At 60.0% G+C, this 82,815-nt stretch carries 71 protein-coding genes and 1 pseudogene; 21 read left to right on the top strand and 51 right to left on the bottom strand.

The window, feature by feature from the left end; genetic code table 11:
• Nucleotides 1-564: M3 family metallopeptidase (locus IV113_RS14430; protein WP_291086335.1), on the top strand; the 564-nt coding region annotated here is incomplete at its 5' end.
• Between the two features lie 100 nt (nt 565-664).
• Nucleotides 665-1,267, top strand: coding sequence for a glutaredoxin domain-containing protein (locus tag IV113_RS14425; protein WP_291086341.1), 603 nt, complete (start codon nt 665-667; stop codon nt 1,265-1,267).
• A 22-nt stretch (nt 1,268-1,289) separates the two neighbouring features.
• Here IV113_RS14425 and rpiA read toward each other — a convergent pair whose 3' ends face one another.
• Nucleotides 1,290-1,961 carry a ribose-5-phosphate isomerase RpiA gene (gene rpiA / locus IV113_RS14420; RefSeq protein ID WP_291086333.1) on the bottom strand — a complete coding sequence of 224 codons (672 nt, stop codon included), beginning with the start codon at nt 1,959-1,961 and terminating at the stop codon, nt 1,290-1,292.
• A 38-nt stretch (nt 1,962-1,999) separates the two neighbouring features.
• Between rpiA and IV113_RS14415 the strand changes: the two genes are divergently transcribed.
• Nucleotides 2,000-3,100, top strand: coding sequence for a quinone-dependent dihydroorotate dehydrogenase (locus tag IV113_RS14415; RefSeq protein ID WP_291086332.1), 1,101 nt, complete (start codon nt 2,000-2,002; stop codon nt 3,098-3,100).
• On the opposite strand, the gene IV113_RS14410 is transcribed toward IV113_RS14415, so the two are convergent.
• The 13 genes from IV113_RS14410 to IV113_RS14350 form a co-directional block, all read right to left on the bottom strand.
• Nucleotides 3,080-4,195: an NAD(P)/FAD-dependent oxidoreductase gene (locus IV113_RS14410; protein ID WP_291086330.1), complete on the bottom strand. Its 1,116-nt coding sequence runs from the start codon at nt 4,193-4,195 to the stop codon at nt 3,080-3,082. The genes IV113_RS14415 and IV113_RS14410 overlap by 21 nt on opposite strands.
• Nucleotides 4,196-4,250: 55 nt before the next feature.
• Nucleotides 4,251-5,039, bottom strand: coding sequence for a serine protease (locus tag IV113_RS14405; protein WP_291086328.1), 789 nt, complete (start codon nt 5,037-5,039; stop codon nt 4,251-4,253).
• Complete coding sequence (locus IV113_RS14400) at nt 5,040-6,146, bottom strand: nucleotidyltransferase family protein (RefSeq protein WP_291086326.1); 1,107 nt, start codon at nt 6,144-6,146, stop codon at nt 5,040-5,042.
• A complete protein-coding gene (locus IV113_RS14395) occupies nt 6,136-7,059 on the bottom strand; it encodes an HprK-related kinase A (protein WP_291086324.1) in 924 nt (307 codons plus the stop codon). Before IV113_RS14395 ends, IV113_RS14400 begins: the two co-directional genes overlap by 11 nt.
• Nucleotides 7,056-7,391 carry a hypothetical protein gene (locus IV113_RS14390; RefSeq protein ID WP_291086322.1) on the bottom strand — a complete coding sequence of 112 codons (336 nt, stop codon included), beginning with the start codon at nt 7,389-7,391 and terminating at the stop codon, nt 7,056-7,058. Before IV113_RS14390 ends, IV113_RS14395 begins: the two co-directional genes overlap by 4 nt.
• Nucleotides 7,388-8,017, bottom strand: a complete 630-nt coding sequence (locus tag IV113_RS14385) for a hypothetical protein (RefSeq protein WP_291086320.1) — start codon at nt 8,015-8,017, stop codon at nt 7,388-7,390. The genes IV113_RS14390 and IV113_RS14385 overlap by 4 nt, the downstream gene beginning before the upstream one ends.
• 239 nt (nt 8,018-8,256) lie before the next feature.
• Nucleotides 8,257-11,034 carry an XrtA/PEP-CTERM system TPR-repeat protein PrsT gene (prsT, locus tag IV113_RS14380; RefSeq protein WP_291086318.1) on the bottom strand — a complete coding sequence of 926 codons (2,778 nt, stop codon included), beginning with the start codon at nt 11,032-11,034 and terminating at the stop codon, nt 8,257-8,259.
• Between the two features lie 28 nt (nt 11,035-11,062).
• On the bottom strand, nt 11,063-12,424 hold the full coding sequence (prsR, locus tag IV113_RS14375) for a PEP-CTERM-box response regulator transcription factor (RefSeq protein WP_291086316.1): 1,362 nt from the start codon (nt 12,422-12,424) through the stop codon (nt 11,063-11,065).
• Nucleotides 12,421-14,529: an XrtA/PEP-CTERM system histidine kinase PrsK gene (gene prsK / locus IV113_RS14370; RefSeq protein WP_291086314.1), complete on the bottom strand. Its 2,109-nt coding sequence runs from the start codon at nt 14,527-14,529 to the stop codon at nt 12,421-12,423. The genes prsR and prsK overlap by 4 nt, the downstream gene beginning before the upstream one ends.
• Before the next feature lie 33 nt (nt 14,530-14,562).
• A complete protein-coding gene (locus IV113_RS14365) occupies nt 14,563-15,957 on the bottom strand; it encodes a TIGR03013 family XrtA/PEP-CTERM system glycosyltransferase (RefSeq protein WP_291086312.1) in 1,395 nt (464 codons plus the stop codon).
• An 83-nt stretch (nt 15,958-16,040) separates the two neighbouring features.
• Nucleotides 16,041-18,029 carry an O-antigen ligase family protein gene (locus tag IV113_RS14360; protein ID WP_363318620.1) on the bottom strand — a complete coding sequence of 663 codons (1,989 nt, stop codon included), beginning with the start codon at nt 18,027-18,029 and terminating at the stop codon, nt 16,041-16,043.
• Complete coding sequence (locus IV113_RS14355; protein WP_291086310.1) at nt 18,026-19,231, bottom strand: pyridoxal-dependent decarboxylase, exosortase A system-associated; 1,206 nt, start codon at nt 19,229-19,231, stop codon at nt 18,026-18,028. The genes IV113_RS14360 and IV113_RS14355 overlap by 4 nt, the downstream gene beginning before the upstream one ends.
• Entirely contained in the window at nt 19,218-20,852 is a 1,635-nt protein-coding gene (locus IV113_RS14350; protein ID WP_363318619.1) for an acyl-CoA ligase (AMP-forming), exosortase A system-associated, read from the bottom strand. The genes IV113_RS14355 and IV113_RS14350 overlap by 14 nt, the downstream gene beginning before the upstream one ends.
• 123 nt (nt 20,853-20,975) lie before the next feature.
• On the opposite strand from IV113_RS14350, the gene IV113_RS14345 reads away from it, so the two are divergent.
• The 4 genes from IV113_RS14345 to IV113_RS14330 all read left to right on the top strand — a co-directional run bounded on the left by IV113_RS14345 (nt 20,976) and on the right by IV113_RS14330 (nt 23,937).
• The gene (locus IV113_RS14345; RefSeq protein ID WP_291086306.1) at nt 20,976-21,236 is read left to right on the top strand and encodes an acyl carrier protein; all 261 of its coding nucleotides are present in this window, start codon (nt 20,976-20,978) and stop codon (nt 21,234-21,236) included.
• The gene (locus IV113_RS14340) at nt 21,233-22,081 is read left to right on the top strand and encodes a hydrolase 2, exosortase A system-associated (RefSeq protein ID WP_291086304.1); all 849 of its coding nucleotides are present in this window, start codon (nt 21,233-21,235) and stop codon (nt 22,079-22,081) included. The genes IV113_RS14345 and IV113_RS14340 overlap by 4 nt, the downstream gene beginning before the upstream one ends.
• Nucleotides 22,082-22,109: 28 nt before the next feature.
• Nucleotides 22,110-22,955, top strand: coding sequence for a hydrolase 1, exosortase A system-associated (locus tag IV113_RS14335; protein ID WP_291086302.1), 846 nt, complete (start codon nt 22,110-22,112; stop codon nt 22,953-22,955).
• Nucleotides 22,956-23,157: 202 nt separating this feature from the next.
• Nucleotides 23,158-23,937: a PEP-CTERM/exosortase system-associated acyltransferase gene (locus IV113_RS14330; protein ID WP_291086300.1), complete on the top strand. Its 780-nt coding sequence runs from the start codon at nt 23,158-23,160 to the stop codon at nt 23,935-23,937.
• Nucleotides 23,938-24,066: 129 nt separating this feature from the next.
• Here the strand turns inward: IV113_RS14330 and IV113_RS14325 are convergent, their stop codons facing one another.
• Complete coding sequence (locus IV113_RS14325; RefSeq protein ID WP_291086298.1) at nt 24,067-24,840, bottom strand: PEP-CTERM sorting domain-containing protein; 774 nt, start codon at nt 24,838-24,840, stop codon at nt 24,067-24,069.
• Nucleotides 24,841-25,101: 261 nt separating this feature from the next.
• Here IV113_RS14325 and IV113_RS14320 point away from each other — a divergent pair, with 261 nt between their 5' ends.
• The 6 genes from IV113_RS14320 to IV113_RS14295 all read left to right on the top strand — a co-directional run bounded on the left by IV113_RS14320 (nt 25,102) and on the right by IV113_RS14295 (nt 32,499).
• Nucleotides 25,102-25,974: a ThiF family adenylyltransferase gene (locus IV113_RS14320; RefSeq protein WP_291086296.1), complete on the top strand. Its 873-nt coding sequence runs from the start codon at nt 25,102-25,104 to the stop codon at nt 25,972-25,974.
• Nucleotides 25,975-26,069: 95 nt separating this feature from the next.
• Nucleotides 26,070-26,945 carry an outer membrane lipoprotein-sorting protein gene (locus IV113_RS14315; RefSeq protein ID WP_291086294.1) on the top strand — a complete coding sequence of 292 codons (876 nt, stop codon included), beginning with the start codon at nt 26,070-26,072 and terminating at the stop codon, nt 26,943-26,945.
• A gap of 86 nt (nt 26,946-27,031) precedes the next feature.
• Nucleotides 27,032-28,285 (top strand): DUF1302 family protein, encoded by a 1,254-nt coding sequence (locus IV113_RS14310; protein ID WP_291086292.1) that lies wholly within the window; start codon nt 27,032-27,034, stop codon nt 28,283-28,285.
• Between the two features lie 78 nt (nt 28,286-28,363).
• The gene (locus IV113_RS14305) at nt 28,364-30,694 is read left to right on the top strand and encodes an MMPL family transporter (RefSeq protein ID WP_291086290.1); all 2,331 of its coding nucleotides are present in this window, start codon (nt 28,364-28,366) and stop codon (nt 30,692-30,694) included.
• 253 nt (nt 30,695-30,947) lie between these two features.
• Complete coding sequence (locus tag IV113_RS14300) at nt 30,948-31,742, top strand: methyltransferase domain-containing protein (RefSeq protein ID WP_291086288.1); 795 nt, start codon at nt 30,948-30,950, stop codon at nt 31,740-31,742.
• 22 nt (nt 31,743-31,764) lie between these two features.
• Nucleotides 31,765-32,499, top strand: a complete 735-nt coding sequence (locus IV113_RS14295; RefSeq protein WP_291086286.1) for a GNAT family N-acyltransferase — start codon at nt 31,765-31,767, stop codon at nt 32,497-32,499.
• A gap of 21 nt (nt 32,500-32,520) precedes the next feature.
• Here IV113_RS14295 and IV113_RS14290 read toward each other — a convergent pair whose 3' ends face one another.
• Nucleotides 32,521-33,573 carry a GNAT family N-acetyltransferase gene (locus IV113_RS14290; RefSeq protein WP_291086284.1) on the bottom strand — a complete coding sequence of 351 codons (1,053 nt, stop codon included), beginning with the start codon at nt 33,571-33,573 and terminating at the stop codon, nt 32,521-32,523.
• Between the two features lie 169 nt (nt 33,574-33,742).
• Between IV113_RS14290 and IV113_RS14285 the strand changes: the two genes are divergently transcribed.
• From IV113_RS14285 to IV113_RS14275, 3 genes are all read left to right on the top strand, one after another.
• On the top strand, nt 33,743-34,882 hold the full coding sequence (locus IV113_RS14285; protein ID WP_291086282.1) for a VanZ family protein: 1,140 nt from the start codon (nt 33,743-33,745) through the stop codon (nt 34,880-34,882).
• Between the two features lie 85 nt (nt 34,883-34,967).
• The gene (locus IV113_RS14280) at nt 34,968-36,137 is read left to right on the top strand and encodes a TIGR03088 family PEP-CTERM/XrtA system glycosyltransferase (protein WP_291086280.1); all 1,170 of its coding nucleotides are present in this window, start codon (nt 34,968-34,970) and stop codon (nt 36,135-36,137) included.
• 19 nt (nt 36,138-36,156) lie between these two features.
• The gene (locus IV113_RS14275) at nt 36,157-37,311 is read left to right on the top strand and encodes a glycosyltransferase family 4 protein (protein ID WP_291086278.1); all 1,155 of its coding nucleotides are present in this window, start codon (nt 36,157-36,159) and stop codon (nt 37,309-37,311) included.
• Nucleotides 37,312-37,331: 20 nt separating this feature from the next.
• Here IV113_RS14275 and IV113_RS14270 read toward each other — a convergent pair whose 3' ends face one another.
• The 16 genes from IV113_RS14270 to IV113_RS14195 all read right to left on the bottom strand — a co-directional run bounded on the left by IV113_RS14270 (nt 37,332) and on the right by IV113_RS14195 (nt 56,573).
• Nucleotides 37,332-38,420 (bottom strand): glycosyltransferase, encoded by a 1,089-nt coding sequence (locus tag IV113_RS14270; protein ID WP_291086277.1) that lies wholly within the window; start codon nt 38,418-38,420, stop codon nt 37,332-37,334.
• Nucleotides 38,421-38,481: 61 nt separating this feature from the next.
• Nucleotides 38,482-39,456 carry a glycosyltransferase gene (locus tag IV113_RS14265; protein WP_291086275.1) on the bottom strand — a complete coding sequence of 325 codons (975 nt, stop codon included), beginning with the start codon at nt 39,454-39,456 and terminating at the stop codon, nt 38,482-38,484.
• A gap of 354 nt (nt 39,457-39,810) precedes the next feature.
• Nucleotides 39,811-40,815: a glycosyltransferase gene (locus tag IV113_RS14260; protein WP_291086273.1), complete on the bottom strand. Its 1,005-nt coding sequence runs from the start codon at nt 40,813-40,815 to the stop codon at nt 39,811-39,813.
• Complete coding sequence (locus IV113_RS14255) at nt 40,812-41,381, bottom strand: class I SAM-dependent methyltransferase (RefSeq protein ID WP_291086271.1); 570 nt, start codon at nt 41,379-41,381, stop codon at nt 40,812-40,814. Before IV113_RS14255 ends, IV113_RS14260 begins: the two co-directional genes overlap by 4 nt.
• A gap of 143 nt (nt 41,382-41,524) precedes the next feature.
• Nucleotides 41,525-43,021, bottom strand: a complete 1,497-nt coding sequence (locus IV113_RS14250) for a lipopolysaccharide biosynthesis protein (RefSeq protein WP_291086269.1) — start codon at nt 43,019-43,021, stop codon at nt 41,525-41,527.
• Between the two features lie 73 nt (nt 43,022-43,094).
• Nucleotides 43,095-45,302, bottom strand: coding sequence for a polysaccharide deacetylase family protein (locus IV113_RS14245; protein ID WP_291086267.1), 2,208 nt, complete (start codon nt 45,300-45,302; stop codon nt 43,095-43,097).
• A gap of 35 nt (nt 45,303-45,337) precedes the next feature.
• On the bottom strand, nt 45,338-46,051 hold the full coding sequence (locus IV113_RS14240) for a class I SAM-dependent methyltransferase (protein WP_291086265.1): 714 nt from the start codon (nt 46,049-46,051) through the stop codon (nt 45,338-45,340).
• 26 nt (nt 46,052-46,077) lie between these two features.
• Nucleotides 46,078-46,413, bottom strand: a complete 336-nt coding sequence (locus IV113_RS14235; RefSeq protein WP_291086263.1) for a hypothetical protein — start codon at nt 46,411-46,413, stop codon at nt 46,078-46,080.
• Nucleotides 46,410-47,999 carry a GMC family oxidoreductase gene (locus IV113_RS14230; protein WP_291086261.1) on the bottom strand — a complete coding sequence of 530 codons (1,590 nt, stop codon included), beginning with the start codon at nt 47,997-47,999 and terminating at the stop codon, nt 46,410-46,412. The genes IV113_RS14235 and IV113_RS14230 overlap by 4 nt, the downstream gene beginning before the upstream one ends.
• Nucleotides 47,989-49,278 carry an O-antigen ligase family protein gene (locus IV113_RS14225; RefSeq protein ID WP_291086259.1) on the bottom strand — a complete coding sequence of 430 codons (1,290 nt, stop codon included), beginning with the start codon at nt 49,276-49,278 and terminating at the stop codon, nt 47,989-47,991. Before IV113_RS14225 ends, IV113_RS14230 begins: the two co-directional genes overlap by 11 nt.
• Before the next feature lie 107 nt (nt 49,279-49,385).
• Entirely contained in the window at nt 49,386-50,606 is a 1,221-nt protein-coding gene (gene wecC / locus IV113_RS14220) for a UDP-N-acetyl-D-mannosamine dehydrogenase (RefSeq protein WP_291086257.1), read from the bottom strand.
• Nucleotide 50,607: 1 nt separating this feature from the next.
• Nucleotides 50,608-51,666 (bottom strand): hypothetical protein, encoded by a 1,059-nt coding sequence (locus IV113_RS14215; protein WP_291086255.1) that lies wholly within the window; start codon nt 51,664-51,666, stop codon nt 50,608-50,610.
• 25 nt (nt 51,667-51,691) lie between these two features.
• Nucleotides 51,692-53,164: an MBOAT family protein gene (locus IV113_RS14210; RefSeq protein ID WP_291086253.1), complete on the bottom strand. Its 1,473-nt coding sequence runs from the start codon at nt 53,162-53,164 to the stop codon at nt 51,692-51,694.
• Nucleotides 53,165-53,185: 21 nt separating this feature from the next.
• Nucleotides 53,186-54,328 carry a UDP-N-acetylglucosamine 2-epimerase (non-hydrolyzing) gene (gene wecB, locus IV113_RS14205; RefSeq protein WP_291086251.1) on the bottom strand — a complete coding sequence of 381 codons (1,143 nt, stop codon included), beginning with the start codon at nt 54,326-54,328 and terminating at the stop codon, nt 53,186-53,188.
• Nucleotides 54,325-55,536 (bottom strand): TIGR04063 family PEP-CTERM/XrtA system glycosyltransferase, encoded by a 1,212-nt coding sequence (locus tag IV113_RS14200; RefSeq protein ID WP_291086249.1) that lies wholly within the window; start codon nt 55,534-55,536, stop codon nt 54,325-54,327. Before IV113_RS14200 ends, wecB begins: the two co-directional genes overlap by 4 nt.
• A 2-nt stretch (nt 55,537-55,538) precedes the next feature.
• Complete coding sequence (locus IV113_RS14195; RefSeq protein ID WP_291086247.1) at nt 55,539-56,573, bottom strand: acyltransferase; 1,035 nt, start codon at nt 56,571-56,573, stop codon at nt 55,539-55,541.
• Between the two features lie 85 nt (nt 56,574-56,658).
• Here IV113_RS14195 and IV113_RS14190 point away from each other — a divergent pair, with 85 nt between their 5' ends.
• Nucleotides 56,659-58,017, top strand: coding sequence for an AMP-binding protein (locus IV113_RS14190; protein WP_291086245.1), 1,359 nt, complete (start codon nt 56,659-56,661; stop codon nt 58,015-58,017).
• Between the two features lie 37 nt (nt 58,018-58,054).
• On the opposite strand, the gene xrtA is transcribed toward IV113_RS14190, so the two are convergent.
• The 9 genes from xrtA to IV113_RS14145 all read right to left on the bottom strand — a co-directional run bounded on the left by xrtA (nt 58,055) and on the right by IV113_RS14145 (nt 68,788).
• Nucleotides 58,055-59,635: an exosortase A gene (gene xrtA / locus IV113_RS14185; RefSeq protein ID WP_291086243.1), complete on the bottom strand. Its 1,581-nt coding sequence runs from the start codon at nt 59,633-59,635 to the stop codon at nt 58,055-58,057.
• Nucleotides 59,628-60,872 carry a TIGR03087 family PEP-CTERM/XrtA system glycosyltransferase gene (locus IV113_RS14180; protein ID WP_291086241.1) on the bottom strand — a complete coding sequence of 415 codons (1,245 nt, stop codon included), beginning with the start codon at nt 60,870-60,872 and terminating at the stop codon, nt 59,628-59,630. The genes xrtA and IV113_RS14180 overlap by 8 nt, the downstream gene beginning before the upstream one ends.
• A 10-nt stretch (nt 60,873-60,882) precedes the next feature.
• Entirely contained in the window at nt 60,883-61,935 is a 1,053-nt protein-coding gene (locus tag IV113_RS14175) for a FemAB family XrtA/PEP-CTERM system-associated protein (RefSeq protein ID WP_291086239.1), read from the bottom strand.
• Nucleotides 61,928-62,806 (bottom strand): XrtA system polysaccharide deacetylase, encoded by an 879-nt coding sequence (locus IV113_RS14170; RefSeq protein WP_291086237.1) that lies wholly within the window; start codon nt 62,804-62,806, stop codon nt 61,928-61,930. Before IV113_RS14170 ends, IV113_RS14175 begins: the two co-directional genes overlap by 8 nt.
• A gap of 5 nt (nt 62,807-62,811) precedes the next feature.
• A complete protein-coding gene (locus IV113_RS14165) occupies nt 62,812-63,942 on the bottom strand; it encodes an XrtA/PEP-CTERM system-associated ATPase (protein ID WP_291086236.1) in 1,131 nt (376 codons plus the stop codon).
• A gap of 3 nt (nt 63,943-63,945) precedes the next feature.
• The gene (locus tag IV113_RS14160) at nt 63,946-65,511 is read right to left on the bottom strand and encodes a TIGR03016 family PEP-CTERM system-associated outer membrane protein (protein ID WP_291086235.1); all 1,566 of its coding nucleotides are present in this window, start codon (nt 65,509-65,511) and stop codon (nt 63,946-63,948) included.
• A 25-nt stretch (nt 65,512-65,536) separates the two neighbouring features.
• On the bottom strand, nt 65,537-66,499 hold the full coding sequence (locus tag IV113_RS14155) for an XrtA-associated tyrosine autokinase (protein WP_291086234.1): 963 nt from the start codon (nt 66,497-66,499) through the stop codon (nt 65,537-65,539).
• 9 nt (nt 66,500-66,508) lie between these two features.
• Nucleotides 66,509-68,071, bottom strand: coding sequence for an XrtA system polysaccharide chain length determinant (locus IV113_RS14150; protein ID WP_291086232.1), 1,563 nt, complete (start codon nt 68,069-68,071; stop codon nt 66,509-66,511).
• Nucleotides 68,072-68,152: 81 nt separating this feature from the next.
• A complete protein-coding gene (locus tag IV113_RS14145) occupies nt 68,153-68,788 on the bottom strand; it encodes an XrtA/PEP-CTERM system exopolysaccharide export protein (RefSeq protein ID WP_291086230.1) in 636 nt (211 codons plus the stop codon).
• Between the two features lie 273 nt (nt 68,789-69,061).
• Here IV113_RS14145 and IV113_RS14140 point away from each other — a divergent pair, with 273 nt between their 5' ends.
• Nucleotides 69,062-70,258, top strand: a complete 1,197-nt coding sequence (locus IV113_RS14140; protein WP_291086229.1) for an amino acid aminotransferase — start codon at nt 69,062-69,064, stop codon at nt 70,256-70,258.
• 90 nt (nt 70,259-70,348) lie between these two features.
• On the opposite strand, the gene ygiD is transcribed toward IV113_RS14140, so the two are convergent.
• Nucleotides 70,349-71,209 (bottom strand): 4,5-DOPA dioxygenase extradiol, encoded by an 861-nt coding sequence (ygiD, locus tag IV113_RS14135; RefSeq protein ID WP_291086227.1) that lies wholly within the window; start codon nt 71,207-71,209, stop codon nt 70,349-70,351.
• A gap of 160 nt (nt 71,210-71,369) precedes the next feature.
• Between ygiD and phaZ the strand changes: the two genes are divergently transcribed.
• Nucleotides 71,370-72,815: a polyhydroxyalkanoate depolymerase gene (gene phaZ / locus IV113_RS14130; RefSeq protein ID WP_291086222.1), complete on the top strand. Its 1,446-nt coding sequence runs from the start codon at nt 71,370-71,372 to the stop codon at nt 72,813-72,815.
• 55 nt (nt 72,816-72,870) lie between these two features.
• Nucleotides 72,871-73,527 carry an electron transport complex subunit RsxB gene (gene rsxB, locus IV113_RS14125; RefSeq protein ID WP_291086219.1) on the top strand — a complete coding sequence of 219 codons (657 nt, stop codon included), beginning with the start codon at nt 72,871-72,873 and terminating at the stop codon, nt 73,525-73,527.
• 24 nt (nt 73,528-73,551) lie between these two features.
• On the opposite strand, the gene IV113_RS14120 is transcribed toward rsxB, so the two are convergent.
• Both IV113_RS14120 and IV113_RS14115 read right to left on the bottom strand, forming a co-directional pair.
• Entirely contained in the window at nt 73,552-75,072 is a 1,521-nt protein-coding gene (locus IV113_RS14120; RefSeq protein WP_291086216.1) for a methyl-accepting chemotaxis protein, read from the bottom strand.
• 71 nt (nt 75,073-75,143) lie between these two features.
• Nucleotides 75,144-75,446, bottom strand: coding sequence for a hypothetical protein (locus IV113_RS14115; protein ID WP_291086213.1), 303 nt, complete (start codon nt 75,444-75,446; stop codon nt 75,144-75,146).
• Between the two features lie 155 nt (nt 75,447-75,601).
• Between IV113_RS14115 and IV113_RS14110 the strand changes: the two genes are divergently transcribed.
• Complete coding sequence (locus tag IV113_RS14110) at nt 75,602-75,976, top strand: cupin domain-containing protein (RefSeq protein ID WP_291086210.1); 375 nt, start codon at nt 75,602-75,604, stop codon at nt 75,974-75,976.
• Between the two features lie 15 nt (nt 75,977-75,991).
• On the opposite strand, the gene IV113_RS14105 is transcribed toward IV113_RS14110, so the two are convergent.
• The 7 genes and pseudogenes from IV113_RS14105 to IV113_RS14075 form a co-directional block, all read right to left on the bottom strand.
• Nucleotides 75,992-76,492, bottom strand: coding sequence for a VOC family protein (locus IV113_RS14105; RefSeq protein ID WP_291086208.1), 501 nt, complete (start codon nt 76,490-76,492; stop codon nt 75,992-75,994).
• Nucleotides 76,493-76,495: 3 nt separating this feature from the next.
• Nucleotides 76,496-77,095, bottom strand: a complete 600-nt coding sequence (locus IV113_RS14100; RefSeq protein WP_291086206.1) for an rRNA adenine N-6-methyltransferase family protein — start codon at nt 77,093-77,095, stop codon at nt 76,496-76,498.
• An 83-nt stretch (nt 77,096-77,178) separates the two neighbouring features.
• Nucleotides 77,179-79,227 (bottom strand): acetyl/propionyl/methylcrotonyl-CoA carboxylase subunit alpha, encoded by a 2,049-nt coding sequence (locus IV113_RS14095; RefSeq protein ID WP_291086203.1) that lies wholly within the window; start codon nt 79,225-79,227, stop codon nt 77,179-77,181.
• Between the two features lie 20 nt (nt 79,228-79,247).
• The gene (locus IV113_RS14090; RefSeq protein ID WP_291086201.1) at nt 79,248-80,780 is read right to left on the bottom strand and encodes an acyl-CoA carboxylase subunit beta; all 1,533 of its coding nucleotides are present in this window, start codon (nt 80,778-80,780) and stop codon (nt 79,248-79,250) included.
• Between the two features lie 29 nt (nt 80,781-80,809).
• The gene (meaB, locus tag IV113_RS14085; RefSeq protein WP_291086337.1) at nt 80,810-81,787 is read right to left on the bottom strand and encodes a methylmalonyl Co-A mutase-associated GTPase MeaB; all 978 of its coding nucleotides are present in this window, start codon (nt 81,785-81,787) and stop codon (nt 80,810-80,812) included.
• Nucleotides 81,788-82,042: 255 nt separating this feature from the next.
• Nucleotides 82,043-82,252, bottom strand: a pseudogene (locus tag IV113_RS14080) (GIY-YIG nuclease family protein); the annotation flags it as partial.
• 108 nt (nt 82,253-82,360) lie between these two features.
• Nucleotides 82,361-82,815 (bottom strand): cobalamin-dependent protein (locus IV113_RS14075; protein WP_291086198.1); only part of this gene is annotated, 455 nt, incomplete at its 5' end.

Below are 82,815 nucleotides of genomic sequence, written 5' to 3'. Positions count from 1 at the left end.
CTGCCCAGCCAGTTCATGGAGAACTTCTGCTGGGAATGGGATGTGCTCAAGCACATGACCGCCCATGTGGACACTGGCGAGCCACTGCCGCGCGCGCTGTTCGACAAGATGCTGGCCGCCAAAAACTACCAGAGCGGTTTGCAGACCCTGCGGCAAGTGGAGTTTTCGCTGTTCGACATGCTCTTGCACAGCCAGCCGCAACCTGCCACCAGCGGCGAGGCCATCCTCGCGCTGCAGCAGCAGGTGCGCGACGAGGTGGCGGTGTTGCAACCGCCTGCCTACAGCCGCTCGCCGCACACCTTCAGCCACATCTTTGCCGGCGGATATTCGGCTGGCTACTACAGCTACAAATGGGCCGAAGTGCTCTCGGCTGACGCATACGCCGCGTTTGAAGAAGCGGCGCAGCAAAATGGCCACAGCACGCTGGACGTGGCCACGGGCCGCCGCTATCGTGAAGCGATCCTTGAAGCAGGTGGCAGTCGCCCGGCCATGGAGTCGTTCAAGGCCTTCCGGGGCCGCGAACCCAGCATCGAGGCCCTGCTGCGTCATCAAGGCATGGCTTGATTTGTTGCGCTGATTGCCGATAGGAGTCGATATGAACACCCATACATCCACATTCTCCTCAGCACCCACGTCCCACCTGCGCAGCGCGGCCTTGGGCCTGATGGTGGGCTTGGTGTCCGTCTCGGCCTTGGCCCAGGGCGTGTACCGCATCGTCGGGCCCGATGGTCGTGTGAGCTACTCTGACCAACCACCGCCGGCCACCAACGCACGCCCTGCAACGGGAGCGGCCGGTGCGGCAGGTGGTGGCGCCAATGCCTCGCTGCCCTTCGAGCTCCGACAAGTCAGCAACCGGTACCCGGTGACGCTCTACACCAGCAGCGAATGCGCGCCTTGCAACAGTGGGCGCAATCTGCTCAACGCGCGCGGCATCCCTTATGCCGAAAAAACCATCAGCACCAACGAGGACGCCGAAGCCCTGAAACGCCTCAGCGGGCAGGCCTCCTTGCCCTTCCTGACGATCGGGAGCCAGCAGATCAAGGGCTACTCCGACAGCGAGTGGACCCAGTTCCTCGATGCGGCCGGCTATCCCAAGCAGTCGGCTCTGCCGAGCGCCTATCGGCGCGCCGCCCCCACTGCCTTGGTAGCCGTGCAAGCCCCGGTTGCAGCGCCCGGGCCAGCCACGGCTCAATCGCAACCCGCCGAAGCGCCTGCAGCGCCGTCGGTGACGCCACCCGTCACCAACCCTGCCGGCATCCGCTTCTGACTCGGCGCCGCCGGGCGCCGACTTAGAAAGTCAGCGTCTTCACACCACTCGGCGTGCCCAGCAGGCACACGTTGGCTTTCTGGTGGGCAAACACACCCACCGTCACCACACCCGGCCACTGGCTGACCTTGCTCTCGAACGCCAGCGGATCGGTGATCTGGAGACCGGTCACGTCCAGGATGTGTTGCCCGTTGTCGGTGACCAGCGCAGCACCATCTTTCATGCGAATGCTGGCGTGCCCTCCCAGGGCCGCGAACTGACGCACCAGACGAGCGGTGGCCATGGGAATCACCTCCACTGGCAAGGGAAAAGCCCCCAGCGTCTTCACCAGTTTCGATTCGTCGGCGATACAGACAAAGCGACGCGACTGCGCTGCCACGATCTTTTCACGCGTGAGCGCGGCACCTCCGCCCTTGACCATGTGGCCGCTGGCATCGATCTCGTCAGCGCCGTCGATGTAGACAGCGAGCTCACCCACCTCGTTGGCCTCGAACACCGGGATGCCCAGAGCCTTCAGGCGCACAGTGGAGGCTTCGGAGCTGGAGACGGCACCGGCGATCTGGTCCTTGATGCTGGCCAAGGCGTCGATGAACTTGTTGACGGTGGAGCCGGTGCCCACGCCAACGATCTCACCGGGGGTCACGTATTGCAGGGCGGCCTGGCCGACCAGCGCTTTGAGTTCGTCTTGGGTCATTTGAGACAATCGGTGAAACAACAGCCCTGGATTATCCGATGTCGCTTCTCCCCTATGCCGCCGCCCGCCCCTTCCTGTTCGGCATGGACCCCGAAGCCGCCCACGACCTGACCATCAACGCCCTCGCACGGCTGCAGCACTCACCACTGACCTGCCTGTACAGCGAACCTCGGGTCCACGATCCCTACACGCTGGCAGGCGTTCAGTTCCCCAATCGCGTCGGCCTGGCAGCTGGACTCGACAAGAACGCCCGCTGCATCGACGGTCTGGCGGCCATGGGCTTCGGTTTCGTGGAGGTCGGCACCGTCACGCCCAAGGGCCAGAGTGGCAACCCGAAACCCCGCATGTTCCGCCTGCCCAAGGCCCATGCCCTGATCAACCGCCTGGGCTTCAATAACGAAGGCCTGGATGCATTTCTGACCAACGTGCAGCGTGCCCGCTTTCGAAGCCAGAGCGGCGCGAGTCCCATGGTGCTGGGTCTGAACATCGGCAAGAACGCCAGCACCCCCATCGAGCGCGCCACCGACGACTACCTTGCTTGCCTGGACGGCGTGTATCCGCACGCGGACTACGTCACCGTCAATATCTCCAGCCCCAACACGCAAAACCTGCGCAGCCTTCAAAGCGATCACGCGCTGGACGCTCTGCTCGGCGCAGTGGCCGAGCGTCGCGAGTTGCTGGCTCAGCGCCACGGCCGGCGCATCCCGATTTTTCTGAAGATTGCTCCCGATCTGGACAACACACAGATCGAGATCATCGCGGCCACGCTCATGCGCTACGGCGCCGACAGCGAAGGACATGCGACCCATGCCCTGGGCGTGATCGCCACCAACACCACGCTCAGCCGCGAAGCGGTGAAGGGCATGGACCACGCCGCGGAAACGGGCGGGCTGTCGGGTTCACCGGTGCTGCACATGAGCAACCAGGTGATTCGCCAGCTGCGCGCCTGTCTTGGCAAGAGTTTTCCCATCGTCGGCGTGGGTGGTGTGCTCAGCGCGGCGGATGCGGTGAGCAAGATCCAGGCGGGCGCCAATCTGGTTCAGATCTACACCGGGCTCATCTACAAAGGCCCATCGCTGGTGTGGGAGTCGGCCCGGGCGATCCAGGCCCAAGGCAGTTCAGAGGGTTCGGGAAACTGAAATCACCTGGTCTGCAAGCGCCAGGCAGCTGGTCAGGCCAGGTGACTCGATGCCAAAAAGGTTGACCAGCCCCGGCACGCCATGGTCGTTGGGCCCCTGGATCCAGAAATCGGCCGCGGGCTCGTGCGGGCCACTGATCTTGGGCCGGATGCCGGCGTACCCAGGTTGCAGCGAGCCACTGGGCAATCCGGGCCAGTACCGGCGCACTTCTGCATAGAAGACGTTGGAGCGGGAAGGATCCACCTGCAGATCGTCGGCCGAAGAAGTCCACTCCACATCAGGACCAAATTTGACCTGTCCACCCAAGTCCAACGTGAGGTGCACACCCAACCCGGCCAGATGCGCATCGGGCTCGGGTGCCGGGTAAATCAGGTGGGAAAAGGGGGAATGGCCCGCGAGCGTGAAGTAGCTGCCTTTGGCATACCAAGCCTTGGGGAGGCTCCGTGCGTCCAGGCCGCGCGTCTTGCGAGCAAGGTCGCAAGCGTACAAGCCTGCTGCATTGACGACGGTGCGGGCCATCAAACGGGTCCCGTCCAGGGACTCCACGTCAATCCCTCGCGATGTCACGGTGAGTTCACGCACTCCGCTGCGGCACACAACCAGACCTCCCCGATTCTCCAGATCACCTTGCAGCGCCAGCATGAGCGCGTGACTGTCCACGATGCCGGTGGAGGGTGACCGAATCGCGCCCAGGCACTCGAGCTCAGGCTCGAGCAACTGCGCTTCATCACGGCTCAGCAGCACAAGATCGTCCACGCCGTTGGCGAGCGCCTTCGCCAAAATTGCCGGCAAGGCAGCCAACTGCGATGGCGTGTTGGCGACGATGAGCTTGCCGCACCGCCGATGAGGAATGCCGCGCTCCGAGCAGTATGCGTAAAGAGCCTCACGTCCCCGAACACACAGCGTTGCCTTGAGCGATCCAAAGGGATAGTAGATACCTGCGTGGATCACTTCGCTGTTGCGCGAACTGGTGCCTGTCCCGATCGCTGCTTCACGCTCGAGCACCATCACCTCTCGACCCGTCAGGGCCAGAGCGCGTGCCACCGCCAGTCCGACAACGCCGGCTCCGATGACGAGCGCGTCCACCTGCTCCATGGTTCTGTTCATCGCTTGAAGAGGCTTACATGATTGGCGCAGACTCGATGGGCCATCAGCGGTGTCGATCCAGCAATTCTTGTATGTGCGCGCTTGGAATGGCGTAAGAAATACCGGAGGGTTGGCTCAGAGCGGACTCCCGCGTGCCCTTGATCAAGACCATGTTCATTACACCCACAACCTCGCCAGTGTTTGGATCAAAAAGCGGTCCTCCGCTGTTACCCGGATAGGCTGTTGCATCCAACTGGAAAATTTCGAACGTGCCGCCACGCAACCCTCGAATGGCCTGCTCACTCAACCGTCCTGCGGAAGGGCTGGGCAAGGCCGCAGCGGTGATGCTGGAAACAGTAGCTCGATGGGTCACTACCGAAAAACCCAGTACACCACCGATGGGAAACCCCATGAAGGCGAGGTCTGCGCCTTCGCGCACTATTGCCGAGTTGCCCAGGCGCATGGCCGGTCCAGCGGGTCCGTCCATGCGAAGCAAGGCGAGGTCCCGGGCTGCGTTGGTACCCAGTACTCGAGCAGATCGCATCTGCCAGTCACCAGACACGTGACGGATTTGAACCACGAGCGCGGGCCCATCGGAAACCGACGAGTCGGTTGGCAGGACGTGGGCGTTGGTCACCACCATCTGTCCATCTCCGACAATGAACCCCGTGCCTCTGAGCTGGAAACGCGGACTTCCAGTGGCTTGGTACGTGCCGATCAACAGCACCGATGGCTTGAGACGCTCGATCGTGTCAGACAGTCCTGCCCAGGCTACGCCCGGTGACGAGAGCACAACACCGAGGCAAAAGAGCAAGGTCGCCGCGCGGCGCCTGGGGAGGTCAGGTAGGCGCATTCATGCTTTCTGTGGAAGGACAACTTCATCTTTTTCGCTATTGGGGAATTGCCGCATCCAGGCCTTGCGCAAAAGATGCGGGACCACGAGATGCAGGGGCATCCGAAGCATGTGTGAACGCACATACAAAAACCACCGAGCCACACCGGTCAACGGAAGATCACTGCTGGGATGCATCGGCCTCAGCGCATGCCCCAGCGACCAGGACATCAGAGCGCGCGCCAGCGGATTGGGGCCCATCGCATCAATGCGTGCCAGCAGATGGGGTGGCGCGTGGGTGCCAAACAAACGCCCAATGTGCCTCAGGGCATGAAACAAGGGTGTCTGCAGCCCAAGCTCGTCCGCACGAGCAACGAGCCCGTCCCAAAAACCAGGCGTCGGGCCAAAGTGAATCAGCAAATCATTGAGGTCCAGCAAGTCCCGAAGTCCATGACCGAACTCACCCTCTTGAAACAGGTGTACCGCGCTGTGCAAAACCATGTCGACAGGCGCCAACACAAACAACATCGGGTAACCCTTCACCGGGACAACACGTTCAAGCAACTTGCGCCCATCAACGTGGAAGCGCGATGTCGGCGGCGCAATGGTGTGATGCAGATCGATGAAGGTATTTCGCTTCACATGGCGCAGAGGCGGTATCTCGTGCATCCACTCCCGGTAGTAGCGCTGGTTGTAAGCATCACGCTCTTCGCAGATCCACCCTCCGCCCAACAGACAGTTCTCGGTGTCTTCAATGCGATCCCTGTCCACCAGGATGTCGATGTCCGAGAACAAGCGCCCCTGTGCTTGCGGCAGCTCGTGCATCACATACGCGGCGCCCTTCAACAACACCACGGGTGTATTCAACTCCAACACGGTTCGAGCGATGCAGTTCACCTCCCAGCGCACCTCATGTTGCTGCCGTTCGGCAAGCCGGATGGCTCCCTCCAGATGGCGACGCGGACCCGCGGGAACGTGTTCGATCCAGCCTCTGTCGATGAACAGATGCGCCAAACGGGGTAACAAGGTGGTTTGCCTCGCCTGCCCCAACAGCAAGGACCATTGACGCAACGTGAGTTCGGGTTGAACAGGTGACGTCCAGACAGGAGACAGCAGATCAGTGTTCACCCGTTCTCCCGGCGACCAGTTCGTCGAACACCGCCACTGCGCCGTCAAGCTGGCTGTATTCGAAGTCGTAACAGTCGCAAGAGTCGACAACATCGGCCAACACATCAAACCCTTGCTTTCCGAGGATGAGATAGTTGAAAGAGTTGCGCCCGAGTTCCAACAGGCTGTCGGCCTTGGAGCGCTTGGACAGCACAGGCTTCGATCCAGCCACGTAGCGTGGAAAGATCACCCAGCGAGGACGCGCGGTGTCTTTGATGCGTGCCAAGTGCTCCGACCGCACCTTCATGTGACTCACCGTGCCTTTGGACGTGTCGTGGACCACTCGGCTGAAGACCGCCTCCGGCACATAGTTGCGAATGATGTCGATCGATTGGTTCTTGAGGCTGATGGGGCGCCCGAACGGGGTGATCGAAAGATCCTTCAGAGAAATCAAGGCCAACTCGTCGGACAGCAGCCGCCATCCGCGGTTGACGAGTCCAGCACACAAAGTGCTTTTTCCCGACCCGGGAGGCGCCGGCATGATCACCGCGCAGCCATCCCTCTCGATCACGGCGGAGTGCAGCAACAAGTAGTGGTAGGTGTGCATGGACACACACCAATTCATGGCCCACTCTAGCAGTGGAAATGCGTGCTTCTCCGGCAGAGGCACAAACGGCTCGAGGCCATCAAAGGTGAAGATGGCTTGCCTTCTAAACCAACGTCGCCACCCTTTGCCCCCGGAAATGCAAACGCTGAAGTCCACAAATTCGCCGCGATCCAGGACTGGGTAGTCCGCATAAAGACGCATGAGTGCCTCCGCTACTTGGGGCAACGGGCATGACAACTCGAAGGAGAAGGGACCCACTCCAAGAATCAAATCCCCTTTGGACAGCCGTTCGCGCAGTTCACCGGGCTTCAGGTCAGAAAGAATCACGCTTCTGCGACCTCAACCAAGCCTGCGCCTTGCAGCTCTTCGAGGATGTTGTGCACAAGCGGAGGAATCACCGCGGCATCCACCGAACCCAAGTGTTCCACCACTTGGAGGACCAACGACGCTTCGCTGTGAAGACCGTGAGCAAGTACGTCCAGCACGAAGGCCTTCAACACATCGAATCGGTAAGTGATGCCAGAAAGTTGGTCGAATACAACGAACTCTTCTTCGAACGAGCGCCAATGCAAACCCACCAAGGGATTTTGAAAATACAACTTCCCGCCAGACATCAGCCCGCTGGCCTCAGAGGACGCGAATACAAACGCGATACTCAAGTCTGACCATGCGTCTCAAGGTACGTCGTCACCAGTTCGTAGAATTTGGCTCGTTTCACGTTGTCGGCAGAGTTGTAGAAGCTCATTACCGCTGCGCCGCTGTAAGGAAACGGATAACCAGGAACGCCTCCAGCCAATCCGTTAAGGTAAGCCCCGATCCAATGACGCGTTTTCGTTGCGGAGTAAATGGGATTGCTCATCACCTCAAACAACGTCTTGTTGCTCAGCGACAGCCCCGGATCGTCAGACTCACACCGAGTAAAGAGGTACTTGCATTTCGCCGTGTGGTCGGTTGGCCACGATCGTCTGGGCGTGCCATCACTCTTTTTCTGACCCCACCAGCCAGGGCTGTAACCGCCGCAAATCCTGGCATCGTTGGGAATGTTCGAATCAGCCACCTTCGACTGCATCCCCGATACCGAGCAACGGAGATTGGGTGTACCACCGTCACCTTTGGGCGTAAGGAGGGTGCTGCCTTGCGCCAACGTGGACAAAGGCAGTGAGGCTGCGGTCACGACCGCAGAGCCCTTGCCCAATCCTCTCAGCATGATCAACCGCCGAGACGCAGCCTCGGGAGAAAGCTTGCGGGCATTTTCAGGCGGCTGTGACGGAATGTTTTCTGACATGTGAAACTTTCTTGCAACTTGATTCAGGGTTGCGATGACTCTTTATAAGCAATTTTCAGACCTACGAGAACTTGTATCTGAAAGTTGTTCTCTTTCAACGCCTTAAGCGACCTTTGGACCCATGTTTGCGCGGTAACGGCAACTGCGAGGCAGAGTTCGTAAAAAAAACCGACACACAAGACAGCGCATTCGACCGATGCGATCCTGCTGGTGTTCTCCGAGGAAACACTGCGAGCGCCTCAGAGCGACTTCTTCACAGTGGCCACTTCACTCTGTCCCCCAAACTTGGCACCCAGGGCTTCCAACTCATCAAGCAACACGCGCGCAGCGGCTTTATCGCCCGCAGCCACGTGGATCTTGGCCAAATTGAGTTTGAACGCCGGCGAATTGGGCTGCGCAGCGACCACTTTCTTCTGGATAGCCAGCGCTTTGGCGTGTTCGCCCTTGTCGGACAGCAACATGGCCAAAGTGTCCATGAATGCCGGCTGGTTGGGGGCAGTTGCCACTGCCCGCTCAGCGATTGACACAGCATCGGCGCGTCCCAATTTCCCAGCCACCCATGCCAGGTTGTTCAACGCCAATCCATTCTTGGGCTGGAGTTCGATCACCCGCTCGTAGTGGCGTTGTGCGTCTTGAAGCTTGTTGACGCCCAGTGCGCGGTCACCCAGGAAAAGGCGGAACCCTGCATCATCCGGATGGCTCTTGATCCAATCCGCAGCCGTGCGATCTGCATCGGTTGCCTTCCCTGCCAAGCCCTGCACGGTGTGCAGCTTGATGGCCAACTCAGTACTGGGCGCGGCCTTGAGCCCGGCACTGTAGGCATCGACTGCACCGCTCCAATTTTTTGTAGCGGCGTGAACATCCCCTTCGAGCAAAAAGCCCACCGCTTCCTTGGGCCGCTGCTTCTGCACGGTTTTGCTCACGACCACCGCCTCGGCTGGTTTCTTCGCTTGAACGGCCAGCTCTGCCAAGCCCCGCTGTGCGACCAGCAAGTTGGGTTGGAGTTCCAATGCCTTGCGCAGACTTTGCTCGGCCGCCGCCAGGTCTTTCATCACGGAATGCACGGTCGCCATTCGCACGTGTGGCAACGGGGACTGAGGCATCAAACCAGCCATCTTGTTGAAGCTGCTCATCGCTTGGTTGTTCTCCCCATTGGCCGCCTGCGCCCGCCCCAGTACGTCCAGCAGTTCAGGGGTGTCAGGGATCGCAGACACCGCCGTTTGCGCACTTGACAACGCGGCTGCATTGTCCTTCTGTTGCAGGAGGTATTCGACAAGCATCAATCGAGGCAACTTCTCGGTGGGTGCCGCGTCGATCGCCTTGCGAATTGCGTCCAGCACCTCTGCTTTGGGAGCACCGTTTCTGGCCTTTATCTCAGCCAGGCCCATGAACGCTTGCGCATTCTTGGGTTCACGCTGCACTACGCCCTCAAACCGCTTTTGAGCTTCCTGCGCCTTGCCGTCAGCAACATCCAGCGTCGCAAGCGCAGTCGTTGCAGCCATGTAAGACGGAGAAATTTCCAGAGCACGCTCCAGGGCCTTGCGAGCGCCGGCCCGGTCATCGCGCACCAGCAAGGCACGACCGCGAAGCAACGAAGGCATCGGATCATTGGCTCGTTTCTTCTCCAGGGCGTCAATGGCGACCAACGCCTTGTCCACGTCTTTTTTGCGCAGATGTGCGTTGATCAATGCCATGTCGGCCACCACACCCTTGTCGGATGCCGCGATGTCCTGCAAGGACTCCATGGCAAGCTCGGTTTTTCCCGACATCAACTGGCTGACGGCCAGCGAGGTCTGCTTGGCGGGGTCGTTGGGATCGAGTTTGGTGGCGCGCGCGAAGAAGTTCTGTGCTTGCTCGAGTTCACCTTTCACCATGTGCACCTGCCCCGCCACCGAGAGCAAGGCGGCATCAGAGTCATTTGTCGCAATATCCGGCGGCAAGGCCGCAAGAGCCTTGTCTGTCTGACCGGTGCGCAACAACGTAAGCACAAGAGCGCGGCGCGCAATCTTCAACTGAGGAGCGGCCGCAACTGCGCGTGTCAGGTAGGCCTCCGCTTGAACCATCGAATTCAGTTGGAGCTCGGTCGCCCCTGCCATCTCCAGTGCCGTGGGGCTGTTGGGTGCAATCTTCAGCATCTGTTGCGAAAAATCGCGTGCTGCCGGATAGTCTTTTTTCTGAAACGCGAGAAGCGTCTGCAGGTACAACGTCTGCGGCGTTCCTTTGGCGATCTTCACCAGGGCGTCCAATTCTGTGGACGCCTGATCCAGTTGCCCCTGACTCAGCAACACGCGGACAACGGCAACACGGGCATCTGCAAACTGGGGATTGGCTTCACTGGCATCGCGGTACAGCGCCAAAGCGTCTTTGACATCTCGCTTGCTGTACAAAAAGATGTCGCCCTTCAGTTTCAAGGCATCTTCGTTTTTGGGCGTCGCCGCCAGAACCTTGTCCAGAACTGCGATTGCTCCTTCAAAGTCGCGCTGTGCGCCTTTGAATCGGGCTTGCTCGATCAGCGCCGGGGCATGATCCGACTTGGCTGCAAGCGCCTGTTGCAAGCTGGCCTCGAAACCATCCTGTTTGCCTTGCTGGCGCCAAGCGATTGCCACCAAAGTTTTCAAATCCGCCGTCGCTACCGGCGTGGCCAGTTCAACCTTGTCGAATTCGGTGGTGACCTGTTTGTACTCGCCCAATGCGAGCATGCTGCGCACCAGCAACGGCGTCACCTGCTCAGGAGCGAATCCGAGATCGCGCGCCTTGCGCAGCTCGGCTTTGCCACCCACCGGGTCGCCGTTGAGCAACAGCGCTTTGCCCAGAAGAAAACGCGCCTGCGCCAGGTTGGGGTCTTCCTGCAAGGCATTCTTGAGTTGAATGATGGCCGCAGCGTTGTCCTTCTTGTCCAGGTACTGCTGCGCCGAAGCAACCATTTTCTGGGGATCGTTGTCTGCGCAGGCTGCGAGCAGCAACGTGACGGCAAGGGTGACGGGTGCCAATCCGAAAAGGGTTCTGGTGATTTTCATGGGTTCCTCCGGAATGGTGTGACGAGCTTCACTTGAGGCCGAGCCGATGCATCAAGTCGTACAAGGTCGGGCGGCTGATGCCCAGCAATTCGGCCGCTCTGAGCAAATTGCCGTTGGACCTAGCCACCGCAGCAATGACGGCCTTTCTCTCGGCCTCGTCCCGCACCGCTCGCAAATCAAGTGATTGCTCGGCGGCACTCTCCAGGGTGGCCGGCAGGCCCAGATCGTCAGATGTCACTTGCGAGCCCTCAGCCATGATGGTGGCACGCTTGATGCAGTTTTCAAGTTCGCGGATATTGCCTGGCCAGGAGTGCGCCTCAATCGCTCTGAGCGCATCGTCCGATAGAGACAGGTTGCGGCGGTTTTGTTCCTGTGCAAAACGCTTGGTGAAGGCATGGGCCAGCAAAGCTGCGTCACCCACGCGCTGCCGCAGCGGTGGAATATTGACCACGATCTCGGCCAAGCGGTAGTAAAGATCCTCGCGAAACCGGGCTTCCGTGGTGAGTTGCTTCAGATCTTGATGGGTTGCGCAAACGATGCGCACGTCCACCGGAATCTCCTGACGCCCACCCACACGCTCAATGACACGCTCCTGCAGAAACCGCAAGAGCTTGGCCTGCAGCGGCATCGGCAGATCACCGATCTCATCCAGCATGAGCGTGCCGCCATTGGCTGTTTCGATCTTGCCCAAGGTCGTCTTGGCCGCTCCGGTGAAGGCGCCCTTTTCGTAGCCAAACAGTTCACTTTCGAGAAGATTCTCTGGAATCGCCGCGCAATTGATGGCAACAAATCGTCCGGCTTTGCGGTTGGAAGATTGGTGCAACCCACGGGCCAGCACCTCCTTGCCCGTGCCACTCTCACCCAGCAGCATCACGGTCGCGCCGCTGTTGGCCACCTTTTCGATGGTTCGACAGACGCGAAGTACCTCCGGGTCCCGCGTGATGAGTCCAGCCAACGTATCGGGCTGACGCATGGACTGCAGTCGCGCGTTCTCCGTCTGCAGCTCGTGCAGGCGAAAGGCTCTCTCCACGGTGAGGTTGAGCATCTCTGGCTCAAACGGCTTGGCAAGAAAGTCGTACGCGCCCATGGCCACGGCCTTGAGTGCATTGGCCTGACCGTTCTGGCCTGTGAGCACGATCACTTTCGTGTCTGGTGCGGCGGCGAGCATCTGGTCAAGCAACTTGAAACCTTCGGATGTGCCGTCGGCGTCAGGCGGCAGGCCCAGATCCATCGTCACCACGGCAGGCGCATGGCGACGGAGTTGAACGAGCGCAGTCTCGCAGTCATCGGCGGTGACCGAAGCGAACTGGTCGAGTGACCACTTGATCTGTTTCTGCAGTGCAAGATCGTCTTCAACGATCAGCAATTGCGGTCCTTTGTCTGAGCTCATGCCTCTCCCAATTGATGCCAGTCCGATTCGCTGAACGATTCAATGAGCGGCAGCAGCAAAGTGACGACGGTTCCCACTCCTTCCTTGCTGTCTACCGACATCTTTCCGCCCAACTCCTGCACGTATTGAAAACTTTCATAGGCGCCAATCCCCATGCCTGCTTCCTTGGTTGTCTGGAAGGGTTTGAACAGCCGCTCCTGCACAAACTGCTCCGACATGCCCAACCCATTGTCCCCGACTTCCACCCGCGCATGGCTCCCGTAGCGCTCTATCTTGAGCCAAACGCGCTGCGGCGCTTCAGTGGCATCCAACGCGTTGTTCACAAGATGCCCCATGACACGCTCCAAACGATCTTCATGCCCTCGCGTTGCTACGCGGGGCTCCACCTCTAGTTCCAGTTGCCGCCCGCGGTGGGACACGCTGGAGGCAAGTTCATGAGCAATGCGACCGAGGTCCACTCCCACTGCTGCGCCCCCTGGGGCAGCGCCCTCCCTCAGCTGCAACATCAACTGGCGCATCCGTTCCAGGGAGTTCTCGACCGTCATCAACATGTCCGCCTGAAACTCGGGGTTGTGACTCAGCCGTTTGGCATTCTTCACCATGAGAGACAGTTGGGTCACGATGTTCTTCAGGTCGTGCACGACGAATGCCGACATTCGACTGAAGGCCTCAAATTTGCGAGCCTCCAACAGTGCCTCGGTCGACTGCACTTGCGCCAGAAAACTGGCGGCCTGGCGCCCCGCTGTCTTGAGCAAGTCGGTCACCTCCCAATTCACGTCCACTCGCGTGCGAGGGCTGCTCAGCACCACAAAACCCAACAGCTCATGACCCAACCACAGAGGCACCAGCAGCCAAGCTTGAGACTGAAGCACCAGCCACTCCGGCAGCTTCAAGTGTTCGTACCGATCCGGTTGCAGTCGGTACTCATCGAGATTGACCACCCAGCCTGTTCGCTGCATGAAGGCCAACAACGCTGAATCCACCGGCTCGGTCTCGGACACGTGGGGGAAATTCCAACGTGCGACCTGGCGATAGAGTTGCTCATCCGGACGCCGCAACCACAACAACCCCGCGGGACTTTCCAGCATGTCCGCCAGGCCTCGAATCACATTGAGGCCCATTTCACCCGGCGCGGTGTTCGCCGACAGGGTCTGGGTGAACTTCAACCATTCTTCGCGATAGTCGTACCGGTAACTGAAAAAGTGCTTGCCCAACATCACCCTCACCCGGGCACGAAAAGTTCGCGACAGGGCAAGTGCCACCAGCAGCACGAGGGCCAAAAACACCATCGCCAACTGCAAGGATCGCCCCCAGTCACTGCCGAAGTAGCGGACGTAGTAACCAACGCCGGCAATGAACAAGAGATAGCCACCCGCCATCAAAAGCGTGGCCGAATGGAACACCACCTTGCGCGAGACCCGTATCTTGGAAATCCAGTCGCGATGACGGGTGGTGGAGAGCAGCAGCAGCGGCATCAACGCCGCATGCACGAGGCCACGGATGTTCCATGCATCCTCGTCAATGCCACTGAAGAGCACCGCCTGAGAGAACAGGTAAAGATCAAAAAGGAATGTGCCTGCGAGCCCCAGACAGATGGGCTTTGCACTCCAGAGCGCGTCCTCGGGCAGGTTGCGAAACAACTGCTCAACGAGAACCAATCCCATCACGGCCAGCAACATCAACGTGAGAAACAGTCCGACTGGTGCACCGGTTGTTCCCTTGAACCAGATCGCGGAAAACACCAGAATCAGGAGACTGAGAACTGGCAGCGCTACAGCCAGGGGAGACATCCAGGGCGCCGTCTCCAACGCCCGCCCCTGTTCCGTGCTGGCACGAAACAGGTGAACCACGAAGGCAAACCAAGCCGCGTACCGACAGATGTCGGCCACCGCTGCCCAGCCCCACCACACCGGCAACGACAAAGCGACAAGACTCAGGCATGACCACAGCGTGGTGAGAACGGCCGCCGACAGGATTGCAATCCCGGGCTTGTTAACGGGGGCCTTCCAGTAACCTTGCCTCCCCACCATCACAGCGAGCAAAGCGTAGCAAAGGGCTGCAGCGCCAAAGCCCCAGGCCATGAGGGAATTTCCCATGCCGTTCATGCCGCTGGCCCCGCAAGCATGATTCGGAAAAGCCTACTGGGCACCTTTGCCCGTCAACACAACCCCGATGGTCTCGAAGAGCACCACAAGATCAAGAAAGAGCGAGTGGTTCTTGACGTAGTAGAGGTCGTATTGCAGCTTTTCGACGGTGTCTTCGCGAGAAGCACCGTACTGGTAACTCACCTGTGCCCAGCCCGTCACGCCGGGCTTGACACTGTGTCGCACCGCATAAAAAGGAATGTCCTGCGTAAGTTGGTCGACAAAGTATGGCCGCTCAGGGCGAGGTCCTACCAGACTCATGTCGCCTTTGAGCACACCAAACAATTGCGGCAACTCGTCGATGCGGAGCTTGCGGATGATCCGTCCAACACGCGTCACCCGGCTGTCCGCGGCAGTGGCCCACTTGGGCACACCGTCTTTTTCTGCGTCGGTGCGCATGCTGCGGAACTTCACGACGCTGAACGTCTTGCTGTTGAGGCCTACGCGTTCCTGTCGGTAGAGGATGGGGCCTGCGCTCTCCAGCCTGATCGCCAACGCAGTGATCATCATGATCGGAAGCGAGATCAAGATCAGGAAGATGGCTCCTGCAATGTCGAAAAGCCGCTTGACCGATGTGCGAACAAAACCTTGGTTGAAACCTTCGCCAAAAATGAGCCAGCCCGCCGACGCTGACTCCAAGCGGATTTGTCCCAGATTCTGTTCAAAGTAAGTAGCAATGTCGGACACTCGCACCCCTTGCAATTTGCAATCGAGAAGTTCTCGCATGGGCATGCTGCCTCCACGGCGCTCACTCAATGCAACGACGATCTCGTCGACCCCAGCCCGTTGGACCAGATCGTTGAGGCGTTCACCGGGCGCTAGCGTGGCCCAGGAGGTCACCTTGTGCTCCGTCTCATTGGGGCTCGCGAAGTAACCGACGAGCTCAACGTTGGCACTGGCGTGGGTGAGTGACTTTCCGACCATCTGCGCACGTTCACCGGTGCCATAGACCAGAACCTTGCGGCGCGTGATCGATTTCGGCAGCATCTCGCCGACGAGAACTCGGTGGGTCAGCATGAAGCCCGTCGTACCCAGCACGATCAAGGCCACCCACTTGGCGTCATAGGATGGTTCCAACGGCAACAACCAAAGAACGGCGATGGCGATGACGCCCGACAGTACAAAAGACAACACCGCCCGTGCACGCATCTGGCCGGTGGTTTTGCTCCGGGTGCGTTCATAGAAACCCAGGGCTGAATTCACGGCCAACATGCCCAACGCCATCAGCACTCCGCGGGACAACCCTTCGGTCGCCACAGAGGCACCCAGCAGCGCCGGATTGGACTGAACGAACAGCGCCAGCATCAGCGCACCAACCACCAGCCCCATGTCAAGCATGACCTGGAGCACCGTTCTTCGATGGAAATAGTGGTTAAAAATCTTGATCAAAACGGGAGTCCCTGAGTATTTTCGAGTGACGGCGTTGCGGGACGGACAACATCGTCGTCGACATTACAGCGTAATGCAAAGGACTACGACTTGTTACAACGTGAAACATCCTCTATTTGTCCACGAAATCCGTCACTTGACCATAACAAAATCATCAGTATCAAGCTCACACGCGGCACTTCCGTGACACTGATCACGGCTCCAAGACTCACAATGCCGACCATCGAAGCGGCCAAGGCCCACGCCACCGAATCGCCCTGCCGCAGCTTTTCCCACAGACCGCGCAACGCCCACAAGACCCAGAGGGCAAGGATGACAAGACCCAACAACCCTCGCTCGACCAACACATCGAGATAGAGGTTGTCGATGTGCCAAGGCTGAAACCGTCCTTGCGCCATGGGCAGCCAGTGTTGCAGGCCTTTGGAAAAATCGGTATTGAGAAGGCGTTGCCGACCACTCGAATCCCACAGTTCAACTCTCTCGATGCGAATGGCTTGCTCGATATGCATTGGCGACAGTGCAAAAACGCTCTCCCGCAGACTGGCAACGCCGCTTTTTCCGTCAAAGAGGTTTTTACCCATCCTCAACTCAATCCAGCCGCTCCCCGCGTCTGACATGGGCTTCAGCGAGGCCCATCGCCTTTGGCATGAGAAATCGTAAAGCAAGTGCCGCTCGCACAGGCTCACCAGCAGCGTCGATGGGCGCTCACCAGTTGCCCGCAAGCGTACCCGAATGCTGCCTGCCCCCGTCAGGTCGACGCGTTGTGTCAACGCAAACAGGTCAGCGTGCTGGCCACTTTCGTGGCGACCCGAGAGCAAGACATGGGTCTGCTCCCCTGCATCTCCGTGCCACAAGGCTTCGCCCGGATAGTGCCCACCAGTAACTTCGCGGCTGTAATGTGCGGGAAATCGCCCAATGCCCAATCCGGTCGTCCACGCCTCGGGGGACTTCAGCAGGCTCAGACTCGAGCGCCAATGCTCCATGCGGCCGACGAGGTCCGAGCCTGACCCCGCAAGGCGTTCGGCCATGAACGAGCCGCCGCCCAAAACCAACACACTTTCAAGAACCAGGGTTGACACCATGGCCAGCAGGGTCCGACGACCCCGGGCCGAGCCGCCGGCGGGCACCAGCTTGAACCGCCAAGCTGTAATGCCCATGAACAGCAACGCGATCAACACCGCCAGGTAGACGCCACGGGAATAGGTAGTGAGCACGGCGTAAACCGACAGCACCATCAAGATATTGGCGCCCGCCCAGCGCCACGTGCTTGTTGACGTCCACATTGCCCAGACGGCAAACGGCACCGCGATCGCCATGTAGGCGTCGATGGCCCCGCCGCCCACGTGCATTTCCCAGAACCACGCACTGGTGCGGTAGGCATGGCTGAAATCAAAGATGCCAGCGTAGACCGCGCGTTCCCAGAGGGCAATCGCGCCAACCAGCCCCAAACCGACGACCATGCCTCGCGCTACCAGACGAGCAGGCCCTCGTCCGCCTGCGCCACCCGGCGCATGCAACAGCATGCCGATGAGCAACGCCCAGGCCAGGCTCTTTGCAACGCGCCATGTGTTCCACGTGCTGTCGTAGCCTGCATACATGGCCTCGTTCCAGGCCGGGATCGTTGTCCAGTCGACTCCAGCGTCTCCAACACCACGCAACACGCCCAACAGCAGGGACAGGGCAACGGCGCACCACAGCGCCGCGAATGACCTGCGCCAAGGCATGCATTCCTCCGTGCGACCGCGCTGGACATCGACCCCCCATCGAGCGAATGCGCCTGCCAGACAGGCGAGCACCAGCACATCGGATTCATCAAGCAGCCACCACCCCGTCCAGGGTGTGAAACTCATCATGGGCAAGGCCGCCGGGAGAAGGAACCACAGGACCTGGGGCCGGGCCGCGTTCCAAAGGATGACCAACAGGGTGGTGAGCGGCAGCGCCAGTGGCGCGACCGGATGCTGCACCGCCAATCCCAACGAGGCCAGCCCCAGACAGGCGCCCAGCAACAGCAGCAGCCCTGGCGCGGCGACGTTCCAGCGCGCCTGCCACAAGGCCGCGCTGCGCACCTTCAAACCAGGACTTCCGCGCAGCGCGGATGGCCGAGAAAGGCCTGAGGGCTGGCGCTCGGTCCGTACGCGCCCGATTGGTAAACCACCACCAGATCACCAGGGTGCGCCGGTGCAAGCTCCGCCCGGTCGGCCAGTATGTCCAGTGGCGTGCACAGAGGCCCGACGATGGACGCTTTTTCGCGTTCTGCAGAGTCCATTTGCGTGCCGATGCACACGGGGTAGTTGCGCCGGATCACCTGTCCAAAATTGCCAGAAGCAGCAAGGTGATGATGAAGACCGCCGTCGGTGACCAGAAACACCTGGCCACGGGACACCTTGCGGTCCAGCACACGGACCACATACACGCCAGCTTCGCCGACCAGGTATCGCCCGAGTTCAAGCACCAACTGGCTGCCCGGCAATTCGGCGGCCATGCTGTTCTTGATGCCCATCAACGCTTCGGTCACAGGTGCCAGGTCCAGCGCCTTTTCGCCTGGGAAATATGGGATGCCCCACCCACCTCCGAAGTTCACCTGCCTCACCGGCGTTGGCGCGCTGTCGGCCAGGCGCACGACGAGCTGGTGACATTGGCGCAGTGCCTCCGCGATCGACTCGCCATTGAGGTTCTGCGAGCCGGGATACAGATGAAAGCCTTCAAACTGCAAAGCCGCATCGCCAATCGACTTGAGCACCAAAGGCACCTGTTCGGCATCCACCCCGAAAGGCTTGGCACCACCGCCCATGCGCATGCCGGCGCCGCGCAGATCGAAGTCGGGGTTCACGCGAACGGCCACCCTGGCGGGCAGACCCAGGCGTTGTGATGCAAGCGCCAGCAGCTCGACCTCCCGGAACGACTCCAGATTGACGAGCACACCCGCGGCCACGGCCTGGGCGATCTCCGCCGCGCGCTTGCCCGGGCCAGCGAAGCTCACGTGCATCGGGTCGGCGCCAGCATCGAGCGCCACGGCCATCTCGCCGGCGGAAGCCACATCCAGGCCATCCACCAGGGTGCGCATGAACCCCACCAGCGCGGGCAAGGGATTGGCCTTCACGGCGTAGTGCAACCCGATGCCTGCAGGCAAGGCTTTTCGCACAGACGCCACACGCTCGGCCAGCAGGTGGCGGTCGTAGGCATAAAAAGGGGTCTGCCCAACGCGTTCGGCCAAACGCGACAGCGGTATGCCGCCCACACACAGTTCACCCCGGATCGTCTCAGAAGGTCTCATCGTTTTTCTTTCCTGCAGCACTTTCCCAGTCCGCCTTCCAGCGGGCGCGGTCGAGCTTTCCATTGGCATTGCGCGGCAGGGCCTGCGCATGCCAATGCACACCGGCCGGCACCATGTAAGCGGGCAAGGTGCTCTTGCAGTGCGCCAGCAACGCGGCGGTGTCTTCCGCCTTCGTGGCCACGGCAGCCACCAGGATGACCTGCCCCAGCATGGCATGCGGCACACCCACGGCCAGCACTTCGTGCACCAAGCCACTCGCGTACACAGCCTCTTCCACTTCGGTCGGGCTCACGCGGTAGCCAGACGTTTTGATCATCTCGTCACGGCGGGCAACGAAATACAGAAAACCGTCGGCATCGCGGCGCACGGTGTCACCCGAAAAAACCGCAATCTCGGGGCGGTCGACCTCCCCGGCCCCCGCCTTGAGTCCGTCGGGCAGCACGCGAAAGCGCAAGGCTGTTTCGTCCGGCCTGCGCCAGTAGCCCAGTGCCACCAGTGGTCCCCGGTGCACCAGTTCGCCCGGCTCGTCGACATCGCACTCGGTGCCGTCCACCCGCAGCACACGAATGTCTGCATTCGGTATGGCCCTCCCGATCGAGTCCGGTCGCCGATCCACTTCGGACGGCGGCAGGTAAGTGGAGCGAAATGCTTCGGTCAGCCCGTACATCAGGAAAGGCTGCGCCGCAGGCGTCATCTGCCGCATTCGATCCAGCGTCGCCCGAGGCATGCGCCCACCCGTGCAAGCCCAGTAACGCAAATGCTGCGCGGCCTCAGCCGGCCAGTTCAGCGCTGCAAGCTGCATGAAAAGCGCCGGCACGGCCGTCAAACCCGTCACGCGCTCTTTGGACATCGCCGTCAACACATCGCGTGGCAGCAGGTAGTTGAGCAAGACGACGCGCGCGCCCACCAGAAACGCGGTCGTCAACTGACTGAAGCCCGCGTCGAACGACAGGGGCAACACGGCGAGCAGTGTGTCGTCGGATCGGTTGCGCAAGTAGCTGGCCACACTGGTGGCTCCCGCCACCATGTTGCGGTGCGAAAGCACCACTCCCTTGGGTTGCCCCGTGCTGCCAGAGGTGTAGAAGATTGCCGCCACGTCGGTCTCAAGTCCCAGCGGCAACGCTTGAGCGGGTGCAGCCAGCACATCGGCCCAGGCATGAAGCTTGAAATGCGCTCCTTGAGACGCATCGATGTCATCACAGAGCATCACATGCTGCAGGGACAGACATTCGCCCAGCGCGGGCCACAGAGCTTGCAGTCGAGACGCTGAGGTCACCAACACCCGCACGCCGGCGTCTTGAAGAATGTGAGCGACTTGGGTCGCTTTCAGGAGCGGGTTCACCGGCACCACAACCCCACCCGCCGCTGGCACGGCGAAGCTGGTCACCACAGCCTCGATGCGCTTTTCCAGAAACACCGCCACGCGGCTTCCACGGGGCAATCCGAGGTGCAACAGTCCCGACGCAAGGTCCGACACCGCATCGCCTAGCTCACCGTAAGAAAGCCGCACCGCTCCTGCCGTCAAGGCTTCCCGTTCAGGCCAGGAGGCGGCTGCCCGAAGCGGCAGCTCGTGCAGCAAAACCGGTGGATAGCGATCGCTGAAATCTCTCTCTGTGGGCATGCGGCGCATGTTAAGGCATCGAGCTCCTTCGGCCGACCACGCTCATGAGCCCGTCGCGCGCAATTCTTTAGAATCAAGCGCAATTCTGCGCACCCACTTCATTCCAAACCAGGCCTCAATTCCATGAATGTGTACGAACAGGTCTTGCGCGTGCTGGACGACGCTCTCAACCTGCAGGGGCGCACCGCCACCTTCGGTCCCACGACACCGCTTCTGGGTTCGCTCCCCGAACTCGACTCCATGGCTGTGTTGGCACTCATCACCGATCTGGAAAGCCATTTCGGCATTACCTTCAGTGACGACGACCTCAACGCGGAAGTGTTCGCCACCGTGGGCAGCCTGAGCGACCTCGTACACCACCATCTGGCCGGCCAGGCCACATGAGTCAGCGGGGGCGTGAAGCCCTTCCCCAAGCTTTTTTTCTGCCCGTTGACCCGCAGGCACCCAGCGCCGGTCAGCGTTTTTGCCTGTTCCACCCGGCCAGGGGGAGCGCTCGACGCGGACGCATCCTGTATTTGCACCCCTTTGCCGAAGAGCTCAACACCACTCGCCGCGTGGTCGCACAACAAGCGCGGGCTCTGGCAGCTGCCGGGTATGCGGTGCTGCAGATCGACTTGACCGGCTGCGGCGACAGTACGGGCGATTTTGCAGACGCCACATGGGCCGCCTGGCTGGAAGACGCCGCACTGGCGCACCGCTGGCTGAGCCAATCCGCCAGCGGCCCACTCTGGATCTGGGGCATGCGCTCGGGGGCCTTGCTGGCCGCGGAATTTATCCAGACTCTGACCGAACCAACCCACTTGCTGCTCTGGCAACCCGTGGTGAGTGGACAGCAAATGCTGCAGCAATTCACCCGCCTGCACGCCGCGGGCCAATGGCTGGGTGCAGGCAAGCCTGACGAACAGACGCCAGCCCAACTGCTTGCGCAAGGCCAGTCTGTCGAAATCGCGGGATACACCGTCAGTCCAGCACTGGCTCAAAGCATGGCGCACGCCCGCCTGAAGCCTCCAGCCACAAAAGCCGGCGGCCGAGTGATCTGGATTGAACTGGCCAAACAGGCAGACACTGCAATGAGTCCCTCAGCTGAAAAAGAACTCTCTGCGTGGCGAACCGCCGGCTGGCAAGTGAACGCCCAAGCGATCAAAGCCCCTGCCTTCTGGCAGACCGTGACCACTGAGGATGCGCCAGCCTTGATCAGCGCCACCCTGGCAATCATGGCGGTGGACTGAGCCGAACGAACACCACCCAGCCGTCGTCATGAACGTCCACGAGAAAGCCGTCTGCATACCCGGCCCGCGAGCCGACATGCTGGGCATCGTCAGCGTGCCGGATCCCGCTGCAGAACGGCAGCACACAGCGGTGGTGGTGGTGGTGGGCGGTGCGCAGTATCGAGTAGGCAGCCACAGACAATTTGTGCAGATCGCACGCCACTTAGCCGGCGCGGGTTACCCGGTGCTTCGCTTTGACTTTCCCGGGATGGGCGACAGCCCCGGCGAACCGATATCGTTTGAAGACACCTCGACGCACATCGCTGCCGCCATCAATGCCATTCACGACCACTGTTCCGACGTGAGTCAAGTTGTGCTGTGCGGTCTTTGTGACGGTGCGTCGGCCAGTCTCCTTTACACACAGCGCACGAACGATCAGCGCGTGGCTGGCCTTGCTCTTCTCAACCCTTGGGTGCGCTCCGAGGCAAGTCTTGCCCGAGCACAGGTCAAACACTACTACCTGTGGCGGCTTGCGGAACCGGCGTTCTGGCGCAAATTGTTCGGCGGGCAGGTCGGGTGGCGGGCTGTGCGAGACCTGGGCAACAGCTTGCAGACCATGCGAACCAAGAACATCGGCCCATCCAGTTTTCAGGATGACATGGCACAAGGTTGGCAGGCCTTTAAAGGTCCGATCCTGCTGTTGCTCAGCGAGCGAGATCTCGTGGCAAAGGAGTTCGTCGAGCACACCATGAGCGACGCACGGTGGAATGGGCTGCTTGAGCGGCCGGCCGTGTCCAAATCGACCATTGATCGCGCCGATCACACCTGCTCATCTGCGACCGCCAGTCGCCAGACAGAGTCATTCGTCTTGCAATGGCTCAAGGGAATAAGGTGAACGGGTTACGCTGGCGTCGCACATGGCAATACCGTTAAGTAGATTGGAAATTCCCGGCTATTCGGGCCTTACATTTCGGCAGTTGCAGTTACATTTCAGCGCCCGCGCAACACACCTCATCAAGGTATCGTCGCTGCGTTGGGGATGCGGTTGCAACCTATATATAAATCAGGTGCCTTCGGGCGCACTGCGGAGAACTTCGATGCTGGCGCAAAAATATGAATACTCGGTCGTTGGTCCAGGCACCGAGCAGTACGAGGAGTACTGCGCTCTGAGGCATGAAGTTTTTTGCGCTGAGCTCGGTCGCCTGCCTTCTTGCGAGGACCAAGTCGGCAAACGTCCACTTGAGACAGACGACTTCGACGCCCACAGCGTTCATGTACTGTGCCGTTCGGTGGAGACCGGTGAAGCTGTGGGATGTGCACGTCTCATCCTGCCGAGCCCCCGTGGGCTCAATGTTCTGTCCCGCTACACCCTGCACAGCCAGCCCAATGCTGAGCTTGATATGGTCGGTGAAATCGGCCGCCTCGCCATCTCGAGCAAACTGCGCCGGTATCGCCGGGACACACAACTTGTAGGACCCGCCCTGCCTTCAGGCGCATCCGAAGACCTCAACAGAGAGATCAAACGCGACGGGCCCACCGTTGCTTTGGGCTTGTATCGGGAGGTGTTCCGCCTGGCGAGTGAGCATGGCATTACACACTGCTATGCAGCCATGGAGCCCTCGCTGTCTCGGATGCTCAATCGACTTGGCTTTCCTTTTCACGAAGCAGGGCCCGTCAACCATGCTGTTCAACCTGCGCGTCAGCCATACCTCATAGGCGCCAACGCGTTGCGCACAGGACTGGCGACTCGAAATTCCTGTCTGTACCGATTCATATTTGGTGGGGAAGAGCCGACCCTTGGTCTTGGCAAGACGATTTGGACGGCTGCGGAGGCGCTTCCTTCGCCCTTCGATGCATTTTTGCCCACACCGGGCTGATTGAATATTGATTGCACCTTACGTTTGTTGAGACGGGCGGCCATTTCCGCCACTTCCAATCACTCATCATTTTCAGACGTAAAAAAACCGCGCAGCGCGCGGTTTTTTTGTGGGTAAACCCAGTGAGCGTTAAGCGCTTTTCTTGTTGCGGCGAACAAAACCCAGACCGGCAAGACCCAAACCCAGCAGGGCCAAAGCACCTGGCTCAGGGATCACCGAAGTACCAGTGATGGTCGCGCCACCACCGTGGGTGTACACCTCGCCGGTCACCGGATCAACGATCGGAGTGCTGATGGGCGAGAAGTTCGAACCGAACAAGAAGTCAGTGCCGCCAACTTCAGCATCGGTGTCGAAGTACGCAGCAGCAAGACCACCGACCACGTTGAAGTAACCAGCGCCCGTGCCTGCAACACCCAAGCCGATCGTGCTGGATGCGGACGTCATGCCGTACAGGGTGGTCAGCAGGTCAGCGCCAGGGGCTGCCGCAAAATTACCCGCAGCGGCGGTCAAGTCCAACCACAACAGGCCATTTCCGGCGGTAGAAGGATCAGCGAAGTTGTAGTCAATGGGCGAAACCCACACTTGCAAGCTGCCGCCTTCAAATGCGAACGGCTGGAATGGGGCGCCAGTGATCGAATTTTGGAGCGTGAAACCCGAGAACGTGAACGTCAATTCGCAACCAGCGCAAAACGAGCTAAGGCCGTTCATCGACGTGATATTGCCGTAGCCTTTGATTTCGTCACCAGCATTCAGGGCAACTTGCTCGAACAGGTTCGACTGGGCGATAAAGTCGATTGGAGAGCCGGTATCCCAAGTGACGCCGGCAACAGTAGCTGCCGATGCTGCGCCGCTCACGAGCATTGCGCTCAGACCGATTGCTGCGAAAAGTTTTTTCAGTTTCATGGTAACTCCTTAGTGAATTTCTGGATCAAGACCTGAAGGACTCTCGATCAGGCTGCTCAGTAACAAAGCAGACTTCATGCCAGGCCTCAAAAAGTGAAATAAATCAAAGTTCGCAGCGAGGGAGGTGGCCAAGACCTGAGTTGAGTGGAAAAAAAACCGACACTTGTTGGACACTCGATGAATGCAAGCCAGCAAGGCTTGGTGAGATCGCGCAGCTGTTCTGAGAGAAGATCACGTCCTCCAACACGAAGAGCCGCCAGCATGGACACGTTCAACTACCTAGACGCCTTCAGCCGCAACCTCGGCGTGGTCAGCACCGCAGAGCATGACCGCCTGCGCAATTGCACCGTTGCCATTGCCGGCATGGGCGGCGTCGGTGGGGACTACCTGATCAGCCTCGTGCGTGCAGGCGTGGGCGGTTTTCACCTGGCGGAATTCGACGAATTCGAGTTGTTCAACTTCAACCGCCAATATGGCGCCAACACAGAGACCATCGGCCGTCGAAAGCTCGACGTGATGGTGGAAATGGCGCTCGCGATCAACCCCGAGTTGCGCATCACGAAATTCACAGAGGGCATCAACACGGGCAACATCGACGCCTTCCTGGAAGGCGTCGATCTGGCCGTGGACGCGATCGACGCATTCGCTGTCGACATGCATCCCCTGCTGGTGAATGCGGCAACCGCTCGAGGCTTGGCAACCATTGCAGCCGTGCCACTGGGCCTGGGCGCCGGCGTGCTGGCTTTCGGCCCCAAGGGCATGTCGTATGCAGACTATTTCGCCATCAAGCCCGGGATGTCGGACGACGAGAAGATCGTCCAGTTCATGCTGGGCTTCGCGCCAGAGCTGCACCACTTGAAGTACCTGGATCCGAAGACGATCAACCTGAAAGCGCGCAAAGGGCCCAGCTCCATTGCGGGGTGCAAGCTGTGCACGGGCTTCATCACCACGCTGGCGCTCGTGGCCCTCCTCCACCCGCAAGACCTGCAGTGTGTGCCTTGGTACACCTACCTGGATGCGCGCGTCTCGCGGTTCCATCACCGGCGCCTGTGGATGGGTAACCGCAATCCGCTGCAACGACTCAAGAGCTTCGTGGCCAAGAAGCGACTGGAAAAAATGTCGGCGGACGCCTGACATCGGGATGTTTCCTTTCGACACCCGGGCACCGGGCTGCCAGCAAAGTGCCTGCGTTAGACTGGCCCGTTGACAGACAAAACGGAGGGGCGAGCATGGCAGGAACGGTCGGGTTTTCATGGCTCGGATCCTTGTGGACAGCAACGAGCGGAACTGGAGCAAATCAACAAGTTGCGACCCGGCGCGCGAAGGGGCTCGCTTTTCTGACCGCGATGCTGGTTTGCTCGGCTGTACTTGCCGACGATGGAGCCAAGCTCGCTCAGCGCGTACATGACCGCCCTGACGGCAAGGACTCAACGTCCTTGGTGTCTATGTCCCTTACGGAAGAAGGCAAGCCGGCGCGGGTTCGCGGCATGGTGGTGTTTCGCGCCAGTGCGGCGGGTGGCCAGGTGTCAACCCTGATCAGGTTCACCGATCCTGCGGATATTCAGGGGACGGGGCTGCTCACCATCGACGGCGCCGACGGCGTGTCCAACCAATGGATCTACCTGCCCGCCATGCAGCGGGTGCGCCGGGTCGACTCCAATCGCAAAGGGGGTCGTTTCGTCAATTCCGATTACTACTTTGAAGACCTGCGCGATCGCAAACCGACCATGGACGCCCATCGGTTGTTGGGCCGGGAGCGGGTGGGCGACACCGACTGCGAAATGCTCGAGAGCGTGCCGGTGGATGCCAGCAATTCCGTCTACGTTCGCCGAGTGAGCTGGATCGACCCCAAAAGCCTTCTGCCCTTGCGGATCGACTTTTTCGAGCGCAACGCCGATCAGCCCAGCAAGCGCCTTCTGGTTGTCAAACGCGAGCAGATTCAGGGGTACTGGACAGTGACGGACAGCACGCTGAACGACCTCGCGAGCGGTCACCAGACCCGCCTGACGGTGGGGCGTGTGCTGTACGACCGCAATCTGCCAGAGTTGCTGTTCACGTCTCGGGCGCTGGGCGAGGAGCGGATCGAAAAGGAATTCCGCCCCTGAGGACGCTGAATGCACCTGTGCTGCAGTCACGATCGCACAACAAGACATCCAACAATGTAGGAGCAATTTCCATGAGGGGTCAACAAATGAGCAGTGCCTTGGCAACGACCGGGCTGGTGATGCTGGGGGCGGTCGCGGCCATGCCGACGCACGCCCAGGATCCAGGCCTCAAGGTCGACGCCCTGCGGCTGGAAATCGGCGGGTTTACCGACAAACCTGGTGCTACGGGCAGCGTCCTGGCGCACGGTGCCGTGAGTCTGCGTGGCGACTCCGGCGACTGGAGCTACGCATTGGGCGCTCGGCTTGACGCGCATTCGCAGAACGGAAGCCGCGATTTCGAGCGCGTTCGGCTCGACTACACCGAAAACTACCTGCGCTGGCAGCAGAAAGATTTTCGCGTGACCTTGGGAACCCAAAACGTCCTGTGGGGACGGGTTGACGAGATCTCCCCAGTCGATCGCATGAGCCGGGTGGACTTCTCGCGAGGTGTTCTCGACAAGCTGCCCGATCGTCGGCGTTCCGTGCCCGCGGTTCGCACGGAGTACTTCGGAGATAACTTAAAGCTCGATGGGGTCCTGTTGCCCGTGTTTGATGACGCGGTCATGCCGCACGCCAGGAGCGTGTGGAACCCGGTGGACACCGTCAACGGTCGAATCCTGGGCATTGGAAACTTGCCGGGCATCGTGGGCGCGCGTGTGGTCAAGGCGGACATCAACGGGGCCGGTGGCGCCGGCCTGCGTTTGACCGCCGAGGGCGAGGGCTTCGACTATGGCTTCAGCGTCCAGCGCGTCCGGCAGTCACAGCCCTATTACAAAGTGATTCCGGGCGCACCGGTGGTGCTGCAGGCGGTGCACCCGTTCAGCACCGTGCTGGGTGCCGAACTGGAGACAGAACGCATGGGTGCCACGTGGCGCATGGAGGTCGCCGTGAACAGCGCCAGGCCACTGACGACCCAGACCTTCCAGTACCGAACTGATCCGGCACTCGACATCGTGATCGGCGCTGAATTCTTCCCCGGCGACAGCGAAACGCGTGTAACGCTGCAACTGGCAGGCCATCGCACGTTCACCAACCAGCCCGTGCTGGATCGCACCCGGATCTACAGCTTCACCGGCGAGATCGAGCATCCTTTTGCCAATGGGCGCTGGCGCGCCGATATGCGTTTTGCCATGGGTCTCAACGACCGCGACCTGTACCTCAATCCCCGACTGAGCTACACCGGCATCGACAAGCAGGAAATCTATCTGGCAGCACACTTGTTCAGCGGGGCCAACAACACATTGGGGGGCTACTTCAGGCGCAACGACTCCGTGGTTGTCGGCTGGCAAGGAAAATTCTGATTGCAAGGACATTCAACGCACCGGGGCATTTGGAATGACCTCGCTGCGCTGCAGGCAGAAGATGACTGAGGATTTCACTTGATCGACCGGCTGAGAACCCTGCTGTTCAACGTCACGCAAAGCGCCCTCTTCCTGCGTGTCACGCAGCCGCGCATCCTTCGCAGGAAAACCGCGGTTGCCATCATCGTGCTCATCCACGTGGTGGGCGCTGCGCTGATGTTGAGGCTGAACCTCAACAACGCACCCGAGCTGTACTTTCCGGCCGACGCGCCAGCCACCGTGCTCGAACGCGAGTTGCGAGCCGAATTTCCCAGCGACGAGATCCTGATCGGTCTTTTCCAGGGTGAGGATGTGTACACCGCGCCCGTGCTGAGTGCGCTCGACCGCATTGCGGCCAGCATGGACAAACACCCCGATGTGGACCGGGTGTTTTCCGTCACCCGTGTTGACCACATTGCCGGCAGTGCGGACGGCTTCGTCGTCGAACCGCTGATTGACGTCACGAAGCTCGGGCAAGAGTCACCCCAGGAAAGAATGGCCAGGGTCCTGGGCGATCGGTTCATGCCACGCTGGCTGGCGTCCACAGACGGCAAATCGCTGGCGGTCGTGGTGCGCACCAACAAGCTGAGCGAGAGCCGGCAACGCCAATCGATCGAGGACGCCTTCCGGGCCGCCGTTCAAGAGCAGACGCTGGACAAACATCTGGTAGCGGTCGCAGGCACTGTGGCCCTGGACGCCGCCGAAATGCAGTCGATGCTGCGTGACACGATCGTGTTCACGCCGCTGGTGATGGGACTGGGCCTGGCCCTGCTCTACTGGGTGGTCGGTCGCGTGATCCCCGTGATCATCGGGGCCGTGGCCATGAGCACCTCGGTGGTGGCGTGCGTCGCTCTCATTGCGCTGATCGGCAAGCCTTACACCCTGGTGACGGCCATGGTGCCGACCTTGCTGTCGGCCTACACGGCGACCACACTGCTGCACTTCTATGCAGCGCTCAAGCGCATGCGCGATGCGGGATTTCACCGCCCCAAGCGGGTCGTCTTCGCACTTCAGGAGATCAATACCCCCGCGATGTTCAACGTGTTGACCACCGCCGCCGGCATGATCAGCCTCGTGCTCGTACCGATCCCGCCTGTGCAGGTGTTCGGCTTCGTGGGTGCCGTGGGTGTTTTGGTGATCTATTTCGTGGTGTTCTACCTCGTGCCACCCTTGCTCGTGAAGTACGACCATGGGCCGTGGGCAAAGGATGGCGGTGGCTTTGGTTGGACGCGCCGCCTTTCATTCGGGTTGGCACGGTTCGGCATCCGTTATGCGGGTTGGATGGTGGGGGGGCTGCTGGCAGTGGTGGTCGCCGGTACGGCACTTGTGCTCAAGGTCGAAGCGGAGTCGGACCTGCTGAAGTTCTTCAATCAATCCCATCCATTGACGCAGTCCACGGCGCGGGTGGAGGCGTCTCTGGTGGGTGTGACCGCGCTTGAGATCGTGATCGACGGACCCGGGCGCGATGCCTTCAAGAACGTGGCCGTGCTCAAGCAAATCCAAGCCTTGCAGGCCCAGGTGGAAGCCCTGCCTGAAGTCGATCGTTCGCTGTCAATGATGGACATCGTTGAAGAGATGAACTGGGCCTTCAACGAGGAAGACGAAAACTTCCGTGCCCTGCCAGCGGACGATCGCATGATGGCCCAGCTGCTGCTCATCTACGACGGGCGTGATCTGCCGGAACTCGTGAACAACGAATTCCAACGCATGCGCATCTTGCTCAACGTGAACGTGCATGGCGCCAATGCGATCCAGGAGGTCATCGACAAAGTCGAGGCCTTGATCGCCAAGACCGACGCGCCCCAGCTGAAATGGCAGATAGCGGGTTACGGACGGCTCTTCGCCGATCAGGAAGACCTGTTGGTGAGGGGGCAGTTGCTCAGCTTCGCGGGGGCGTTCGCGCAGATCTTCTTCATCATGCTGCTGCTGTGGCGAACGGTCCCGGCCGCCGTGATCAGCATGCTGCCCAATCTCGCGCCGTTGTTCTTCGTCTTCATGTTGATGGGGGCTACGGGCATCCACCTCGACATGGCCACCGTGCTCATCGCGGGCGTCGTGTTGGGGATCACCGTCGACGACACCATCCACATCTTCTACAACTACCAGAAGCGCCGCGACAAGGGACTGGGCGTGGTGTTCTCGATCGCGCGAAGCATCGAGGCATCGGGCAAGGCCGTGCTGGCAACCTCAGTGCTGCTGGTCTCGCAGTTCCTTCTGCTGAGCACGTCCAGCTTCGTGCCCACGTCCAGCTTCGGCCTGCTCACCGCCATCGGCCTGATATCCGGACAACTGCTTGAGCTCTTGCTGTTGCCCGCGCTTGTGGTGTTGTGGAGCCGCATGAATCTGCGTCACCCTCTGCTGAGGCTCTAGCCGTCTCCCAATCGATTTACGCCATTCGCATCCCTCGCGCTCCGCCAACCCGCTCCGAATGACCGGCGAGCATAATGAAACGAGCCGCGGCGAACGAAGTGATAGGGTTGATCATGAGTTTTCAAATGACCACCTATCCATACAATCTTCGTACAAGAGCAGGCTTGAGGAGGGAAAAGACGATGTGCGCTCAACTTCGCATCCAGGGATGCCGCTTCCCGGTCGCCACCGTTGACGGCGAGGCAAGCAAAGCATGAACACCGGTTCGTACCAATTCGAAGCGCTCAACGACGCGCGTTTTCAGACCCAACGCTTGCAGCAGCAGGCCCAGGCCGTGCGCGGCATGGAGGCCGCCATATTGCGGGGAGCGGGCATCCAGCCCACGCACGATGTGCTGGAAATCGGCAGCGGTCCGGGCTTTGTCTCCGATCTGCTGGCCGAGCTGGCGCCAGAGGGCAGCCTGCACGCGGTGGAACCCAGCCCGACCCTGATCGCCGAGCTCGAAGGCAATGTGCGAAAGAAGCCCGCTCGCGGGTTGTTTGTCCACCAGGCCTATGGCGACGCCTTGCCTCTGGCGGACCAGAGCATCGATTTTTCTTACACACGCTTCGTGCTTCAGCACGTGCCCAAGCCGGACGCGGTGGTGCAGGAGGTGTTTCGCGTCACGCGCCGCGGCGGGCGTTTCTGTGCGGTCGACTCCGATGATGGCCTGGTGCTCTTTCACCCCGAGGAACCGCGCGTGAGCCATGTGCTGAGCAGCGCGCAGGCGATTCAATCGAGCCAGGGCGGCGACCGATTCATTGGCCGCAAGATGCAGGAAATGATGCTCAGGGCCGGCTTCACGAACGTCAAGACACGGGTGATGATGCTCACCAGCAGTGAACTCCCCTTCCCGGTCCTGTTCAACATCCTGCTGGGCTACAAGGCGTCTCTGCTGGGCGACGTGGTGGATCTGCCCCAACTGTTCGACGACCTGTCCGCCGACGTGGCCGCCGGCAAACGCCTCGTCTCTGCCGGGGTGTTCATCGTCTCTGGCGAGCGCGCATAGGATCGGCACACAGAGGCGTGCAATGGAAACCGTGTACTTCTCCTTTTACGAAGTCATTCCAGGCACTTCCGATTTCGAAGACTATCTCGAAGCCCGGTACCTGGTGTTCTGCGAAGAGCTCGGCCGCGTCGACGCGCCCGGCATGTTCTCCAGCCGCGGGCATCCCATCGAAACGGACCCCTACGACGTCAACAGCCGGCATTTCATCGCACGCCACAAGGCCAGTGGCGTGGTGGCGGGCTTCATGCGGATCATCATGCCCAACGACCACGGACTGAACGTCGAGCAGCGCTATGTGATCGATCGACCATTGCCATACGCCGGGGCCACCTCGGACAAGGTCGGCGAAATATCGAGGCTGGCCGTGACACCGCATTTCCGCCGCCGTCACTCCGACGAAGGCAAACCGATTCAAGGCGACCCCGAGAGCGAGATGACGCTCAAGACCGATGGCGTGCGGCATCACCAACCCGAGTTGGTGTTGGGCATGTACCGCGAGGTGTATCAACTGTGCCGCCAGACCGGTCTTGACTATTGCATGGCCGCCATGGACAACCTTTTCAGCCGGCTCTTGACCCGGCTGGGGTTTCCTTTCGTGGCCGTGGGCCCGATGAACCCGAACGTCCAGCCCTCGCGGCGCGTCTACATCATCAGCGCCACCGAAATGGAGCGGATGCTCGGTACGCGCGAGGCCACCATTCTCCAGTTCATGCAAACGCAGTTGAGCACCAACGAAGAGCCAGCTCCGCTAACCTGAACGCTTTTCTCCCCGGCTGGATCAGGCAGCCGTCAACATCGATTTCAACGAACGGCGCCAGCGGCCCAGCACGTGACGCCCAGCGGCCAGCCAGCCGCGCCACCGGCGCAAGTCGCAGGCCAACAACCCCACCCGCTCGCGACGCGAGGCCATCCAGTCGGCCTTGTAAGCGTCGTCGCCACTGAGATAGTCGACCTCCTCCACCCGGTCAATGTCCATCACATGCTGCATGAGTGCCGCCGTGAGCACGGACCCGGCCGACAATTTCTCGAACCCCTCCACGTAGGCCAGCTTGTAGATGTTGGCTTTACCGCCATGGACCAACCAAAGCTGAGCGGCCAGGGCTCGCCCATTGAGCCGGAGCACGCCCAGACGCAGCCAGCCTTCGCGAGCCGCCGTGCGGATCAGGCCCGGCATGAAACCGGGGCAGGGTTCGGGCTGTTTCCAGCTCTGGGCATAGACAGCTTCATAGGCCTCAATGGCCGCCTCCAGTTCGTCCAACTCGCTGGTGGCGATGTCGATGCGCCAAGTGCCCGCTTTGTCCAATCGGCGACGGCCGCGCTCCACGCTGTGCCGCAGAGGAGAGGGACGTTCTGCCCAGTAGGCTGCAAACCCATCCCCAGGAACTGGCTGATACCAGTTGCCGAAGCAAAAAAAGCGCTCACTCCAGTAACCTTGGGCGTGCAAAGCCACTTCAAACGCGGCCAACCAGGCGCTGGATGCATCCAGCGGCTGAAGCTGAATGACCGAACTCCCGGGCAAGCCCTTGAGTTGCCCGCACAACGTCCGCCAGTCTTCCGGCGAGAGTTGACGATGAGGCTCCAGTGGGCCGTACAAACAACTGTAGTAATTGGACAGGGAGAGCAACTCGCCACGGGGCTGCGCCTGCATGAGATGAAAGCAGACCCCATCTGCCCGCGGCCACGGCACGATATGGTGAAGCGGCGGCGCGAGGAAGCCTTGAGACAGAAGGTTGTCAAACCACGCTGTGGTCTGGAACACATCGGAAACCGGCTCCAGGACAGCCACCTTTGGCGACGGATTCAAGTGGTCACGAGCGATGAGCTTGGCCATCTAACTCCATTCTGCAATTGGCCACAAAACCGCTGCCAATGCGAATCGGCACCGCGTTGGCTGACACGTCCAGTACATTGAGCCACCTCAAGATTTCACTGGTGAGCGCTTCAAACCGCGGTGGGGCCTTCTCGGTAGCGTCTCCAGGAAAAACCAACATCTTTGCCATATGCGCTCCATCCTAACGGTCGTTGCCATCCTGATCAGCTACGGATCGCTCTTTCCGTTCGACTTCGTGGCCAGCACGGACCTGCAGTCAGACATTCACGCGCTTTTTTCGACTTTCTCGATCCCCGTCAATCGCGGCGACCTGTTCGGCAACATTGTTCTGTTCATCCCCTACGGTCTTGTTTCCGCGATGGTTGCGGCGCCGTACAAACAACGACGTGCCGTGATCTTCACCCTCTTCGTTCTGGGCATGGCGCTTGCATTTGTACTGCAGTTTGTCCAGATCTGGCTTCCAAGCCGGGACGCCGCGGCAGGAGACGCGTTCATCAACGGGTTAGGCTTGATCATAGGCTTGGGCATCGGCTCCTCGTTGGTCCACCTGCGCCCCACCATGGCAGATCGACGCATTCGCATGGCGCTGATCCCCACCTCTCTTTTGCTGCTTTGGCTGGCATACCGGTGGTTTCCCTGGGTTCCCACACTGGATCTGCAAAACATCAAAAATGCGATCAAGCCTCTGTTGACCACGTCGGATTTCAATGGGGTCCGCGCCATCCACACGGCCGTTGCATGGCTGGTGTTCTTCAAAATTTCCGAATATGTGCGCAATGAACGGATTGCGCCGCAGTGGCTTGTACTGGTGGCCGTGCTCATCAACTTCGGCCAGTTGTTCTTCGTGGGTGGCAGCATTTCCATGAACAGCGCAGTGGGGCTGGCACTTGCCATCGTGGCCATGCCGTTGCTCAACGGACCCAATGCACTCGTCGGTCTCAGCCTGGCGTTGTTGGCAACGCTGCTTTTGTCCGGACTGCAACCGTTTGAATTCGCCACACCATTCAACACATTTCAGTGGATTCCCTTCTCGGGCTTCCTCAGTGGAAGCATGAGTACCAATTTTCTGGTGCTGCTCGAAAAAACCTACCTGTACGCGGCCCTGATTTTCCTGCTGCAGAAAAGCGGCGCCCGACCACTGCCCTCAACACTCATCTGCGCCGCATGGCTTGCAGTCATTGAAGCGTTCCAGATCATGGTGCAGGGACGTACAGCAGAAGTTACTGACCCCGTGTTCGCTTTGCTGATCGGCTATGTCATCGCCATGGTCGTCCGACACGAGATGACCACCTTCTCGAGTGCCCGCTGAATTGTCTGGAGGCGAGAAACCCGCGACCGTCGATGTCCGACAATCGCTGCGCATTGACCCGTTACGAAAACCACATACTGCACTGATGTCCATGCCCCCCCGCCACGTCGTCCACCTCATCTACCGCTTCACCACCGGCGGGCTTGAGAACGTCGTCGTCCAGCTCATCAACAACCTGCCTCACGGTGAGTTCCGGCACACCGTGGTGGCCGTCACCGACGCGGACCCTCAATTCGTCCAGCGCATCGAGCGCAAGGACGTTGACGTCATCTGCCTGAACAAGCCCCCAGGGCAGCCATTCGCCCTGTATCCCAAGACGTATCGCCTGCTGCGCCGCCTCAAACCCGCCGTGGTGCACACCTGCAACCTGGCGGCTCTGGAGTTCATGCCCATGGCGGCGCTGGCCGGTGTTCCCCTGCGGGTGCACGCCGAACACGGCATGGACATGGGCGAGATCAACACCAAGGGCTCGCGCTACCTCACCTTGCGCAAGATCTACAAACCCTTCGTGCACGAGTTCATTGCCGTGTCCAAGCCACTGCAGGGCTACTTGCAACGCAAGTTGGGCGTGGCGCCAGCCCACGTGCACCTCATTCCCAACGGCGTAGACACGCACATGTTCAGGCCACCGCAGGCGCAAGATCCGACACCACCCGGCTTCCCTTTCGAGCGTGATCGGCATTGGGTCATCGGCACCGTGGGGCGGCAGGTGCACATCAAGAATCCCTTGATGCTGGTGGATGCGTTCATCGGCCTGGCGCAGTCCGGCGTTGCCGGCACCGAGCGTTTGCGCCTGGCCATGGTGGGCGATGGCCCCCTGCTGGGGGAGATCGGCGAGCGCTTGCGCTCCGCGGGCCTGGAAGACCGGGCATGGCTGCCCGGCGTGCGCAGCGACGTGGCAGACATCCTGCGCTCGCTGGACTGCTTCGTGCTGCCATCGCTGTCCGAAGGCACCTCGTGCACCCTGCAAGAGGCCATGGCCACGGGGCTGCCCATTGTGGTCACCGATGTGGGCGGCAATGCCGAGTTGCTGGAGCACGGTGCGTGCGGTCGTCTCGTGCCTTCGGGAAAGGTCGAGGACCTGAAGTCGCAACTGCTCGAGCAACTTCAGGGGTCGGGCCGCGTGCAAGCCGCCGCCGCCCTCAACTCGGCTCGCCAACGTCACAGCCTCTCCGTGGTCATGCAGCACTACCGAGCGCTGTTCCTCGGCCGTTCGCGCTCCGTGGGCGCTGCAGGAGCAGGCCATGCGCCTTGATTCACACAGCAAACCCGGCATGACATCTTCATTCCCCAGCCAAAGCGCTATCGACCGCCGACATCGTGTGGTCATGAGCGGCCCGCTGCCACCGGCCATCGGCGGCATGGCCTCGGTCGTGGGAGCCCTCAGCAACTCCCAATTGACCAGCCAGACCCACCTGACACTGTTCGACACGGGCAAGAAAACGGCAGTCAACCGTACCCTGCTGCAAGGCATCCAGGCGCGCCTGCGGTTGATGCGCGATTGGTCCGCCCTGCTGGCCGGCCAACCCGGAACCATTGCCCATATCCACACCTGCAGCGGCTTCACCTTCTTTCTCGACGGCCTGCTCGCCTTCGTGGCCCGCCGCCACGGCTGCCGGGTGGTGTTGCACGTGCATGGTGGACTTTTCGACGCCTTTCTCGACGGGCTCAACCCCATCATGCTGCGCATCGCACAGCGCATCGCGCGCCGTGCCGATCTCGTGCTCGCCTTGTCGGAAGACTGGCGTGGGCGATTGGGGCAACGGTTGCCAGGCAGCCGCATCGCCGTGTTGCAAAACGGCGTGGCCGAACCCACCTGCGCGCCTCAACGCGGAGCCAACGACCGCCCCACCTTCCTCTTTCTGGGCAATTTGAGCCGCCTCAAAGGCGTGCCCGTGCTGCTGGATGCGCTGGAACTGGCCCAGGCCGACTGGTGCGTGCAATTGGCTGGCAACGAAGGAGAGCCTGGTTACACACAGTGGCTGAACACCGAGATCGAGCGCCGTGGCTTGGCGGGACGCGCCACACTGCTGGGCCCCGTGGTCGGCGAGGCCAAGCAACAGCTGCTGGCGCGGTCCGACGCCTTCGTGCTCCCCTCGCTTGCCGAAGGTCTGCCCATGTCATTGCTCGAAGCCATGGCAGCGAGCCTGCCTGTGGTGGCCACGAATGTGGGAGCGATTCCCGAAGTGATCAACGAAGGTGTGGAAGGCTATCTGGTGCCACCGAACGACGCTCGACTGCTGGCTGCGGCCATGGACCGAGTGGCGCACGCCAGCCAGCATCGCGACACCATGGGCCGCGCCGGTCATGCCAAGTACAAGGATCTCTACAGCGTGAATGCCATGGCGCAAACGCTACTGGATACTTACGACCGCGAGTTCGGTCTTCAGCGGCCTGCAGTTGGGCCGCAAAAGGCAACAAAGCAATGAGTGGCAATGCGTTCGAGGGGCTAAGCTTCCTGGGCCCTGCCCACCAAGCCTTTAAAAACAGCGATCAGCTTTTCTGCTTGCCGATCCATCGAATAGCGTTCGAGCGCCGTTTGCCGAGCTTGCTGCCCTACGCTCTGGCGCAGGGCTGGATCACGTAGCGCAGACAGGTGCTGCAGCCATTCACCCGGGCTGCGCGCCAAGAACCCGTTCACCCCCTGCTCGATCACCGGGTCATAAGCGGGAATGGGTGTGGCCACCACGGGCAGCCCCATCGCCATTTTCAATGTGAGCCGGTTTTCGGATTTCACCTTCCACGCTCCCGTGGAGTCGAGCACGCCTCCCACTTCGATGGGAATGATGCCAATGTCCGCCCGTTGCATGGCGTCGTACACCGAGTCGGCTCCCCAAGCTTCAAGCGAGATGCGGCGATTCACGAGGAACCGCAGGTATTGCGATCGCTCGCCCATGCCCGTCTTGACAGCCATTTGCCATCTGTGCTGCTGCCAACGCCGCCATACAGACTCTTTGGGCGGGTAGCGACCCACGATGGTGACCTTGAGCCAGCTCGGTGGATCCACCAACACGGGGAGCCGGTCCAAGGCTGCAGAAGTGACCAGCACGGCATTCAAAGGAGCGGCTTTCGAACCTGTTCGAGTGCCCCAATCAGTCTTTTGGATTTGCGGCCGCTCCACGCCGTCGTGAACCACGTGCACCTTGTCCTGCAGCTCCGCCGGATACAGGCTCTTGAGATAGTCCGTCACAACCACTGTTGTGTCCGTGGCGTCGCACATGGCCGGATTCACGAAGTCGCAAACTGCGAAAACGGTCTTGACACCCGCATGCCTCAGATCGCGAGCCAACGCCAACACGCTGTCGCCAAACACCTTCTGCAACACCACAACCTTGAAATTTCCAGCCTTGATCTTCTCAGCCAAGCCTGACACGTCAGGCGTCATGGTGCTGGTGGGCGGTTCAAAAACAATGTGTGGATCGAAGCCCGCTGCCCGCAAATAGGGAAGCATGTTGAGCACGACGATGCGGGTGCTGGGGATGGCGTTTTGCGTGTTTGACAGCAACACGAAGCCGACTCGAATCGAGGATTGCAGCATTGCGCTCGGTACTTGAAATCAAAAAATCGGTGCGTTGGTGATCGGCCAACACCTGCAATCTTCAATTATCCCTGACGAGCCCCAGTGCGGATGCGACGCGCTTGGCGCGCGAGCGGTGCAGTCCCAGCGAGGAGAGCGTGGCCAGCGCGAAGAACCGAGGTCGCTTGGTCCGCAAAGCAGCTGTCCACAAACAGCGGGTCGCTCGTGGATCACCATGGAAGTACAACCAGTATGCGAACTCGGACTGATGGTCACTCCAGATCTTGCGCTGACGGGCATTCAGAAGTCCACTGGGAATCCACTTCTCTCGCAACAAGAACTGACCATAGACAAATCGCGCGCTGGGCGCCACCCACAAAGTTCGAGTCAACGAGGTGGAGACGATTCGGTAGTCTGAGTAGATGCCTTCGACGTGTACAAACTGGTACTCATTGGCCAGTCTCAACCACATGTCGTAGTCTTCGATCGTCAGCCGGGTGTCGTATCCCCCGACCTTGGAGACTGCGTCACGGCGCATCGTCGAAGAAACAGGATGCACAAAGTTTCTGTTGACCAACTCTTCAAAAACCCGACCCGAAGGCAATCTGAAACCGGGACGCTGCTCCTCGAGAAACGTTTCGGGAAGCGCGTTGCCATGCTCGTCGATCTGCGCCGTATCAGAGTAGACCAGTGCCACATCTGGCGGCAAGTTTGCAAAAGCTTTCAAGTGGCTTTCAATCCGATCGGGACGCCATCTGTCATCGGCTGCGATCACGCACAGGAACTGCCCTTTGCCGAGCGCAATCGCCTCGTTCTGGGTCTGGCAAACGCCTGCGTTCACTCTGTGGGCGACAAACGTGCACTGTGTTCCAGTGCGGGTGATCCAGTCGGTGATGAGCGCAACTGAATCGTCGGACGAACAGTCATCCATGATGACCAGATCAAAATCCTGAAAGGTTTGTGCCCTGATGCTTTCAAGACATTCCACCACAAAGCGGGCGTGATTGAAGCAAAGCGCAATGACGCTGACTCGTGGGTTGGCCTGAGGAGATTTCATGAGCGATGTTGTGGTTGGTGTGCATCCAACCACGACCCGAGTGCGCAAACAGAATGCTGCCCAGCTGGTCAATCGATTGAACCCCATGGGGTATTCAATCATGAGGACACCCCACCGGCGCATGGCGCAAGGCCTCATTCGTGAACATCCTCACAGATGGACCGGGATAAATGCTCAGCTCATGCCCAGCACGCAACGGGGACCATGCTCAAGAGGCGAACCTGTCAGGCGTGGCGCGAGCCAATGACAAGCACTACACATCAAATCTGCAATCGTGAACTATCACATGATTGCAATTCCCCGATGGTCCCACGCGAAAACACAGCACTCTTACACCGAAAAAACGGACAACTCCTATCTAGATACCACCAGGACAGCAATCAGATCTCGCACCAGTGAATAGCGGGTGCCAAAACGCCGATATTGCCCGGACCACGTCGAAGTCAAAATCGACCAAAGCCGAGGCAATCTCCGCGTTTGAACAACACAGGCGTCCAACCACTGAAGCTTTTCAACAAAAACAGTAGCGTCTTTGAGTGCACTGACGCGAGGAACCAACTCTATATATCTTGCATATTCAATCAGCCGCGGAGTGCTGGGTGAGCGCAAAATTCCATACCAAACGTAATACCATTTATTCAATCCTACACCAATAACATTGTTAGAATGTTGGCGATAATCATACAAGCACTTGGGGGACACATCTATTCCAGCATGAAGCGCACACCAAACAGCCAACCAATAATCGTGAGGAAGGCCAGCGGGGACGGGCATTGCTGACAAAGCAGCCTCACGCCTGATTGCCATAGCAGCCCCGTTGATGTAGTTTCTGCAAGCCAATCGAACAATGGCATGGTTTGAAAATTCCAAAACATCTATAGCCGACAATCCATAGCGATTCAAAACAGATTCACCCGGAATCTCCTCGCCATTAGCACCAATCAACCGGCCATCGCTAAAAACCAGATCAGCGCGCGTCTTATTAAGCAAATCCAATGCTACTTGAATTTTATTTGACTGCCAACGATCATCTTGATCACAAAGGAAAAGGATATCAGCTTTTGCCGCCTTAATTCCTTGTGAAAAATTGCCCACGTATCCAAGATTTTCATCATTCCTGACGATACGAATTTCAATGTCCTGCTGAGCATTTTGGCCGATTATTTTATGTATGACTGCAAGTGTTCCATCGGTAGACGCATCATCGTAAATAGAAATTAAATCTGGCTTGCGATTTTGAGAAAAAATAGACTCCAACTGTTCGGCAATGTATCGCTCGCCATTAAAAGTGCAAATGATAATTTCGACCTGAGGTCGGGCATCCTCTTCAACAATTCCACTGGCGGAAATGAGCTTCATTTAGCCAAAACTACAACTTGCTTGAATCGCATATCATGCGTAAATGCAGGAAAGAGTCTGAATAGTATCCTGCGGAGAAGCCGTCCTTTCTCCCACCACTCATCATTGATGAAATTCACATCGATGATGGAAAAATTCATTTCAACAAACAAGCGCTCAACACTTTTACGCGTAAAGAATCTCAAGTGGGTTCTATCGCGAATGCCAATTTCTTCATAACGCCAATCTTTTTCAAATAGCAAATGCTCGAGACATTCTATGTGCCTCATATTGGGAACACAACACAAAATTCTCCCACCAGCTTTCAACTTTTTTCTTGCCAGCTCCAACGCAAAAACTGGATCAGGCATGTGCTCCAAAGAATCATTGAACGTAATCAAGTCAAAATAATTGTCCGGGATAGGATTGCGTGCGTGAAAAATGTCCTCCACTACGTGATCAAGTCTATGCCTCGCTTCTGCAGCACTATTGGTATCGGGTTCAATACCCCAAACTTCCATTGATCTAGAGTTTTTAAGAGCTGCGCCGAAACCACCTTCGTTACAGCCTACATCTAGAACTGTCACGACATCATGTGGTACAAGTTTCAGGAGTGGCGGTCGACTGTTATCCACGTAACGTGGACGGTTTGACAATGGATCAATCATAAATGCCTTCCAAATGAAAACTTAATTTGAATGCATACGACACCGTTTTTGAGCTGCCCACATCAAGAAATCGGCAACATTCTGGAGACTTTGCTGCGTATTAATTCCAAGAGTATCGATTCGGTACTTCTCGGACGGCCTGATATCGTCCAGAATAGGAGAATTGTAATTGCATATACAACAACTCCAAGAAACACCAGGAGTAACAATTGCACGGTACTCATCAACGCTGCCCCGTGCATTCCGACTACAAACTGTGCACCCCAAAGTGTCAGATACATCAGACAGGACGACGCCATTGGGCGCCACATAACGGCGAACAACCTAACCTTGGCAGCGCCCGTAACCGCGGTAAACACCCACACAATCCCGCAGAAACCCACCACGGCGGAGATGAGTTGCACATATGCAGCACCCAACGCACCGAATTGCACACTGAAGAACACAAGGGCTGGCAAGGTAAGAACCAATAAAACCGCGCCCAAGAGCGTATTGGCTTTGGGCTTGCCCATCGCAGACATCACGACGTACATATTACCTTGCAACGCGCCCACCAGACCGCACAGACCTAGTATCTGCATGATTGGAACAGCGTCAGTCCACTGGGACCCCAACAGAAGGTCAACGACCAGATCGGACAGACAGAACAGCCCCACGGCAACCGGAAACGCGATGAAACTGATGAGGCCATAGACCTCCAGGAAACGAGCGAGCAGTTTCTCCCTGGCTCGCGCGAGCTGCGCATAGGCAGGGTACACCGCGCGATTCAGCGGAGCAATGAGTTCGGTTGACGGCATAGCGGCAATTTCAGCCGCAAGCTTGTATACACCCAGGCCATGGCTGCCAACTGTGCGCCCCAGTATGAAATCTGTTGAGCGACTATTGAGAAACTGAATCAGGTTTGAGATGAACAACCACTTGGAGAAATTGAACAGGTCACCCCGTGCAGCCAGGGAGAATCGTGGGCGGTAGGGGTGCAGTGCGTAGCTGATCAGCACGTTCATGAACTTGCCAACGATGGTGGCGAAGATCAGCGCCCAGAAACTGCGCAAGGTGAAGGCCAGTACCAAGACCACCACAAACACCACGCAGCGCTTGGCAAGCAAGAAGGTGAATTCCATGCGGAAGTTCAGTTCCTTGCGAAAGGCCACCGTGCCTATGTTTTCGAACCCTCCGACCAAAGCACCGATGGCCAGCGCGGGCAGCATCAGTTCCAGACGGGGTTCGCGATAAAAGTTCGCCGCTGGCACGGCCATGACCACCAGAAAAACAGCAATAGCCGCACCAAAGATCACATTGAAGGTCCATGCGGTGTCGAAGTGGCTTCGGGCTGTGTCCTGTCTCTGAATGAGGGCGGAATCGAACCCGAAGGCGCCCATCAACTCCAGCAACGCCACCACAGCCATGGCCATGGCCACCAGGCCGAAGTCAGAGGGCGTGAGCAGGCGCACCAGCACCAGCGTGCTGATCAGCCCGATGCTTTTGTCCAGCAGCTTGAAGCCCATGAGCCATGCGGCTCCCTTGGCAATCTGTTTGCCGGTGGCGTGTGGTGCTGTCATGTCTTGGGTCAGGTCTGTTTCGGGGATGCACTGCAACACCGCGGCGAAACGGAGCGGGAATCTGCATCGTGAGTCACGGGGCAACGCGCGACACGCGGTCAAACAATCGACCCAGACTACCGGTCTGCGAGCTTCGTGAATAGGCCTGCACCAAATGCCGGTTGAGCGCGAGGGCGTTCTCTTGTTCACGGCTTGCGTTGGCGTGCAGCGAGGCCAGGAGCGATTCGCGAATGGACTCCTTCGAATGGATGTCCGCAATGTGAACGCCATGGAATCTGCGCAACTGGCCAGCGGTTCCACCCTCGGGGTCGACCACGGCCAGGATGGGCCTCTCCGACCGCAGGTACTCGTAGATTTTGGCCGGTATCTGCGTGTTGAAGTTGCTGCCCTGAAAAACGAGCAGCAGGTCGGACCCCGTCATTTCCGCAATGGCACGGTGGTACGGAATCGGTGGCCCGACTTCAACGCAATTGGTCAAGCCGTAGCGCTCGGCGCACGCCATGACTTCTTCGCCATGGTGTGGAGCCCGAAAACGAATACAAAGGCGCCGGGCATCCAGGTGGCCTTCGTCAATGAGTTCGCACACGGCGGCAAAGAAGGTTGAGGGATCGCGGTCCTTGGGGTAGATCAGGCCGCTGTGCAACAGGAGCAGCGTGCCGTCTGCAACGCCCTCACGCAAGGGCACAACCTGTTCAAAAGCTTCTTCGTCGTACCCGTTTTCGATCACATGGCATTTGGCGGCGTGGTCGGGGTAGCGTCGCTGGTATTCCTGCGCGGCGCTCGCAGTGGTGAACACACAAGCCGACGCGTGACGCAACACGTTGGCCTCCAGCCATTGCCACAGGCGACGCTGGGTTTTGTCGGCGGGGTAGTCTCGGTTCACCATGGGGTCGCGAAAATCAGCCACCCAGGGAATGCCGCTGAGGCGAGACAAGCTGCCACCGATGAGATGGGCCGTGGAAATGGGATACGTGCTCCAGATGATGTCAGGGCGTTTGCGTCGGATCTCGCGCATCCCGGCCCATACAGCTGGCAACCACCAACTGGACCAACGATCTGGCAGCGCAAAGACTCGCGGATACTTCCCTTTGATAGACATATGGCGCGCGGCATCCAGTGCCCCGGCTCTGACAATTCGAGTCTGTGAGGGTATCGATGAAACCAGATCGTTTCGCACATCTTCAAATGCGCGCGGTGTGACCGCCACAACGGAAGTATCCCAACCTTGCTGCGGTAAATACTTCACAAAATTGAGCGTGCGCAGAATGCCACTGCTGCCAGCCTGAGGTGGGAAATGAAAGGCAACCATCAAGGCCTGCTTGTGCTGCGAGGCTTCCTCCTCGAGCATTGGCGCACGGCGCATAAGATTGCGAGCAAACTGCAGAAACATTCTCCCTTGGCTGGGACCCCATGGCGTAAAGCGCGGGATTTGAAGAGGAGAAGTGCCGGCAGAAGCGACGCCTCGCAACGTAGTGAATGCATACCGGTATCCGGCACGGCGTACCATCTCGATATGCTCGGGGCCAAAATCCTTGCCGGGTGCACCATTGGGATAGGCAAATGCAACAACCTTTCCCCTGATCAACGATTCCAGCTGTTCGCGCGCACCAGCAATTTCTTCATAGGCTTGGCGCTCCGTGCAGCGGCTCAAGATGGGGTGGGTCACCGAGTGTCCGCCAATTCCAAAACCACGTGCATGCAGATCGCGCAAATCAGCCACCTCCATGGACGGCGCATTGACACGCGTTGTTCCTGTATGATTCTCGAGTTCCACGAGTAGGCGCTCTTTGGTCTCTGGGTCCTGGTACTTCAAAAATGCATCCAGTTGGCGGATGGTGTGCTGTCGCTGTGCAACAGTATCAAAGCCCATGCCATCCAAACCGGCATCTTTCAAAAGAAGCGTATCGGTGCCCGGAGGAGCCGCTGCAACCGCGTGCAATATCCGCTCATTCCACATGGGCAGTCCGGCGACGTATTGGCCTGAAGTCACAAAAAAAGTGGCATGAACTCCGAGTCGTTCCAACACAGGAACAACAGCCATCCGCCAATCCGGATAACCATCATCGAAGGTGATGCAAGCGGCATTGTCAGGAAGATTCCCAGCTCTGAGCGCGATCAATGCATCTTCCAACGGAAGAATGCGAAAGCGGCGCAGGGTAGCGTGCAACACGGCCGTGAAATCGTCCAGATCGAGTTCGGCCGGACTCAGGGGATGCCGCGTGACGGGAACCTTGTGAAACACCAGGGTCGTCAACTTCCCGCGCGAGATCAGTTTGAGCATGGGGTCCTATTCGTTGTCGCGCACCGAGCAACCATCTATGCCTTTGGCTTCTTCAACGTTACAAGTATCCAGCCGCGCAAAAATTGCAGGAAATTGAATCGACTTGTTATCCGTTCATATGCAACACCCAGCAAGAACAAGGCACCATTGAACATCAAGTAGTTGGGATATTGATTCAAATAAGCAAAAGACTTCACTTGCAAGCCGGACTGCGCCGACAAGCGATGCACATCTGCTCGGGTATTGGTACGGTAAGCAATCGGAAATGTATCTTCCTCAGGCCGTCCTTCGACCGCTTTCACTATGCGTGCATGAAATCGATTGGGAATCATTTTGGCAATCAGTGTCGCATAGTCCCACATATTTGCAGTTAAAAATACCACCTGCCCACCCGGGCGCAGAATGCGATAAAACTCCTGATAAACTGCAGCGGGATCCTCTAAATGCTCAAAAACGCTTCGAGACATGATCAAATCGACGCACTCATCTGGCAGCGGAATATGAGCCAGATCGGAATTGAAGGCCTCAATGCCCGCAGGTACATCCACAAACTCAACCATCTCCACCCCAATGAGGCGGCTGCCCTGATTCAAATACTTTCTCAGCACTGGCATGCCCCGTCCACATCCTGCGTCGAGCAAGGTAGCGGAAGGCTGAAGGAGTTCCGAAACTCTTTCCTCGAATGTGCGGTAAGGGTGCGTTTTCGCAGAGTAAAAATGTTTAAGAAATTTTTCGGCCAAAGCTGTCATCTTGATGCTCTCGAACGGTTGTCGAATTAGGACAGTAGAAGCTCTTTACCCAAGCTCGCCAGCAAGGCAATTTCTGTCCGACTTGCCACCAAGCCGTCGTACACATAAATATTGCCTTGCACAAAGTCTTCATGTATTCGGTCGGAAATACTGATGAAGTCATTCATGTCGACACATGACTCGAGATACTTAACGGGATCGAGTTTTTCGTGTTTGGACCAATGCAGGAATACCTTGCCGCACTTGGGATCCAGGCAGCTTTGCACAAAGGGACCACCGTTCGAGTCGCCCAGCGATGGTGAAGCAAAAACTGAGCAGCTCAATCCCAACGCCAAAAGAATCAATTCGCGTCTCGATGTCATCGTTTTGCCCTTTTCATCGCCAGATGATCTGCCAATCTCAGTGACAGCGCCACAATCGTCAATGTCGGGGGAACATGGCTACCGGTGGTGAACACCGAGCTGCCTGCCACGTACAAATTGGCCGTGCCGAAAACCAACTGATTGCGGTCTACAACACCGGTTCTCTCGTCCGCAGCCATTCGTGTGGTGCCCATATGGTGATGACCAAAACCCATCTGGTCCGCAAACATTCGCTCTGACTGTTCCTTCAGAAGCCGGAGTCTGCCCAGTGAATGCAATCCGAATTCCTTTCCCAGCAACAGGAGACCCGACCACATCATGTCAATGTCTCGCTGTTCGAGTGTCCAATCAATCAACACTTTTCGCAAACCCAAACGATCTTTCGCCTGCCCAAGCTTGACCCTGTTGTTTCGACTGGGGGTCTGCTCCATCATGACGTGAACCCCAAATCCCGCAAGGTCTTCTGCGTGAGGAAATATCCTTTTGTTGAACGACTTTCTCGAAATGGCCTCTGCGACCATATCAATATCGAAAATCAAATTGCTCAAATGGGTAAATGCATCGTCTGGCAACTCACCTTTGATCAGATTGTCTTTAAGGATATGAAAGGAAGAAATCCCGTCAGACAAATCATAATTATTGGAATTGAAGAAGAACAATTTGGCATTTGTAATTTTGTGATCGCGGAGTGTGCCTTCCGAATACTCAAAATTCAAGCCGATATTTCGTTCACCCAATGATGCAGATCGATCCTTCGCCAGTTCAGGCGACGTGGTAAACACCGACGCAGGCCTGACAGTTGGGTGGTCCATAAAATAGCGACCGACATTGTCGTGCTGATTGCCGAGCGCATTCTCATATTTCATGTTGAAATGAAGAAGCATCCTTGCATTTTCGATTCCACCCATGCAAAGAATGAAGGTATCAGCAACAATGCTGTGAACGATCTTCCCGTCTGAGGTGAATGATGCTTCACGGATCTGCTTGGTCTTTTTGTCGAAGACCACATCCACCAGACTGGCATGTTTGTAGATGTCAATCCGGTCAGAACGCTCGAGATCCGGTCCGTATTTCTGAAAGAACCGTGTGGGGGGTCTTGCTGCCTTCGCAATCTTTGTTTGAATGATTCCCGAGCGACTAAAGGGTGATTCCAGCCCCAACCGTTTCAACCAATATTCAGGATCGTAACCATCGGCATCAACACCGCAATACTCTCCGGCTTTTGGATAGTACTTTTCGACATCGCCATAAGAGATGGGCCATCCACTGTTTTCAATCCAGGCACGTTTTTCAAAATCAATCTTTGAAAATGGTATAGCGTTGTTCAACCAGTGGTTACTGGTTCCTCCCAACACTCTCAACCTCGAATACAGAGGATCCGGATGAAGGCCATCAGCCTTCTCTGCTTCATTCAACTCTTGAATTTTTTCATCATACGAATCACCACCGGATTCCAGAACAACGACTTTGAGGGAATGGGCCTTCAGCTCGTTTGCCAACGTAATTCCAGCGACGCCTGCACCAATGATGCAGATATCCGCCTTCAATCTCATGCGATCTCGGGCTGATGCACCATCAATTAACATTCAATTTTTCCTTCAATTTCGACATATAGAATGGTATTAATGCAAAGAACCAGATGGCAGTTTCCGCATTCTTATGGTCAGAAGTCATGCCTGCGAGCATCAGACACAGCAATCCCATGCAAAGTCCGATCACCAACAGATGGAGCGTTTGCTGGTCTTCCCGCACATCCATTTTTATCAACTTGGGCAAGTGCATCAAACAACGTATTATGATGAAAAGATACAAACCTGCTCCAATCAATCCGTGGTCCACCAAAAGCGACATCACAAAATTGTGTGAAGCACGCCCGGCCTGTTCCGAAGTTGTAATGGTGGTAAGAAATTCCTCGGGGATATAGGTGGGACTCAGGATCAAGGTGCCTTGGTGTCCGTGACCCAACAGGAATGCATCCTTGAACATGATCAACTGTGCTTCAGCGATATATATCCGTGATCTTGCACTCAAATCCACCACTTCACCGTATTCATCCAGTGCAACCGTATCAAATCGATTGAACAGCGCACCTCCAAACTCGATCGATGCCAGAACAATTGAAATTCCGGCAAGTATATAGAGCTTTCGACGTATCCTTTTCGGGCTGAAGAGCAGCATCAGGACTCCGGTGAGTCCAATAGCGACATACACACCTCGACTGCCCGCCATCACAATGGTTTTGACAAGCACCGCCAACAACAAGCCAAGCAGCAAATAGTGCCAGAATCGCCTGTGCTTTGCCAACATCAAGTAGGCCCCGGCAAACAAGATTGCCGCCACATGCTGCGACATTTGATTGGCAGATTCAATGGAAGGCCCTCCAATCCCATTCAATCGACCGCCACCCAATCGGGTCATTCCCAAATATCCAAAATAACTACAACCGATCATCGCAATAATGACAAATGCACGCAAATCATTTTCATCTCGAACAGATCCTTGAATCAAGAATATCAAGACCAGGAAATTGATCACTTGTTCGGCATATTGCAAATGGATCTTGACATTCAAAGCCCACAACAACTGTATCCAGACAAAGATTGCGAACACGAGAAACACCTTGGTTTCTACAAATCGAAATCCCTCAAATCGGCCTTTGTTCTTGATTGCAATTGAAAGCAATGTAATGACAGCGGCCGTCAGAGACCAACGCCAGTCAGGCAGATCCTCTCCCCACCATCTGACGGGGGGGTGAAGATAAAAAGCCATCAGATAGGCACATAAGCCATAAAACGGCCGGGAGACAACCGCCATGATCAGTAGCGATATGTATGCAACGAGGAAGGTCAGCGCAAAAACAGACACTGCTCACCTTTCCCGGAAATGGGCAAGCTTGTCAATCGTCGATTTGTACATTCAACACTCTTTTAAAAATTGTCCACCTTGAACGTTGAAATGAATCGCCTTTTGGGCTATCGCAGCACGCCCTTGGTGTCAATCACGACCTTGTCCTTGATGACCTGCGGATCAATGGCAGTGAATTCGGAATGGTCCACCAGCAGCAGCAGGATGTCGGCTTCCTTGAGCACATCCTTCAGGTCGTACAGGGGAAACGAGACCTTGTCCTTGGCGACATTTGGATCGCAGGCCATGACCTTGCCGATGCCAGATTTGAGCAGGTGCTCGACGATGTCCATGGACGGCGACTCGCGCATGTCATCGATGTTGGCTTTGAAGGTGAGGCCCAGGGCACCGATGACAGGATCCTTGAAACGCTGTGCCTTGGCACGCACCTTTTCAATCACCCAATGTGGCTTGGAGTCGTTGACCTCCCGCGCCGTGCGGATGAGGCGCGCCTCTTCAGGGGCGCTAGACACGATGAACCAAGGATCCACCGCAATGCAATGCCCGCCCACGCCTGGCCCGGGTTGCAGGATGTTGACGCGGGGGTGGCGGTTGGCCAGAGCGATGGTTTCCCATACGTTGATACCCAAGCGGTCGCAAATGATGGAGAGCTCGTTGGCGAAAGCAATGTTCACGTCGCGAAACGAGTTTTCGACGAGCTTGGACAACTCGGCCGTGCGGCTGTCTGTTTCCAGGATCGCGCCATTGCAGAAGGTTTTGTAAAGCGTCCTTGCCTTGGCAATGGCAGCCTTGGTGGTGCCACCGATGATGCGGTCGTTGTCAACCAACTCACGCAGGATGTGGCCCGGCAGCACACGCTCAGGGCAATGGGCCGTGTGCACCTTGCCCGCGAGTTCGGGGCGCTCGGTGGCGATGATCTTTTCGATCACTTCGGTGGTGCCCACTGGGGAAGTGGACTCAAGAATCACCAGGTTGTCTTCGCGCAGGTAGGGCACGATGGCCCGCGTGGCGGCTTCCACGTAGCTCAGGTCGGGCGCCTTGGGGTTGCCGCCCTCTTCCTTGAACGGCGTGGGCACGGCCAGGATGAAGGTGTCGCCTTCTTCGGGCGTGAGCGATGCGCGCAGGTTGCCGCTGTTGACGGCGGAGCGAACGAGGATGTCAAGGTCGGGCTCGACGATGTGGATGCGCCCCGAGTTGATGGTGTCCACCGCCTTGGCGTTGACGTCCACACCCAGCACCTGGTGCCCCTTTGTTGCCAACATGGAGGCGGTGGGCAGACCGATGTAGCCCAGGCCCATGACGACGATCTTTTGCAGTTCTCTTGCCATTTCAGTTCTCTTTCGCGTTGTTTGAATTCTGTTTCAGGACTTCGGCGGCTGCGTCCATGAGCAGCTTGACGCCAATCCCGTTGAGGTGCGTGTCGTGCGGTCCCATGTCCAGACGCAGGGTCGACCGACGCTGGTGCTCGCGATACAGGGGCTCTCCCCGCACGACCAATTGCCCTCGCTCGAGCAAACGTTGGGCCAGATGGTAGCCCTCGTCGGGTTTGTTACCGCCAGTTTCGAGGTTGCGTCGTTTCATGTCGATGACAAACACCACACGAATGTCTTTCATGGTCTCGAATTGCCGAAAGAACTCGTTCACTGCCGCGTCAACCACCTTCTTTTGTTCTGGCTCGAGAGGCGCTGGGGCCGTTGAAGCCGCAGTCGCCGCCGGGTCCATGTTCGGCTTGGCAGCTTCGGAAGGCGCCCCCGTTCCCCAGAAATCGGTCGACGTCAGACGCGATGCGCTGAACTTGAGTTGGCTGTTGACGTATTGGGCGAGTGCCGACTCGCGCAACACGTCCTTGAGAGGGCTGGATGGAGGGCGCCGGCGCAGGGCAGGCTCCAAGGTGTCGGGCAGCAGGCAACGTGCATGCACGTTGCCGGAGCCGCACAATGCCTGGCTGGCGTCCACATGCTCCATCAGCACGACGAAAGTTCGCAGCCCCAGCGTCTGATAGGCCCATTCGATGCGCTCGGCGTAGTCCAGCAGAGAAGAGCCTGGACCACCCATGGCGTAGACCAACCGCCCACCCAGAGCCCGACCCAACTGGGCCGCGGGTCGGTCGGCCGGAGGCAGCATGGACGCTTCGACATAGCTGTCACCGATCAAGCCCACTGCGTCGCTGCCCGAGACAAAATCGTGCTCGGCCGCGAACCCCATGTTGTTGCTGCGCATGTGCTGCACATTGCGCAGATCCCAGCCCGTGGCCATGGTCCATTCGTGGTGAGGTGGGTAGGTGAGCAGGTTGGGCGTGAGGTGGTAGTCGGTGCGGGTGGCGGTGGACACCGGCAAGACGCGCAAGACCAGTTCGGCCGCAACGATCACGGCCAGAACACCAGACAACAGGAGCAGTATGCGTTTGATCACGTTAGAAATTGAAGTAGATGAAGGCGCCCGCCACGCCGCGGCTGTTGTTAAGCAGGATCAACAGGGCAATCAAGGTGAGGCTGGCACCGGCCACAAAAGCCACCCGTGCCTCTCGCCCCTGGACCAAGGCCCGCAGGCTGACGCCCAACTCGTTGCTGTTTCTGGGCCAGAGCGCCACGCCGGTCAGGACGACGCAAAACCACCAACCTGTTGTCGCATTCAGACCGGCGTTCCACAGCACGGTGCCCGATTCAACTTGCACCACGTTCAACATGGCCGCGTAAATGGAAAGAGCTCCGTCCAGTGACGGCGAGCGGAACAGCACCCAGGCGAACATCACGCACAACATGGTGAGCGCCCAGGACAGCACCTTGAAGGCCACGGATCTGGCACCCGATGGCTGAGCGCGAGGGATGTCGCTGGTGCCGCGCAGCCTGGACCAAACCTGTTGGATCACGAGATAGAGGCCGTGCAGCGTGCCCCACAGCACAAAAGACCAGCTCGCGCCGTGCCAGAGCCCGCCCAGGATCATCGTGGTCAGCAGGTTGGCGTACCGGCGCACGTCTCCCCGCCGGTTGCCGCCCAGGGCGATGTAGAGATAGTCGCGCAGGAACGCGGAGAGGGACATGTGCCAGCGCCGCCAGAACTCGCTGATGTTGGTGGCCAGGTACGGAGAATTGAAGTTGAACGGCAGGCGGATGTTGAGCATCCAGGACAGGCCAACAGCCATGTCGGAGTAGCCGGAAAAATCGAAATACAGCTGCAATGTGTAGGCCAGCGCCCCCAGCCAGGCTTCCTCGGTGGTGGGGGCGCTGCCCTCCTCTGCTCCATCAAACACGGCATCGGCGTACGGACTCACGCCATCGGCCAGAACCACTTTTTTGAACAAACCGAGCGCAAAGATGCCCAGCCCGATGCCGAGGTTGGTGAAGTTGAAGCGGTAGGTTTCCGCGCGCGCGAACTGCGGCATCATCTGCGCGTGATGGAGCACCGGTCCGGCCACGAGGTGCGGAAAGTAGGTCACGAACAGGCCGTAGTGCACAAAGCTCGGTTCACGCACGCCCTTGGCGTACGAATCCACCAGAAAGGCGATCTGGGTGAAGGTAAAGAACGAGATGCCGATGGGCAGCACGATCTGACCCAGGCTCCACTCGGTGCCCGCCAGCGCATTGATGTTGGACAGCAGAAAACCCGCGTACTTGAAGTAGGCCAGCAACAGCAGGTTGGTGGCCACGCCGAAGGTGAGCCACGCTTTTGACCGCTGCGCGCCGATGCGCTGCCCAACCACATGGTTGAATGTGATCGAGACCAACAGCAACAGCGTGAACTCGGGTATCCAAGCTGCATAGAACACCAACGAGGCGAGGAAAAGCCACAGTGCCGCGCCCCGCTCCGACCATCTTCCGATGACGAAAAAGCCGGCCAGCACGACGGGCAGGTACACCCAGGCAAAAAGAGCGGACGTGAACAGCATGGGCCTGGAGCAGTGGTCCGCTCAGGGGTTCAGGGCCGGCAAGCCGCAGACGGTCTGCACGATCCGCTGCACCGCCTTGCCATCGCCATAGGGGTTGTGCGCGCGTGACATGGTGGCGTAGGCATCGGCGTCCACCAACAAACGGCGCGCCTCGGCCACGATTTTCTCGCGCGATGTGCCCACCAGCTTCACCGTGCCTGCTTCCACCGCTTCAGGCCGCTCGGTGGTGTCCCGCATCACCAGCACGGGCTTGCCCAGTGACGGCGCTTCTTCCTGAATGCCGCCCGAGTCGGTGACGATGATGTACGAGCGATCCATCAGGTAGAGGAATGGCAGGTAGTCCACCGGCTCGATGAGGTGCACGTTGGCCAATCCGCGCGCGGCCAGAATGTCTTTCACCGGTTGGCGCACGTTGGGGTTCAGGTGCACCGGATAGAGGATCTCCACGTCATCGTGCTCAGCCGCAATGTCGGCCAGGGCTTCACAGATGTTCTGAAAACCTTCACCGAAGTTTTCACGCCGGTGTCCGGTCACCAGGATGAGGCGGCGCTGCGGGTTCAGAAAAGCGAAGCGTTGCGCCAGCTCGGCTTTCAGCGCTTCGTCGTTGCGCAGTTTATCGACCACGGCCAACAAGGCGTCGATCACGGTGTTGCCGGTGACGTGGATGGCGTCGGCGGAAATGCCTTCCCGCAGCAGGTTGTCGCGCGATGCAGCGGTGGGGGCGAAGTGGATGTCGGCAATGGACCCGGTGAGCTTTCGGTTCATCTCCTCCGGAAAGGGCGAGTGCTTGTTGCCGGTGCGCAGACCGGCTTCAACATGCCCCACGGGCACGCGGGCGTAGTAGGCGGCGAGACTGGTGGCCAGCGTGGTGGTGGTGTCGCCATGTACGAGCACGAGGTCGGGCTTCTCCTGCTGCAACACGCCCTTGAGGCCAAGCAGGATGTTGCTGGTGATGTCAAAGAGATCCTGGCCGGGCTTCATGATGTTCAGGTCGTGCTCGGGCACGATGTCGAACAGCTTGAGGACCTGGTCGAGCATCTCGCGGTGCTGTGCCGTGACGCAGACCACCGTTTCAATCTCACCGGCCCGAGCCTGCAGACCTTTCACCAGCGGCGCCATCTTGATGGCTTCTGGGCGGGTGCCGAATACAACCATGACTTTCATTGGGTTCCCTTGGAGAGCAATGCCTTGTAAGGCGCTTCGTAATTGGCGACGCTGTTGCGCCAGTTGCGCACGGATTCCACGAACTGGCGGCCATTGGCGCGCAGCTCGGGCCACCGGGCGCGATTCTGGAGCATGTCCAGAATGGCATCGGCCAGTGCGTTGACGTCATCGGCCTTGAACAGCCAGCCGGTTTCACCGTGGCGGATGAGTTCCTTGTGGCCGCCCACATCGGAGGCCACAAACAGGTGCCCCTGGGCCATGGCTTCCAGGGGTTTGAGCGGCGTGACGAGTTCGGTCAGTCGCATGGAGTGGCGCGGGTACGCGAGCACATCGATCAGGTCGTAGTACCGATTGACCTCGGCATGCGGCACCCGGCCAGTGAACGCCACGTGATCGCCCAGACCCAGCGCCTGAACCTGCGCCTTGAGGGCCGCGTCTTGCGGTCCGCCGCCCACCAGCAGAAGAAAGATGTCCGGCCGCGATTTCAGCAGCAAAGGAAGCGCCGACACCAGAAGGTCGAGCCCTTCGTAGGCATAGAACGAACCGATGAAGCCCACCACCGTGCGCCCCTGAAGACCCCAGCGCGCTTGCAGCGCAGGCTCGGGGGCCTGGGCCAGCTGGAAACCCTGGACGTCGACTGCGTTGGGAATCACCGTCACCTTGGCCGACGGCACACCTCGGGCGACGATGTCGCTGCGCAATCCTTCGCAAATGGTGAACACATGGCTGGCTTGGCGAATGGCATGGCTTTCCAGCGCCCGCGTGGCTCGGTAGCGCAGGCTCCCCTCGCGGGTGCTGCCGTGGTCGACCGCGGCGTCTTCCCAGAAGGCACGGATCTCGTACACCACGGGAATGCCGTTGCGCCGACCCACCTTGAGGGCGGGCAAGGCATTGAGCACCGGCGAGTGGGCATGAATGATGTCTGGGCGCACTTGGTCAACAACGGTCTGCAACCGGCGCGCCAGCGCGCTCATCAGCTGGAGTTCGCCCATCAGAGGAAGCTGGCTCGCACGCGTCTGAACCTGTGTACGGAAGAAGTGCAGCTCGTCGATGCTTTCCTCTGCCACCTCCACGGGGCCTTGTTTGGGCGACGTGAGATGAAAGGTCTGCCAGCCGCGTGCCCGCTGCTCGCGCAACAGGGCCGCCGTGCGGAAGGTGTAGCCGCTGTGCAGCGGGATGGAGTGGTCCAGAACGTGAAGAATTCGCATGATCAGGCGCCGATGATCCTGCGGCTGTATTTCCCCAACACCTTTTTCGCCACCCATATCGATAGCGTCGACAGAAACAGCACTGCGCCGGCGTAGATGAGCAGCATGAAAATGCCACCAGGAATCACGTCACCGCCAACGCCTTTGTAGACAGAACCCTCCACCAGATAAACCGTCGCGATCTTGATGGCAGAGATGAAGTAGGCATGAATGAAAAAGATGCCGAAGCTCACCTCGGCCACATAGTCCAACCGACGACCGAACACATGGTGATGCTTGTAAAGGACATACACCAGAAGAAGGCATCCCGCCATCTTCATGGGAAAGTGGTAGTGCGGGGGTTGTGGCAACTCAAGCACCAAGGCGGCTCCAGCCACCAGGACGACGGGCAGCAGCAACCACCACCATCGAGCAACCAACACCAGCGCTGTTTCCTTGTAGTGCGAAAACGCCATTCCCAGCAGATAGGCGGGCAGAAGGTAGATCGCTTTGTCAATCGGTCCCAACTGTCCATCGCGTCCCAGGTAGGTAGACAACAGCAACAACGGCAAGATCAACCAATAGAGACGTGGAGCGCGGCGATCCACCCACAGCAACAGTGGAGCGGCCAAGTAGAAAAGCGAGATGGTCGGCACGAACCACAGGGGCGCCAGATGCTTGCCAGTGATGAGGAAGAAGCCGATCTGCCCCCACAGGGGCATCTCATAAAAACTGGCCGAGATCCCGGTCCGTTGAACGAAGAGCGTGAAGATGACTAGCGCCGGCACGGACAAGATGATGTACGGCGAAATGACCGTCAGGAACTTCTGCTTCAGATAGCTCTTGAACACGAAGCGGGCGCTCAAGTGTTGAAACAAGTACCCCGCAATGAAGAAAAAGAAGATGGAGCTCTGATTGGCCAGCGCATCTGCGATGCGTCCGATCAGGGGTGCCTGACTCCAATCAAGCGAAGGAATGGTGTGCGCAATGACGATGCCGATGATGGCCACACCCCTGAACACATGGATGTGATGCTGATAGCCTGAACGTTCACTCATGAAAAGCCTCCCGACACAACGTGACCCCACCAAAAAACAACGACTCCGATCGCAATGCCCGCAACGACCGGTCTACCATTTGCACATGACTCTTCACACACGCCTCATCTCCGACCTGATCTTTCCTTTGCAGGAGCGCCTGAAAAAACACTCCACGGTGCGTGTGAAGCGGGACATGGAAGCCAGCCAGTACTGGCCCAGAGACCGGTTGGAAGAACTGAGGGTGACCCGCTTGAAGAGCCTGCTCGTCCACGCGGGACAGCACGTCCCCTACTACCGCGACCTGTTTGGCAGCTTGCGCTTTGATCCGCATGGGGTGACCAGCTGCAGCGATCTGCAGCGCCTGCCCTTCCTGACCAAGACCGAGATTCGTGCTCATACCGAAGCCCTCAAGTCAGAAGGCGCGAGCGATCTGGCGCGCTTCAACACCGGGGGATCCAGCGGGGAGCCCTTGGTGTTCTTCATCGGCAAGGAGCGCGTGAGCCACGACGTGGCAGCCAAATGGCGTGCCACCCGCTGGTGGGATGTGGACATTGGCGACCCCGAGATCGTGTTGTGGGGCTCTCCGATCGAGCTGACTTCGCAGGACCGGGCACGGTACTGGCGCGACGCGATCATGAGGACCCAGTTGCTTCCAGCGTTCGAGATGTCGCCAGAAAAGGTTGCAGGGTTCATCGAGAAGATTCGCACCACGCGCCCGGCCATGTTGTTCGGGTACCCGTCGGCCTTCGCCCACATTGCACGGCACGCCGAGACGCACCACATCAAGATGGACAACCTGGGCATCAAGGTGGCCTTCGTCACCTCGGAACGCCTGTACGACCACCAGCGGGAGCTGATCCAGCGGGTGTTCAACTGCCCGGTGGCCAACGGATATGGAGGAAGGGATGCTGGCTTCATCGCACACGAATGTCCGTCAGGCGGAATGCATCTGACCCACGAAGACGTGATCGTGGAAATCGTGGACCCGCAAGGCAAGGTGCTGCCCCAGGGTGAGAGTGGCGAGATCGTGGTCACCCACCTCGCGACTCGCCATTTCCCGTTCGTTCGGTACCGGACTGGCGACATCGGCGCGCTGGGCAGCGAGTTGTGCGCATGTGGCCGCACGCTGCCCCTGCTGAAGGAGCTGCAGGGGCGCAGCACCGATTTCCTGGTGGCTCGCAACGGCACCGTGATGCACGGCCTGTCGCTCATCTACATCGTGCGGGATCTTGCGGGCGTCAAACAATTCAAGATCGTGCAGGAGAGCCTGGATTTGACCCACATCCTGCTGGTCACCGACGAGCATTTCGACCGCGCGCTTCTGCCCGGCATCGAGAGTGGCGCCAAAGCCCGCCTGGGCGCTGATGTCACCGTGAATGTCCGTCTGGTCGACGAAATTCCACCGGAGAAATCCGGCAAATACCGCTACGTGATCAGCCAGGTGGCAGTGCCCACGCTCTGAAGAGTGAGCAGTTGAAGAAAGGGCGTGTTCCATGGCGTCAAGGGGATTCGCGCGTTTGCTTCAGCGCAGCTTCCAGAGTGGTGCCGTGGATTCGGACGAAGTTCTGCAGGACATCGTCTGCGGCGGAGCGCGCTTCAGCTTCGGGCAGGTTGGCGTCAAGCGGGGTATAGAACACGACGATGGCACCGTCGTCACCCTGCCCCGTCAAACGTGACAGAGCACCTTGAAGTTTCGCCTGCACGTCACTGGCGGTGAAGCGGCCATGGACCCAATACAAGCGCCATGCCCGCAGACGAACGGCGTTACCGGCCAACACTGTGGATTTCTGGCGCAGCGTTGCAGCGGCAACCGCGAGGGGCTGACCCGCCAGTTCGGTGCTGGCACTGCCGCCCGCCACTTGCACCCAACCATCGTCCTGGCTGGTCACCAGCATGTTCAAGGAACTGACCAGTTTTCGTTCGTAATCTTGCTGCCGGTAGTAGCTCAGGTGCAAGCCCACGGCCTGGCCCGTTGGGCCGCTGTAACCGCTGTGGGCGGTGGCGGCTGGAAACCGGAACGCGGGAACCCAGTCGCTGGGAGGGGTGGTGTTTTGCCAGGGCGCCTGCGCAGCAGGAACATTCAAGACCACCGGGCTGGTGTTGGCGCCCAGTGCGAGCAGGCGTTCGAGCACATGGGGAGACGCCACGATCACCAGGGCTACCAACGCGGCAATGGCGGTGGACCAGCGTGGCTGGGCAGCGGCCAGACGGGCCATGTCGACAGCACCCAGAGGTTTTGCGCTGGGCTCGGGCGCGTCGGCCCAACGGGCTCCCACAAACAGCATGGCCAGAATCACCACCCCGAAGAACACCCATCCATAGATCAGGTGGTCCACACCCGTGGCAAGCTCGTTGCCCGAGAGATGGCCCAGCATCACGATCATGTACGCACGCATCCAGTTGGCCACCAAGGGCACCAGGATCGCGACGCCGACGAAGATCAGGCGTTTGGTCAGGCTCTTGTAGCTCAGGTAGGCAAACAGGCAGCCCACCGTGACGGACGCGATCATGTAGCGGATGCCGCTGCAGGCTTCAACCACCGACCACGCGCCCGACGGGATGATGAACTGCAGGCCTTCGCGGTACACCGGTACACCGCTCAGACGCAGCGCCAGGACGGTGAAGTCGGCGGTCCACTCCATGAACTGGGGCATCATGAAGTCGCCAATGGGCACGGCAAAAAACAGGAAGCCCAGCGGAAATGCCATGGCCCAGGCCAGTTGCCAACCCAGGACTGCCGGCACCGCCAGCACCAGGAGCATCACCAAAGCCAGCTGGGTCGCGGCATTCACAGCCACGAGATCGCCTGCCAGCCAAAGGCCTGCGGCGCCGAACAGCACCACACAGGCCACCCAACTGGGGCGCGGCTGCAACGCCGCCAGCGAATGGCGAATGCGCCAGATCAGCCACAGTGAAATGAGGGGCACAACAAAACCGTGCGCATACGTGTCGGAGCGCGACCAGATGGAGACCATGCCCATGAGCGTGTGCGCGTGGAGTGCCAGGATCGCCAGCAGCAACAGCACCAGCGAAACCAGAGGCATGCGCCAATGGGCAGGAAAGCGTGTGGCTTCAGACATGAATGGCGGCCTCCGCTGGGTTCAGGGCGTCGGTGCTGGGCAAGGTGCCGAGGCATTGGTCGATGCCGCTGAGATGTGCCTGCCAACTGAAACCATGTTCCACATACGCTCGAGCCCGCACGCCCAGATCGGCAGCGCGCCCGGGGGTGTCCAGCAAAGGCTGCAAGGCTTGCACGAACTCCTCGGGGGTCTCGGCGCGCAGCAGGCCCTGCTCTGCCGACGCGCCAATGGCGTCGGCGCAGCTGTTGACCGTGATCACGGCCTGCTCCATGGCCATGGCTTCGAGAATCTTGTTTTGAATGCCTCGCGCCACGCGCAAGGGCGCGACCACGGCCGCAGCATGCTGCAGGTAGGGGCGCACGTCAGGCACCGTCCCGGTGACCACCACGTGTTCGCTGGCCAGCGACTGCACCAGCGCCGACGGGCTGCGACCCACAATATAGAACCGCGCGCGTGGCCAATGGGCTCGCAGGCGCGGGAGCATGTCGGCCACGAACCAACTCACCCCATCGATGTTGGGCCAGTAGTCCATCGCACCGGTGAACACCACCGCCTGCTCGCCGGCGGAGAATGGGCTGACTCGCTGAGGATCAGGCGAGAAGAAGTCGGCGTCCACGCCATTGCTCAAGGACTGAACCTTGTCGTGGCATTCGGGCGCCTGGGAGACGAACAGCGCAGTTTCGTTAGGGGTGACGAAATAGGAACGATGGGCCTGAGCGGCCACCTCGCGCTCATAAGCCAGCAGTCGCTGGCCTTCGCGCCGATAGAGCATCGACAACGGCCAGCGGTGCGCCGGGGCGTATTGCGTCCATTTGGCCGAGTCCACATCAACAAAGTCCACCAGCATCGGCACTTGCGGCGTGAGCGGCTGCGCGTACTGCGCCATGGCCGACGAAAACACAACACTGGCCTGCAGGCTGTGCTGGCGGGCTATTTCCTGCACCCACCGCTGCATGCCGGCGCTGCGGTAATAAGCCAGCGTCAGGGCTTCACCCGTGAGCAGGCCCGTGAGGCTTTTCAACTTCGCATTGCGAGGCACGATGCGCTCCACGTGCATGTCCGGGCACAGGGCCTTGAGCGTCGGCAGGTGTTGCTCGTCGTCCGGGTCGTCCAGGAAGGTGCCGAGAAACACGCGGTGACGCTGCAGCAGGTGGCGCAACAAGTGGTACGAGCGCACCTTGTCACCCTTGTTGGGCGGGTAAGGCAGGCGGTGAACGAGGTACAGCAGGTTGGCCATGGATGCCTGCTCAGCCGAGGTTGCGCACGATGAACGGACCCAGCCAATTGGCCAGGCCCAGGGGCATGCGGCGCCAAGTGGCGATCAGCAGCTTGTACTTGGCGTTGGCCGGATTGTTCTGCGGAATGTTCTCGCGTTTGTACAAACGGTATTCGTAGTTCAGCGGCGTGGGCTCAAAGCCCCAGTTGCGCTTGAACGCATAGGGTCCGGTGCCCTCTTTGCTGCGACCGTAGTCAAACGACTTGAGCCCACGCGCGCAGGCCGTTCGCATGAGCTCCCAATACTTGAAGTCGTTGGCCGCAAGGTCGCGCGCCGCCTCGTCGTCGCCGGCGTAGTACGGCAACACTTCGTCTCGAAAGTAAAAGCTCAGCACGCTGGAAAGCGGCCGACCTTCAGCCGAACTCACGGTCAGCACTTCGCAGTCATTGCCAAACGTCTGCATCAGGGTCTGAAAGTAACGTTTGGGAAAAGCGGGTGTGCCGTGGCGGTGCACGTTGTCCGCGTACAGGGCAAAGAAGCGATCGGCATTCGCGTCGACCTGGGACGTGAGGCCATTCTTGATGCCCTTGCGCACCATGGCGCGTTGCTTGCGCGGAATGGCGAGCATGTTGTCTTCTTCCTTGGGCAGGATGGCCTTGCGGAAGGTGACGTAGAGCTCCTGCACCGGCCAGTCGGTGTGGCGGCGGTCAATGTGGCGAAGCTCCAGATGATCGGTGTCCAGTTCGATCGCCAGGCGTTGCGCTTCGGATTCCAGCGCGGCTGCGGCGGTTTCCGATTCGGATGCCACGCCGCCATACACAGCAAAGGGCAATCCGGTGAGCGCGTTGCCGAAAAGCCGGCTTTTCACATGGGCCAGGGGCAGCACACCCTGGATCTCGCCGCCTTGCTCGGCAAAGAGGAAATACGTGGGGTGCCGGAATACATCACGGATGACGGTTTGCCATCCCGCGCGGTGGAAAAACGTGGCATTGGGACAGTGCTCAACAAAGGCCTCCCATCGGGCGACCTGGTCGGGTTGGGTGCTGTCCAGGCGCTGAATCTGCAGGGTGCCGCGATCAGACAACGGGCACCCCTGTCAAACGATCTGAGGCGCGGTCTTTCAGGAAAATGTCGTCCATGCGACCCCAACGGAAATCCTTGAGGAGACGCGCCAGCCGTTGCTCGGTACGACCGATGTTCACGTAGTGGCGAAAGCGCGTCTTGAGGTCGATACCGGGCACGCGGGGCTGATCGACATCGATCTCCCAGGGGTGAAAGTAAAAGATCGCCGACTCGGCGTCGCGCAGGTTGACTTGTTGCAGCATCCAGCGTGACAACGCATAGGGCAGCAAGCGAAAATAGCCGCCGCCGCCGGACGGCAGATTGCGATTGAACAAGCGCAAAGTGGTGGGCGGAACCTCCATCAAGCCTTCACGGATCTGGTGCGCGAAACGAGGGGCGTCGGGCATGCCGTAGTGGTCGTGCTTGACGGGATAGATGCTCGAACTGTAGCGGTACCCAGCGCGCAGCAAGACGTCAAGCGCCCAGAGGTTGCCCGTGCCAATGGAGAAACTCGGCGCACGGTATCCCTGCACCCGTTGCCCGCCGATGTCTTCAAGCAGCGCCTTGGCGTGCGACACGTCGTGGAAGAACTCTGCTTCCGTCAGATCGGAGGCACGTTGGTGACCATACCCATGGCTGGCGAGTTCGTGGCCTTCGCTCACGATGCGGCGCACCATCTGGGGATACCGCTCGGCGACCCATCCCAAGGTGAAGAAAGTTGCCTTGGTCTGTTCGTTGTCCAGCAGTTTCAGGATGCGGTCGATGTTGTGCTCGACGCGGCATTCACGACTGTCCCAATCGGCGCGATCGATGTGCGGTGCAAACGCAGAAACCTGGAAGTAGTCTTCGACGTCGATCGTCAAGGCGTTGGTGATGGTCGATCGGGCCAGCATGATGTTTACTTGGGCAAGTCCGTGGTCGGGCCATTGGCGCGTGGCTTGCGGGCGGCAGCAACGATCTTCTTGAGCGAACTCAAAATTTCAAGACTGATGCGCTCCTGTCGCAACACGCTGCGTTCCATTCGAAGCAAGCGGGTGCTCAACTGCTCGGCCGACACGCGTGTGAGCTGGTCGTTCATGCCGTCCACGAGCGTGGGGTCCAGCGCCAGTTCGGTCAGATCCATGTCGTCGGCCATCCAGGTGGGGGCCGCGCTCAAACCTGCGTTGGGCAGGTGCGCCCAGCGCTCCTGGTCTTCCGCAACCCGCGAAGGTGCTCCTGCGTTTTCCACCTGCATTTCAGCCACCACTTCGTTGAGTGCGTCCAGCGTCAGGTGTGTCATTTCAGACAAATAGCCCAACAGCAACAAACGATCACACAAAGTGTTGATGCGGCGCGGGATGCCGCCCGAGTGCTGGAAGAGCGCCGCAAACACTGCCGCGTCGAAGGTGGGCTTGTCGGTGGCTCCTGCGCACTTGAGACGGTGTTCCACATAGGCGCGGGTGTCTTCCTCGTCCAACGGCCCCAGATGGCAGCGCGCCGTGACGCGTTGCCGAAGCTGCAGCATGCTCGGGCCCTGCAGGATGTCCCGAAACTCCGGTTGACCCACCAGGAAGGTCTGGAGCAATGCCTGATCGCCAAACTGGAAGTTGGAGAGCATGCGCAGCTCTTCCACCGCCAAAGGCTGCAGGTTCTGCGCTTCATCCACGATCAACAAGCAGCGTTTTCCCTGGGTCGTCTGGGTGATGAAGAAGGCTTCCAGCGCCATCAGCATGTCAGCCTTGCCGGTGCCGCGCACCGCCACACCAAACGCTGCGCACACCAGCTTGAGTGCGTCTTCTGCACCGAGTTGCGTGCTCACCAGATGTGCAGCCACCACCGATCCGTTTTCCAGACTGTCGAGCAGATCGCGCACGATGGTGGTCTTGCCTGCGCCGACTTCACCGGTGATGACGATGAAGCCCTCACCGCGCATGACCCCGTAGACAAGGTAGGAACGCGCACGCCGATGCGGCTTGCTGCTGTAATAAAAACGGGGGTCGGGGTTGAGCTGGAAAGGCTTGTTGCTCAGCCCGTAGAAAGCTTCGTACATGGGTCAGAACCGGTGGTTGATACGACCGGAGATTGCGGTGTCGCTGTAGGAGCCGGCGGTGTTGTTGAATCGCCCAAACTGCAGTTGAACACTGCCGTTGGTGCGGCGCGCGAGACGCGTGCTGAGTCCAAGCGAAATTGACTGACGCTTGCTGTTGACACCTGAGCTGCCGGTGCTTTTTCGGTCGAGATAGGCGGCGTTGAACGAAGTCAGAGGAGTGAGCCGATGTGCGTAGTTCACGCCCCAGGATTTCTGATCGATCTCGCTGTTTGAATCAAAGTCATCCCCAAGCGTGGTGAGGGAGTCCAGCCGGCTTGTGCGACCACGGGTGATGTTGAAAGTGACAACGCTTCGAATGCCACTCAAGGCAACCGAAAGTCGCTGGATCTGGTTCAACGTGGCGGACGAACTGAGGAAGTCTTGGAAAACTTCCGCATCCGCCGGTAACCCAAGCTCAAACAGCTGCCCGCGGATGAGTCGATCACGCACGATGGGATCAGTCACAGCCGGATCCAGAAGCGCGTCCAGCAGATCATAAACAGAGCCCAGCGAGACGGAACCCGTCTGCGTCGGACTGTCGGAAGCGGATCGAGAGGCCACGTAGCGCCAGATGGTTCGCCCGGTGCGGTGCTCCAGCGCTACGTTGTACCCGGTTCCAAAGTAGCGATCTTCCGCAGACGCCGACACACTCGTTTGCAGGGAAGGTCGCCATTCGAAGCCGACGCCCGTGATGTTGTACGACTCGCGCTGCAAGGTGATGGTGTCGTTGGTTTCGACACCCGCGCTCAACGTCACGTTCAACTGCGGATTCACGGCAATGATCACCCCGGCCCGTGCGATATCGGAGCGCGTGTCGCGCCCAACCGTGTAGTCGGTCTCCTGCGAAGAGGCGTCAAAGTACCAGCCCAACAGCTGACCCACGGGCCGACTTCCCAAATGCGCCGACAACACCTGGGAAGTAGAGTCGGAACGGATTGAAGTATTCGTGTTGAGCGTCTGCAGGGCGTAGCGCACTTGGTAGTCCGCCAACCCGCCAAAACTGCCGCGAATGAAGGGTGAGATGCGAAAACTGGAAGTTTCGGACCGGTTGGAATCTGAGAGTCTTGCGTTCGACTCCGGACCAAAAGCCGAAATCGACTGGTCGGAAATCGTTCCAGACAGGTCCACAAAAGCACGTTGATCCCAGGCCTCAAGCGTCCCATTTGCATTGAGCCTGTTGCTGATGCGGTTGCCCGAATTCCCGTCCACGTGGTACTGGGCACTGAGCGCATAGTCGACAAAGCCCTTCACTCGGGGCGTGTTGAGAATTGCACGCACGCCCGGCGTGATGTCGAACATCAACTCACTGCGCGCATTGCTGCTGGACGCATTGCCGTTGGAAGAAAGCGTTGCGCCGACCGACACGCTGGGCTCTATCCAGACTGTTGCCTTTGGCGCGCCCGGCGCTCGGAGTTGATCGGCCGTTTGCGCCAAGGATTCACCCACGAGCAAACTCAACAGCGCCGCGCAACCGAACATGATCGCCGTGCGCTGGTGCGGGCGCGATGTCCTCGGGTGCGTATTCCTCATCAAACTCCCCCCCACCCACTGATGTTCATGATGCAACCGACACGCTCGTATTGGATTCGGCGGCCTGGCTGGCCGACTGACCATAACCAAAGCCATATCCATAACCGTAACCGTACGCATCCTGATCGCCACCTCGCGCCTGATTCAACATCAGGAGCTTGACCGGGCACGCATCGATCGTCGTCAAGGCATGAAGCACTTGGGAACGAAGCGTTTTTTCTGCATGAACCACCATCAGGATCTGCCCCATGTGGGAAGCGAGGACTCGCGCTTCCGTCGTGAGCAGCAGAGGGGGAGAGTCAAAAATGATGATGCGATCAGGGTATCGCTGGCCCAACTCCTCAATCAGCGCAGTCATCGCATCGCTGGCAAGCAGCTCAGTTGCCCTGGGATGGGGCGTTCCACTCAGCAGCAAGCTGAGCTTGTCCACATTGGTCCTCAAGAGCACATCGGCCATCTTGAGCTTGTTGTCGATCAACAGATCCAGCAAACCAGGCCCGGCGGACAGATTCAATGTCTTGCGCAGAGATGGACGCGACACGTCGGCATCCACCAACAGGACTCTGTAGTCCAACTCCATGGCAATGCTCATCGCCAGATTCACGGCGGTGAAGCTCTTGCCTTCACCCGGCATCGCGCTGGTGACCATGATCAGGTTGCCGTTAGCCACGGGCGCCGCCCCTTTGCCGGTGGCGTTGGCCAGCAATGGCCTCTTGATAACGCGGAACTGGTCGGCAATGGCTGCGCGTGGCGCATTGGGCGTCACGTAACCATTGATCGCGAGGCTCTCGACATCAAGGCGCACGGCCCTGGAAGTGCGTTCAGGCTCGACAACCGTCTGCTGCACTGGGGCAGTTTGCGCGGCCCTGGTTGCTGCGGTTGCCACAGAAGGGGTGGGTACTTCAACAGCTTCCGGAGCGGGGAGTTCGACGCCTGCCTGACGGAGTTGTTCCAATCGCTGCGCTGCTTTTTCAATCAAACTGGACATGATTCGTGACTACCTTCCAAAGCCTGTCTGATAGGCCAGATAGCCCATTCCCACCAGGAAAACAACGACCAAGACACCCACCGATGCAAGGAAACGGAACAAGCTGCGCGCCTCGCGCCGCTTCACCACATCGTTCTTCACCAAGGTCACCACGCCGAGCAGTGGCAGTTCCGTGGCGGCCCGCAACGAGTTCGCATCAAAGAACACAGGTCTGATCTGGCTCATCAGGAAGGTTACGCCCAGACCTGCTGCCAATGCGGCCAACAAGCCCGCAGAAAGCAGCAACACGCGGTTGGGGGCAACCGCTTTGGGATTGGCGCGAGGTGGATCAATGACGCGAAAGTCTGCCAAGCTGGATGCGCTTTCGAGTTCACCACCCATGGTGATCGACTCGCGACGGGCCACCAGGTCTTCGTAGTTCTTGCGGTTGATCTCGTAGTCGCGGTTGAGCTGCGCCTGTTCGGCTTCAATCTGGGGCGCCACTTTCATGGATTCGCGCGCACGGCTGACGCGTGACTCGTACTCTGCAACCCGGGCGCGCAAAGAGCCCACCTGGACCTCGGCTGCCGAGGCGATGCGCGACAGTTCATACAACGCTGGATTGGTCTCAAGCACGGGTTGGCCAGGATTGGCGGCGGCTGCCTTCTGCATCTCCTCCACTTCCTTGCGTTTCTGCTCTTCCAGCTCCTTGATCAGGCGTCGGGTATTGGTCACATCAGGGTGCTGCTCGGTGTAACGCTGCAAAAGGCCATCCAGATTCCGCTTGAGCGGATCGATTCGGGCGTCCAGTTCGGGTGTGGCAAAAGATGAACCACCTTGTTTAGGGGAAGCCCGTTGAGCGGCTCTCGCAGCATCCAATTGCCGGCGCGCGACATCGCGTGCACTTTCCGCCTCCCGCAGGTCCAATTTGGCCTGGTTGAGCGTGTTGGTCACTTCGCCAAGGCGCCCTGCGGTGTCAAGTCCGCCTTGAGACTGGATATCGAGGTTGCGCAGCCGGAACTCCTTGAGCCGGGTTTCAGCCTCGGTCAAACGAGCTTCGTAGTTCTTGATTTGTTCCTCGATGAAGCGTCGGGCCGAGTCCGAGTCGGACTTGGTGCTGCCCAGGCTCGACTCCACAAACACCGTCATCAGGGACTGGACGACCCGCAAGGCTTTCTCGGGGCTCTCCCCCTGGTATGCCAGCGTGTACAGGTTGTCGCGACCCGTCGACCTGATGGACAGCGAATTGGTCACTTGCGTGATCAGCTTGTCCTGCTCCACTTTGGATTTGGCGCCGAGGTCAAGATCGGCCATGCGGATCAGCTTTTCAACAGTGGGCCGGCTGATGAGCGTACGGCTGAGCATGTTGACCTGTTGCTCAATGTTGGGCTGAGCGGCCAAGCCGGACATCAAAGGCCTCAGTATCGATTGCGTGTCAACGTAAACGCGGGCGGAAGCCTCGAATCGATCCGGCATAAGAAGCACTGTCGTCGCAGCACCGGCGGCCACAAGCCAAGCGAACGCGACGCCCAGGCGCCGGTACTTCCACATCCCTCTGAGGATGGTTGTAATCTGCTGAATGAGTTCTTGCATGCAAGCGACTGTCTATGACAGTGAAAAATGAACGTTCCATCCGCCTCAGTCGGCAGACTCAAGCTGTGGCAAAAGCCGAAATCAGAACCAGCCCTGAGGAATGATCAGGATGTCACCCGGAAGCATTTCAACGTTGGCAGAGATGTCGCCACGCTTGACCAGATCTTTGAGGCGAACGCTGTAACGTTTGTTGCTGTCGCTGGCCCGGATGATGGTGGCCTTGTTGCCGTCAGCAAAGTCGGTCAGGCCTCCCACCGCGATCATCACGTCCATGACGGTCATCTTCTGTTTGTACGGAAGGAATTGCGGCTTGGCTGCCTCGCCAACCACACGAATCTGTTCGCTGTAGGGGCCAACGAAGTTGGTAACGATGACGGTAACCACAGGGTCACGAACAAACTTCGCCAACGCTGTCTCTACATCGCGGGCAATCTGCGTGGGCGTTTTGCCTTGTGCAACCAGCTCGTCAACCAGTGGGGTGGAAACCTTGCCATCGGGGCGAACGGGGACGCTGGAGGAAAGCTCAGGATTGCGCCAGACGTTGATATTGAGGTTGTCCCCCGGGCCGACGATGTAGTTGTAGTCAGGGCTGGAGGCGAGGGTCGGCGCGGGAGGATTGGCGTTCTGGGTGGCGCAACCGGTTGCGCCGAGCACCAAAGTCAGCACCGCGATACGGCGAGCGGAAGTGCGCATGAGTTCTGAAGTATGTTTTTGCATGGTCCACGTCCTCAAAATCACGGGGAAATGTTAATAAAAGTTAACGGTCTTTTTTAATATACCGCACACCACGGCCCGATGACTATCCGCAAAGTGTGACGAAGTACCAAAACTGGGGCGCTTGCACACTGGCGTCGATTTAGTTTTGCTTCAGTACGCTGTTGCACAGATGGATCGGAGCCCAGAGAGTACGTCTTCGCCTTGGTCGGGTACACCCTAGCGGGCGCTTTAAAATGAGCGGCGACTCTGTCATCAACCCACAGGAAACTCAGCATGTCCCTCTTCACCGCCGTCGAAATGGCGCCGCGCGACCCGATTCTCGGTCTGAACGAACAGTTTGCCGCCGACGCAAATCCCAACAAGGTGAACCTGGGGGTGGGCGTGTATTTTGACGACAACGGCAAGCTTCCATTGCTGCAATGCGTTCAAAGCGCTGAAAAGACCATGATGGACAAGCCCACCGCGCGCGGTTATCTCCCCATCGACGGCATTGCTGCCTATGACGCCGCCGTCAAAGGACTGGTGTTCGGTGTCGAATCGGAGCCGGTGAAGTCCGGCCGCGTGGCGACCGTGCAGGCCATCGGCGGCACGGGCGGCTTGAAAATTGGCGCCGACTTCCTAAAACGGCTGAACCCCGATGCCACGGTGCTGATCAGCGACCCGAGCTGGGAAAACCACCGCGCCCTCTTCACCAACGCCGGTTTCACGGTGGGCACCTACGCTTACTACGACGCCGAGAAACGCGGCGTCAACTTTGACGGCATGCTGGCCAGCCTGAATGCGGCAGCGCCCGGCACCATCGTTGTGCTGCACGCCTGCTGTCACAACCCCACCGGCTACGACATCACTCCCCAACAGTGGGACCAGGTGATCGCAGCGGTGAAGGCTCGCAACCTCACGCCTTTCCTGGACATGGCCTACCAAGGTTTTGGCCATGGCATCGCCGACGACGGTGCGGTCATCGCCAAGTTCGTGGCTGCGGGTCTGGTGTTCTTTGTCTCGACCTCGTTCTCCAAAAGCTTCAGCCTGTACGGCGAGCGCGTGGGTGCCTTGTCGGTGCTGTGCGAGAGCGCGGAAGAGGCCTCGCGCGTGCTGTCGCAGCTCAAGATTGCCATCCGCACCAACTATTCCAACCCGCCCATCCACGGCGGCGCGGTGGTGGCGGCCGTGCTCAACAACCCTGAACTGCGCACCCTTTGGGAGAAAGAACTCGGCGAGATGCGTGTGCGCATCAAGGCCATGCGTCAAAAGCTGGTCGATGGCCTCAAGGCCGCCGGTGTCAAACAGGACATGGGCTTCATCACCAGCCAGATCGGCATGTTCAGCTACTCCGGCCTCAACAAGGACCAGATGGTGCGCCTGCGCACCGAATTCGGCGTGTACGGAACCGACACCGGACGCATGTGCGTGGCCGCGCTCAACAGCAAGAACATCGACTACGTCTGCCAGTCGATTGCCAAGGTGGTCTGAGTCACGCTCAACCAAGGGCGCCGCGGAACAGCCTTTGCCGTGCCACAGGCACTGCCCCCTTTCAGGGGGTCGCGCGAAGCGCGGCGGGGGTTACTCCCAAATCACCGATCGCATGGAGATCGAAGCGCCCTGAAAGCCCTCGTTGAAGAAGCGAGGTTCATCTTCTTCCTGCACCGCGCCCGCCGCGTACAGCAGTGGCAGGTAGTGCTCCCAGCTGGGGTGAGCCATCTGCGCCACGGCACCCAACTGTGGAAAATCGCAGAGCGCCGGCAGTCGTCGTTGAACAATGTGATCGGCGGTGACGCGATCGAATTCGATGGCCCAGTCGTAAGCCTGGTTGTCGGGAGCGTCGCGTCGCATGGTGCGCAGGTTGTGAACCGCGTTCCCGCTGCCAACGATCAACACACCACGCTCGCGCAGCTGTGCCAGCTGGCGGCCGATGGCGAAATGCTCGGCGGCAGGCCGGCTGTAGTCCATGCTGAGCTGGATCACCGGAATGGCGGCATCGGGGAACATCGGCTTGAGAATGGACCAAGCCCCGTGGTCCAGACCCCAGTCGCCTCCATCCAGCTCCAGGGGCCGGTTGGAGCCCGGTTGCAGCACGGACCGGCTGATGAATCGGGCGGCTGGCGGCGAGCCCGGAGCAGGGTATTGTTGGTCGAACAGCGCCTGAGGGAAGCCGCCGAAGTCGTGGATGGTGCGCGGCTGCGCCATGGCGGTGAGCTGCCAGCCGGCCGTCAGCCAGTGGGCCGAAATGCACAGGATCAGACGGGGCTGCTGCGCGCGCGCCAGCAGCTCTGTACCCAGCGCCTGCCAACTCTGGCGCCACCGGTTGTTCTCGATGGCATTCATCGGACTGCCGTGGCCCACGAACAGAACGGGCAAACGAGCAGTGGTGGGCAAATCACTCCAGGTGGTTGTGACGGATTCTGGTGCAGTGGATTCGGACATGGGGTGGGGCGGATGGTTACCGTCTGGCAGGCGGCTGAAATCGGTGATCCGGATTCTTCCACGAAGGTGACAAATGGCCCTGTAAATTAGGTGTTATCACGCTAACGCTCCTTGGCGCATGCTGCTATATTGCACTGCAACATAACGAAATCGGACAACCATGCTCTACCAGATTTACGAGACACAACGCTCCATGATGGAGCCGTTTTCGGACTTGGCCGAGGTGGCCGCGAAGCTTTTCACCAACCCGAGCCTGCCCCTGGCCCAGTTGCCCATCGCCCAGCGCATTTCTGCGGGCTACGACCTGATGCACCGTCTGGGCAAGGACTACGAGAAGCCGGTCTTCGGCATCCACACGGTGGACGTCGATGGCGTGGACGTGGCGATCCACGAGCGCATCGAAATCGACAAGCCGTTCTGTGAACTGCGCCGATTCAAACGCTTCTCTGACGACACCAGCACGCTGGCCAAGCTCAAGGGCGAACCCGTGGTGCTGATCGTGGCCCCGCTCTCCGGCCACTACGCCACACTGCTGCGCGACACGGTCCGCACCATGCTCAAGGACCACAAGGTCTACATCACCGACTGGAAAAACGCCCGGCTGGTGCCCCTGTCCGACGGTGCGTTCCACCTCGACGACTACGTGAACTACGTGCAGGAGTTCATTCGCCACCTGCAAAAAGGCTATGGCAACTGCCACGTGATCAGCGTGTGCCAGCCCACCGTGCCGGTTCTGGCCGCAGTGTCACTGATGGCAAGCCGCGGGGAAACCACGCCGCTGTCCATGACGATGATGGGCGGGCCAATCGACGCCCGCAAATCGCCCACGGCGGTGAACAACCTGGCCACCCAGCGCAGTTACGAGTGGTTCGAGAACAACGTGATCTACCGCGTGCCCGACAGTTTCCCCGGCGCCGGCCGCCGGGTGTACCCCGGTTTCCTGCAACACACCGGCTTCGTGGCCATGAACCCGGACCGTCATGCGTCGAGCCACTACGACTACTTCAAGGATCTGATCAAGGGCGACAACGAGAGCGCGGAGAGCCACCGCAAGTTTTACGACGAGTACAACGCCGTGCTCGACATGGACGCCGACTACTACCTCGAAACCATCGACACGGTGTTCCAGGACTTCAAACTCGTCAACGGCACCTGGGACGTGAAAAACCCGCAAGGCGAACTCGAGCGTGTGCGCCCGCAGGATATCCAGCACACCGCACTGCTCACCATTGAAGGTGAACTGGACGACATCTCGGGCTCTGGGCAGACTGCCGCCGCGCACGACCTGTGCACCGGCATTCCAAAGTCGCACCAGATGCACTACGAAGCCGCGGGCGCGGGCCACTACGGCATCTTCAGCGGCCGCCGTTGGCGCGACTTCGTGCATCCGGTGGTGAAGGCGTTCCTCAAGGTCCACCAACCCACAGTGGTGGCTGCACCAGCGGCCAAAACTGCTGCGCCCAAGCCTGCAAAAGCCGCCACCAAGGCACCGACCAAGCCGACCGTCAAGGCTGCGGCCAAAGCCCCGGCGAAGAGAGCGAAGCTGGTGACCAAACCCGCAGCCAAGGCGCCCGCCGCCCGCAAGGCGCGCAACACCACGGCCTGAGCGGGGTTCGATCCTGAAGCCCGGCGGCCTTCAAGGGCGCCGGTATATTGGCCGTATGAATGACCTCGCACGGCGCATTGACGCCGCCTTGCCGCAAACGCAGTGCACACGCTGCGGCTATCCCGACTGCGCGAGCTACGCGCTGGCCATTGCCGAGGGCGACGCCGACATCAACCAATGCCCACCCGGCGGAGCCGAAGGCATCGAGCGCCTGGCTGCCATCACAGGACGGGTAGCCACGCCCCTGAACCCCCACAACGGAATCGAAGGTCCGGTGACGGTTGCCGTGATCGACGAGGACTGGTGCATCGGCTGCACGCTGTGCATCAAGGTCTGCCCGACCGACGCGATCGTGGGCAGCAACAAGCGCATGCACACCGTGATCGAGCCCGTCTGCACCGGTTGCGAGCTGTGCTTGCCGGTGTGCCCCGTGGACTGCATTTCACTGGAGATCGTCAGCGGGGAGCGCACCGGCTGGCAAGCCTGGACGGCCGAGCAGGCGCGCCAAGGCCAGGCGCGCTACCTGGCAAGGCAAGACCGCCTGGCACGCGAAAAGCTGGAGCACGAGGATCGGCTCGAAGCCAAGGCGAAGGAAAAGCTGAGCGACCTGGCCGCGCATTCACGGATCACCGATGAGGCCCTGCTGGACAAGAAACGCGCGGTGATCGAGGCCGCGCTTGCCCGGGCCAGGGCCAAGCGCACAAACCTCTGAACCGGGCCTGAAACAGCGTCTGAATCAGGCGATCTGGCGCGCTGCTGCGGTCTTGTAGACGCCGCAACCCACGTACAGGTCGTCCACCTTCACCACGTACGACATCTTGGCCTGGATGCTGCCGTTGGCCGGGTTGCCGATGTCGTACTCGACCCAGCCCGGGCCGGCTTCGGCCTGCGAAACGATGGCATTGAGCAGCGCCTGGCCGTCAATGCCGGGAATGTCCTGCACGCGACTGCCCACCTTTTCAGGCTTGCCACCGAACGCGCGGTAGACGCCATTGCGGTCCAGGGCAAACACGTACATGTCGCGGTCGTGGAAACCGTTGGCGGGCGTGGTGATCTCGCGTACGAAGGCATCGCGCCCGCGCTGCTGGCGCATGACCTGCGCCCGATCCACGAGCAGCATGGCCTCTTCGGCCGTGCCCTGCTGCAACATGAAGGACGATACGGCTTTGGAGAGGTGGGCGGCGCGCTGCTCCAGCTGGTCGGCCTGCGCCACGGCGCGCTCGACCATTTGCGCATTGCGCTGGGTGATCTCGTCGAGTTGAGAAACAGCCGACGAGATCTCGCTCAGGCCGGTGCTCTGCTCGGCGCTGGAAGCCGAGATCAGCGACATGTTGGCGGCCACGCCGCGCACGCCGTTGGCGATCTGCTGGATGCTGTTGCCGGCCGTGCGTATCTGCACCACGCTGGCCTCCACCTGCTGGCGCGAGGCTTCGATGAGCTGGCGGATTTCCTTGGCGGATGCGGCCGAGCGCTGGGCCAGCGAACGCACCTCGGCCGCCACCACGGCAAAGCCCCTGCCCTGCTCGCCCGCGCGGGCGGCTTCCACCGCCGCGTTGAGCGCGAGGATGTTGGTCTGGAAGGCCAGGCTGTCGATCACGCCGATGATCTCGTTCATCTGCTGGGCGCTTTTCTGAATGCCTTCGACCGACTCAACCGCACGGCCCATCGACTTCGCGCCCGATTCGGCCACGTCGCGCACCTGGGCGGCCTGGCTGTCGGAGTCGCCTGCGGTCTTGGCGTTTTGTTGAACCGTGCTGGAGAGCTCGTGCACGCTGGCAGCGGTCTGTTCGAGGTTGGCCGCTTGTTGTTCGGTGCGGTCGGCCAGATCTCGGTTGCCGGTGGCCAGGCTCTTGCCGGCGTGGGCCACCAGGGCCGAATTGCTGCGCACCTCGGCCACCATGGACGAGAGGTTGCCCACCATGCGGTCGAGCAGTCGGGTGAGATCGGCCAGCTCGTCAGTGCCGCGCGCCTTCAGCACGGTGCGCAGGTTGCCCGAGGCCGTCTGCTCCATGCTGGCGAGCACCTGCCGGAAATCGCTCATGAAGCTGACGTAGAAGCTCAGCATGAGGTAGGCCAGCACGCCAGCGCCACCGAGCTCGATACCCAGCACCCAGGCGCTGGCCGAGGGTGACCCGGACACAACCCAGGAGAACACCTGTGGCAGCAGGGAGGCGGCGGCCAGCAGCAGCAACTTGCCGCGCAGGCGCAGGCGCCGCATCAGCCAGACGCCGGGGGACAAGGGGTGAAAACCGGACATGCGCGTGTCTCTCCTTGGTGTGGTTGTATTTCTATCGGCCAGAACGGGATCGGCTTGAGACACACCCGCTCTCAATGGGGACCGGAGATCCCCGATTGACGCGCTTCAAAGTGCCGGAACAGTTGCACCGCCATCACGCGAAGCGCGTCATCGGCCATGTTGTGGGCATGCGAGAGTTGCTCCAGGCCGTAGCGCCGGTCGTGCTGCATGAGGGCGCGGCTCACGCACATGCCCTGACTGGACATGCGCAGGCAAAACGCTTCGAGCAGGTCGTGAGGCCATCTCTGCGACGTGTCGCGCGCGTGGCGCATCACCGCGGCGAGCACCGGTGTGGATGCGGTTTCTGGCAGTTGGCGGGTCGGGACCTGGCTCATGGCGGGCTCCTGCGGCGGTTGGACCACCTGTGATGGGAACGTGGCTTCGGGATGCCTCAAGCGTAGGGCGATGTGGCTGCGGGCATAGCCCGGAACAGCGGCCAAAAACCCCGTTTGCTCAACGTCTCGGCGGTGTCCGGCGGCACAATCCGGCCATGACGCCCCAAACTTCACGCCTGATCAAGCTCACCGCACAGCCCGCCGGCGCGCCCGACACCGACCACCCCAAGCCCGAGCGGTTGGTGCGCGGCAACCCGCTGCGCGAAACCTGGAACCTGGTGGATGCTGCCTTGCCGGCGGGACAGGTCTATTGCGGCGTGTGGCGCTGCGAGCCTGGGCGTTGGCGCATCGCCATGGGCGATACCGAACGCGAGCTCTTCACCGTGCTGCTGGGCCGCTGCCGTGTGCACGACGCGCTGGGCGGATTTGAAGAGGTGGAACCGGGCGAGGGCCTCTACATTCCGCCGGGCTTTGCCGGGGAGTTCGAGGTGCTGGAGCCCCTCACCAAGACTTACATGATCGCGGAGTGATGGCCCCGACCTGGCTCAGCCGGGTTGAGCCGAGAGCCTGGCAAACGCGCTGACCACCTCGGATGGCGCCTGCACCAGCTCGATCAGCACGCCCTCGCCCGCAATCGGGAATTCGTCGTTGGCCTTGGGGTGCAGGAAGGTGATGTCAAAACCAGCCGCGCCCTTTCGGATGCCACCCGGTGCAAAGCGCACGCCCTGGGCGGTCAACCAATCCACAGCGGTGGGTAGATCGTCGATCCACAGGCCGACGTGGTTGAGCGGCGTGGTGTGCACCGCGGGTTTCTTGTCGGGGTCCAGCGGCTGCATCAGGTCGACCTCGACCTTGAACGGCCCGCTGCCGATGGCGCAGATGTCTTCGTCGACGTTTTCGCGCTCGCTCCGGAAAGTGCCCGTGATCTCCAGGCCGAGCATGTCGACCCAGAGCTTCTGCAGGCGCTGCTTGTCGGGCCCGCCGATGGCGATCTGCTGAATGCCCAGAACTTTGAAGGGACGAACGGGGGAAGCCGATGTGCTCATGCGTCAGTGAAAACCGTTGAGGGTGTGGGAGGACGGGTGGCTGGCCTGCTCCAGCGTCCAGACCGTGGCCGGCGGCAGGTTGGCCCAGATGGAAGCGGCCCGGCGCCAACGCCAGCCGATGGGAATGTCGTTGAAGGGGCGCAGATGGGGCGAGGCGTAGGTGTACTGGATCAGGCGCGACCCCGGACGGCTTTCGATCAGGGCGACCATGGCATCGATGCAGCCATGCGCTTCTTCGCGGGTCATCGACAGCAAAGGCAGTGAAGACACCACGGTCACCGGGCACTGCGCCTCGATGTCCAGCGCGTCCAGCCGGGTGGCGCAATGGTTCAGCACCTCCAGATCGGGGAAGTGTTTGCGCAGCAGTTGCGCAAAGCCGGGGTCCCGCTCGATCACCATGAAACGCCCGACCCGGGCCAGCGCGGGCAGCAGGGCGCGGGTGATGGCTCCGGTGCCGGCTCCCACCTCGATCAAGGTCCTGGGGTCCGATCGCAGGACTTCATTCAGGATGGCCTGCGCCAGGGCTTTGGAGGCTGGGGCGATGGCCCCGACACGCCTGGGGTGGCGCAGGTAACCCAGTGCAAAAGCCAGACCGTGCCGCATGCGAAACCCTTCAGAGTCGTTGTGAACGACAGGGTAGCGCAATTCAAACCCCGTTGTCTGTGGGGCACATGCCGGGCCGAAGCTCACTCGAACTCGACGATGGGCTGATCCACCACCAGCGATTCGCCCTTGGAGGCGAGCACCTTGCCCACCACGCCATCGGCCGCGGCGAACAGCACGTTCTCCATCTTCATGGCTTCAATCACGGCCACCCGCTCGCCGGCCTGCACCTTCTGGCCCGGTTTCACCGCCACGTCCACCAACAGGCCCGGCATCGGCGAGAGCACGTATTTGCTCATGTCGGCTGGCGCCTTGAACGGCATGAGCGCGTGCAGTTCGGCCATGCGCGGCGACACCACCATGGTCTCGATGCGGGTGCCGTTGTGTTGCACCACCAACGCCAGCGGGTTGCGCGGCGTGCCGCGCTCGATCTGCGCAGTGAAGGCCTGGCCGTTGCATTCGCCGGTGATGCAGATGTCGTTCAGGCGCGAAGGGCTGCTGATGGCATAGCGCTTGTCGGCCACCGTGACCACCGCCGAACCGAGTTGGCCCACCACCTCGTCCACATGCACCGGCTTGTAGACATGCTCACCGGTGGCACCGAGCACGATCACGCGAAAGTCGTGACCTACCTTCACGCCATAGCCAGGCAACTGGCCCGACAGACCCGCCGCGCGTTCGCGCGACTTGCGGCGCACGAAGGCGGCCAGGGCCACCAGGAAATCGGCATCGTCGTGCGGCACGTCCTCGGCGCGGAAGCCGTGGCCGTAGTGCTCGGCGATGAAGCCGGTGTTGAAGTCGCCAGCCACGAATTTCGGGTGCGCCAGCAGCGCCGCCTGGAACGGAATGTTGCTGCTGATACCTCGAATGACGAATCCGTTGAGCGCCTCGCGCATCTTGGTGATCGCCTCTTGCCGGTCTTTGCCATGCACGATCAGCTTGGCGATCATGGAGTCGTAGAACATCGGGATCTCGCCGCCGTCCTGCACGCCGGTGTCCACGCGCACGCCCAGCAGATCGGCCGTGTTGCCCTGCCACATGCTCTGCGCGGGTGGCGAAAAGCGCACCAGCCGCCCGGTGCTGGGAAGGAAGTTGCGGAACGGGTCTTCCGCGTTGATGCGGCACTCGATCGCCCAACCCTCGCGCTTGACCTGGTCTTGGGTCAACGGCAGCTTCTCACCAGCGGCCACGCGGATCATGAGCTCCACCAGGTCCAGCCCGGTGATGCACTCGGTCACCGGGTGCTCCACCTGCAGGCGCGTGTTCATTTCCAGGAAATAGAAGTCCTGGTCCTTGCCCACCACGAACTCCACCGTGCCCGCGCTCTGGTACTTCACGGCCTTGGCCAGCGCCACAGCCTGCTCGCCCATGGCCTTGCGCGTGGCATCGCTGATGAAGGGCGACGGCGCCTCTTCAATCACCTTCTGGTGGCGGCGCTGGATCGAGCACTCGCGCTCGTTCAGGTAGATCACGTTGCCGTGCGAATCGCCCAGCACCTGGATCTCGATGTGGCGCGGCTCCTGCACGAACTTCTCGATGAAGATGCGGTCGTCGCCGAAGCTGTTGCGCGCTTCGTTCTGGCACGCGGTGAAGCCCTCGAGGGCCTCCTTGTCGTTGTACGCCACGCGCAGGCCCTTGCCACCGCCGCCGGCACTGGCCTTGATCATCACCGGGTAGCCGATGTCCTTGGCGATCTCCACCGCGCGCTCGGCACATTCGATGGCGTCGTTCCAGCCCGGGATGGTGTTGACCTTGGCCGCGTTGGCCAGTTTCTTGGACGCGATCTTGTCGCCCATGGCCGCGATGCTGAAGTGCTTCGGGCCGATGAAGGCCATGCCCTCTTCTTCCACGCGGCGCGCGAAGGCTTCGTTCTCCGACAGGAAGCCGTAGCCCGGGTGGATGGCCTGGGCACCGGTCTGCTTGGCGGCGGCGATGATCTTGTCGGCCACCAGGTAGGACTCGCGCGAAGGCGCCGGGCCCAGCAGCACGGCTTCGTCGGCCAGTTGCACGTGGCGCGCTTCCTTGTCGGCCTCGGAATACACCGCCACGGTGGCGATGCCCATTTTCTTCGCGGTGGCGATCACGCGGCAGGCGATCTCGCCGCGGTTCGCAATCAGGATCTTGGTAAACATGTTGTTGTTCTCCGTACCGTTCAAAGCGGAATGTTCCCGTGCTTGCGCCAAGGGTTCTCGAGCTTCTTGTCTTTCAGCATCACCAACGAGCGGCAGATGCGCTTGCGCGTCTCGTGCGGCAGGATCACGTCGTCGATGAAGCCGCGCGCGCCCGCCACGAAGGGGTTGGCAAAACGGGCCTTGTATTCGGCCTCGCGCTGCGCGAGCTTGGCCGGGTCCTTCTTCTCTTCGCGGAAGATGATCTCCACCGCGCCCTTGGCGCCCATCACCGCGATCTCGGCGTTGGGCCAGGCGAAGTTCACGTCGCCGCGCAGGTGCTTGGAGCTCATCACGTCGTAGGCGCCGCCGTAGGCCTTGCGCGTGATCACGGTGATCTTGGGCACGGTGCACTCGGCGTACGCGTAGAGCAGCTTGGCACCGTGCTTGATGATGCCGCCGTACTCCTGAGAGGTGCCGGGCATGAAGCCGGGCACGTCCACGAAGGTGATCACCGGAATGTTGAAGGCATCGCAGAAGCGCACGAAGCGCGCGGCCTTGATGCTCGACTTGATGTCCAGGCACCCGGCCAGCACCAGCGGCTGGTTGGCCACGATCCCCACCGTCTGGCCGTCCATGCGCGCAAAGCCGATCAGGATGTTTTTCGCGTACTCAGGCTGCAGTTCAAAGAAGTCACCGTCGTCGACCGTTTTGACGATCAGCTCCTTCATGTCGTAAGGCTTGTTCGGGTGCTCGGGCACCAGCGTGTCCAGGCTGATGTCCATGCGGTCGATCGGGTCGCCGCTGGGCCGCACCGGCGCCTTCTCGCGGTTGTTCAGCGGCAGGTAGTTGTAGAGCCGGCGCAGCATCAGCAGCGCTTCCACGTCGTTCTCGAACGCGAGGTCGGCCACACCGCTCTTGGTGGTGTGCGTGATGGCGCCGCCCAGCTCCTCGGCCGTCACTTCCTCGTGCGTCACGGTTTTCACCACCTCGGGGCCGGTGACGAACATGTAGGCCGAGTCCTTCACCATGAAGATGAAGTCGGTCATGGCGGGCGAGTACACCGCGCCACCGGCCGAGGGGCCCATGATCATGCTGATCTGCGGCACCACACCGCTGGCCATCACGTTGCGCTGGAACACGTCGGCATAACCACCGAGCGAGGCCACGCCTTCCTGGATGCGCGCACCGCCCGAATCGTTCAGCCCGATCACCGGCGCGCCGACCTTCATGGCCTGGTCCATCACCTTGCAGATCTTCTCGGCATGCGCCTCGGAGAGCGCGCCGCCGAAGACCGTGAAGTCCTGGCTGAACACGAACACCAGACGGCCGTTGATCATCCCGTAGCCCGTGACCACGCCATCACCCGGGATCTTGTTGTCCTGCATGCCGAAATCGGTGCAGCGGTGCTCGACGAACATGTCCCACTCTTCGAACGTGCCTTCGTCCAGCAGCACCTCAAGCCGCTCGCGAGCGCTCAGTTTGCCTTTGGCGTGCTGCGCGGCAATGCGCTTCTCTCCGCCACCCAAGCGGGCGGCAGCACGTTTTTCTTCGAGTTGTTCGAGGATGTCCTGCATGGTGTTGTTCTCCTGGGATAACTTGGAATTCAGTCAAAAAGATCGAGCAGCTGGCGCGCGGCGGCGCTGGCCGGCAAGGTGCCGGCCAATACGCGTTGGGAAGCGTCGTCCAGGGCGGCACGCACCTGCGGGTGCGCGCGAAAACGCTGTTTGAGGCCGGCGTCGATGCGCTCCCACATCCAGGCTTTCGCCTGCTGCTGGCGCCGTGCTGCGATTTGGCCGTTCTCGATCTGCAGCATGCGAAAGCGCGACACCTCGGCCCAGAACGCATCGACACCACGCCCCAGCAACGCGCTGAGCTGGATCACCTGCGGGTGCCACATGGCCTCGTTGTGGTGTGCATGTTCGGGGTGTCCCTGCAGACCCAGCAGGCGCAGCGACGAGGTGATCTGCGCGCGCGCTCGCGTGGCGGCGTCGGGGTCGAGGTCGGCCTTGTTGATGACCACCAGGTCGGCCAGCTCCATCACGCCCTTTTTGATCGCCTGCAAATCATCGCCGGCGTTGGGCAGTTGCATGAGCACGAACATGTCGGTCATGCCGCTCACAGCCGTCTCGCTCTGGCCCACGCCCACGGTCTCGACGATCACGATGTCGTAACCCGCCGCCTCGCAGACCAGCATGGCCTCACGCGTTTTTTCGGCCACACCGCCCAGCGTGCCGCTGCTCGGGCTGGGGCGGATGTAGGCCTGCTCGTGCACCGAGAGCTTTTCCATGCGCGTCTTGTCTCCCAGGATCGAGCCGCCCGACACCGTGCTGGACGGATCGACTGTGAGCACTGCCACGCGATGGCCCTTGTCGATGAGGTACAGCCCCAGCGCTTCGATGAAGGTGCTCTTGCCCACGCCCGGCACGCCGCTGAGCCCTAAGCGAAAGGCTTTGCCTGTGTGCGGCAGCAAGGCCGTGAGCAGTTCGTCGCCCTGCGCGCGGTGATCGGCGCGGGTGGATTCGAGCAGCGTGATGGCCTTGGCGATGGCGCGGCGTTGCGCCATGGGGGCGCCAGAGATGATGCTGTTGGTGAGCCCTTCGACAGGCTCAGGGCGAACGGAGGGGGTGGGTTCGCGGCGGTGGACTTCCTGGTCGACCTGAGCCCCACTCCGCTCCGGCTGAGCCCCACTCCGCTCCGGCTGATCCCCACCCCGCTCTGTCTGAGCCCCACCCCGTTCGGGCTGAGCTTGTCGAAGCCCATCCACAGCCTGCTTCGAACGCGCCAGCGCTTGAACCCGCTCCCAATCGCCAGCGATCAACGCCTCCTTCTTCGCCCGCGACCAACCTTTGATCTGCTGCTCGAAAGCCAACGCGCCCTCGCGTGACTCGAACTCGCCCTGCCAGACCAGCTGGACCGGCTTGCGCGTCGCGGTGTAACCGGTGTCACCCACTTGGTGTTGCAACAGGCGTGCCTCCAACTCGTCGGTGTGGCCGGCGTAGTAGGTACCGTCTCGGCAGAGCAGAAGGTAGACGTGGAAAGGTTTCACGCGGAATGGGTGGGTGAGGGCTTCGACAAGCTCAGCCCGAACGGAGTTTGGCTCAGCCCGAACGGAGTTTGGCTCGGTTCGACCGGACAACGGATTCGGAGCGTGGGTTCAAGCAGCACCCAGCGCCTTCCTGATCTGCTCCAGCACATCTTTCGCGCTCGCCGGAATCGGCGTGCCCGGGCCGTAGATTCCCTTGACGCCGGCCTCATACAGCATCTCGTAGTCCTGGCGCGGAATCACACCACCGACGAACACAATGATGTCGTCGGCGCCCTGCTTCTTGAGTTCGGCAATGATGGCCGGCACCAACGTCTTGTGCCCGGCGGCCAGCGTGGACACCCCCACCGCGTGCACGTCGTTTTCAATGGCCTGGCGCGCGCACTCCTCGGGCGTCTGAAACAGCGGGCCCATGTCGACGTCGAACCCCAGGTCGGCAAACGCCGTGGCCACCACCTTGGCACCGCGGTCGTGGCCGTCCTGGCCGAGCTTGCTGATCATCACGCGCGGTCGGCGGCCCTGCTCATCGGCAAACGTGTTGATCTCGGTCTTGAGGGCGTCCCAGC

The organism is Hydrogenophaga sp. (assembly GCF_018780385.1).
In the GTDB taxonomy this organism is placed as follows: Bacteria; Pseudomonadota; Gammaproteobacteria; order Burkholderiales; family Burkholderiaceae_C; genus Hydrogenophaga.
The sequence above is the reverse complement of the archived record's forward strand: the minus strand, read 5'-3'. Positions and strand labels throughout refer to the sequence as shown.

Excerpts from the sequence above, each read along its gene's own strand:
- IV113_RS14425 (WP_291086341.1), top strand. The coding sequence starts at position 665 with ATGGTGGGCTTGGTGTCCGTCTCGGCCTTGGCCCAGGGCGTGTACCGC.
- rpiA (WP_291086333.1), bottom strand. The coding sequence starts at position 1,961 with ATGACCCAAGACGAACTCAAAGCGCTGGTCGGCCAGGCCGCCCTGCAA.
- IV113_RS14415 (WP_291086332.1), top strand. The coding sequence starts at position 2,000 with ATGTCGCTTCTCCCCTATGCCGCCGCCCGCCCCTTCCTGTTCGGCATG.
- IV113_RS14410 (WP_291086330.1), bottom strand. The coding sequence starts at position 4,195 with ATGGAGCAGGTGGACGCGCTCGTCATCGGAGCCGGCGTTGTCGGACTG.
- IV113_RS14405 (WP_291086328.1), bottom strand. The coding sequence starts at position 5,039 with ATGCGCCTACCTGACCTCCCCAGGCGCCGCGCGGCGACCTTGCTCTTT.
- IV113_RS14385 (WP_291086320.1), bottom strand. The coding sequence starts at position 8,017 with ATGTCAGAAAACATTCCGTCACAGCCGCCTGAAAATGCCCGCAAGCTT.
- prsT (WP_291086318.1), bottom strand. The coding sequence starts at position 11,034 with ATGAAAATCACCAGAACCCTTTTCGGATTGGCACCCGTCACCCTTGCC.
- prsR (WP_291086316.1), bottom strand. The coding sequence starts at position 12,424 with ATGAGCTCAGACAAAGGACCGCAATTGCTGATCGTTGAAGACGATCTT.
- prsK (WP_291086314.1), bottom strand. The coding sequence starts at position 14,529 with ATGAACGGCATGGGAAATTCCCTCATGGCCTGGGGCTTTGGCGCTGCA.
- IV113_RS14355 (WP_291086310.1), bottom strand. The coding sequence starts at position 19,231 with ATGAGACCTTCTGAGACGATCCGGGGTGAACTGTGTGTGGGCGGCATA.
- IV113_RS14350 (WP_363318619.1), bottom strand. The coding sequence starts at position 20,852 with ATGCCCACAGAGAGAGATTTCAGCGATCGCTATCCACCGGTTTTGCTG.
- IV113_RS14345 (WP_291086306.1), top strand. The coding sequence starts at position 20,976 with ATGAATGTGTACGAACAGGTCTTGCGCGTGCTGGACGACGCTCTCAAC.
- IV113_RS14340 (WP_291086304.1), top strand. The coding sequence starts at position 21,233 with ATGAGTCAGCGGGGGCGTGAAGCCCTTCCCCAAGCTTTTTTTCTGCCC.
- IV113_RS14335 (WP_291086302.1), top strand. The coding sequence starts at position 22,110 with ATGAACGTCCACGAGAAAGCCGTCTGCATACCCGGCCCGCGAGCCGAC.
- IV113_RS14330 (WP_291086300.1), top strand. The coding sequence starts at position 23,158 with ATGCTGGCGCAAAAATATGAATACTCGGTCGTTGGTCCAGGCACCGAG.
- IV113_RS14325 (WP_291086298.1), bottom strand. The coding sequence starts at position 24,840 with ATGAAACTGAAAAAACTTTTCGCAGCAATCGGTCTGAGCGCAATGCTC.
- IV113_RS14320 (WP_291086296.1), top strand. The coding sequence starts at position 25,102 with ATGGACACGTTCAACTACCTAGACGCCTTCAGCCGCAACCTCGGCGTG.
- IV113_RS14315 (WP_291086294.1), top strand. The coding sequence starts at position 26,070 with ATGGCAGGAACGGTCGGGTTTTCATGGCTCGGATCCTTGTGGACAGCA.
- IV113_RS14310 (WP_291086292.1), top strand. The coding sequence starts at position 27,032 with ATGAGCAGTGCCTTGGCAACGACCGGGCTGGTGATGCTGGGGGCGGTC.
- IV113_RS14300 (WP_291086288.1), top strand. The coding sequence starts at position 30,948 with ATGAACACCGGTTCGTACCAATTCGAAGCGCTCAACGACGCGCGTTTT.
- IV113_RS14295 (WP_291086286.1), top strand. The coding sequence starts at position 31,765 with ATGGAAACCGTGTACTTCTCCTTTTACGAAGTCATTCCAGGCACTTCC.
- IV113_RS14290 (WP_291086284.1), bottom strand. The coding sequence starts at position 33,573 with ATGGCCAAGCTCATCGCTCGTGACCACTTGAATCCGTCGCCAAAGGTG.
- IV113_RS14285 (WP_291086282.1), top strand. The coding sequence starts at position 33,743 with ATGCGCTCCATCCTAACGGTCGTTGCCATCCTGATCAGCTACGGATCG.
- IV113_RS14280 (WP_291086280.1), top strand. The coding sequence starts at position 34,968 with ATGTCCATGCCCCCCCGCCACGTCGTCCACCTCATCTACCGCTTCACC.
- IV113_RS14275 (WP_291086278.1), top strand. The coding sequence starts at position 36,157 with ATGACATCTTCATTCCCCAGCCAAAGCGCTATCGACCGCCGACATCGT.
- IV113_RS14270 (WP_291086277.1), bottom strand. The coding sequence starts at position 38,420 with ATGCTGCAATCCTCGATTCGAGTCGGCTTCGTGTTGCTGTCAAACACG.
- IV113_RS14265 (WP_291086275.1), bottom strand. The coding sequence starts at position 39,456 with ATGAAATCTCCTCAGGCCAACCCACGAGTCAGCGTCATTGCGCTTTGC.
- IV113_RS14260 (WP_291086273.1), bottom strand. The coding sequence starts at position 40,815 with ATGAAGCTCATTTCCGCCAGTGGAATTGTTGAAGAGGATGCCCGACCT.
- IV113_RS14250 (WP_291086269.1), bottom strand. The coding sequence starts at position 43,021 with ATGACAGCACCACACGCCACCGGCAAACAGATTGCCAAGGGAGCCGCA.
- IV113_RS14245 (WP_291086267.1), bottom strand. The coding sequence starts at position 45,302 with ATGCTCAAACTGATCTCGCGCGGGAAGTTGACGACCCTGGTGTTTCAC.
- IV113_RS14240 (WP_291086265.1), bottom strand. The coding sequence starts at position 46,051 with ATGACAGCTTTGGCCGAAAAATTTCTTAAACATTTTTACTCTGCGAAA.
- IV113_RS14235 (WP_291086263.1), bottom strand. The coding sequence starts at position 46,413 with ATGACATCGAGACGCGAATTGATTCTTTTGGCGTTGGGATTGAGCTGC.
- IV113_RS14230 (WP_291086261.1), bottom strand. The coding sequence starts at position 47,999 with ATGTTAATTGATGGTGCATCAGCCCGAGATCGCATGAGATTGAAGGCG.
- wecC (WP_291086257.1), bottom strand. The coding sequence starts at position 50,606 with ATGGCAAGAGAACTGCAAAAGATCGTCGTCATGGGCCTGGGCTACATC.
- IV113_RS14210 (WP_291086253.1), bottom strand. The coding sequence starts at position 53,164 with ATGCTGTTCACGTCCGCTCTTTTTGCCTGGGTGTACCTGCCCGTCGTG.
- wecB (WP_291086251.1), bottom strand. The coding sequence starts at position 54,328 with ATGAAAGTCATGGTTGTATTCGGCACCCGCCCAGAAGCCATCAAGATG.
- IV113_RS14200 (WP_291086249.1), bottom strand. The coding sequence starts at position 55,536 with ATGCGAATTCTTCACGTTCTGGACCACTCCATCCCGCTGCACAGCGGC.
- IV113_RS14195 (WP_291086247.1), bottom strand. The coding sequence starts at position 56,573 with ATGAGTGAACGTTCAGGCTATCAGCATCACATCCATGTGTTCAGGGGT.
- IV113_RS14190 (WP_291086245.1), top strand. The coding sequence starts at position 56,659 with ATGACTCTTCACACACGCCTCATCTCCGACCTGATCTTTCCTTTGCAG.
- xrtA (WP_291086243.1), bottom strand. The coding sequence starts at position 59,635 with ATGTCTGAAGCCACACGCTTTCCTGCCCATTGGCGCATGCCTCTGGTT.
- IV113_RS14180 (WP_291086241.1), bottom strand. The coding sequence starts at position 60,872 with ATGGCCAACCTGCTGTACCTCGTTCACCGCCTGCCTTACCCGCCCAAC.
- IV113_RS14170 (WP_291086237.1), bottom strand. The coding sequence starts at position 62,806 with ATGCTGGCCCGATCGACCATCACCAACGCCTTGACGATCGACGTCGAA.
- IV113_RS14165 (WP_291086236.1), bottom strand. The coding sequence starts at position 63,942 with ATGTACGAAGCTTTCTACGGGCTGAGCAACAAGCCTTTCCAGCTCAAC.
- IV113_RS14160 (WP_291086235.1), bottom strand. The coding sequence starts at position 65,511 with ATGAGGAATACGCACCCGAGGACATCGCGCCCGCACCAGCGCACGGCG.
- IV113_RS14155 (WP_291086234.1), bottom strand. The coding sequence starts at position 66,499 with ATGTCCAGTTTGATTGAAAAAGCAGCGCAGCGATTGGAACAACTCCGT.
- IV113_RS14150 (WP_291086232.1), bottom strand. The coding sequence starts at position 68,071 with ATGCAAGAACTCATTCAGCAGATTACAACCATCCTCAGAGGGATGTGG.
- IV113_RS14145 (WP_291086230.1), bottom strand. The coding sequence starts at position 68,788 with ATGCAAAAACATACTTCAGAACTCATGCGCACTTCCGCTCGCCGTATC.
- IV113_RS14140 (WP_291086229.1), top strand. The coding sequence starts at position 69,062 with ATGTCCCTCTTCACCGCCGTCGAAATGGCGCCGCGCGACCCGATTCTC.
- ygiD (WP_291086227.1), bottom strand. The coding sequence starts at position 71,209 with ATGTCCGAATCCACTGCACCAGAATCCGTCACAACCACCTGGAGTGAT.
- phaZ (WP_291086222.1), top strand. The coding sequence starts at position 71,370 with ATGCTCTACCAGATTTACGAGACACAACGCTCCATGATGGAGCCGTTT.
- rsxB (WP_291086219.1), top strand. The coding sequence starts at position 72,871 with ATGAATGACCTCGCACGGCGCATTGACGCCGCCTTGCCGCAAACGCAG.
- IV113_RS14120 (WP_291086216.1), bottom strand. The coding sequence starts at position 75,072 with ATGTCCGGTTTTCACCCCTTGTCCCCCGGCGTCTGGCTGATGCGGCGC.
- IV113_RS14115 (WP_291086213.1), bottom strand. The coding sequence starts at position 75,446 with ATGAGCCAGGTCCCGACCCGCCAACTGCCAGAAACCGCATCCACACCG.
- IV113_RS14110 (WP_291086210.1), top strand. The coding sequence starts at position 75,602 with ATGACGCCCCAAACTTCACGCCTGATCAAGCTCACCGCACAGCCCGCC.
- IV113_RS14105 (WP_291086208.1), bottom strand. The coding sequence starts at position 76,492 with ATGAGCACATCGGCTTCCCCCGTTCGTCCCTTCAAAGTTCTGGGCATT.
- IV113_RS14100 (WP_291086206.1), bottom strand. The coding sequence starts at position 77,095 with ATGCGGCACGGTCTGGCTTTTGCACTGGGTTACCTGCGCCACCCCAGG.
- IV113_RS14095 (WP_291086203.1), bottom strand. The coding sequence starts at position 79,227 with ATGTTTACCAAGATCCTGATTGCGAACCGCGGCGAGATCGCCTGCCGC.
- IV113_RS14090 (WP_291086201.1), bottom strand. The coding sequence starts at position 80,780 with ATGCAGGACATCCTCGAACAACTCGAAGAAAAACGTGCTGCCGCCCGC.